This window comes from Pseudomonas sp. K8, from assembly GCF_014889455.1.
Classification (GTDB): domain Bacteria; phylum Pseudomonadota; class Gammaproteobacteria; order Pseudomonadales; family Pseudomonadaceae; genus Aquipseudomonas; species Aquipseudomonas veronii.
Window position 1 is genome coordinate 1 of record NZ_VJWO01000017.1, and the last position, 112,073, is coordinate 112,073.

General features: G+C 61.7%; 102 protein-coding genes, 1 tRNA gene and 1 pseudogene. 47 read left to right on the forward strand and 57 right to left on the reverse strand.

The window, feature by feature from the left end; all coding sequences use genetic code 11:
• Positions 1–32 precede the first annotated feature (32 nt).
• The gene (locus INT12_RS14210; RefSeq protein WP_146013203.1) at positions 33–341 is read right to left on the reverse strand and encodes a transposase; all 309 of its coding nucleotides are present in this window, start codon (positions 339–341) and stop codon (positions 33–35) included.
• Between the two features lie 84 nt (positions 342–425).
• Positions 426–884 (reverse strand): anti-sigma factor domain-containing protein, encoded by a 459-nt coding sequence (locus INT12_RS14215; protein ID WP_413468877.1) that lies wholly within the window; start codon positions 882–884, stop codon positions 426–428.
• A gap of 136 nt (positions 885–1,020) precedes the next feature.
• Between INT12_RS14215 and INT12_RS14220 the strand changes: the two genes are divergently transcribed.
• Entirely contained in the window at positions 1,021–1,593 is a 573-nt protein-coding gene (locus tag INT12_RS14220; protein ID WP_046381820.1) for a DUF2780 domain-containing protein, read from the forward strand.
• Between the two features lie 66 nt (positions 1,594–1,659).
• On the opposite strand, the gene INT12_RS14225 is transcribed toward INT12_RS14220, so the two are convergent.
• On the reverse strand, positions 1,660–2,136 hold the full coding sequence (locus INT12_RS14225; RefSeq protein WP_193039873.1) for a hypothetical protein: 477 nt from the start codon (positions 2,134–2,136) through the stop codon (positions 1,660–1,662).
• Between the two features lie 303 nt (positions 2,137–2,439).
• Here INT12_RS14225 and INT12_RS14230 point away from each other — a divergent pair, with 303 nt between their 5' ends.
• Positions 2,440–2,643: a hypothetical protein gene (locus INT12_RS14230; RefSeq protein ID WP_017847868.1), complete on the forward strand. Its 204-nt coding sequence runs from the start codon at positions 2,440–2,442 to the stop codon at positions 2,641–2,643.
• A gap of 3 nt (positions 2,644–2,646) precedes the next feature.
• Here INT12_RS14230 and INT12_RS14235 read toward each other — a convergent pair whose 3' ends face one another.
• Positions 2,647–3,552, reverse strand: coding sequence for an acyltransferase (locus INT12_RS14235; protein WP_193039874.1), 906 nt, complete (start codon positions 3,550–3,552; stop codon positions 2,647–2,649).
• Positions 3,553–3,724: 172 nt separating this feature from the next.
• Between INT12_RS14235 and INT12_RS14240 the strand changes: the two genes are divergently transcribed.
• Genes INT12_RS14240 through creD form a run of 4 tightly spaced genes read left to right on the forward strand, consistent with a single transcriptional unit; the run spans position 3,725 to position 7,767 of the window.
• Positions 3,725–4,225, forward strand: coding sequence for an ATP-dependent zinc protease (locus INT12_RS14240; protein WP_017847866.1), 501 nt, complete (start codon positions 3,725–3,727; stop codon positions 4,223–4,225).
• 9 nt (positions 4,226–4,234) lie between these two features.
• The gene (creB, locus tag INT12_RS14245; RefSeq protein ID WP_057003915.1) at positions 4,235–4,903 is read left to right on the forward strand and encodes a two-component system response regulator CreB; all 669 of its coding nucleotides are present in this window, start codon (positions 4,235–4,237) and stop codon (positions 4,901–4,903) included.
• Entirely contained in the window at positions 4,903–6,342 is a 1,440-nt protein-coding gene (gene creC / locus INT12_RS14250) for a two-component system sensor histidine kinase CreC (protein WP_046381824.1), read from the forward strand. Before creB ends, creC begins: the two co-directional genes overlap by 1 nt.
• Before the next feature lie 51 nt (positions 6,343–6,393).
• Positions 6,394–7,767, forward strand: a complete 1,374-nt coding sequence (gene creD / locus INT12_RS14255; RefSeq protein ID WP_193039875.1) for a cell envelope integrity protein CreD — start codon at positions 6,394–6,396, stop codon at positions 7,765–7,767.
• Between the two features lie 84 nt (positions 7,768–7,851).
• Here the strand turns inward: creD and INT12_RS14260 are convergent, their stop codons facing one another.
• From INT12_RS14260 to INT12_RS14295, 8 genes are all read right to left on the reverse strand, one after another.
• Positions 7,852–8,481 (reverse strand): glutathione S-transferase, encoded by a 630-nt coding sequence (locus INT12_RS14260; protein WP_017847862.1) that lies wholly within the window; start codon positions 8,479–8,481, stop codon positions 7,852–7,854.
• Positions 8,482–9,841: 1,360 nt separating this feature from the next.
• A complete protein-coding gene (locus INT12_RS14265; protein ID WP_046489074.1) occupies positions 9,842–10,024 on the reverse strand; it encodes a hypothetical protein in 183 nt (60 codons plus the stop codon).
• Entirely contained in the window at positions 10,021–11,124 is a 1,104-nt protein-coding gene (locus INT12_RS14270) for a PepSY-associated TM helix domain-containing protein (protein ID WP_193058887.1), read from the reverse strand. The genes INT12_RS14265 and INT12_RS14270 overlap by 4 nt, the downstream gene beginning before the upstream one ends.
• A gap of 62 nt (positions 11,125–11,186) precedes the next feature.
• The gene (locus tag INT12_RS14275) at positions 11,187–13,616 is read right to left on the reverse strand and encodes a TonB-dependent siderophore receptor (RefSeq protein ID WP_193040174.1); all 2,430 of its coding nucleotides are present in this window, start codon (positions 13,614–13,616) and stop codon (positions 11,187–11,189) included.
• 228 nt (positions 13,617–13,844) lie between these two features.
• Positions 13,845–14,813, reverse strand: coding sequence for a FecR domain-containing protein (locus INT12_RS14280; RefSeq protein ID WP_017847858.1), 969 nt, complete (start codon positions 14,811–14,813; stop codon positions 13,845–13,847).
• Positions 14,810–15,328, reverse strand: a complete 519-nt coding sequence (locus tag INT12_RS14285; protein ID WP_193040175.1) for an RNA polymerase sigma factor — start codon at positions 15,326–15,328, stop codon at positions 14,810–14,812. The genes INT12_RS14280 and INT12_RS14285 overlap by 4 nt, the downstream gene beginning before the upstream one ends.
• A gap of 97 nt (positions 15,329–15,425) precedes the next feature.
• Positions 15,426–16,133, reverse strand: a complete 708-nt coding sequence (locus tag INT12_RS14290) for a PolC-type DNA polymerase III (protein WP_017847856.1) — start codon at positions 16,131–16,133, stop codon at positions 15,426–15,428.
• Positions 16,130–18,052 (reverse strand): DUF294 nucleotidyltransferase-like domain-containing protein, encoded by a 1,923-nt coding sequence (locus INT12_RS14295; RefSeq protein ID WP_193058893.1) that lies wholly within the window; start codon positions 18,050–18,052, stop codon positions 16,130–16,132. The genes INT12_RS14290 and INT12_RS14295 overlap by 4 nt, the downstream gene beginning before the upstream one ends.
• Before the next feature lie 247 nt (positions 18,053–18,299).
• Here INT12_RS14295 and INT12_RS14300 point away from each other — a divergent pair, with 247 nt between their 5' ends.
• Positions 18,300–18,746, forward strand: a complete 447-nt coding sequence (locus INT12_RS14300) for a response regulator (protein WP_017847854.1) — start codon at positions 18,300–18,302, stop codon at positions 18,744–18,746.
• A 155-nt stretch (positions 18,747–18,901) separates the two neighbouring features.
• Here INT12_RS14300 and INT12_RS14305 read toward each other — a convergent pair whose 3' ends face one another.
• Entirely contained in the window at positions 18,902–21,079 is a 2,178-nt protein-coding gene (locus tag INT12_RS14305; protein ID WP_193040176.1) for a malate synthase G, read from the reverse strand.
• Between the two features lie 388 nt (positions 21,080–21,467).
• Between INT12_RS14305 and INT12_RS14310 the strand changes: the two genes are divergently transcribed.
• Entirely contained in the window at positions 21,468–21,986 is a 519-nt protein-coding gene (locus INT12_RS14310; protein ID WP_017847852.1) for a glycine cleavage system protein R, read from the forward strand.
• 222 nt (positions 21,987–22,208) lie between these two features.
• On the opposite strand, the gene rarD is transcribed toward INT12_RS14310, so the two are convergent.
• The 5 genes from rarD to INT12_RS14335 all read right to left on the reverse strand — a co-directional run bounded on the left by rarD (position 22,209) and on the right by INT12_RS14335 (position 28,516).
• Positions 22,209–23,093 carry an EamA family transporter RarD gene (gene rarD / locus INT12_RS14315; RefSeq protein ID WP_017847851.1) on the reverse strand — a complete coding sequence of 295 codons (885 nt, stop codon included), beginning with the start codon at positions 23,091–23,093 and terminating at the stop codon, positions 22,209–22,211.
• Positions 23,094–23,212: 119 nt separating this feature from the next.
• Positions 23,213–24,187: a serine/threonine protein kinase gene (locus tag INT12_RS14320; RefSeq protein ID WP_017847850.1), complete on the reverse strand. Its 975-nt coding sequence runs from the start codon at positions 24,185–24,187 to the stop codon at positions 23,213–23,215.
• Between the two features lie 779 nt (positions 24,188–24,966).
• The gene (locus INT12_RS14325; RefSeq protein WP_193040177.1) at positions 24,967–26,865 is read right to left on the reverse strand and encodes a PhoX family protein; all 1,899 of its coding nucleotides are present in this window, start codon (positions 26,863–26,865) and stop codon (positions 24,967–24,969) included.
• Between the two features lie 90 nt (positions 26,866–26,955).
• Complete coding sequence (locus INT12_RS14330; RefSeq protein WP_193040178.1) at positions 26,956–27,720, reverse strand: TOBE domain-containing protein; 765 nt, start codon at positions 27,718–27,720, stop codon at positions 26,956–26,958.
• Positions 27,721–27,778: 58 nt separating this feature from the next.
• On the reverse strand, positions 27,779–28,516 hold the full coding sequence (locus INT12_RS14335; protein WP_193040179.1) for a ComF family protein: 738 nt from the start codon (positions 28,514–28,516) through the stop codon (positions 27,779–27,781).
• Positions 28,517–28,608: 92 nt separating this feature from the next.
• Between INT12_RS14335 and bioB the strand changes: the two genes are divergently transcribed.
• The 10 genes from bioB (at position 28,609) to INT12_RS14385 (ending at position 40,901) form a co-directional block, all read left to right on the forward strand.
• On the forward strand, positions 28,609–29,664 hold the full coding sequence (gene bioB / locus INT12_RS14340; RefSeq protein ID WP_017847846.1) for a biotin synthase BioB: 1,056 nt from the start codon (positions 28,609–28,611) through the stop codon (positions 29,662–29,664).
• 154 nt (positions 29,665–29,818) lie between these two features.
• On the forward strand, positions 29,819–31,000 hold the full coding sequence (gene bioF / locus INT12_RS14345; protein WP_017847845.1) for an 8-amino-7-oxononanoate synthase: 1,182 nt from the start codon (positions 29,819–29,821) through the stop codon (positions 30,998–31,000).
• Positions 30,993–31,724: an alpha/beta fold hydrolase gene (locus tag INT12_RS14350; protein ID WP_017847844.1), complete on the forward strand. Its 732-nt coding sequence runs from the start codon at positions 30,993–30,995 to the stop codon at positions 31,722–31,724. Before bioF ends, INT12_RS14350 begins: the two co-directional genes overlap by 8 nt.
• The gene (bioC, locus tag INT12_RS14355) at positions 31,717–32,529 is read left to right on the forward strand and encodes a malonyl-ACP O-methyltransferase BioC (protein ID WP_193040180.1); all 813 of its coding nucleotides are present in this window, start codon (positions 31,717–31,719) and stop codon (positions 32,527–32,529) included. The genes INT12_RS14350 and bioC overlap by 8 nt, the downstream gene beginning before the upstream one ends.
• Positions 32,526–33,206, forward strand: a complete 681-nt coding sequence (gene bioD, locus INT12_RS14360; protein WP_046381837.1) for a dethiobiotin synthase — start codon at positions 32,526–32,528, stop codon at positions 33,204–33,206. The genes bioC and bioD overlap by 4 nt, the downstream gene beginning before the upstream one ends.
• 104 nt (positions 33,207–33,310) lie before the next feature.
• Positions 33,311–33,592, forward strand: a complete 282-nt coding sequence (locus INT12_RS14365) for a pyrroloquinoline quinone biosynthesis protein PqqE (protein WP_193040181.1) — start codon at positions 33,311–33,313, stop codon at positions 33,590–33,592.
• Positions 33,593–33,841: 249 nt separating this feature from the next.
• Positions 33,842–35,647 (forward strand): phenylacyl-CoA dehydrogenase, encoded by a 1,806-nt coding sequence (locus INT12_RS14370; RefSeq protein WP_046381839.1) that lies wholly within the window; start codon positions 33,842–33,844, stop codon positions 35,645–35,647.
• A 203-nt stretch (positions 35,648–35,850) separates the two neighbouring features.
• Positions 35,851–37,140: a sensor domain-containing diguanylate cyclase gene (locus tag INT12_RS14375; protein ID WP_193058888.1), complete on the forward strand. Its 1,290-nt coding sequence runs from the start codon at positions 35,851–35,853 to the stop codon at positions 37,138–37,140.
• Between the two features lie 90 nt (positions 37,141–37,230).
• Positions 37,231–39,000 (forward strand): acyl-CoA dehydrogenase C-terminal domain-containing protein, encoded by a 1,770-nt coding sequence (locus INT12_RS14380; protein ID WP_193058889.1) that lies wholly within the window; start codon positions 37,231–37,233, stop codon positions 38,998–39,000.
• A 122-nt stretch (positions 39,001–39,122) separates the two neighbouring features.
• Entirely contained in the window at positions 39,123–40,901 is a 1,779-nt protein-coding gene (locus INT12_RS14385) for an acyl-CoA dehydrogenase C-terminal domain-containing protein (protein ID WP_193040184.1), read from the forward strand.
• Between the two features lie 226 nt (positions 40,902–41,127).
• On the opposite strand, the gene INT12_RS14390 is transcribed toward INT12_RS14385, so the two are convergent.
• Positions 41,128–42,027, reverse strand: a complete 900-nt coding sequence (locus tag INT12_RS14390) for a LysR family transcriptional regulator (RefSeq protein ID WP_017847836.1) — start codon at positions 42,025–42,027, stop codon at positions 41,128–41,130.
• A 209-nt stretch (positions 42,028–42,236) separates the two neighbouring features.
• On the opposite strand from INT12_RS14390, the gene INT12_RS14395 reads away from it, so the two are divergent.
• On the forward strand, positions 42,237–43,505 hold the full coding sequence (locus INT12_RS14395) for an aspartate aminotransferase family protein (RefSeq protein ID WP_017847835.1): 1,269 nt from the start codon (positions 42,237–42,239) through the stop codon (positions 43,503–43,505).
• A gap of 183 nt (positions 43,506–43,688) precedes the next feature.
• Positions 43,689–43,847, forward strand: a complete 159-nt coding sequence (locus INT12_RS14400; RefSeq protein ID WP_010207008.1) for a YqaE/Pmp3 family membrane protein — start codon at positions 43,689–43,691, stop codon at positions 43,845–43,847.
• 5 nt (positions 43,848–43,852) lie between these two features.
• Here INT12_RS14400 and pqqE read toward each other — a convergent pair whose 3' ends face one another.
• The 10 genes from pqqE to INT12_RS14450 form a co-directional block, all read right to left on the reverse strand.
• Positions 43,853–44,983: a pyrroloquinoline quinone biosynthesis protein PqqE gene (gene pqqE / locus INT12_RS14405; RefSeq protein WP_017847834.1), complete on the reverse strand. Its 1,131-nt coding sequence runs from the start codon at positions 44,981–44,983 to the stop codon at positions 43,853–43,855.
• The gene (pqqD, locus tag INT12_RS14410) at positions 44,976–45,251 is read right to left on the reverse strand and encodes a pyrroloquinoline quinone biosynthesis peptide chaperone PqqD (RefSeq protein ID WP_046489112.1); all 276 of its coding nucleotides are present in this window, start codon (positions 45,249–45,251) and stop codon (positions 44,976–44,978) included. The genes pqqE and pqqD overlap by 8 nt, the downstream gene beginning before the upstream one ends.
• Entirely contained in the window at positions 45,248–46,000 is a 753-nt protein-coding gene (pqqC, locus tag INT12_RS14415) for a pyrroloquinoline-quinone synthase PqqC (RefSeq protein WP_017847832.1), read from the reverse strand. Before pqqC ends, pqqD begins: the two co-directional genes overlap by 4 nt.
• Positions 46,001–46,105: 105 nt before the next feature.
• Entirely contained in the window at positions 46,106–47,017 is a 912-nt protein-coding gene (gene pqqB / locus INT12_RS14420; protein ID WP_193040185.1) for a pyrroloquinoline quinone biosynthesis protein PqqB, read from the reverse strand.
• Positions 47,018–47,088: 71 nt separating this feature from the next.
• On the reverse strand, positions 47,089–47,163 hold the full coding sequence (gene pqqA, locus INT12_RS14425) for a pyrroloquinoline quinone precursor peptide PqqA (RefSeq protein ID WP_003194766.1): 75 nt from the start codon (positions 47,161–47,163) through the stop codon (positions 47,089–47,091).
• Between the two features lie 159 nt (positions 47,164–47,322).
• Positions 47,323–49,713 (reverse strand): pyrroloquinoline quinone biosynthesis protein PqqF, encoded by a 2,391-nt coding sequence (pqqF, locus tag INT12_RS14430; protein WP_193058890.1) that lies wholly within the window; start codon positions 49,711–49,713, stop codon positions 47,323–47,325.
• A 48-nt stretch (positions 49,714–49,761) separates the two neighbouring features.
• A complete protein-coding gene (locus tag INT12_RS14435; RefSeq protein WP_193040957.1) occupies positions 49,762–50,556 on the reverse strand; it encodes a carbon-nitrogen hydrolase family protein in 795 nt (264 codons plus the stop codon).
• Positions 50,557–50,567: 11 nt separating this feature from the next.
• The gene (locus tag INT12_RS14440; protein ID WP_193058894.1) at positions 50,568–52,250 is read right to left on the reverse strand and encodes a flavin monoamine oxidase family protein; all 1,683 of its coding nucleotides are present in this window, start codon (positions 52,248–52,250) and stop codon (positions 50,568–50,570) included.
• A 165-nt stretch (positions 52,251–52,415) separates the two neighbouring features.
• A complete protein-coding gene (locus tag INT12_RS14445) occupies positions 52,416–52,862 on the reverse strand; it encodes an Lrp/AsnC family transcriptional regulator (RefSeq protein WP_017847827.1) in 447 nt (148 codons plus the stop codon).
• Positions 52,863–52,897: 35 nt separating this feature from the next.
• Positions 52,898–53,767: a LysR family transcriptional regulator gene (locus INT12_RS14450; protein WP_046489117.1), complete on the reverse strand. Its 870-nt coding sequence runs from the start codon at positions 53,765–53,767 to the stop codon at positions 52,898–52,900.
• Between the two features lie 113 nt (positions 53,768–53,880).
• Here INT12_RS14450 and INT12_RS14455 point away from each other — a divergent pair, with 113 nt between their 5' ends.
• The 3 genes from INT12_RS14455 (at position 53,881) to INT12_RS14465 (ending at position 55,579) form a co-directional block, all read left to right on the forward strand.
• On the forward strand, positions 53,881–54,306 hold the full coding sequence (locus INT12_RS14455) for a VOC family protein (protein WP_102618128.1): 426 nt from the start codon (positions 53,881–53,883) through the stop codon (positions 54,304–54,306).
• Positions 54,307–54,842: 536 nt separating this feature from the next.
• Positions 54,843–55,025, forward strand: coding sequence for a type II toxin-antitoxin system HicA family toxin (locus INT12_RS14460; protein ID WP_082107707.1), 183 nt, complete (start codon positions 54,843–54,845; stop codon positions 55,023–55,025).
• A gap of 152 nt (positions 55,026–55,177) precedes the next feature.
• The gene (locus tag INT12_RS14465; RefSeq protein ID WP_082107708.1) at positions 55,178–55,579 is read left to right on the forward strand and encodes a type II toxin-antitoxin system HicB family antitoxin; all 402 of its coding nucleotides are present in this window, start codon (positions 55,178–55,180) and stop codon (positions 55,577–55,579) included.
• Here the strand turns inward: INT12_RS14465 and INT12_RS31990 are convergent.
• The 6 genes and pseudogenes from INT12_RS31990 to rpsU form a co-directional block, all read right to left on the reverse strand.
• A pseudogene (locus tag INT12_RS31990) lies at positions 55,576–55,994 on the reverse strand (hypothetical protein); the annotation flags it as partial. The gene INT12_RS14465 and the pseudogene INT12_RS31990 overlap by 4 nt on opposite strands.
• Positions 55,995–56,191: 197 nt before the next feature.
• A tRNA-Ile gene (locus tag INT12_RS14475) sits at positions 56,192–56,268 on the reverse strand.
• A 15-nt stretch (positions 56,269–56,283) separates the two neighbouring features.
• Positions 56,284–60,027, reverse strand: coding sequence for an EAL domain-containing protein (locus tag INT12_RS14480; protein ID WP_193040958.1), 3,744 nt, complete (start codon positions 60,025–60,027; stop codon positions 56,284–56,286).
• Between the two features lie 133 nt (positions 60,028–60,160).
• Positions 60,161–62,011, reverse strand: a complete 1,851-nt coding sequence (gene rpoD / locus INT12_RS14485) for an RNA polymerase sigma factor RpoD (protein ID WP_017847823.1) — start codon at positions 62,009–62,011, stop codon at positions 60,161–60,163.
• 67 nt (positions 62,012–62,078) lie between these two features.
• Entirely contained in the window at positions 62,079–64,049 is a 1,971-nt protein-coding gene (gene dnaG / locus INT12_RS14490; protein ID WP_017847822.1) for a DNA primase, read from the reverse strand.
• Between the two features lie 448 nt (positions 64,050–64,497).
• Complete coding sequence (gene rpsU, locus INT12_RS14495; RefSeq protein ID WP_002551877.1) at positions 64,498–64,713, reverse strand: 30S ribosomal protein S21; 216 nt, start codon at positions 64,711–64,713, stop codon at positions 64,498–64,500.
• Between the two features lie 203 nt (positions 64,714–64,916).
• Between rpsU and tsaD the strand changes: the two genes are divergently transcribed.
• Complete coding sequence (tsaD, locus tag INT12_RS14500) at positions 64,917–65,942, forward strand: tRNA (adenosine(37)-N6)-threonylcarbamoyltransferase complex transferase subunit TsaD (protein WP_017847821.1); 1,026 nt, start codon at positions 64,917–64,919, stop codon at positions 65,940–65,942.
• Positions 65,943–65,975: 33 nt separating this feature from the next.
• On the opposite strand, the gene plsY is transcribed toward tsaD, so the two are convergent.
• Complete coding sequence (gene plsY / locus INT12_RS14505; protein ID WP_193039849.1) at positions 65,976–66,545, reverse strand: glycerol-3-phosphate 1-O-acyltransferase PlsY; 570 nt, start codon at positions 66,543–66,545, stop codon at positions 65,976–65,978.
• A gap of 72 nt (positions 66,546–66,617) precedes the next feature.
• On the opposite strand from plsY, the gene folB reads away from it, so the two are divergent.
• Positions 66,618–66,971, forward strand: coding sequence for a dihydroneopterin aldolase (folB, locus tag INT12_RS14510; protein WP_026140135.1), 354 nt, complete (start codon positions 66,618–66,620; stop codon positions 66,969–66,971).
• Positions 66,962–67,480, forward strand: coding sequence for a 2-amino-4-hydroxy-6-hydroxymethyldihydropteridine diphosphokinase (gene folK / locus INT12_RS14515; RefSeq protein ID WP_193039848.1), 519 nt, complete (start codon positions 66,962–66,964; stop codon positions 67,478–67,480). The genes folB and folK overlap by 10 nt, the downstream gene beginning before the upstream one ends.
• On the opposite strand, the gene INT12_RS14520 is transcribed toward folK, so the two are convergent.
• The 11 genes from INT12_RS14520 to INT12_RS14570 form a co-directional block, all read right to left on the reverse strand.
• On the reverse strand, positions 67,475–68,704 hold the full coding sequence (locus INT12_RS14520; protein ID WP_193039847.1) for a multifunctional CCA addition/repair protein: 1,230 nt from the start codon (positions 68,702–68,704) through the stop codon (positions 67,475–67,477). The two genes, folK and INT12_RS14520, sit on opposite strands and share 6 nt — an antisense overlap.
• 63 nt (positions 68,705–68,767) lie before the next feature.
• The gene (locus tag INT12_RS14525; protein WP_017847816.1) at positions 68,768–70,330 is read right to left on the reverse strand and encodes a SpoVR family protein; all 1,563 of its coding nucleotides are present in this window, start codon (positions 70,328–70,330) and stop codon (positions 68,768–68,770) included.
• Complete coding sequence (locus tag INT12_RS14530; protein WP_017847815.1) at positions 70,327–71,598, reverse strand: YeaH/YhbH family protein; 1,272 nt, start codon at positions 71,596–71,598, stop codon at positions 70,327–70,329. Before INT12_RS14530 ends, INT12_RS14525 begins: the two co-directional genes overlap by 4 nt.
• 113 nt (positions 71,599–71,711) lie before the next feature.
• Positions 71,712–73,634, reverse strand: coding sequence for a PrkA family serine protein kinase (locus INT12_RS14535; RefSeq protein ID WP_017847814.1), 1,923 nt, complete (start codon positions 73,632–73,634; stop codon positions 71,712–71,714).
• A 285-nt stretch (positions 73,635–73,919) separates the two neighbouring features.
• Positions 73,920–74,249 carry a thiosulfate sulfurtransferase GlpE gene (gene glpE / locus INT12_RS14540; protein WP_046489149.1) on the reverse strand — a complete coding sequence of 110 codons (330 nt, stop codon included), beginning with the start codon at positions 74,247–74,249 and terminating at the stop codon, positions 73,920–73,922.
• Between the two features lie 33 nt (positions 74,250–74,282).
• Positions 74,283–75,134: a symmetrical bis(5'-nucleosyl)-tetraphosphatase gene (locus tag INT12_RS14545; protein WP_102618124.1), complete on the reverse strand. Its 852-nt coding sequence runs from the start codon at positions 75,132–75,134 to the stop codon at positions 74,283–74,285.
• Entirely contained in the window at positions 75,134–75,514 is a 381-nt protein-coding gene (gene apaG, locus INT12_RS14550; RefSeq protein WP_017847811.1) for a Co2+/Mg2+ efflux protein ApaG, read from the reverse strand. Before apaG ends, INT12_RS14545 begins: the two co-directional genes overlap by 1 nt.
• Positions 75,515–75,621: 107 nt before the next feature.
• Complete coding sequence (rsmA, locus tag INT12_RS14555) at positions 75,622–76,434, reverse strand: 16S rRNA (adenine(1518)-N(6)/adenine(1519)-N(6))-dimethyltransferase RsmA (RefSeq protein ID WP_017847810.1); 813 nt, start codon at positions 76,432–76,434, stop codon at positions 75,622–75,624.
• The gene (gene pdxA / locus INT12_RS14560; RefSeq protein ID WP_017847809.1) at positions 76,431–77,420 is read right to left on the reverse strand and encodes a 4-hydroxythreonine-4-phosphate dehydrogenase PdxA; all 990 of its coding nucleotides are present in this window, start codon (positions 77,418–77,420) and stop codon (positions 76,431–76,433) included. The genes rsmA and pdxA overlap by 4 nt, the downstream gene beginning before the upstream one ends.
• Complete coding sequence (locus INT12_RS14565) at positions 77,417–78,757, reverse strand: peptidylprolyl isomerase (protein ID WP_193039846.1); 1,341 nt, start codon at positions 78,755–78,757, stop codon at positions 77,417–77,419. The genes pdxA and INT12_RS14565 overlap by 4 nt, the downstream gene beginning before the upstream one ends.
• The gene (locus INT12_RS14570) at positions 78,732–81,509 is read right to left on the reverse strand and encodes an LPS-assembly protein LptD (protein WP_193039845.1); all 2,778 of its coding nucleotides are present in this window, start codon (positions 81,507–81,509) and stop codon (positions 78,732–78,734) included. The genes INT12_RS14565 and INT12_RS14570 overlap by 26 nt, the downstream gene beginning before the upstream one ends.
• A 130-nt stretch (positions 81,510–81,639) precedes the next feature.
• Between INT12_RS14570 and INT12_RS14575 the strand changes: the two genes are divergently transcribed.
• The 3 genes from INT12_RS14575 to INT12_RS14585 are packed head-to-tail and all read left to right on the forward strand — an operon-like array spanning position 81,640 to position 84,105.
• Positions 81,640–82,665 carry an aminoglycoside phosphotransferase family protein gene (locus tag INT12_RS14575; RefSeq protein WP_126587655.1) on the forward strand — a complete coding sequence of 342 codons (1,026 nt, stop codon included), beginning with the start codon at positions 81,640–81,642 and terminating at the stop codon, positions 82,663–82,665.
• A complete protein-coding gene (gene murU / locus INT12_RS14580; RefSeq protein WP_193039844.1) occupies positions 82,662–83,336 on the forward strand; it encodes an N-acetylmuramate alpha-1-phosphate uridylyltransferase MurU in 675 nt (224 codons plus the stop codon). Before INT12_RS14575 ends, murU begins: the two co-directional genes overlap by 4 nt.
• 1 nt (position 83,337) lies before the next feature.
• A complete protein-coding gene (locus tag INT12_RS14585) occupies positions 83,338–84,105 on the forward strand; it encodes a TerB family tellurite resistance protein (protein ID WP_017847804.1) in 768 nt (255 codons plus the stop codon).
• A 23-nt stretch (positions 84,106–84,128) separates the two neighbouring features.
• Here the strand turns inward: INT12_RS14585 and INT12_RS14590 are convergent, their stop codons facing one another.
• Positions 84,129–85,103 carry an alpha/beta hydrolase family protein gene (locus tag INT12_RS14590; protein ID WP_193058891.1) on the reverse strand — a complete coding sequence of 325 codons (975 nt, stop codon included), beginning with the start codon at positions 85,101–85,103 and terminating at the stop codon, positions 84,129–84,131.
• 77 nt (positions 85,104–85,180) lie between these two features.
• On the opposite strand from INT12_RS14590, the gene INT12_RS14595 reads away from it, so the two are divergent.
• From INT12_RS14595 to INT12_RS14660, 14 genes are all read left to right on the forward strand, one after another.
• Entirely contained in the window at positions 85,181–87,175 is a 1,995-nt protein-coding gene (locus INT12_RS14595) for a histidine kinase (RefSeq protein ID WP_126587657.1), read from the forward strand.
• Positions 87,176–87,193: 18 nt separating this feature from the next.
• A complete protein-coding gene (locus tag INT12_RS14600; RefSeq protein ID WP_017847801.1) occupies positions 87,194–87,823 on the forward strand; it encodes a response regulator transcription factor in 630 nt (209 codons plus the stop codon).
• Positions 87,824–88,048: 225 nt separating this feature from the next.
• Positions 88,049–89,161, forward strand: a complete 1,113-nt coding sequence (locus INT12_RS14605; RefSeq protein ID WP_193058892.1) for an ABC transporter ATP-binding protein — start codon at positions 88,049–88,051, stop codon at positions 89,159–89,161.
• Between the two features lie 44 nt (positions 89,162–89,205).
• Positions 89,206–90,246 carry an ABC transporter substrate-binding protein gene (locus INT12_RS14610; protein ID WP_017847799.1) on the forward strand — a complete coding sequence of 347 codons (1,041 nt, stop codon included), beginning with the start codon at positions 89,206–89,208 and terminating at the stop codon, positions 90,244–90,246.
• 87 nt (positions 90,247–90,333) lie between these two features.
• Positions 90,334–91,581 carry an ABC transporter permease gene (locus tag INT12_RS14615; protein WP_102618120.1) on the forward strand — a complete coding sequence of 416 codons (1,248 nt, stop codon included), beginning with the start codon at positions 90,334–90,336 and terminating at the stop codon, positions 91,579–91,581.
• 12 nt (positions 91,582–91,593) lie between these two features.
• Positions 91,594–92,418 carry an ABC transporter permease gene (locus INT12_RS14620; RefSeq protein WP_017847797.1) on the forward strand — a complete coding sequence of 275 codons (825 nt, stop codon included), beginning with the start codon at positions 91,594–91,596 and terminating at the stop codon, positions 92,416–92,418.
• Between the two features lie 123 nt (positions 92,419–92,541).
• Complete coding sequence (locus INT12_RS14625) at positions 92,542–93,690, forward strand: iron-containing alcohol dehydrogenase (protein ID WP_046489168.1); 1,149 nt, start codon at positions 92,542–92,544, stop codon at positions 93,688–93,690.
• 84 nt (positions 93,691–93,774) lie between these two features.
• The gene (rpe, locus tag INT12_RS14630) at positions 93,775–94,449 is read left to right on the forward strand and encodes a ribulose-phosphate 3-epimerase (protein WP_046381868.1); all 675 of its coding nucleotides are present in this window, start codon (positions 93,775–93,777) and stop codon (positions 94,447–94,449) included.
• Positions 94,446–95,264: a phosphoglycolate phosphatase gene (locus INT12_RS14635; protein WP_017847794.1), complete on the forward strand. Its 819-nt coding sequence runs from the start codon at positions 94,446–94,448 to the stop codon at positions 95,262–95,264. Before rpe ends, INT12_RS14635 begins: the two co-directional genes overlap by 4 nt.
• Before the next feature lie 69 nt (positions 95,265–95,333).
• Entirely contained in the window at positions 95,334–96,815 is a 1,482-nt protein-coding gene (trpE, locus tag INT12_RS14640; RefSeq protein WP_017847793.1) for an anthranilate synthase component I, read from the forward strand.
• A 20-nt stretch (positions 96,816–96,835) separates the two neighbouring features.
• Positions 96,836–97,429, forward strand: a complete 594-nt coding sequence (locus INT12_RS14645; protein WP_017847792.1) for an aminodeoxychorismate/anthranilate synthase component II — start codon at positions 96,836–96,838, stop codon at positions 97,427–97,429.
• 9 nt (positions 97,430–97,438) lie between these two features.
• Entirely contained in the window at positions 97,439–98,488 is a 1,050-nt protein-coding gene (trpD, locus tag INT12_RS14650) for an anthranilate phosphoribosyltransferase (protein ID WP_017847791.1), read from the forward strand.
• Positions 98,485–99,321 (forward strand): indole-3-glycerol phosphate synthase TrpC, encoded by an 837-nt coding sequence (trpC, locus tag INT12_RS14655; protein WP_104904360.1) that lies wholly within the window; start codon positions 98,485–98,487, stop codon positions 99,319–99,321. The genes trpD and trpC overlap by 4 nt, the downstream gene beginning before the upstream one ends.
• A gap of 161 nt (positions 99,322–99,482) precedes the next feature.
• A complete protein-coding gene (locus tag INT12_RS14660; protein ID WP_193039843.1) occupies positions 99,483–100,178 on the forward strand; it encodes a biotin/lipoate A/B protein ligase family protein in 696 nt (231 codons plus the stop codon).
• Here the strand turns inward: INT12_RS14660 and crp are convergent.
• On the reverse strand, positions 100,175–100,819 hold the full coding sequence (crp, locus tag INT12_RS14665) for a cAMP-activated global transcriptional regulator CRP (protein WP_017847788.1): 645 nt from the start codon (positions 100,817–100,819) through the stop codon (positions 100,175–100,177). The two genes, INT12_RS14660 and crp, sit on opposite strands and share 4 nt — an antisense overlap.
• Before the next feature lie 248 nt (positions 100,820–101,067).
• Here crp and INT12_RS14670 point away from each other — a divergent pair, with 248 nt between their 5' ends.
• Entirely contained in the window at positions 101,068–101,490 is a 423-nt protein-coding gene (locus INT12_RS14670; protein WP_005792019.1) for an OsmC family protein, read from the forward strand.
• A 57-nt stretch (positions 101,491–101,547) separates the two neighbouring features.
• Here the strand turns inward: INT12_RS14670 and coq7 are convergent, their stop codons facing one another.
• The 6 genes from coq7 to hemJ all read right to left on the reverse strand — a co-directional run bounded on the left by coq7 (position 101,548) and on the right by hemJ (position 105,985).
• On the reverse strand, positions 101,548–102,195 hold the full coding sequence (gene coq7 / locus INT12_RS14675) for a 2-polyprenyl-3-methyl-6-methoxy-1,4-benzoquinone monooxygenase (RefSeq protein ID WP_017847787.1): 648 nt from the start codon (positions 102,193–102,195) through the stop codon (positions 101,548–101,550).
• A gap of 118 nt (positions 102,196–102,313) precedes the next feature.
• Entirely contained in the window at positions 102,314–102,652 is a 339-nt protein-coding gene (locus INT12_RS14680; protein WP_017847786.1) for a histidine triad nucleotide-binding protein, read from the reverse strand.
• Positions 102,653–102,698: 46 nt separating this feature from the next.
• A complete protein-coding gene (locus INT12_RS14685; protein ID WP_017847785.1) occupies positions 102,699–103,487 on the reverse strand; it encodes an SDR family NAD(P)-dependent oxidoreductase in 789 nt (262 codons plus the stop codon).
• Positions 103,488–103,550: 63 nt separating this feature from the next.
• Entirely contained in the window at positions 103,551–104,501 is a 951-nt protein-coding gene (locus INT12_RS14690; protein WP_017847784.1) for a DUF805 domain-containing protein, read from the reverse strand.
• Between the two features lie 68 nt (positions 104,502–104,569).
• Positions 104,570–105,532 (reverse strand): NAD(P)H-dependent flavin oxidoreductase, encoded by a 963-nt coding sequence (locus INT12_RS14695; protein ID WP_017847783.1) that lies wholly within the window; start codon positions 105,530–105,532, stop codon positions 104,570–104,572.
• 24 nt (positions 105,533–105,556) lie between these two features.
• Positions 105,557–105,985 carry a protoporphyrinogen oxidase HemJ gene (hemJ, locus tag INT12_RS14700; protein ID WP_017847782.1) on the reverse strand — a complete coding sequence of 143 codons (429 nt, stop codon included), beginning with the start codon at positions 105,983–105,985 and terminating at the stop codon, positions 105,557–105,559.
• Positions 105,986–106,121: 136 nt separating this feature from the next.
• Between hemJ and argC the strand changes: the two genes are divergently transcribed.
• Both argC and erpA read left to right on the forward strand, forming a co-directional pair.
• On the forward strand, positions 106,122–107,156 hold the full coding sequence (argC, locus tag INT12_RS14705) for an N-acetyl-gamma-glutamyl-phosphate reductase (RefSeq protein WP_017847781.1): 1,035 nt from the start codon (positions 106,122–106,124) through the stop codon (positions 107,154–107,156).
• Between the two features lie 165 nt (positions 107,157–107,321).
• Positions 107,322–107,672, forward strand: a complete 351-nt coding sequence (gene erpA / locus INT12_RS14710) for an iron-sulfur cluster insertion protein ErpA (RefSeq protein WP_007906865.1) — start codon at positions 107,322–107,324, stop codon at positions 107,670–107,672.
• Positions 107,673–107,750: 78 nt separating this feature from the next.
• On the opposite strand, the gene INT12_RS14715 is transcribed toward erpA, so the two are convergent.
• Complete coding sequence (locus INT12_RS14715) at positions 107,751–108,842, reverse strand: anhydro-N-acetylmuramic acid kinase (protein ID WP_193039841.1); 1,092 nt, start codon at positions 108,840–108,842, stop codon at positions 107,751–107,753.
• Positions 108,843–108,845: 3 nt separating this feature from the next.
• Positions 108,846–110,264, reverse strand: coding sequence for a peptidoglycan DD-metalloendopeptidase family protein (locus INT12_RS14720; RefSeq protein WP_193039840.1), 1,419 nt, complete (start codon positions 110,262–110,264; stop codon positions 108,846–108,848).
• Between the two features lie 209 nt (positions 110,265–110,473).
• Between INT12_RS14720 and tyrS the strand changes: the two genes are divergently transcribed.
• Positions 110,474–111,673 carry a tyrosine--tRNA ligase gene (tyrS, locus tag INT12_RS14725; protein ID WP_017847777.1) on the forward strand — a complete coding sequence of 400 codons (1,200 nt, stop codon included), beginning with the start codon at positions 110,474–110,476 and terminating at the stop codon, positions 111,671–111,673.
• The last annotated feature ends 400 nt before the right edge of the window (positions 111,674–112,073 follow it).

Sequence of the window (112,073 nt, forward strand, 5' to 3'; positions counted from 1 at the left end):
GATATAAGTAGGATCTGTTTGTCTTTCTGGCGTTAATGGTTCTTCATTGCGGTTGTGGTGACTCCGGCTTTTATGAGGCCCCTGCGCTGGAAAGTTTGTGATTGATCACGTTCTCGCGCCTGAAGCCCGGTTAAAAAGAGGAGATAGTTGGCGAGCGCAGCAATCAACAGCAGCACCTCTATTCGCTTTGGGCTCATGCTTCGATGCAGATTAAAACCCAGCCCCAAGTGCTCACTTTTCACATCTCGGAAGCCTTCTTCGATCTGCATACGCCGCTTATAAATTGCCACGATTTTGCTGAATTCCACTCGCTTTGCTTCAGATTGCTTGTCGGCAACCACGGCTCTCGCTCACGACTGGCGGACTGCCGGTTGAGCTTGCTTTTGGCGATTGATCCAGTGACTCGTTGATGTTTACCCCGTGGCTTAGCGAATCGCCAGCGCGCCTTGATACACCGTCGGCCCGGTCGGCTGCTTGCTCACCGATCCACCCTTGGTTTCCGAGCTCACCATCAAGCCCACCGGTTTGCTGATGGATTCCTGCTGGCGTGGGTTCAAGCCGATGATGCCTTTGCCATCTTCCGGCAACAGGCCGAGGGATACCGGCGTGCCGTCCTCGGGGATGGCCCACAGTTCCAGGCTCTGATCAGGGGCAGGGGCCGTGGAGGCAATCGGCTGCACTTCCAGGTAGTCCTTGTGGGCCATGATCTGCGCTGCCGGCTGCTGGGTGGTGGTCACCAGGGTGGCGGAGGATTTGACGCTGTCCTGGGTGTAGAGCGCGCCGCCGATACCGGCGGCCACTACAGCGCAGGCGCCGATGAACAGGCGCGGGCGGCTCCAGAATGAAGGCTTGTGATCAATCACTTGGGGGTGGATCGTCGTCATAAGTCTCTTCCTGACAAATTTTGTAGTCAGTTCATGGACCGGCTTATCGCAGTTGGGTTCCGGAGCGGGTTTGGAACAAGTGACGAAAAGGCCAGTCAAACGCCTGCTTTCACCCCTACATCCAGAGGTTGTTTCGATGAAGATTTCACGCGGTTTCGCCCTTTCCTGCCTGATGACCCTGGCAGCCGGCCCGGTATTCGCCGCCGGGTTCAGCCTTGGCGATGCGGCCAATGCGATTTCCGGTATGCAGGGCGGCAACAACAAAGCCGCTGCCGTTGCGCCGTCGTCCGAAACGGCCGGTTTGCTGAGTGCCCTGACCTCACAATTGAATGTCACCCCCGAGCAAGCCGTCGGCGGCACCGGCGCCATGCTGGGCCTGGCCAGGAACCAACTGAGCAGCAGCGACTATTCGCAACTGGGGAAAAGCGTGCCGGGTCTCGATCAACTGTCGGGCAGCAATGCGTTGGGTAGCCTCGGTGCCTTGAGCGGGATGCTCGGCCAGAGCGGCGGCAGCAAGACCAGCGGCCTCGACGGCCTGCTGGGTAACGTAAAGAACACCAACGACCTGAACACCGCGTTCAGCGCGCTGGGCATGGACAGCGGCATGATCGGCCAATTCGCCCCGGTGATCCTGCAATACCTGGGCGGCCAGGGTGCCAACAGTTCGCTGCTGGGCAAACTGGGCCAGGCTTGGGGCACCGGCAGCTAAGGCCGTGGTCCTTCAAAGCGGGTTCGCCCCCGCTTTGAAGTGGCCGGCAGGTTGCGGGGAACAGCGTTACGGTTGGTACTCAAAAGTACATTGGGAGGCGTCGATCGGCACCGCGCCGCCTTGATTCCCGCAGCTGGTTCCTTTCCATGCTGTACCGGTCGCGGCCTTCGGGTTGTTAAACGGCAGGCCCAATTGAACATAGGGTTTGGAAACGTTGTTCACCGGCTCTGCGTTTTCTCTTTGCGTTGTACCGCCATAACTGCAGAGTATTTTCCCGTGGATCATTTCGGCACTGACTAACATCAGGTTGTATTTAGGTTCGAGGTAGGTCTCGCTTGTGGCCGTGGACTGGCCCTCCCACATCTGGCCACCGGGCCCGGGGGCTTCGTATTTGAAGCCTTGGTTGAAGTCCGGAGGAAGGTCCGGGTCGGTATACGGCGTAGCTTTTATTGAACTGACTGCGGGGCACGTGGCCATTTCTGCATGGGCAATGTTCGCTGCTGTCAGTAACGCTATGCCGGCGAAGAGGACTTTGATGGTCATGATCAGGGCACTCGACTGAGATGGAGTCCTTAGCCTAATCAGCCGCCTAAGGCGGGCGGAACTGTTAACTCTGACAGTTTTTTATGCGTTTTCAGACGATGCCCTATCGCGGGTTCGCTGCTGGGCAAGCGAGTCCAGGCGTGGGGCGCGGGTAGCCAAGGATTGAGTCAGCCCCTCGTTTGGCAATGCTGCGCAACAACTCTCGAGGAACTGTGTGGGATGTTTCACCACCTACGGGGACTGCTCCAGGAAAACCAACCCTCCTGGGGTGGATTCTTCAATCCGGTCAGGTAGGAGTCTTCCATGAACATCGTCAACACCTACAACGCTCTCGCTAGCGCTTCGTATCACGCCGCGACCCACAAGCCCGCTGCCGCAGAGCAAGGAAAAGCGCCCCACGACGCCAGCCAGGAGCAGGCTGATACCGTGAGCAGTCACGACACCATCGAGATAGCGCACGGGTGGCGTACCGGTGACGATTCGGCCACGTGGCCTAAGCGTCCGTAACGGTTACTTTGCCCATAAGGCCCCAGCGGTTTCGCCTCGCAGTTCCTGAATCCGCTGATCTTTCTCCATCCAGAGCCGGTTCACCCAGTTCTGTACGACCTGGCGAAACGCCGGGTCGTTTTCGTAGTCGCCCTGCCACAGCGCCGGGTCCAGCTCACGGGTGCGGATATCGATGATCACCTTCGGTACCGCCCCGCTGATCAGATCCCAGAACCCCGGCGTCTTCGCTTGCGGATAGACCACGGTCACGTCGAGCACGGCATCCAGTTGTTCGCCCAGTGCCGCCAACACAAACGCCACGCCGCCGGCCTTGGGCTTGAGCAGGCGGGCAAACGGTGAGCCTTGCTGGGCACGCTTGGCCTCGCTGAACCGGGTGCCTTCCAGGTAGTTGACCACCGTCACCGGCTGGCGCTTGAACAGCTCGCAGGCCTGGCGGGTGATCTTCAAGTCCAGGCCCGCCAGTTCCGGGTGCTTGGCCAGGAACGCCTTGGTGTAGCGCTTCATGAACGGATAATCCAGCGCCCACCAGGCCAGGCCCAGGAAGGGCACCCAGACCAGTTCTTTCTTCAGGAAGAACTTGAAGAACGGCGTGCGGCGGTTGAGGGCCTGGATCAGCGCGGGGATATCGACCCAGGATTGGTGGTTACTGATCACCAGGTACGAGGTGTCGCCGCGCAGGTCGTCTGCGCCGCGGATGTCCCATTGGGTCGGGATGCACCGCGCGAAGATCAGTTTGTCGATTTCGGCCCAGGTCTCGGCGATCCACATCACGGCCCATGACGCGTAATCGCGATAGCGACCGGGGGCCACCAGCTTGAGCAGGGCAAACACCGTCAGCGGCCCGATCAGGACCAGGGTGTTGAGCAGGAGCAGCAGCGAGACGAAACAGCCGGTGAGCAGGCGGCGCATAAGTAACTCTTGGAATCCTGTGGGCGGGACATAATAAGAGAGCGGCGTCTAGAGGCCAAATCGCAAATCGCCCGACGAATGTTTCACAATATGCCGGGTATGGTTGCTGAACTAACTAAGTGCTGCCTTTGCGGTCTAGAATTCGCCTACTTCTTTCCGAGGAAATCACTTCGTGAAACTGCTCCTTGCCTCGCTCGCCCTGGCGGTCTTGCCCGTCATGGCCGCCGAACCGACCGTTTACGGTCGCTACGAATACATCCAACTGCCGGAGATCGGCGAAACCTTCAAGGCCAAGATGGACACCGGCGCGCTGACCGCCTCGCTGTCGGCCCGTGACATCGAGACCTTCACCCGTGACGGCGACGATTGGGTGCGCTTCCGCGTTGGCGGCAAGGACGCCGGCAACAAAGTCTACGAACACAAGGTGGCGCGCATCAGCAAGATCAAGAGCCGCGCCGACGAAGACGAGGACAAGGAAGAAGCCACCGTGGCCACGCGCCCGGTGATCGACCTGGAAATGTGCCTGGGCAACGTCAAGCGCACCGTCGAGGTCAACCTCACCGACCGCAGCAGCTTCAACTACCCGCTGCTGATCGGCGCCAAGGCCCTGCGTGAGTTCGGCGCCGCGGTGAACCCGGCGCGTCGCTACACCGCCGACAAGCCGGACTGCTGACGGACCGCCATGCCGCACATCCTGATTGTCGAAGACGAAGCGGCGATAGCCGACACACTGGTTTTCGCCCTGCAAGGCGAGGGCTTTACCACCACCTGGCTGAGCCTCGGCCAGGAAGCGCTGGCCCACCAGCGCCAGACCCCGGCCGACCTGATCATCCTCGACATCGGCCTGCCCGACATCAGCGGCTTTGAAACCTGCAAGCAACTGCGGCGCTTCAGCGAAGTGCCGGTGATGTTTCTCAGTGCCCGCGATAGCGAGATCGACCGCGTGGTCGGGCTGGAGATCGGCGCCGACGATTATGTGGTCAAGCCGTTCAGCCCACGGGAAGTGGCGGCGCGGGTCAGGGCGATCCTCAAGCGCGTCGGCCCTGGCGTCGCTCCGGCGTTGTTCCAGGTCGACCTGGAGCGCATGCAGATCACCTACCGTGGCCTGGCACTGAGCCTGACCCGCCATGAGTTCCGCTTGCTGCAAAGCCTGCTGGAACAACCCGAGCGTGTGTTCAGCCGCGAACAACTGCTGGACGCGGTCGGCGTGCCGGCCGATGCCGGCTATGAGCGCAATATCGACAGCCATATCAAAAGCCTGCGCAGCAAATTACGCAGCGTGGCGGCGCAGGCCGAACCGATCCAGACCCATCGCGGCCTCGGCTACAGCTACAGCCCGAGCCACAGCTGATGCGCCTGGGGCTGCGGTTTTTCCTGGTCTACGCGCTGTTTATCGGCTTCACCGGTTACTTCGTGCTGAACACCGTGATGAAGGAAATCCGCCCCGGCGTGCGCCAGTCCACCGAAGAAACCCTGGTGGACACCGCCAACCTGCTGGCCGAAATCCTGCGCAACGACGTCAAGAACGGCACCCTCGCCCAAAGCCACTGGCCGGAGCTGCTCAAGGCCTACGGCACCCGTCAGCCGGGCGCGACCATCTGGGGCCTGCCGAAAAACCAGGTCAACCACCGCATCTACGTGACCGACGCCAACGGCATGGTGTTGCTCGACTCCAGCGGCGAAGCCGTGGGCCAGGACTACTCCAAATGGAACGACGTGTACCTGACCCTGCGCGGCGAGTACGGCGCGCGTTCCACCCGCAGCGCGCCGGATGATCCGGCCTCGTCGGTGATGCACGTGGGCGCGCCGATTCGCGACAACGGGCAGATCATCGGCGTGGTCACGGTGGCCAAGCCGAACAGTTCGCTGCAGCCTTATGTCGATCGCACCGAGCACCGGTTGCTGTGGTACGGCGCCGGCTTGGTGATCCTCGGCCTGCTGCTCGGCGCGCTGTTGTCGTGGTGGTTGAGCGTGGCACTGCGCCGGCTTACCGCGTATGCCGAGGCGGTCAGCGAGGGGCGGCGCGCCGAATTGCCGCATTACCGTGGCGGCGAGCTGAAGCAGTTGTCCACCGCTGTGGAGCACATGCGGACACAGCTGGAGGGCAAGGCTTATGTGGAGCATTACGTCCACACCCTGACCCACGAATTGAAGAGCCCGCTGGCGGCGATTCGCGGCGCGGCCGAGCTGTTGCAGGGCGATATGAGCCGCGAGCAGCAACAGCGCTTTGTCGGCAATATCGACAGCGAAAGTACCCGCCTGCAGCAGTTGATCGAGCGCTTGCTGAACCTGGCCCAGGTCGAGCAACGCCAGGGCCTGGAGGCGCAAGCCAGCCTGCCGCTGGCCGCGCTGGTGGACGATGTGCTCAAGGCCCAATGCGCGCGCATCGAAGGTGCCGGCTTGCGCATCGAACAAACGATCGGCGCTGAGGTGAAGGTCTTCGGCGAACCGTTCCTGCTGCGCCAGGCTCTGGGCAACCTGCTCGACAACGCCCTGGACTTCACGCCGGCGGGCGGGGTGTTGCGGTTCAGCGCACAGACCCGGCACAACGCTGTGCAGGTCAGCCTGTTCAACCAGGCCGCGCCGATTCCCGACTACGCCTTGCCGCGCCTGAGCGAGCGTTTCTACTCGCTGCCGCGTCCGGCCAGCGGGCGCAAAAGCACCGGCCTGGGCCTCAACTTTGTCGAGGAAGTGATGAAGCTGCATGGCGGCACGTTGCAGATCGGCAACGTACACGGTGGCGTGCAAGTGGTGCTGCATCTCCACACAGTCTCCACACTGCCCACATAAATTTCCCACATGCGCGGCTCACGCTTTCCCCATCAAAACAGGGAGAGCCCCATGAACCGCAGCCTGCTTTTCAAACTTGGCGCGATTGCGCTATTGATCCTGCTATTGCTGATTCCATTGCTGATGATCAACGGCCTCATCGCCGACCGCCAATACACTCGCGACAGTGTCCTGATGGATATCGCCCGTAGCTCCAGCTACAGCCAGCGCCTCACCGGCCCGGTGATGGTGGTGCCGTACCGCAAGACTGTCCGCGAGTGGAAGCTCAATGAAAAACTCAACAGGCGCTACGAGGAAACCCGTGAAGTGCGCGGTCGTCTGTATTTCCTGCCGGAGCGTTTTGAGCTCGACGGGCGGGTGCAGACCGAACTGCGCGCGCGTGGCATCTACCAGGCCCGGCTGTTCCACGCCGACAACCGCATCAGCGGACGCTTCGTCTTGCCGGAGCAATGGGGCATCAAGGAAAATTTCGCCGATTACCGCTTTGAGCCGGCGTTTCTGGCGGTGGGTATCAGCGATATTCGCGGTATCGAAAACGCACTGAAGCTGGAGCTGGGCAGCCAGCGCCTGGAGTTTGCGCCAGGCACCCACGTCGAGTGGCTGGGCGAGGGGGTGCATGTGGCGCTGCCGGAGCTGGACAGCAAAAACCCGGCCGCGCTGGACTTCGCCTTCGACCTGCGCCTGCAAGGCACCGAGCAACTGCAAGTGGTGCCGGTGGGCAAGACCAGCCAGGTCACACTGGCCTCCAACTGGCCGCACCCGAGCTTCATCGGCAACTTCCTGCCGGCGCAACGGGAAGTCACCGACAAGGGCTTCAGCGCCAACTGGCAGACCTCATTCTTCTCCACCAACCTCGAAGAAGCCCTGCGCGGCTGCCTGGACGAACGCGGCTGTGACGACTTCAACAACCGCAGCTTCGGGGTGAACTTCATCGACCCGGTGGACCAGTACCTCAAGAGCGACCGCGCGATCAAATATGCGCTGCTGTTCATCGCCCTGACCTTTGCCGGTTTCTTCCTGTTCGAAGTGCCCAAGGGCTTGGCGGTGCATCCGATCCAGTACGCCCTGGTGGGGTTCGCCCTGGCGTTTTTCTACCTGTTGTTGCTGTCGTTGTCCGAGCACCTGGGCTTTGCCTTGGCGTACCTGATCTCGGCCAGTGCCTGTGTGTTGTTGATTGGTTTCTACGTGTGCCATGTGCTGCGCAGCGTCGCCCACGGCCTGGGGTTTTCGGCCGGGCTGGCGGCGTTGTATGGCTTGTTGTACGGGCTATTGAGTGCCGAGGACTACGCGCTGCTGATGGGCTCGCTGTTGCTGTTCGGCCTGCTGGGGACGGTGATGGTGCTGACACGCAAACTCGATTGGTACGGCGTGGGCAAACGCAAGGTGGCCGAGCCCTTGGCATTCGATCTGGAGGCCGTGCAATGATCGGGTTGCGTGAGGACCAGCGGGAGCGAGCGCAGTTGGTGGCGAGGATTGTGGCGTTGTTTCCTGCGCCACCTATGCGCAGGGTCAAACCGGCGGCTGTGTCTCAAGCATCGAAGGGCGCTGGCTGACTTCGGCGTACCAGGCGGCAAGCTGGGGGTTGGCGTCGCGCCAGTGCAGGTCCGGGTGGCGGAAATCCAGGTAACCCAAGGCGCAGGCCACGCTGATCGCGGCGATATCGAAGTGGCTGGCCAGTTCGGCAATCGCATCCGCTTCCAGCTCCGCCAGGGTGCGCCGGATCTTGTTGCGCTGTTCGTCGAGCCACGGCGCCCAGTGTTTTTCCGGCGGGCGCAGGGCGCTCTCGTAACGCACCAGCACGGCGGCATCCATGATGGCGTCGGCCATCGAGGCCAGGGTCAGGCGGCGCCAGCGGGCCGAGCCGTCACGCGGGATCAGCGGGTTGCCGACGTGCTGGTGGTCGAGGTAATCGAGGATCACCCGGCTGTCGTGCAACACCGTGCCATCGGCCAGGCGCAGGGCCGGGATCTTGCCCACCGGGTTTTCGTTGACCAGTTGCACGTCCGGGTTGACCGGTGTCGGCATGCAGAGCTGCAGGGCCACACGGTTCTGCTGGCCGGTTTCGGCCAGTAGCACGCGGACTTTGCGCACGAACGGCGAAGCGGGGTTGTGGAACAAGGTCATGCTGGGAGCGGACATAGGCATTCCTCTGGATGGGATGGGCAGTCGCTAGCCTAGAGGGTTGCGCAGTGGCTGGCGAGGGGGGGCTGTGGTTCTTGAGGGCCTCATCGGGGGCAAGCCCCCTCCCACAGGGGAATGCATTCCAAATGTGTGAGGGGGCTTGCCCCCGATGGCGTCCTCAGCCACGCCGCCTGAACAACGCCCAAGTCCCAACGACCGCAGGAATACCCAACCCGACCCAACTCAGCGCATCCCACAGCCCATCCCCCTGGATGGGATGGGCAGTCGCTAGCCTAGTGGGTTGCGCGGTGGCTGGCGAGGGGGATTCCTGTGGTTCTTGAGGGCCTCATCGGGGTAAGCCCCCTCCCACAGGGGAATGCATTCCAAATGTGGGAGGGGGCTTGCCCCCGATAGCGTCCTCAGCCACGCCGCCTGAACAACCCCCAACTCCCAATGACCGCAGGAATACCCAACCCGACCCAACTCAGCGCATCCCACAGCCCATCCCTCTGGATGGGATGGGCAGTCGCTAGCCTAGTGGGTTGCGCGGTGGCTGGCGAGGGGGATTCCTGTGGTTCTTGAGGGCCTCATCGGGGGCAAGCCCCCTCCCACAGGGGAATGCATTCCAAATGTGGGAGGGGGCTTGCCCCCGATGGCGTCCTCAACCACGCCGCCTGAACAACCCCCAACTCCCAATGACCGCAGGAATACCCAACCCGACCCAACTCAGCGCATCCCACAGCCCATCCCTCTGGATGGGATGGGCAGTCGCTAGCCTAGTGGGTTGCGCCGTGGCTGGCGAGGGGGGGCTGTGGTTCTTGAGGGCCTCATCGGGGGCAAGCCCCCTCCCACAGGGGAATGCATTCCAATGTGGGAGGGGGCTTGCCCCCGATAGCGTCCTCAGCCACGCCGCCTGAACAAGGCCCAAGTCCCAATGACTGCAAGAACACCCAACCCGACCCAACTCAGCGCATCCCACAGCCCATTCCTCTGGATGGGATGGGCAGTCGCTAGCCTAGTGGGTTGCGCGGTGGCTGGCGAGGGGGGGCTGTGGTTCTTGAGGGCCTCATCGGGGGCAAGCCCCCTCCCACAGGGGAATGCATTCCAAATGTGCGAGGGGGCTTGCCCCCGATAGCGTCCTCAGCCACGCCGCCTGAACAACGCCCAAGTCCCAATGACCGCAGGAATACCCAACCCGACCCAACTCAGCGCATCCCACAGCCCATCCCTCTGGATGGGATGGGCAGTCGCTAGCCTAGTGGGTTGCGCGGTGGCTGGCGAGGGGGGGCTGTGGTTCTTGAGGGCCTCATCGGGCAAGCCCCCTCCCACAGGGGAATGCATTCCAAATGTGGGAGGGGGCTTGCCCCCGATGGCGTCCTCAGCCACGCCGCCTGAACAACGCCCAAGTCCCAATGACCGCAGGAATACCCAACCCGACCCAACTCAGCGCATCCCACAGCCCATCCCCCAGCAACGCGGCAAACAAGCCGACCGCGCTGAGCAGGCCGATCCCCAGCGGAATGCCGAACACCTTCCAGAAACTCGATTGACGCGGCCTCATGCCTTGCCCGCCTTGCGCCGCACCCACCACAGGTACACACCGCTGCCGAGCACGACGATGGTCAGCCCATCCAGCAGCGCCCAGAGGATTTTCATCGGCATGCCGCCGTAGTCGCCGAAGTGCAGCGGCTGCGACATGCCCATGGCGTCCATGTACCACGGCCGCTCGGCGATCGCGGTGACGGCCAGACTGCTGGCGTCGATCAGCACCGGCGTGAGCAGATGCGAGGTCAGGTGGGTGCTGCCCTTCATGAACACCGCGTAATGGTGCTCACTGGAAAAGCGCGTGCCGGGGAAGGCGATGAAGTCCGGCTGCATGCCGGGTGCGGCTGCGGCGGCGATCTTGAGCAGATCGTTGGCCGGTGCGCGCAGGGTCAGCGGCGGGGCGTGCTGGTACGGTTCGATCATTGCGCTGAGGCTGTCGTTGCGCCAGGCGGCGATGATCAGATCGGCACAGGCGCTGATCACGCCGGTCACGCCGACCACCAGCGCCCAGGTCAGGGTGACCACGCCGATCAGGTTGTGCAGGTCGAGCCAACGCAGGCGGGTGGATTTGTCCTGGCGCACGGGGGCGAACGTCAAGCGGCGCATGAACGGCAGGTAAAGCAGCGTGCCCGAGACAATCGCCAGCACAAACAGCAGGCCCATGAACGCCAGCAGCCACTTGCCCGGCAGGCCGGCGAACATATCCACATGCAGGCGCAGTAGGAACAGCGTCAAGCCGCCGTTGGCCGACGGCATCTCCACGGTTGCGCCGGTGCGCGCGTCGAGCATGAACGTGTGCGACGCATTGGGTTCGGTGCCAGCGGTGGCGGCCATGATCGCGATCACGCCGTGCGGGTCGTCTTCGTCCCACGCCAGGTATTGCATGACTTCGCCAGGGCGATGCGCCTGGGCTTTGGCCACCAGTTGCTCGAGGTTCAGCTGTGGTGTGTCGGCGGGCATCTGCTGCAACTCGGGTTCGTTGCCCAGCAGGTGATCGAGCTCGTGGTGGAAAATCAACGGCAGGCCGGTAAGGGCGAGCAACAGCAGGAACAAGGTGCAGATCAGGCTGGTCCAGGTGTGGATAAAGGACCAGCGGCGGATGGTTCGGCTTTTCATTTGTTGGCCTTCAGACACACCCAAGCCGCCCCTGGAGGCGGCCGGGAGGTCAACTCAGTCGTTTACCACTGGTAGGTGGCGCTGGCGACCACACTGCGCTGGTCGCCGAAGTAGCAGTAGGAACCGTCACAGGTGGAGAGGTAGTCCTTGTCGAACAGGTTGGTCGCGTTCAGTTTCAGCGAGGCGCCTTTGAGGCTGTTGTCCAGGCGGCCGAGGTCGTAATGCACGGCGGCGTCGAACACCGTGTAGGCGTTGGCCTTGCCCGTCCAGGTATTGCCCTGGTCGCCATAGGTATTGCCGGTGTAGCGGGCCCCGGCGCCAATGCCGAAACCGTCGAGCACGCCGCTGTGCCAGGTGTAGTCCGTCCACAGGGAGGCTTGCTGGTTCGGCATCAGCTGCAGGCGGTTGCCCTTGTATTGGCCTTTTTGCACTTCAGACTTGGCCAGGGTGTAGGCGGCTATCAGCTTGAGGTTTTCACTCACGTCAGACACGGCTTCGAGTTCCAGGCCCTTGACCTTCACTTCGCCGGTCTGGTCGGTCACCGATTCGCCCCCGGCGCCGAAGCTGGTGACCAGCACGTTTTTCTGGGTCAGGTCGTAAACCGCTGCGCTGAGCAATGTGTTGGAGCCGGGAGGCTGATACTTGACCCCCAGTTCCCATTGCTTGCCCTGCGTGGGCTTGTACGATTTGACTGGGTCGACGCTGGCATTGCTCGCCGGCTGGAAGGACTCGGCGTAGGACAGGTACGGCACGAAGCCCGAATCGAAGACATAGCTCAGCGCCGCGTTGCCACTGAAGTTCCGACTGCGGTCGGTGTTGGTCGCGTCGTCCTTGTTGAAGTACGTGGTGCCCTGATGCACCCAGTCTTCACGCCCGCCGAGGGTCAGGCGCCATTTGTCGAAGGCCATCTGGTCTTGCACGTAGAGGCCGGTCTGTATGGTTTTCTGGTTGTAGTCGTAGTACGCGTCGGAGCGCGGCGGGCGGACGATCGTCTGGCCGTAGGTCGGGTTGAAGATATTGGTCGTCCCGGCGCTGCCGAAAATCGACAGATACGAAGTGTCGGTGCGTTGATGATCGAGCCCCAGCAACAGCGTGTGCGTGATGTCAGCCGTGTTGAAGTCAGCCTGGAAATGGTTGTCGACCGCGAATTGGCCGATGTTTTCGTCAACGTTGGTCGACGAACGACCGATGTTGCCCGCAGCGTCGGCAGGGCCGTAGATCAGTGAGCCCACGGTCAGTTGCTGGAACGCCAGCTCCGACTTGGTGTAGCGCAGGTTCTGGCGGAACTGCCATGTATCGTTGAAGCGATGCTCGAACGCATAGCCCAGCGCGTAGTAGGTGCGGTCGTAAAATTCATAGTCCGGATCGCCCAGATTCTTGTGGTGGGAGACCTCGCCCAGCGGCGATTTGATCTTGGTGCCCTGGATCGGCAGGAACTGGCTGGTGGTGCCGGTATCGTCGCGGGTGAACTGCGAGAGCAGGGTCAGCTTGGTGTCGGTGTCGATGTTCCAGACCAGGCTGGGGGCGATGTTGTAGCGCTTGTTGTCGATATGGTCGACCTGGGTGCCAGCATCCCGGACCACGCCGCTGACGCCATAGAGGAACTGGCCTTCATCATCGATCTTGCCGGTGCTGGCGAAATTGATCTGGCGATAGTTGTCACTGCCGTATTGCACTTGAATGGCATGGCTCGACTCCGCGCTGGGGCGCCGGCTGACCATGTCCAGCAGGCCGCCCGGCGGGGTCTGGCCATAGACCGAGGAGGCCGGGCCACGCAGCAGGGCGAGGCGATCCAGGTTCCAGGTTTCGGCCTTGGGGTTGGCGTACACGCCGCGTGGCAACGGCAGGCCGTCGAGGAATTGGGTCGGTTCGAAGCCGCGAACGCGCATCCAGTCGTAGCGGGTGTCGCTGCCGTAGCTGGCGGACACAATGCCGGGCATGTATTTGACGGCGTCATCCAGGTTCTGCACGTTGCGGTCCTGCATCTGCTCGCGGGTGGCGACGGAGATCGAGCGCGGTGCTTCGACCAGCGCGGTATCGGTCTTGGTGCCGGCGGCGGTGCGCGTCGCCAGGTAGCCCTGCACCGGGCCCCAGGCGCTTTCAGTGTTGCCCTGGGCAACGATGCTGGTTTGCGGCAACGCCACGACCCCGTCCGCAATCGCCACCAGTGTGTAAGTCCCCGCGCTGCTCTGCTCCACCTGCAAGCCGCTGCCGCGCAGTGCCTCGCGCAGTGCGCCCGGGGCGTCGAACTGGCCCTGGACCGGCGCCGAAGTTTTGCCCGCGGCCAGTGCCGGGCTGAGGGTCAGTGCGAGGCCGGCCTGGCTGGCGATCTGGTTCAGGGTGGCGGCCAATGGCGCGGCGGGCAGGTTGTAGGCGCGCACGCTGGACGCTTGCTCGGCGGCGATCAGCACGCTGCTGGTCAGCGGGGTGCTGAGGGCAATGGCCACGGCTAACAGGCTGGGGCGCAACAAGGTGTCTAGCGTGCGGGACATAGGGTGGCTCCTGAATGGAAGTAATTCGCAATTACCCCTGTGCCGAGCGAGATTCGAAAAGTGATAGGGCTTGGGGAAAATAATTGTTGCCTGGGGCTATTCGGTGTTCTGGAGGGCCTCATCGCGGGCAAGCCCGCTCCCACATTCGACCGCGTTCAGCCTGATACAACGCGGTCGAAGGTGGGAGCGGGATTGCTCGCGCGAGCAATATCCCCGACACCGCCGGACCTAGGGCCTACCCTTCACCGTCACCCACCACGGCGTGCGCTGTTCGATCCGCACCGGCAGCGTCGGTAGCAGCGCGTTGAGCGCCAGGGTGGTGTCGTGCAGCGGGAAGCTGCCGGTGATGCGCAGGTCGGCCACGGTGTTATCCACACCCAGGTAGCCGCGGCGATAACGGCTCAGTTCTTCGACTACATCGCCCAGGCGGGCGTTGTCCACCACCAGCATGCCGCGGGTCCAGGCGTCGGTGGCGGGGGTGACGGCGAGCAGCGGGCCGAGGCTGTCGCTGCGCATCAGCACTTGCTGGCCGGCCTTGAAGATCTGTTCCTGATGCAGCGCCTCGGGTTGCGCGGCCACAGCCGATTGCAGCACGCTCAGGCGCGTGGCGGCGTCCTCGCGTTTGACGATAAACCGCGTGCCCAGCGCGCGCAGGCTGCCGTCGCGGGTCTGCACATAGAACGGGCGCGCATCGTTGTGGCCGGTTTCGACGAGGATTTCTCCTTCCTGCAACACGATCAGCCGGCGTTTTTCATCGAAGCGCACATCGATGGCGCTGTGGGTGTTGAGGTTGATCTGCGTGCCGTCCGCGAGTGTCAGCGTGCGTTGTTCGCCGGTGGCGGTGCGTTGATCGGCCAGCCAATAGTGGAGCGGTACATAACGTTCCCCGGCAAACAAGGCCAGGCCGCAGACCAGTGCGATACTCGCCAGGCCGCTGCCGAGTTTGCGCACGCGCTGGCGAATGCCCTCGCGTGACTGCAACAACGCCGCCCGCGCCGGGCCCGAGGCCACGCTGAAGCGCTGGTCGAGCAGGCCCAGTTGGCGCCAGGCGCGGGCATGTTCAGCATCGCTGGCCAGCCATTTGGCGAACTCCTCCTGTTCCACGGCGCTGCCGTCCCCTGAGTCGAGGGACAGCTGCCAGGCAATCGCCGCATCCAGCACCCGGGCCGACACCGGTTTGCAACTGATCGCACTCACAGCGGCTCGCCATACAATGCGATGTAGCACTGACGGATGCCCTGGGCCAGGTACTGGCGCACGCGCGGCACCGACACGCCGAGGCGCCGGGCGATTTCGGCGTGGCCCAGGCCGTCGATGCGGTTGTAGAGGAACGCGGCGCGGGCCTTGCTCGACAGCGTGCCGAGCAGGCGGTCGATGGCCTTGAGGTCTTCGAGGATCAGTTGCTGGTCTTCCGGCGACGGCTGTTCGCTTTGCGGGATCAGCATCAATTCGCTGAGGTAGGCCTGTTCCAGAGCGGCGCGGCGGAAGTAGTCGAACAGCAAGCCTTTGGCGATCGCCACCAGGAAGGCGCGGGGCTCGCGGGGTTCGCGCAACCCGTCGCGGCCGAGCAGGCGCATGAAGGTGTCCTGGCTCAGGTCTTCGGCGCGGCTCGGGCAGGCCACATTGCGCCGCAGCCAGGCCAGCAGCCAGCCGCGATGGTCGCGATACAACGCACCGACAAGCTCACTGTGTGGGGTCTGGACCGACGACAAGGCATCACCGAATAAACAAGTTTAAACTAACGAGAATTATTCGCGATTGTGTCAGAGGCGTGCAGCGGGCGCAATTGGCGTCTGTCCGGCGGTGCTATTAAAACGATGGCGCCTGCTTGCGCCGTTTCCATTGGCTCAAACGTGCTTGCAGGGCGCGCGGTGTGTCGATGTGCTGCTGGCGCGCGCGGCTGAGCAGGATCAGCATCAGCTCCGCAGTGGCCAGGGCGTCGGCGCTGGCGTGATGGCGTTCGCCCACCTGCAGGTGGAAGTGGTCGATCCAGTCGTCCAGCCCGGCTTCGCGCAGCAGCGCCTCGGGGTACAGCAGCGGGGCGATGTCGGCCACGTCGAGGAAGGTATGGGCCAGGCGATAACCCAGGCTGTCCTTGAGCGCCCGGGCCAGCATGTGTTGATCGAACCGCGCATGGAAGGCCAGCAACGGGCTGTCGCCGACGAACTCCATGAAATCCAGCAACGCGTCCACCGGGTCACTGCCGGCGGCGATCGCGCTGGGGCCGAGACCGTGGATCAGCACGCTGGGGCTGAGTTTTGTTTCGGCGCGTTGCAGGGTGCGCTCGAACATCTGGGAAAAATCCACCGCGCCGTCCTCGATCACCACTGCACCGATGGACAACACCTGATCGCGGTTGAGGTTCAGGCCGCTGGTTTCCAGGTCCAGCACCACCCAGCGCTGGCTGCGCAATGCCGCGTCGCCCAGCGCGACCGGCTGGGGTAACTGCGCCAGGCGCTGCTGTTGTGTTGCGTCGAGATGGGGTTTGGCCGTGCGCAACCAACCAAATAAGTTCACAGCTGATACCGCACGGTCAGGCTGCTTTGCAGGCGCTGGGCCTGGCGCAGGGATTCGCGCAGGATGCGCCGGTCCAGGTGGTTAAGGCTGTCGGGGTCGACGCGGTTGGAATACGGCTGGTTTTCCCGCATCTGCAATTGGTGCTGCTGCATGCGGGTTTGCTGGATAAAGTGATACGCCTCTTCATAGGCGGCGCCATCCAACGGCTCGATCACTTCCTTGACCACCAACTGGCGCAGGCGCTCCAGGGTGTTGATGGCGTGGACGTCGTTGGCCAGGGCCAGCAGGCGCGCGCCGTCGACAAAGGGCGTCAGGCCTTGCACCTTGAGGTCGAGGGTGGCTTTTTCGCCGCATTTGCGCGTCAGCACGAAATCGCGGAAGCGCCCCACCGGCGGGCGCTGGCGCAAGGCGTTCTCCGCCAGCATGCGCTGGAACAGGCGGTTGTCCGCGACCTGGTCGAGAATGCCCTGGCGCAGTTGTTCACAGCCCTGTTCATCGCCCCACACCACCCGCAGGTCGAAATAGATGGTCGACCCCAGCAGGTTCTCCGGCGTGGCTTCGCGGATGAACGCCGCAAACCGTCGCGCCCATTCGGCCCGCGACAGGCACAGCTCGGGGTTGCCGGCCATGATGTTGCCTTTGCACAAGGTGAAGCCGCACTGCGCCAGGCTCTGGTTGATCTGCTGCGCGAGGGGCAGCAGGCGCGCACGGATCTCAGCCGCTTCGGCGGCGTCCTTGGCGTCGAACAGGATGCCGTTGTCCTGGTCGGTGTAGAGCGTCTGCTCGCGCCGGCCTTCGCTGCCGAAACACAGCCAGGTGAACGGCACGCCGGGGTCGCCTTTGTCGGCGAGGGTCAGCTCGATGACCCGGCACACGGTGTGATCGTTGAGCAGGGTAATAATGTGGGTGATCTGGGTCGACGACGCGCCATGGGCCAGCATGCGCTCCACCAACTGGCCGATCTCGCCGCGTATCGCCACCAGGTTTTCCACCTTGGGTGCGTTGCGGATGGTACGGGCCAGGTGGACCAGGTCCACGCGTTGCAGGGAGAACAGGTCGCGCTCGGACACCACGCCGCACAGACGCTGGTCTTTGACCAGGCACACGTGGGCGATATGCCGCTCGGTCATTGCGATGGCGGCGTCGAAGGCGCTGTGGTCCGGGGTGAGGAAGAACGGCGCATGGGTCATGTGCGCGTCGATCGGCAGGGTGAAATCGCTGGTGCCGTCAGCCACTACCTGGCGCAGATCGCGCAGGGTGAAGATCCCCAGGGGCGCCTTGTGCTCATCCACGATCACAATGCTGCCGACCTGTTGCTCGTGCATCAGCGTCACCGCTTCGCGCAACGGTGTAGCCGGGCTGCACGTCACCGGGTGGCGCATGGCCAACTCACCGAGGCGGGTGTTCAAGGAATATTGGGTGCCGAGGGTTTCCACGGCTTTTTGCTGCACTTGCTGGTTGACCTGATCGAGCAGGCTGCTGACGCCGCGCAAGGCGAAATCGCGGAACTCGCTGGACAGCGCGAACAGCTTGATAAACGCCGGCTTGTTCAGTTGCAGGCAGAAGGTGTCTTCGGCGGCCTTGTGCTCGGTGCGCGTCGCACGTTCGCCCAGCAGTGCCGCAAGGGGGAAGCACTCGCCGGTGGCAATCTCAAAGGTGGGTTCGGCCGAATCCGGCCGTTCGCCGATGACCCGGCCCTGCTTGACGATGTAAAAGTGCTCCACCGGCCCGGCCGACGGCTTGAGGATGCTTTCGCCGGGGCCATAAAAGCGCAATTGGCACTGCTCTACCAGGAACGCGAGGTGCGCGTTTTCCATTTGGTTGAACGGCGGGAAGCGTTGCAGGAACTGCAAGGTGCCGTGGATGTTCTGCAACACCGCAGTTTTTCCCGCCTGGGCGAATGCATCAGCTTTACTCATAACAATGACCGCGATGTTTTTGTCGTTATCGTCCTGCATGGTCGACTCCTGCACGGCGGGTGCCCATTGGACGTAAGTCTAGGTCGATGAAAACGGCGCATAACTAGGGAAAAACCTTACATGACGATCGTCCAAACCCCGTAGAACGCCCACTAGGCAAACTTTCCGACGAAGTGCACATTGTTCGCCCTTCCGCAGATGTCTGACGAGTGTGCTGGGAGATTGATGAGAGCTAGCTGAGAACCGTATGTCCGACCACGATATTTTGAGTGATGCCGAGCGCGAAGCGCTGAGCGCTGTGATGCTGAAGCCTGATTTACCGCCACAACGCGTGTTGATCGTCGACGACGACAAGGATGCGCGCGAACTGCTGGCGGAAATCCTGGGCCTGGACGGGATTCGCTGCATGACCGCCGAGAGTAGTGAGGCAGCCTTGAAACTCTTGAAGTCGAGCCGCTCCATTGGGTTGCTGATCACCGACCTGCGCATGGCGCCGAGCAACGGCCTCCAGTTGATTCGCGAAGTGCGCGAATCCGAGCGCGCGGCGTTGCCGATCATCGTTGTGTCCGGGAACGCCGGAGCGCTGGATGTGATCGATGCGATGCATTTGAGCGTGGTGGACTTTCTGCTCAAGCCGATTGATAGCGTGAAGTTGGCGAAGATGGTCAAGCGCGAGTTGGGGATGAGGTCCTGATTTTTGCGGTGTATGTAATGGCCTCATCGGGGGCAAGCCCCTCCCACAGTTGACCGCGTACATCCTGTGGGAGGGGGCTTGCCCCCGATGAGGCCATTCCGGACACCACAAGCCTCAAAGAAAAAGCCCTGATCGTAAGATCAGGGCTTTTTCATTTACAGGCCGTTTTTAGCCTTGAACTCCCGACGCCTGCGATGCAACACCGGCTCGGTATAACCATTAGGCTGTTTGGTGCCTTCAATCACCAACTCCACCGCCGCCTGGAACGCGATATTGCTATCGAAGTCCGGCGCCAGCGGGCGGTACAACGCATCCCCGGCATTCTGACGGTCTACCACCGGCGCCATGCGCTTGAGGCTTTCCATCACCTGATCCTGAGTGACCACGCCGTGGCGCAGCCAGTTGGCGATGTGCTGGCTGGAAATGCGCAGGGTGGCGCGGTCTTCCATCAGGCCGATGTCGTTGATGTCCGGCACTTTCGAGCAGCCGACGCCCTGGTCGATCCAGCGCACCACATAACCGAGGATGCCCTGGGCGTTGTTGTCCAGCTCGTTGCGGATTTCTTCGTCCGACCAGTTAGGGTTGTTCGCCAGCGGGATGGTCAGGATATCGTCCAGCGACGCGCGCTCGCGCTTGGCCAGTTCGGCCTGGCGCGCGAACACATCGACCTTGTGGTAGTGCAATGCGTGCAACGCAGCCGCCGTCGGCGACGGCACCCAGGCGGTGTTGGCGCCGGCCAGCGGGTGGGCGATTTTCTGTTCGAGCATCGCCGCCATCAGGTCGGGCATGGCCCACATGCCTTTACCGATCTGCGCACGGCCTTGCAGGCCGGTAGCGAGGCCGATATCGACGTTCCAGTTTTCGTAGGCGCCGATCCATTTTTCCGTCTTCATCGCGGCCTTGCGCACCATCGCGCCGGCTTCCATGGAGGTGTGGATTTCATCGCCGGTGCGGTCGAGGAAGCCAGTGTTGATAAACACCACGCGCTCGCTGGCGGCCTTGATGCAGGCCTTGAGGTTGACCGTGGTACGGCGCTCCTCGTCCATGATCCCGACCTTGAGGGTGTTGCGCGGCAGGTTCAGCACGTCTTCGATGCGGCCGAACAGCTCGTTGGTGAACGCCGCTTCTTCCGGGCCGTGCATCTTTGGTTTCACGATGTACACGGAACCGGTGCGGCTGTTCTTGCGGCTGCTGTTGCCGTTGAGGCTGTGGATCGCCGCCAGGCTGGTGAGCAGGCCGTCGAGAATGCCTTCCGGTACTTCGTTGCCGTTTTTGTCGAGGATCGCGTCGATGGTCATCAAGTGGCCAACGTTGCGCACGAACAGCAGCGAGCGACCGTGCAGCGTCACGTCCTGGCCATTCACGCCGGTGTAGACGCGGTCGGCGTTCATGGTGCGGGTGAAGGTCTTGCCGCCTTTGGCCACTTCTTCGGCCAGGTCGCCTTTCATCAGGCCGAGCCAGTTGCGGTAGATCACCACTTTGTCGTCGGCATCGACGGCGGCGACGGAGTCTTCGCAGTCCATGATGGTGGTCAGCGCGGCTTCCATCAGCACGTCTTTGACGCCGGCCGCGTCGGTCTGGCCGACCGGGGTGCTGGTATCGATCTGGATTTCGAAATGCAGGCCGTTGTGTTTGAGCAGGATCGCAATCGGCTGGGCGCTGTCGCCCTGGAAACCGATCAACTGGGCATCGTCGCGCAGGCCGCTGTTGCTGCCGCCTTTGAGGCTGACCACGAGTTTGCCGTCAACGATCTTGTAGCCAGTGGAATCGACGTGGCTGCCGGCGCTGAGCGGTGCGGCTTCGTCGAGGAAGGCGCGGGCGAAGGCGATGACCTTGTCGCCGCGCACCTTGTTGTAGCCCTGGCCCTTTTCGGCGCCGTCGGCTTCGCTGATGGCGTCGGTGCCATACAGCGCGTCATACAGCGAGCCCCAGCGCGCATTGGAGGCGTTGAGGGCGAAACGGGCGTTCATCACCGGCACAACCAGCTGGGGGCCGGCCATGCGGGCGATTTCGTCATCGACGTTTTGGGTCGAGGCCTGGAAGTCTGCGGCTTCTGGCAGCAGGTATCCGATATCTTGCAGGAAGGCTTTGTAGGCCACCGGGTCATGCGCCTGGCCGGCGTGAGTCTGGTGCCAGGTGTCGATCCGCGCTTGGAAATCGTCGCGTTTGGCGAGTAGGGCTTTGTTCTTCGGTGCCAGGTCGTGGATGACCTTGTCGGCACCGGCCCAGAACTGGTCGGCAGTGATGCCGGTACCGGGAATGGCTTCGTTGTTCACGAAGTCGAACAGGACTTTGGCGACCTGCAGGCCACCGACTTGAACGTGTTCAGTCATTGCTTGCCTCACTCTGCGGAGCTTATGCGCTTTTCAGCTTTTCAATTTACCAATGAAGCCTCTGGCCATTTAAACCGCGGGCACGCTGCGCCGGTACATGCCTGTGAAGGCGGCTGGGCAGGCTGTGTCGCGGAGCATGGTTGCCGTGGCAGACATCGACCCAACGTTATGTAGTGCGCGATTGCGCATACTACATGATGACTTGCGCTTGTGAAAATTAGACTAAATACGTCGTTTAGCGACCCACTTTGGTCGTATGGTCACAGTGGGGTCTTGGATGTTCTCAAGAAACAGATGGATTGTTCCAGATAAATATAAAAATGGTACACGATTTGTTTTCGGGGGCATCTGCGTCCACCTTGTAGATTGAATTCCAGAGGGCTTCGCCATGGACCATCTTGTACTCACTATCATTGCCGCCGACAAACCCGGCCTGGTTGAACGCATTGCGCAGAACATCGCGGCCCACGGCGGCAACTGGTTGGAGAGCCGCATGGCGCACATGGCCGGGCAGTTTGCCGGGATTCTGAGGGTCAGCGTCCCCGCCGAGAACCGTCAGGCCCTGGTGAATGCGCTGGAGGACTTATCCACACACGGCATTCGCGTGCTGGTGGGCGAGAGCGGCGCCGGGCAGGCGGCGGCGTCCAAACCGATCACCATGACGCTGGTAGGTAACGACCGGCCGGGGATCGTGCGTGAGATCACCGCGCTGTTGAGCAAGCAGGGGGTGAACCTCGAACGCTTGAGTACCGACGTGCGCCCGGCGCCGATGAGCGGCGATCCGCTGTTCCACGCCGATGCATCACTGGCGGTGCCGTCTGGCTTGGCGCTGGACACCCTGCAAGCGGCCCTGGAAACCCTGGCCGACGACTTGATGGTGGAGTTGGAACTGCGCCGCGAGGAATAACCACCCACAAGGTTATGCATGGAAATCTTGCATGGGCCTGTGGATAACCTGTAGAGACCCGGCGCCAGGCCACGCCGGCCGTGCTTCTCCGTCAGCTGAGCAAAAAACGAGCAGTTTCAAGGGCTTGTACACAAATGGCGGGGATCAGGTTGTGGATAACCTTGGGGTGGATCTCTGCAAGCCATGCGGGCCGTGGCTTGCAGAAGTTTGTACGTTATTTGATCAGCGTTTGCGCACTGTCAGCCAGGCGTCCAGGCTGTAGACCACCAGGCCGGCCCAGATAAACGCGAAGGCGATCAGCGTGCTGGTTGCCAGTTGTTCGCCAAACAGCAGCACCGCTTCGAGCAGCACCAGGGTCGGCGCCACGTACTGCAAAAAGCCCAGGGCGGTGTAGGGCAAATGCCGTGCGGCGGCGTTGAAGCACACCAGTGGGATCAGCGTCACCGGGCCGGCGGCCACCAGCCACCAGGCTTCGGACGTACTCCAGAATGCCAACTGCGCGCTGTGCGCCGACGGGTTGAACAGCAACCAGGCGACGGCGATCGGCACCAACATCCAGGTTTCCACCACCAGCCCCGGCAGTGCCTTGACCGGCGCCTGCTTGCGGATCAGGCCATAGAAACCGAAGGTCAGCGCCAGCGCCAGCGACACCCACGGCAAACTGCCCACCTGCCACACCTGTTGCGCCACCCCCGCGGCGGCGAGACCGACGGCGAGCCATTGCAGGCGGCGCAGGCGTTCGCCGAGGAGCAGCATGCCGAGCAACACGTTCACCAGCGGGTTGATGTAGTAACCCAGGCTGGCTTCGAGCATGCGTCCGCTGTTCACCGACCACACATAGGTCAGCCAGTTAGCCGCAATCAACGCCCCGCTGAGCGCCAGGATCGCCAGGCGCCGCGGGTTATCGCGCAGTTCGCGGAACCAGCCGGGGTGTTTCCAGACCATCAGCAACAGCGTGCCGAACAGCGCCGACCAGAGCACACGGTGTACGATGATTTCGGCGGCGGGGACACTGGCGATGGCTTTGAAATAGAGCGGGAACAGACCCCAGATGACATAGGCGCTCAGGCCCAGGATGTAGCCCTTGCGGGGGTTGGCGGCGTGCATTGCAGAATCCTTGCTTAGGCAGCTAACAAAGCGCGATTGTAAGGATATTTGTCCGCTCGTGGGGCCTGCAGTGCTTTATGTGGGAGGGGGCTTGCTCCCTCCCACAGGAAGCAACGCCGTCAGAACAGTTTCAGCGGTTCTTCGTTGAGCGCCGACAACTGTTCGCGCAACGCCAACACCTGATCACCCCAATACCGTTCGCTGCCGAACCACGGAAAGCTGTGGGGGAACGCCGGGTCATCCCAGCGCCGCGCCAGCCAGGCGCTGTAGTGCATCAGGCGCAAGGCCCGCAGCGGTTCGATCAGTGCCAGTTCGCGTGGGTCGAAATCGTGGAACTCCTGGTAGCCGTCCATCAACTCCGACAGCTGGCCCAGACATTCCTGACGGTCGCCGGCGAGCATCATCCACAGGTCCTGTACGGCCGGGCCCATGCGGCAGTCATCGAGGTCGACGATGTGGAACATCTCGTCGCGGCACATCATGTTGCCGGGGTGGCAATCGCCGTGCATGCGGATGTTCTTGTGCGGCGTGGCCTTGTACACCTCTTCCACACGCTTGAGCAGGTCGCGGGCCACGGACTCGTAGGCCGGCAGCAGGCTTTTGGGAATGAAGTTGCCTTCGAGCAGGGTGGTGAGGGAGTCGTGGCCGAAGTTCTTCACGCCCAGGGCTTCGCGGTGTTCGAACGGGCGGGTCGCGCCGACCGCGTGCAAGCGCCCGAGCAACTGGCCAAGGCGATAGAGCTGGTCCAGATTGCCCGGCTCCGGCGCCCGGCCGCCACGGCGCGGGAACAGGGCGAAGCGGAACCCGGCGTGTTCGAACAGGCTTGAGCCGTTATGGATCATCGGCGCGACCACCGGCACATCGCACTCGGCCAGTTCGAAGGTGAAGCTGTGTTCTTCGAGGATCGCTTCGTTGCTCCAGCGCTGCGGCCGGTAGAACTTGGCGATCAGCGGCTCGGCGTCTTCGATGCCCACTTGATACACACGGTTTTCGTAGCTGTTGAGCGCCAATACGCGCGCATCGCTGAGGAAGCCGATACTTTCGACAGCATCGAGCACCAGGTCGGGGGTGAGTGTTTCAAACGGATGGGCCATGCGAACTCCTGCGCGCAGCAGGGCGCCGCGTCCGGCCGGGTATGGTAACGCACCGGGCTTGAGATAGGGGGCGGCTGTGCCATTGCTATCGGGGGCAAGCCCCCTCCCACAGTTGAAGGTATTCACAACTCAACATGTGGCAGGGGCAAGCCCCCTCTCACAGTTGAAGGTATTCACAAATCAACATGTGGCAGGGGTAAGCCCCCTCTCACAGTTGAAGGTATTCACAAATCAACATGTGGCAGGGGCAAGCCCCTCTCACAGTTGAAGGTATTCACAAATCAACATGTGGCAGGGGCAAGCCCCCTCTCACAGTTGAAGGTATTCACAACTCAACATGTGGCAGGGGCAAGCCCCCTCTCACAGTTGAAGGTATTCACAAATCAACATGTGGCAGGGGTAAGCCCCCTCTCACAGTTGAAGGTATTCACAACTCAACATGTGGCAGGGGCAAGCCCCCTCCCACAGTTGAAGGTATTCACAACTCAACATGTCGCAGGGGCAAGCCCCCTCCCACAGTTGAAGGTATTCACAAATCAACATGTGGCAGGGGCAAGCCCCCTCTCACAGTTGAAGGTATTCACAACTCAACATGTGGCAGGGGCAAGCCCCCTCTCACAGTTGAAGGTATTCACAACTCAACATGTGGCAGGGGCAAGCCCCCTCTCACAGTTGAAGGTATTCACAAATCAACATGTGGCAGGGGCAAGCCCCCTCCCACAGTTGAAGGTATTCACAAATCAACATGTGGGAGGGGGCTTGCCCCCGATAGCGGTCTGTCAGGCGCCCACGATCCCACCATCATCCCGCCGAATCGCCATCACCGACGAACGCGGCTTGCCATTGGGCAGATGCTCCGGCCAGGTCGAACCGCCGGTTTCGCCGGGATGCTGAATCCCCACGAACAAGGTCTTCTGATCCGGCGAGAAGCTGATCCCCGTCACCTCGCACGCCACCGGCCCGACCATGAAACGGCGGATTTCGCCGGTGTTGGGGTCGGCGCAGAGCATCTGGTTATTGCCCATGCCGGCGAAGTCGCCGCCGTTGCTGTAGTCACCGTCGGTCAGAATCCACAGGCGCCCGGCTTTGTCGAAACCCAGGCCATCGGGGCTGTTGAACATGTTCTGCGGGTTGATGTTCGACGAGCCGCCCTTCGGCGTACCGGCATGCACGCCGGGGTTGCCCGCGACCACAAACAGATCCCAGGTGAAATCGGCGGCGCCGTGGTTATCGGCGTTGGGCTTCCAGCGCAGGATCTGGCCGTAGACGTTTTTCTCGCGTGGGTTGGGCCCACCGACCGGCTGGCCGTCTTCGCCGCGCTTGGCGTTGTTGGTCAGGGTGCAATAGACCTGGCCGTCGGTGGGGCTGACCACGATCCATTCCGGGCGGTCCATGCGCGTGGCTTTCACCACACTGGCAGCCAGGCGTGCATGGATCAGCACTTCGGCCTGGCTGGCGAAACCGGTGCTGGCGTCGATGCCGTTCTTGCCATGGGTCAACTCGACCCACTGGCCGTTGCCCTTGGGGTGGTCGGCGTTGCCGTCGCCAGCGTCGAAGATCGCCACAAACAACGTGCCATGGTCGAGCAGGTCTTTGTTGGCCTTGGGGTTCTGGTGGTCGATCGGGTCGCGGCTGACGAACTTGTAGATGAATTCGCCGCGCTCGTCGTCGCCCATGTACACCACGGCGCGGCCGTCGCGGGTTTCCGCGAGGGCTGCGTTTTCATGCTTGAAGCGGCCGAGGGCGGTGCGTTTGACGGGAGTGGAGTGCGGGTTGAACGGGTCGATTTCCACCACCCAGCCATGGCGATTGAGTTCGTTGGGATTCTTGGCCATATCGAAACGCGGGTCGTGCAGGTGCCAGTTGATCTCTTTGCTCGCCGCCACCACGCCGTAGCGCTTTTGCCCGGCGTCGAAGGTTTGTTGTGGGTTGCTGCTGCCGAAGCAGTCGGTGAAGTTCTCTTCGCACGTCAGATAAGTGCCCCACGGCGTCTTGCCGTTGGCGCAGTTCTGGAAGGTGCCGAGGGCTTTTTTGCCGGATTTGTCGGCGCTGGTTTTCAGCCAGTCATGGCCGGCCGCCGGGCCGCTCAGGCGGATCGGCGAGTTGCCGTGGATGCGCCGGTTGTAGCGCGAGTCCTGGACGAACTGCCAGGTGTCGCCCTGGCGGCGCACTTCGATCACCGACACACCTTCGCTGGCCTGGGCCTTGCGCACGTCTTCGGCCGATTGCGGCGCGCCGCCGTGGGCGAAGAGGTAGCGGTAGTTGGTGTATTCGTTATTGATCGCCATCAGCGCGCGGTTGTCGTCGCCGGGGAAGGCGAACAGGCTCATGCCATCGTTGTTGTCACCGAACTGCTGCTCCTGGGCCTTGGCCGTGCCGTTGCCGGACGGGTCGAACGCCGGGGCATTCTTGTGCAGCGGCTGGCCCCAACTGATCAGCACCGAGGCGCTGTAGCCGGGCGGCAGGGTGATGCTGTCGCTGGTGGCGGCGGCGATGCTGGCGAACCCCAGCAGCGGGCTGGCGTTGGCGGCATTCACGGCCAGCGCGCTGCGGGTCAGCAGGTTGCCGCCGAGGAACATCGCGGCTCCGCACAGGGCACCGGCGCCGATGAAGCGGCGGCGGGTGAGGCCGACCATCTGTTCGAGGTCGGTGGCTTGGTTTTCTTCTAATAGGCTCATGTCAGGCTCCCTGCGGTTTTTGCAGACACCATAAGGAGCGGGCATGACGAAATTGTTGCAGTTTGACGGCGGGCGCAGCAGGCCCGGCGCTTAGACGGGCGTGCCGAGCAATACATTGCTCGGCGCGAATTGCACCTGGATCGGCTGGCCTTCGGCGGCATCCAGGGCCTTGAGCGCGTGGGGCTGGGCCAGGGCGCAAAGTACCTGGCCGTTGGGCAGGGCGATTCGCACTTCGCTGGGGCCGTCCTCGGCGTCGAGAATGGCGTCGACTCTGCCGATCAGGCAATTGTGTCCAGGTGTTTCTGGGTGCTGGCTGGCGCACACCTCCAGCCAGCCGGCCTTGATCAGGGCGACCACTTCGACACCGGCTTCCAGCTCCAGCCGTTGCGTGCTGTCGTGGGTGATCTGCGCGCTCAGGCTCAGGCCGCCGGCCAGTTGCAGGCGGATCAGATCATTGCGGCCGTGACGCTCGATAGCGACGACCTGGCCATGCAGTTGGTTGCGCGCACTGGTGCGCAGCATCAGGCGGCCCAGCAGGTTGAAGTCGCTGGCGGCTTCGTCCGAGCCGAGCACTTCGGCCTGTAACACTTGCAGGCGCTGATAGAGGCGCAGCACGCGCTCGCCTTCGGCCGTCAGCCTGGCGCCGCCGCCGCCCTTGCCGCCGACGCTGCGTTCCACCAACGGTTTTTGCGCGAGGTTGTTCAGTTCGTCGATGGCGTCCCAGGCCGCTTTGTAGCTCAAGCCGGCGCTTTTCGCCGCGCGGGTGATCGAGCCCTGCTCGGCGATATGCGCGAGCAAAGCGATGCGCTGCGGGCGACGGATGATGTGTTGGCTGAGGGAGGTCGGCAGAGACATGGGGTTACGCTTCGATGAGATGAGCGGAACGTTGCGGGCAAGGCCGGCCGGAGTCAAGTCAGGCACCCGGTTTGGGCGTGCGCGCCAGGCAGTACACGTCGACCTGCCGCGCTCCGGCCTCCATCAACAGACGTGCCAGGCTATGGGCGGTCGTACCGGTGGTGAGCACGTCGTCGACCAGCGCAAAGTGGCGGTCCTGTACCGGTATGTCGCGCGCCAGGGCGAAGGCGCCGCGCAGGTTGCGTTGGCGGCTCTTGGCGTCGAGCGCCTGTTGCGCGACGGTTTCATGGGGGCGTAACAACAGGTGTTCATTGTAGGCAATGTGCAGTTCGGCGCTGAGCCAGCGTGCCAGCATCAACGCCTGGTTATAACCGCGCTCGCGCAGGCGTTTGCGCGCCATGGGCACCGGCAGCAGGCAGTCGGGGCGCGGCAGTTCGGCGTTGTCGAAGCGGTGTTGCAGATGGCGTCCCAGCAAGCGCCCCAGCAGATGCCCGAGGGGCCAGCGCGCCTGATGCTTGAAGCGGCTGATCAGGCTATCGACGGGGAAGCTGTAGCGCCAGGCGGCAATGACCTGTTTAAAGGCCGGCGGGTGTTTCTGGCATTGGCCGCAGATCAGACCGTCCAGCGGCAGGGGCAGGGCGCAGACCTCGCACTGCTCCATCAGCCAGGGCAGCTCGGTTTCGCAGGCGTTGCACACACAATCGGCCGACTCAGTGGCTTCATCGCAGATTAAACAGTGCTGTACGTTTTTTGACCATATGTAAACTTGGTGTTTGTATCCAGGTTGACAGTGCATGAATCTTCCTTAAATATGCCGAGCATCCGTGTCGTGCCTGTGGGTATTGCCCTTCCCGCAGCGTTTGCCAAAGCATAATCAAGGAATCGCCCATGAGCGCCAGCACCACTGCCACCCTGCGTCACGATTGGTCCTTGGCCGAAGTCAAAGCACTGTTCGTGCAACCGTTCAATGACCTGTTGTTCCAGGCGCAGACCGTACACCGCGCGCATTTCGATGCCAACCGTGTGCAGGTGTCGACCCTGCTGTCGATCAAGACCGGCGCCTGCCCGGAAGATTGCAAATATTGTCCGCAGTCGGGCCACTACAACACCGGCCTGGAAAAAGAAAAGCTGATGGAAGTGCAGAAGGTCCTCGAAGAGGCGGCCCGCGCCAAGGCCATCGGTTCGACCCGCTTCTGCATGGGCGCGGCGTGGAAACATCCGTCGGCCAAAGACATGCCCTATGTGCTGCAGATGGTCAAAGGCGTGAAGGCCATGGGCCTGGAAACCTGCATGACCCTCGGCCGTCTCGACCAGGACCAGACCGAAGCCCTGGCCCAGGCCGGCCTCGACTACTACAACCACAACCTCGACACGTCGCCGGAGTTCTACGGCTCGATCATCACCACCCGCACCTACGCCGAGCGCCTGCAAACCCTGGCCTATGTGCGCGATTCGGGGATGAAGATCTGTTCCGGCGGCATTCTCGGCATGGGCGAGTCCCTCGACGACCGCGCCAACCTGCTGATCCAGCTGGCCAACCTGCCGGAGCATCCGGAATCGGTGCCGATCAATATGCTGGTGAAGGTGGCCGGCACGCCGCTGGAAAACGCCGAGGAGATCGACCCGTTCGACTTTATCCGCATGCTGGCGGTGGCGCGCATCCTGATGCCGCAGTCCCATGTGCGCCTGTCGGCCGGCCGTGAGGCGATGAACGAGCAGATGCAGGCCCTGGCGTTCTTTGCCGGCGCCAACTCGATCTTCTACGGCGACAAACTGCTGACCACCGCCAACCCGCAGGCCGACAAGGACATGCAACTGTTCTCGCGCCTGGGCATCTTGCCGGAAGCGCGGGAAGAGCACGCCGACGAAGTCCACCAGGCGGCGATCGAGCAAGCGTTGGTTGAGCAGAAAAGCAGCGAGCAGTTCTACAACGCCGCGGTTTAAAGCACCACGGCGATCCAAATGTGGGAGTTGGCTTGCCTGCGATAGCGGTCTTTCTGACACTTCGGTGGTGACAGTCCTGCCGCTATCGCAGGTAAGCCAGCTCCCACAGGGGATCGCGCCCTGTCTTACATTTCTCTGATCTGCCGAGGCCTGCATGTCTTTCGATCTCGCCGCGCGTCTCGCTGCCCGTCGTGCCGAACACCTTTACCGCCAACGCCCTCTGCTGGACAGCCCGCAAGGCCCGGAAGTGGTGGTGGACGGTCAACCGTTACTGGCGTTCTGCAGTAACGATTACCTGGGCCTGGCCAATCACCCGCAGGTGATCGAGGCCTGGCGTGCCGGTGCGTCCCGTTGGGGCGTGGGCGGTGGCGCTTCGCACCTGGTGGTCGGGCATGCCACGCCGCACCATGCGCTGGAAGAAGCCCTGGCCGACTTCACCGGCCGCCCGCGTGCGTTGTTGTTTACCACCGGTTACATGGCCAACCTCGGCGCGGTCACGGCGCTGGTGGGGCAGGGCGATACGGTGCTGGAAGACCGCCTCAACCATGCTTCATTGCTGGATGCCGGCCTGCTGTCCGGGGCGCGCTTCAATCGCTATCTGCACAACGATGCCGCCAGCCTGGCCAAGCGCCTGGAGAAAGCCACCGGCAATACCCTGGTGGTCACCGATGGCGTGTTCAGCATGGACGGCAACCTCGCCGACTTGCCGGCGCTGGCCCGTGAAGCGCGGGCCAAAGGCGCCTGGTTGATGGTGGACGACGCCCATGGTTTCGGCCCGTTGGGCGCGAACGGCGGCGGTATCGTCGAGCATTTCGGCCTGAGCCAGGCGGATGTGCCGGTGCTGGTCGGTACCCTGGGCAAAGCGTTCGGCACTGCGGGCGCCTTTGTCGCGGGCAGTGATGACTTGATCGAAAGCCTGATCCAGTTCGCCCGGCCCTACATCTACACCACCAGCCAACCCCCGGCCCTGGCCTGCGCCACCCTCAAAAGCCTGGAGCTGCTGCGCACCGAGCATTGGCGGCGCGAGCACCTCAACGGCCTGATCCGCCAGTTCCGTCACGGCGCCGAGCAGATCGGCCTGACGCTGATGGACAGCTTCACGCCGATTCAGCCGATCCTGATCGGCGACAGTGCCAAGGCCATGGCGTTGTCGCGGATGTTGCGCGAGCGCGGCCTGATGGTCACTGCGATCCGCCCACCCACCGTGCCCGCCGGCAGCGCCCGTTTGCGCGTGACGCTGACCGCGGCCCACAGCGCGGCGCAGGTGCAGCTATTGTTAAACGCATTGGAAGCGTGTTTCCGCTTGTCCGGTACGACGGAGCCCGACCATGCGTGATCGCTTGATCCTGCTGCCCGGCTGGGGCCTCGGCGTGTCGCCGCTGGAGCCGTTGGCCGCCGCCCTGCACGGCCTGAACGAACACCTGCGCGTACAGGTCGAGCCGTTGCCGGCGTTGGCCTCCAGCGACCTGGATGAATGGCTCGACGAACTCGACGCGAGCCTGCCGGACAACGCCTGGCTCGGTGGCTGGTCGTTGGGCGGCATGCTCGCTTCCGAGCTGGCCGCGCGGCGCGGCGAGCGTTGTTGTGGGTTGCTGACCCTGGCGAGCAACCCGTGTTTCGTCGCCCGTGATGGCTGGCCGAACGCGATGCCCGGCGCAACCTTCGAGGCGTTCCTCGCCGGTTGCCACGCCGACGCCCCGGTCACCCTCAAGCGCTTCGGCCTGTTGTGCGCCAAAGGCGCCGCGGACCCGCGCGGGTTGGCGCGTCTGTTGGCCAGCGCGGCACCACAGACGCCGTCGGACGTGTTGATGAACGGCCTCGAGCTGCTTGCCCAACTGGATACCCGCGACGCCTTGGTGGCCTTCCGCGGCCCGCAGTTGCACCTGTTCGCGGGCCTGGATGAATTGGTGCCCGCCGAAGCCGCCAGCGACCTGCTGAGCCTGCTGCCCGATGTCGAAATCGGCCTGATTGAACAGGCCGGCCACGCTTTTCTCCTGGAGGATCCCCACGGTGTAGCGGGGGCCATCCAGGCTTTTTTGCACGAGTGCGTTGATGACTGATTTAGCCCATGCCTGCCTGCCAGGCGCGTTGCCGGACAAGCGCCAGGTGGCGGCCTCCTTTTCCCGTGCCGCCGCCAGTTACGACAGCGTGGCCGAGTTGCAGCGCGCGGTGGGGCATGAATTGCTGACCCGCCTGCCGCCGGCCTGCAGCGCGCAGCGCTGGTTGGACATGGGCTGCGGCACCGGTTATTTCAGCCGCGTGCTGGGCGAACGGCTGCCGGCCGGCCAAGGCGTGGCGCTGGATATTGCCCAAGGCATGCTCGACCATGCGCGGCCGTTGGGCGGCGCGCAGCATTTCATCGCCGGTGACGCCGAGCGCCTGCCGTTGCAGGCGGCCAGCTGCGGGTTGATCTTCTCCAGCCTGGCAGTGCAATGGTGCGCGGATTTCGCGGCGGTGCTCAGCGAAGCCCATCGCGTGCTGCAGCCGGGCGGCGTGCTGGCGTTCGCCAGCTTGTGCGTGGGCACATTGGACGAGTTGCGCGAAAGCTGGCGGGCGGTGGACGGGCGGGTCCACGTCAACCGCTTCCGCAGCTTCGAAGCCTATCAACAGCTGTGCGCGGCCAGTGGCTTCAAGGTGCGGAGCCTGGAGCGGCGTGCTCATGTGTTGCATTACCCGGATGTGCGCAGCCTGACCCACGAATTGAAAGCGCTTGGCGCGCACAATCTCAACCCGGGGCGGCCGGGAGGGTTGACGGGCCGCGCGCGGATTGTTGCACTGATCGACGCCTACGAGCAGTTCCGCCAGACCCAGGGCCTGCCGGCCACCTACCAAGTGGTGTACGCCGTACTGGAGAAGCCTCTATGAACGCCGCTTATTTCATCACCGGCACCGATACCGATGTCGGCAAGACCACCATCGCCGCCGGCCTGCTGCATGCCGCGCGCCTGGCCGGCAAAAGCACCGCCGCCGGCAAGCCTGTGGCTTCCGGTTGCCAGGTCACCGCCAAAGGCTTGCGCAACGCCGATGCGCTGGCACTGCTGGCCGAGTGTTCGTTGCCGTTGAGCTACGCCGAGGTCAACCCGGTGGCGTTCGAGCCGGCCATCGCGCCGCACCTGGCCGCGCGCGAGGCGGGCGTTGCGCTGACGGTGCAATCGCTGCTCAAACCCATGCAACAGATTCTGGCGCGAAAAGCGGATTTCACCCTGATCGAAGGCGCGGGCGGCTGGCGCGTGCCGTTGGCCGACCAGGACAACCTGTCCGACCTGGCCATGGCGCTGCAATTGCCGGTGATCCTGGTGGTGGGCGTGCGCCTGGGGTGCATCAGCCATGCCCTGCTCACCGCCGAAGCGATCGCACGCGATGGCCTGCCGCTGGCCGGTTGGGTGGCGAATATCATCGAGCCGAAGACCTCTCGTCTGGAAGAAAACCTCGCCACCCTGGCCGAACGCTTGCCCGCGCCGTGCCTGGGCCGGGTGCCCAAACTCAAGCACGCCAGCAGCGCCGCGGTGGCCGAGTACCTGCACTTGGACTTGCTTGACTGATTTTGGCTATCGATAAGGCATTATGCCATTAGCGTTTTTGACGGGCCTTTTGCCCGGATGTCTGTTTCAATTCAACTTCACGATTCTCTCAGCAGGTCCACGCCATGGAAATCTCTGGCAGCAGTGCGTTTTATTCAGGCCTGAGTACCATTCAAACCGGGCAGAGCCGCGTCGACCAGGCCGCCGGCAGGATTGCCAGCGCCGCCACTACCCAGCCGTCGGACGCCCAGAGCGACCTGCTGCAGGCCAATGACCGCGCCCAGCCGACCAACTCGGCGAGCAATATGGTCGAAATGGCCCAAGGCAAGTTTCAGGTGGAGCTGGGCGCGAAAGTCGCCAAGGCTTCCGATGAAATGCTCGGCACGTTGATCGACACCTTCGCCTGACCCCCTGAAGCAACGCGGTGTGCCAGGCACACCGCTCGCGCCTGTACCTTCGCCTTTTTCCCGATAACCCTTGTGGCGCCTCGCCGCAGGCATCGTCGTGCGCGCTCTTGAGCGGTGTCATGACAAACGGCAGCGGGACGACGCTTGACATCCCCAGGTCGTAAACGTATGTTTCAAACCCCTGTTTGACCGCCATAACAAATCCCACGCGGTTGTTCATCCCAGACACATCAGCAGAGGTTTATCGCTATGCCTGACTACAAGGCCCCCTTGCGTGATATTCGCTTCGTTCGTGACGAACTGCTCGGCTATGAAGCGCATTATCAAAGCCTGCCGGCTTGCCAGGACGCTACTCCGGACATGGTTGACGCCATTCTCGAAGAAGGCGCCAAGTTTTGTGAGCAAGTACTGGCACCGTTGAACCGCGTGGGTGACATCGAAGGGTGTACCTGGAGCGAGTCAGGCGTTAAGACCCCTACTGGTTTCAAAGAAGCCTACAAACAGTTCGTTGAAGGCGGCTGGCCGAGCCTGGCCCATGACGTGGAGCACGGTGGCCAAGGCCTGCCGGAATCCCTGGGCCTGGCGGTCAGCGAAATGGTCGGCGAAGCCAACTGGTCGTGGGGCATGTACCCAGGCCTGTCCCATGGCGCGATGAACACCATCTCCGAGCACGGCACCCCCGAGCAACAAGACGCCTACCTGACCAAGCTGGTGTCGGGCGAATGGACCGGCACCATGTGCCTGACCGAGCCTCACTGTGGCACCGACCTGGGCATGCTGCGCACCAAGGCCGAACCTCAGGCCGACGGGACCTACAAAGTCTCCGGCACCAAGATCTTCATCTCGGCCGGCGAACACGACATGGCCGACAACATCGTCCATATCGTCCTGGCCCGCCTGCCGGACGCACCGGCCGGTACCAAAGGCATCTCGCTGTTCATCGTGCCCAAATTCCTGCCGAACGCCGATGGCTCGATCGGTGCGCGCAACGCGGTGACCTGCGGTTCCCTGGAACACAAGATGGGCATCCACGGTAACGCCACCTGCGTGATGAACTTCGACGCAGCCACCGGTTTCCTGATCGGCCCGGCGAACAAAGGCCTGAACTGCATGTTCACCTTTATGAACACCGCTCGCCTGGGCACCGCGCTGCAAGGCCTGGCCCACGCCGAGATCGGTTTCCAAGGCGGCCTGAAATACGCTCGCGATCGCCTGCAAATGCGTTCCCTGACCGGCCCGAAAGCGCCGGACAAAGCGGCCGACCCGATCATCGTCCACCCCGACGTGCGCCGCATGCTACTGACCATGAAAGCCTTCGCCGAAGGTAACCGTGCGATGGTGTACTTCACCGCCAAGCAAGTGGACATCGTCAAGTACGGCACCGACGACGAAGCCAAGAAACAGGCCGATGGCCTGCTGGCCTTCATGACCCCGATCGCCAAGGCGTTCATGACCGAAGTCGGCTTCGAGTCCGCCAACCACGGCGTGCAGATCTACGGCGGTCACGGCTTCATCGCCGAGTGGGGCATGGAGCAGAACGTGCGCGACAGCCGCATTTCGATGCTGTACGAAGGCACCACCGGCATCCAGGCGCTGGACCTGCTCGGCCGTAAAGTGCTGATGACCCAAGGCGAAGCGCTGAAGGGCTTCACCAAGATCGTCCACAAGTTCTGCCAGGCCAACGAAGGCAACGAAGCGGTCAAAGAGTTCGTGACACCGCTGGCCGCGCTGAACAAAGAGTGGGGCGAGTTGACCATGAAGGTCGGCATGGCGGCGATGAAAGACCGTGAAGAAGTCGGTGCCGCGTCGGTGGACTACCTGATGTACTCCGGTTACGCCTGCCTGGCTTACTTCTGGGCCGACATGGCACGCCTGGCGGCCGAAAAACTGGCCGCCGGCACCAGCGAAGCGGCGTTCTACACCGCCAAGCTGCAGACCGCGCGCTTCTACTTCCAGCGCATCCTGCCGCGTACCCGTACTCACGTGGCCACCATGCTGTCGGGCGCCAACAACCTGATGGACATGAAAGAAGAGGACTTCGGCCTGGCTTACTAAGCCTCACCGAGCCCACTTGAAAAACCGTCGCTCCTGTTGGGGCGACGGTTTTTTTTTGCCGATAAAAAACGCAGCGGGGCGCTCAGGGATTGCGATTGGCTGCCGTTACAGTGATGGCAATGTGATACAGGCCGGGCAGGGTATGTTTAACTGTCTGGAGTAAGGCACAGTGCCATCATTCCTGGCGGGTCGGAGTTTTACCCTTGTCACGCGCGTCCGCTTTACGTTTCAGTCATTTCCTCCCTTCATTGCTGCTGTTACTGGCCGGGCTCTCGGCTGCGTATGTCAAGGACCTCAACGTCTTCTTCACCTCGCTGTTCAACGTGTTGCCGACCCTGGTGCTGTTGCTCGGCGGTTCGTATTGCGCGGTCTATCGTCGCCAGCGTGAACTGTTCCTGATGATCACGGTGTACATCGCCTACTTCCTGCTCGACACCCAGACCGACTACTACCGCGACAACGGCCGCGTGCGCGAAGACGCTGCGGTGGTGTTCCACTTGTGCTGCCTGTTGCTGCCGCTGCTGTTCGGCCTCTATGGGTTGTGGCAGGAAAAAACCCACTTGTTCCGTGATTTTGTCGCGCGCTGTGCGGTGCTGCTGGCGGTCGGCAGTGTCGCGTTGGCGCTGGAGCAAAGTTATCCCCAGGCGCTGCTGAACTGGCTGGCGGAAATTCGCTGGCCGGCGCTGCATGGCGCCTGGATGAGCCTGATCCAGCTGTCGTACCCGATGTTCCTGATCGGTTTCCTGACCCTGGTGGCGCAATACTGGTACCAGCCGCGCCCGCTGCACGCGGCGCAGATGGTGGGGCTGGTGGGATTGTTCTGGATGTTGCCGCAGACGTTTATCCTGCCGTTCACCCTGAACATCATGTGCAGCCAGGTAATGCTGATGATTGCGGCCGCGGTGGCCCACGAGGCGTATCAGATGGCGTTTCGTGACGAGTTGACCGGCCTGCCGGGGCGTCGCGCACTCAATGAGCGCATGCAGCGACTGGGGCGCAACTATGTGCTGGCGATGAGCGACGTCGATCACTTCAAGCGCTTCAACGACACCCATGGCCACGATGTCGGCGACCAGGTGCTGCGCCTGGTCGCCAGCAAGCTGTCGAAGGTCAATGGCGGCGGACGCGCCTACCGTTATGGCGGTGAAGAGTTCGCCGTGGTGTTTGCCGGCAAGACCCTGGATGAATGCATGCCGCACCTGGAAGAAATCCGCGAGATCATCGCCAACTACGACATCAAGCTGCGCAACCCGGACCGTCCGCAGGATGACCTGCAAGGTCGCCAGCGGCGCGCGGGCAGCGGTGCGTCGAGTGTCTCGGTGACCATCAGCATCGGCGTGGCCGAGCGCCAGGCCGAGCACCGCACCTCCGAAGAGGTGCTCAAATCCGCCGACCAGGCGCTGTATGCCGCCAAGGGCGCGGGGCGTAACTGCGTGATTGCGGCCGGGCAAAACCGCCGTGGCGCGGTACGCACGCAGAGTGCTGCCGGTTGAGTGATGGTGCTGTATTCAGCGGCGCTACAGTGATTGTCCGGGGCGGTGGCCGGCAGTAGGTTGAAACCATCTGCTGCCGGAGACATTGCCATGCCTGAGTACAAAGCTCCCCTGCGCGACATGCGCTTTCTGATCGACAACGTGTTTGATTTCCACGCTCACTACGCCGCCCTCGGCGCGACGGACGCCAGCCCGGACATGGTCAGCGCGATCCTCGAAGAAGGTGCGAAATTCTGTGAGAACGTGCTCGCGCCGCTCAACCGCAGCGGCGATGAAGAAGGCTGCCATTTCGACAAAGGCGTGGTGACCACGCCCAAGGGCTTCAAGGAAGCCTTTGCTCAGTATGTGCAAGGCGGCTGGCACGGCGTGGCAGCCGACCCGGCCTACGGCGGTCAAGGCCTGCCGCAATCCCTGGGGCTGGTGCTCAGCGAAATGATCGGCTCCAGCAACACCTCCTGGGGCATGTACCCGGGGCTGACCCACGGCGCGATGTCGGCGATCCACGCCCACGGCAGCGCCGAACAGAAAGCCACCTACCTGAGCAAACTCACCGCTGGCGAATGGACCGGCACCATGTGCCTGACCGAAGCCCACTGCGGCACCGACCTGAGCCTGATCAAGACCCGCGCCGTGCCCCAGGCGGATGGCAGCTATGCGGTCAGCGGCAGCAAGATCTTCATCTCTGCCGGTGAGCACGACCTGAGCACCAACATCATCCACCTGGTGCTGGCCAAGCTGCCGGACGCCCCGGCCGGCACCAAAGGCATCTCACTGTTTATCGTGCCCAAGTTCCATGCCGATTCGGGCGAGCGCAACGCGGTGCATTGCGGCTCCATCGAGCACAAGATGGGGATCAAGGCCTCGGCCACCTGCGTGCTGAACTTCGATGGGGCCAAGGGCTTTTTGATCGGCGAGGCGAACAAAGGCCTCAACTGCATGTTCACCATGATGAACCACGCGCGCCTCGGCACCGGGATGCAAGGGCTGTGCAACGGCGAAGCGAGCTTCCAGGGCGCGATCAGGTACGCCAACGACCGCCTGCAAATGCGCGCGCTGACCGGCGCCAAGGCCCCGGAAAAAGCCGCCGACCCGATCATCGTCCATCCCGACGTGCGGCGCATGCTGCTGACCATGAAGGCGTTCAACGAAGGCAACCGGGCGCTCACCTATTTCACCGCGCAACTGCTCGACACCGCGCACTTGAGCGCCGACGCCGGCCAGCGCCAGGAGGCCGAAGACCTGTTGGCATTCCTCACGCCGATCTGCAAAGCCTTCATGACCGACACCGGGCTGGAAGTGACCAACCACGGCATGCAGGTGTTCGGCGGCCATGGTTTTATTCGCGAGTGGGGCATGGAGCAGTTGGTGCGCGATTGCCGCATTGCGTCGATCTACGAAGGCACCAACGGCATCCAGGCGCTCGACTTGCTGGGGCGCAAGGTGTTGGGCAGCCAGGGCAAGCTGCTGCGCGGTTTTACCCGGATTGTGCATAAGTTCTGTGAGGCGAATGCCGAGCATGCGCAGCTCAAGGCGTATGTGGCGCAGCTCGCTCAACTGAACCGGCAATGGGGCGAGCTGACGACCGAGGTCGGCATGGCCGCGATGAAAAACCCTGATGAAGTGGGCGCCGCCGCAGTGGACTACTTGATGTACAGCGGCTACATCGTCCTCGCCTATTTGTGGCTGCGCATGGCGATCGCGGCGCAGACCCACGATGATGCCGACTTCGCCAAGGCCAAGCTGGCCACCTGCGACTTTTACTTCAAGCGCCTGCTGCCGCGCACCGCCACCCATCGGGCTGCCGTGCAAGCGGGCAGCGAGTGCCTGATGAGTCTGCCTGCGGAGGCATTCGGCGGCTGATGACTTAAAAATACCAATCAGTCAAAAGTGGACCCTATGTGTCTGAAAAGTTGTTCGGGTACACTCGGCGCCTGTAAAACCGACCCTATCGAATTACTTTTCACGTTCTCACGAGGTTTGCCATGGCTGATTACAAAGCGCCGCTGCGTGATATGCGCTTCGTCCTCAACGAAGTTTTTGAGGTCGCCACACTTTGGGCCCAATTGCCGGCATTGGCAGACACTGTCGACGCCGAAACCGTTGAGGCAATCCTCGAAGAAGCCGGTAAAGTCACCGCCAAATCCATCGCCCCGCTCAGCCGCAGCGGCGATGAACAGGGCTGCCGCTGGGCCGACACGGTTGTCAGCACCCCGGACGGCTTTCCACAGGCCTACACCACCTACGCCGAAGGCGGCTGGGTGGGCGTAGGCGGCGATCCGGCGTTTGGCGGCATGGGCATGCCCAAGGCGGTGTCGGCGCAAGTCGAAGAGATGATCAACTCGTCGAGCCTGGCGTTTGGCCTGTACCCGATGCTGACTTCCGGCGCCTGCGTGTCGATCAACACCCATGCCAGTGAAGCACTCAAGGCCACCTACCTGCCGAATATGTACTCCGGCAAGTGGGCCGGTTCCATGTGCCTGACCGAGGCGCATGCCGGCACCGATCTGGGCATTATCCGCACCAAGGCCGAGCCTCAGGCGGACGGTTCCTACACCATCAGCGGCACCAAGATCTTCATCACCGGCGGCGAACACGACCTCACCGAGAACATCATCCACCTGGTCCTGGCCAAACTGCCGGATGCGCCTGCGGGGCCGAAGGGCATTTCGCTGTTCCTGGTGCCGAAATTCATGGTCAATGCCGACGGCAGCCTGGGCGCGCGTAACCCGGTGAGCTGCGGTTCCATCGAACACAAGATGGGGATTCAAGCATCGGCGACCTGTGTGATGAACTTCGACCAAGCCGTGGGTTACCTGGTGGGCGAGCCTAACCGGGGCCTGGCGGCGATGTTTACCATGATGAACTACGAGCGTCTGGGCGTAGGCATCCAGGGCCTGGCGTCCGGTGAGCGGTCTTACCAGAACGCGATTGAATATGCGCGCGACCGCCTGCAGAGCCGTGCGCCGACCGGCGCCCAGGCCAAGGACAAAGTCGCCGACCCGATCATCGTCCACCCCGACGTGCGTCGCATGCTGTTGACCATGAAGGCGTCGAACGAAGGCGGTCGTGCATTCTCCACATATGTGGCGATGCAACTGGATATCGCCAAGTTCAGCGAAGACGCCGCCGCCCGCGAGCGCGCGGATAACCTGGTGGCCTTGCTGACCCCGGTGGCCAAGGCATTCCTCAGCGATCTGGGCCTGGAAACCACGGTACTCGGCCAACAAATCTTTGGCGGCCACGGTTACATCCGCGAGTGGGGCCAGGAGCAATTGGTGCGTGATGTACGCATTACCCAGATCTACGAAGGCACCAACGGCATTCAGGCCCTGGACCTGATGGGACGCAAGATTGTCGGCAGCGGCGGCGCGTTCTATACCCTGTTCGCCGACGAGATCCGCCAGTTCACCGCCACCGCGGGCGCGGAGCTGGCTGAGTTCACCGCGCCGCTCAATGCCGCGGTGGATAGCCTGGATGAGTTGACGGCCTGGGTGCTGGACCGTGCCAAGAGCAACCCGAATGAAATCGGTGCGGCCTCGGTGGAGTATTTGCATGCATTCGGTTACATGGCCTACGCCTACATGTGGGCAAGGATGGCCAAGGCGGCGCTGGGCAAAGAAGCCGAGGAAGGTTTCTACGCCAGCAAGCTGGGCACCGCACGTTTCTACTTTGCCCGTCTGCTGCCGCGTATTCAGTCGTTGAGCACGTCGGTAAAAGCCGGTAGCGAATCGCTGTTCTTGCTGGATGAGGCCCTGTTCTAAGGGTGTAGAGGCTTTGTAAGCATTCTCTTACATGACGTGCTGCTAATCGTCCTCTATCGCCAAATTGGATCCACGGATAATCTACTTCACATGGACGTCGCGCAGGAAGCGCAAAGCAACAACACGGACACGTAGGATTCTGCCAGGATGGCGGAGTGAAATGGATGTCAGGGAAACAGTCTGCAAAGCCCCGCTTCGGCGGGGTTTTCTTTTGCCCGCGAAAAACTCAGCCCGGCACCTGCGGGGCGTTCATCACGTCCTCCAGCAAGGTGCGCAGCAGCGCCAACGTCGCTTGCTGGCGCTGCACATCGCGGCACACCAACCCGACTTTCAGCGGCACCCTCGGTTCACTCAAGGGTTTCCACAGCAGCGACTGGCTGTTGTGTTGGTCCTGGGAACGTCCCGGCAGCACCGTGGCCAGTTTGGTATGCGGCAGGCTGTCGAGAATCCCCACCATGGTATTCAACTCCGCCTGCACCTGCGGGCGCCGCCCGAGGTTGGATAGCTGGCCCTGCCAGATCTGCCGGATCTGAAACTCCTCCCCGAGCAGCAACATCGGCAACTCGGCCGCTTGTGTCAGGGAAACTTTCTTGAATTCACGCAGGGGGTGATCCTCCGGGATGACCACCTTCAGCTCATCTTCATACAGCAGCACGCCGTGCAGCCCCGGCTGGCGGGGTGGCAGGTAACTGATGCCGATGTCCAGCGAGCCATTGAGCAGGCGCCGTTCAATCTCCAGCCCGGTCAGTTCGTAGATTTGCACCACCAGGTGCGGCTGGGCCTTGCGCACACGCTCCAGCATCTGCGGCACCAGGCTGGTGTGTACGGTTTGCAACACACCGATGGCCAAGGTGCGCAATGCCTGGCCCTTGAAGTTGCGCAACGCCTCCACGGCTTGTTGCATGCCATCGATCAACGGCAAGGCGTGGTTGTATAACGTATGGGCCGCGAGGGTCGGCAGCAGGCGCTTGCTGCTGCGTTCGAACAGGCTCACATCGAGGTTTTGTTCGAGCTGGCGGATCTGCTGTGACAGGGCCGGTTGGGAGATCGACAGGCGCTCAGCGGCACGGCCTACGTGGCCTTCCTCATACACCGCGACGAAATAACGCAGTTGCTTAAAATCCATAAGTAATTCTTATCGGAAAAGCTGGAAAATCGAAATGGCCGTTGGCCCCCAAGACGCCTAGTCTAGCGCCTATCCACAAGGCTTACAGGGCCAGATCGGGCGATGATTAGCGTTTATGTTGATGGTGTTTGCATAGGCAAGTCAAAAAACCTCCAGGCAGGTTTTGCGGGGTACACCGACCACGGCATGGTTGCCATGGGAGGAAAAGTGTGAACCTGTTCAATTTGCGCCGCTCGGCGGCCAGTCTGGATGACCTGATCCTGGATGCGTGTGGCGAAGATTTTCCCAGTGGATGCCTGATGCCTACCGTAGCGCGCCCCCCGCAGGTCTTTGTGCGCGGCCAGGGTTCCTGGTTGTGGGACAGCGATGATCGCGCCTATCTGGACTTCAGCCAGGGCTGCGCGGCCAACAGCCTCGGCCACAGCCCGCAGGTATTGATCCGGGCCCTGGCCGATCAGGCCCAGGCGCTGATCAATCCCGGTAACGGCTTGCATAACCGTCCCCAACTCAACCTCGTCGACCGCCTGTGCCACCGCACCGGCAGCGACCAGGCGTATTTGCTCAACAGCGGCGCGGAAGCCTGCGAAGCGGCGATCAAACTGGCGCGCAAGTGGGGCCAGCTGTATCGCGGCGGTGCTTATCGCATCATCAGCGCCAGCAATGGTTGCCATGGGCGCAGCTTCGCGGCGATGTCGGCCTCGGCGAGCAGCCGTGAAAACCGCTTTGAACCGCAATTGCCGGGCTTCAGTCACGTCCCGCTCAACGACCTGGCGGCGCTGCACGCGGCCGTTGACGCGCAAACCGTTGCCATCATGCTCGAGCCGATCCAGAGCGAAGCCGGCGTCATCCCGGCGACCGAGCATTACCTCAAGGGTGTCGAGCGGCTGTGCCGCGAGCTGGGCATTCTGCTGATCCTCGACGAAGTGCAAACCGGTATTGGCCGTTGCGGCACCTTGCTCGCCGAAGAGCAGTACGGTGTACGCGCCGACATCATTGCACTCGGCAAAGGCCTGGGCGGTGGTGTACCGCTGGCGGCACTGCTGGCGCGTGGCAAGGCTTGTTGCTTTGAAGTCGGTGAGCTGGAAGGCACCCATCATGGCAATGCGCTGATGGCCTGCGCCGGGGGGGCGGTGCTCGATGCTGTGCTGGGGCATGGCTTCTTCGAGCATGTGCGTGAGTCTGGTTGTTACCTCGGCGAAGGTCTGGCTCGCCTGGCTTATCGCTATGGCCATGGTCAACTGCGCGGCCACGGCCTGATGTGGGGACTGACGTTATCGGATGATTCTGCGGATGCCGTAGTAAAAGCGGCTCTGGACGAAGGACTGATCCTCAACGCCCCGCAACCCAACTGCCTGCGCTTCACCCCGGCCCTGACGGTGAGCAAAAGCAACATCGACGAAATGCTCCTGCGCCTGGGGCACGCCTTTTCCCGGGTACGCACCGCACAAATGCAATGCCGCAAGGGCATCGCCGTCTGACCCCTTATTCCTGAACCGTCTCGCGGTATACGCGGCGCCCCCAGCTTGTTTTTTTTTGGCTGGGGGCGTTTTTTTTTGTGCAGCGAACGACGGTCGCGGTGCCAGATCCTACTGAACCCTCACGAACGTCCAAGGTCGATTAGCTACACGGCTCACACGAGCCGATTTTCAGGAGCTGAACCCATGGACATCATTCGTATCATCATCGCCATTCTGTTGCCGCCACTGGGTGTATTCCTGCAAGTGGGTTTCGCCGGCGCGTTCTGGCTGAATATTCTGCTGACCTTGTGCGGTTACTTCCCAGGCATCATTCACGCGGTGTACATCATCGCCAAACGCTGAGGCTCTCAGCTTTTTGCGATGAGTCGTGAGTTGCGCTCGTTGCGAAAGGCCAGTTGCTCGATGGTCTGGGTGGCGTGTTCGGCCTCTTCCCGTGCTTGAAGGATGATGCCGTGGTGCTCGGACTTGCTGCACACCGGGTCGGCATTGCTCGCATCCCCGGTCAGCATGAACGCCTGGCAGCGGCAGCCGCCGAAGTCCTTTTCCTTTTCATCGCATGAACGGCACGGCTCGGGCATCCAGTCGTAGCCGCGAAAGCGGTTGAAGCCGAAAGAGTCGTACCAGATGTGCTGCATGCTGTGGTCGCGCACGTTGGGAAACTGCACCGGCATCTGTCGGGCGCCGTGGCAGGGCAGGGCGGTACCATCCGGGGTTACAGTCAGAAAGATGCTGCCCCAGCCGTTCATGCAGGCTTTCGGGCGTTCTTCGTAGTAATCCGGGGTGACGAAAATCAGCTTGCACGGGTGCCCTTCGGCTTCGAGCTTGGCGCGGTATTCGTTGGTGATGCGTTCGGCGCGCACCAACTGTTCCTGGGTCGGCAACAACCCCACGCGATTGAGCTGCGCCCAGCCATAGAACTGGCAGGTGGCGAGTTCGACAAAATCCGCTTCCAGCGCAATGCACAGCTCGATGATGCGGTCGATCTTGTCGATATTGTGCCGATGGGTGACGAAGTTCAGCACCATCGGGTAGCCATGAGCCTTCACTGCGCGGGCCATTTCCAGCTTTTGCGCGAAGGCCTTTTTCGAGCCGGCCAGCAGGTTGTTCACCTGTTCGTCGCTGGCCTGGAAGCTGATCTGGATGTGGTCCAGGCCAGCCTTCTTGAAGTCGCTGATCTTCTGCTCGGTCAGGCCGATGCCGGAGGTGATCAGGTTGGTGTAGAAGCCCAGCTTGCGCGCTTCGGCGATCAGTTCGGCGAGATCCTGGCGCACCAGCGGTTCGCCGCCGGAAAAGCCCAACTGCGCGGCGCCCATCTCACGGGCTTCGCGAAACACCTTGAACCACTGCTCGGTGCTCAGTTCCTTGCCCTGCTCGGCGAAATCCAGCGGGTTGGAGCAATACGGGCACTGCAGCGGGCAGCGATAGGTCAGCTCAGCGAGCAGCCACAAGGGCAGGCCGATGGCTGGTTTTTCAGGCAAGGGTGATCCAGTGCTCGGCACGGGCGACCTCCATGAATTGCTCTACATCATTGCCCAGCTCAGGCACACCGGGAAATTGTTTATCCAGCTCATCGATGATCGTGGCGACGTCGCGCTCGCCGTCGATCAGTCCACCGATCAAGGCGGCACTTTCATTGAGCTTGATCATGCCCTCGGGGTAGAGCAGTACATGGCCTTTTTGCGCGGGCTCGTACTGGTAGCGATAACCCTGGCGCCAGGTCGGTTTCTTGCTGCGATCAAAGCTCATAGGGCGATCCCTTTATGCCAGACCCGCTGCGTGGTCACGCTGTGATAGGGCGGGCGTTTCAATTCGTAGGCCATGCTCATGGCATCGAGCATGCTCCACAGGATGTCCAGTTTGAACTGCAGAATTTCCAGCATACGCTCCTGGCCTTCGCGGGTGGTGTAGTGCTGCAGGGTGATCGCCAGGCCGTGTTCCACGTCGCGGCGGGCCTGGCCCAGGCGGGTGCGGAAATACTCATAGCCGGTGGGGTCGATCCATGGGTAATGCTGCGGCCAGCTGTCGAGGCGCGATTGGTGGATCTGCGGCGCGAACAGTTCGGTCAGCGAGCTGCTGGCGGCTTCCTGCCAGCAGGCGCGGCGGGCGAAGTTGACGTAGGCGTCCACCGCAAAGCGCACGCCGGGCAACACCAGCTCCTGGGAGCGCAGTTGGTCCGGGTCGAGGCCGACGGCCTGGCCCAGGCGCAGCCAGGCTTCGATGCCGCCGTCTTCGCCGGGGGCGCCGTCGTGGTCGAGCAGGCGCTGAATCCACTCGCGGCGGATTTCACGGTCCGGGCAGTTGGCCAGGATCGCGGCGTCCTTCAGCGGGATGTTCACTTGATAGTAGAAGCGGTTGGCGACCCAGCCCTGGATCTGCTCGCGGGTGGCGCGGCCTTCATACATCGCCACGTGGTACGGGTGATGGATATGGTAGAAGGCGCCCTTGGCCCGCAGGGCTTTTTCAAATGCATCGGTGCTCATCGGTATATCAGTCATATGGGTCTCCTGTGGGAGCGAGCTTGCTCGCGAAGGTCGTTAACGGTGACGCGTGCACCCTGAGTATCTGCGGTGTTCTTGCGTTTTTCGCGAGCAAGCTCGCTCCTACAGTTCAATGCTCATGCCGTCGTGAGCCACTTCGACATTGCGCCGCACCAGCTCGGCCCGCTCGGGAGAATCTTCATCGAGGATCGGGTTGGTGTTGTTGATGTGGATAAGTACCTTGCGCTGCTTCGGCAGGTGTTCCAGCACTTCGAGCATGCCGCCGGGGCCGTTCTGCGCCAGGTGGCCCATCTCGCGGCCGGTGCGGGTGCCGACGCCACGGCGCTGCATTTCATCATCGTCCCACATCGTGCCGTCCACCAGCAGGCAGTCGCTGCCGGCCATGATTTCCAGCAATGGCGCGTCCACCTTGCCCAGCCCTGGGGCGTAGAACAGTTTGCCGCCGGTGCGCAGGTCTTCGACGATCAGGCCGATATTGTCGCCGGGGTGCGGGTCGAAGCGGTGCGGCGAATACGGTGGCGCGGCACTGCGCAGCGGCAGCGGGGTGAAACGCAGGTTGGGGCAGGCCGGGATGGTGAAGCTGGCGTCCAGCTCGATACGGTTCCAGGCCAGGCCGCCATTCCAGTGGGTGAGCATGGTGAACAGCGGGAAACCGCTGCTGAGGTCTTCATGGACCATGTCGGTACACCACACCTGGTGCGGGCAGCCTTCGCGCAGGCTCAGCAGGCCAGTGGTGTGGTCGATCTGGCTGTCCATCAGGATGATCGCGCTGATGCCGGTGTCGCGCAGGGCACGGCCGGGTTGCATCGGCGCGAAGCCCTGCAGTTGTGCGCGGATATCCGGCGAGGCATTGCACAGTACCCAGTTCACGCCATCGTCGGAAATCGCGATGGATGACTGGGTACGCGCCTGCGCTCGCAGGCTGCCATCACGAAAGCCTGCGCAGTTCGCGCAGTTGCAGTTCCACTGCGGGAAGCCGCCGCCGGCGGCGGAACCTAGAATCTGGACAAACATGGCCGCTCCATCAAACAAAGCTGAAAACAAAAACGCCCCGGACGAGCCGAGGCGTTGTCTTACCCAGCCAATCAGCGGCTGGCGAAGTACATAGTCACTTCGAAACCGATGCGCAGATCAGTGTAAGCAGGTTTGGACCAAGTCATATTCTTACTCCTACGAAGGGATGGGACGTTTACTACCAAGTAATACATATAGTCCACCTCCAGTCGGAGATGTTCAGATGTGTGCCTATGAATATTACGCATTTTTTTCCAAGTTAGCGCTGTCTTGGTGGAAAAAGCCTATTGCGGCAGCGGCAACGATCAGTCTGCCGATTGCCAGTCACCGCCGCTGCGCGGGCCGTTGGCGATGCAGCGCCAGCCGCCCGCGGCGTCCTGCACCTGTTGGGCGGCGCGCTGCAGATCCGCGTGCGTCAGGGCTTGGATCTGGTGTTGAAGCAGCGCCAGATACTCTGCTGGATGGCCGGCCAGGCGCGCCTGCCACAACAGTTCGGCGGCCTGGGCGAGGGGCAGCGCCTGCGCCGTGAATTGTTGCGCCAGCGCTGGGTGGCCGAGGTCGTCGCTGGCGTCGATCAATGCCGGTAATTGCGCGAGGAAGGTGTGCAGGTGCTGCATGATGCCCTCAAGGGAAACGCTGGGCGACTGCACGCCAAACAGCAGGCCGGTTTGCCCATTGATCTGTCGGATACCGCTGAACACCGCGTAGCCGATTTGCAGCTCTACCCGCAGGCGTTGGTAGAACGGCCCTTGGAGCAGGTGCGCCAGCAGGCGCCATGCGGCTTCATCTGCCAGGGCGCGCGTCGGCGTCGGGCAGAACAGCAGCAAGGCCGCATCAAGGGCATCGGTGTGGACCTCATGCCATAGACGCTGGCCGTTGAGGCTGGGGCATTCGGGTTCAAGAAGGGCCGGTTGCCCGGGCAAGCGGGTGGCGGCGGATCTGAGCGCCGCTTCGCAGTGGGCGGGCAGCCCAATGCCCAGGCCTTCCCAGCGTGCGTGGGCCCACGACAGCGAGGGCGCAGGCGGGTTTGGTCGAACGCCGGCACAGCACGCCGGCAGCGCCTTGAGCAATTGCCGGATGGCAATCGGCGGTGTGCCGGCAGTGGCGTGTTGCCGATCCTCCTCAAGCAGGTTCAGGCTGCGCGCGAGTTCATCGAGTATCGCCGGCATGGGTTGGTGAAGACCGACCATCTTCACCAGCCAGTCATTGCCGATCGCGTCGAAGGATAAGTCGACGCCGGCCTGGCGGGCATTTTCGCGCAACGGTGCCAGGGTGTTTTCCAGCGTCGATGGGAGCGCGCAATCCAGCCGCCAGCGCAGGTAGAGCGCGCCTTCCTCATGGGCATCGGCCAACGCCGGGCTGAACGACAACGCCGACAGCTCTCGCCGCCCTCGGTAACGGTCCTGGGCAAAGGTGCGCAAGCCCCGGTGGGCGCTGGTCTGGCCGCGAATCAGGCCGGCGCGTTCGTCCTTCACGGGTGGGCGCAGGAACGGGTTGTTGGGCGGCAGTTGCCACGCATGTCGGCAGGCTTGCAGCGGCAGGGCGTCGAGCAGGGTCTTGAGGGCGGCAACGTGCTGCTCCGACACCGGTGCTTCGAGTTCTTCACTGTCATGCCGCGCCAACGCGAGGGCGCCTTGGACCTGCTGTTGGCGTGCGTTGAGCAGGGCGAATTCCTCGCGCAGAGATGTCCAGTCGCTGTGTGCGAAAAAGCTCAGCCAGTCGTACAACAACGCTTCGATCTGTGTCGCCGCGTCGCTTTGAGTTCCGAGGGTAAAATCGAGATCCAGCAGCGCTTGCCCGGCGAAATGGTAGAGCACGGAGGCCTGCACAGTGCTCGCCAATTGCCGCGCTTGCAGTTCCGCGCGCAACCCGCCGGGCGCCGAGGCGTTGAGCCAGAAACAGAGGAAGTCCAGGGCTTCCTTGGGGGCGTCGACGCTGATGACGTGATGCAGATGGCCGTCGGCGCTGTGTTGGAAATGCTGCGTATGAGCGGGCATCAGTGCTGGCGGGGCCGCCTGCGGGTGTCGCGGGCCGGCGCGCAGTTGCTCACTGAAGCGCCGCGCCAGGCGTTCCAGTTCTGCCAGCGGTTGTGGGCCGGCCAGACTCAAGGTCATTTGCCCCGACTGATAGAAGTGCTGGTGGAAATCCCGCAATGCTTGCTGAAACGCCTGACGTTCCACCGGCAGGCTGTCGCGATTACCCGCATGGAAGCCGCGCAGCGGATGATTGGCCGCCAGGCCCTCCAGCAGCGCGACCTGTTGTTGCGCGTTGGCGTCCTGGGACCAGGCGATGAATTCCGCGTGCAGCACTTCGCGCTCGCGCAGTTGATCGTCCAGCGCCAGGCGCGGATGGGTCAGCAGATCGGCCAGGCGTTCGAGCCCATCGGCAAAGGTCGACAACGGCAGTTCAACGAAGAAATCCGTGGTGCGTTCGCGGGTGCTGGCATTGACCTGGCCACCGTGGCGCTGCACGTAGGTCATCAGCCCTTCATCGCTCGGAAAACGCTCAGTGCCAAGAAACAACAGATGTTCCAGAAAGTGCGCCAGGCCGGGCCACGCCAACGGCACGTCATGGCTGCCGGCCGCCACCCGCAAAACAGCGGCGCAACGCTTTAAACGCGGGGCATGGCGCAGGGAAACCCGCAGGCCGTTGGCCAGGGTCAGGTGAAGGTGATGGGGCTGGGCCGGCGCAGGCATGGGCACTTCCGATACGAGGGAAGTGCCTATGCTAGCAAACCCTCCAGATCAGGGCTTGTGCAGCGTGCCGTACAGTTCGGGGCGGCGGTCTTGCAGGTAGTCATTGGCGGCGCGGGCATCGAGAATCGATTGGTGTTCCAGCGTGCCGACGATCAAGGCTTCATCCAGGCCGGCCTGGGCGATTCGCTGCCCATCCGGCGCGGCGATGCTGCTTTGCCCGCAATACTGAATCTCGCCTTCGTGCCCGCAGTAATTGGCGTAGGCCACGTAGCACCGGTTCTCGAAAGCCCGCGCCCGCACGGTGACGTCGGCGACAAAGTCGAACGGCACCATATTCGCGGTGGGCACCACGATCAGATCGGCGCCGGCCAGGGCCAGGCGCCGCGTGTTTTCCGGGAACTCCAGGTCGTAACAGATCAGCACGCCCAGTTTCCAGCCGTTGAGTTCCACCAGCGGAAAATCATCGCCGCCGGCACTGAACATCGAATGATCAAGGTCGCCGAACAGGTGCGTCTTGCGGTAGTTGCACAGGCGCTGGCCGTGAGCATCGATCAACTGCACGGCGTTATAGATCTGCCCGTTCGCGGCGCGCTCCGGGTAGCCGTACAGGATTGCCAGCCCGGCACTTCGCGCCAGTTCGGCAATCGTTCGCGCCGACTCGCCATCCTGCGCCTCGGCCAATGCGCCGACAGCTTCGGCACCGATGTTGTAGCCGGTGAGGAACATCTCCGGCAGCACCAGCAGGTCGGCGCCGGACGCCTCATGCGCGAGTCGATGCAGGCGCTTGAGGTTGCCGGCCACGTCCAGCGGCAGCGGCGGGCATTGGTACAGGGCGACACGCATGGCTTGGCTCCTTAATCGGCCAGGGCAATTGGCCCGATTTCATCGAACACATCACCCGGCCCCGGGTTCTCTGGGTGAGTGTGGCCGCCGAAGTGGGTCATGATGCCCCACACCGCGTTCAATGAGGTTTGCACCGCGCCTTCGACCCAGGCCGGTGTCCAGGATACGTCATCGCCGGCGATAAAAATCCCACGTTGCTCGGCGGGCATGTCCTTCTGCATGAAGTGCGCGTACATCCGCTGGTTGTAGCGATAGTGACCGGGCAACGCACCTTTGAAGGCCCCGAGGAAATGCGGGTCGGCTTCCCAGGACACGGTGATCGGGTCGCCGATGATGCGCGCCTTGATGTCGACTTTCGGGTAGATCTTGTTCAGTGCGTCGAGGGCCAGCTTCACGCGTTTATCGATGGGCTGCGGGAGCATTTTCAGCGCATCGCTCATCCACGAGTACGACAGGCAGATCACGCCCGGCTTGTCGTCGCCGTTGTCGAACAGGTAAGTGCCACGGGTCAGGCGATCGGTGAGGGTCATGCTCATCAGGTCGCGGCCGGTTTGCGGGTCTTTGTCTTTCCAGAACGGGCGGTCGACCATCACGAAGGTCTTCGACGATTGCATGTAGCGGGTGCGGTCCAGGGCCATCCACATCTTTTGCGAGAACAGGGTTTCGTCGCATTCGATCTGGGTGGTCAGCAGCCAGCTTTGGCAGGTGGTCAGCACGGCGGCGTATTCGCGGGTATCGCCGTAGTTGTCGGTCACGGCGAAACGGCCGCCGGGCGCGTGGGCAATGCGCTTGACCCCGGCCCGTGGCGCGCCGCTGTGCAGCGAACTCAGGCTGGTGCCCGCCGGCCAGTGGGCGCAGCGCTCCGGCACATGGCGCCAGATACCCATGGGCACCTGCGCCACGCCGCCGACCACCAAGTGTTGATGGTCGTCGCAGTTGGTCATCACCACGCGGAAGATTTCCAGCATGGAGTTGGGGAAATCCGAATCCCAGCCACCGGTGCCGAAGCCGACCTGGCCGAACACTTCGCGGTGATGGAAGGACAGCTTGGCAAAGGCCTTGGAGGTGGCGACGAAGTCGTAGAAGGTGCGGTCGTCCCACAGCGGCACGAGTTTGTTCCACAGCGCCTTGAGGCGCGGCACATCGCGGTCGCGAATGGCTTGCTGGATATCGCCGAACTGCGAGCCGGCTTCCAGGGCGTCGGCCCACGCGTCAGCCACTTCCTGGAACAGCGCAGGCAAGTCGGACAGTTTTTGTGCGTAGTGGGTCTGGCCTTCCAGGTCGATGACCGTGCTGCCGGAAGCCGGCGTCAGCGGGTTGGGGAAGGGTTTGGTGTCCAGGCCGAGCTTGTCGACATAGTGGTAGAACGCGGTGGACGACACCGGGAAACGCATGCCGCCCAACTCGGCGATGATCCCTTCGGCGCCTTCAAACGCCTGGGAGCGCAAACGGCCGCCCATCTTCGAGGCCTCGTACACCACGGGCTTGAGGCCCAGCTTCATCCGTTCGTAGGCGGCCACCAGGCCGGCGATCCCGGCGCCGACGATCGCCACTTCGGCGCCGTGGTTGGCGGCCGGAATACTGCCCAGGCCGGCGGGGTGTTCGATCCAGTCATCAAACGCAAAGGGGAAATCCGGGCCGAAGATGGTGATCGGTTTTTTACCGTCGGCGGGGTGGCGATTGGTCTTGCTGATGCTGCTGGACGGAATGCTCATGGCTGACCTTACTAGCGGCTCGCGGGACGTGCCCGCTGAGTATAGGAAAAGATGGCAGCCAGTTTAGGGAGCGTAGCGTTCGTTAATAAGACGCAAAGTGTCGTCGAATTGAATTGTTTTCAGTCAAAGTGACGAGGTTGGCGGTCAGATTGGTTGTCTTCGATCGAGTTTGTTGCTGAGGATGATCGACGTGGTGGTTTTTTCCACGCCGTCGACGCTGCCGATCTGGTCCAGCAATTGATCGAGCTGTTCCGGCGAATCGGTGCGCAGCCATGCCACGTAATCGAACTCGCCGCTCACCGCGCACAGTTGCTGAACCTGGGCCATGGCGCTGAGCTTGCGCAGCACGTCCTTGCCCGAGCGCGCCTGCACGGTGATGCCGACATACGCCTGCAGCCCGCCATCCACCACACGCTGGCCGAGGCGCACGCCATAACCGGTAATCACCTGGGTTTTCTCCAGACGAGCCAGGCGCGACGTCACCGTAGTTCGCGCAATACCGAGTTGCCGTGCCAGCATGGCGACGCTTTCACGGGCATTGATCTGCAATGCGGCGATCAGTTGGCGGTCGATTTCATCGAGGACAGGCAAGGGCAGCTCCGGTGCGGACGGATAGGGGGCATATGTTACAGGCTTGCGTCAGCCAACAGACAGCGGGCAAACAGTTGCGGCACGGGCAGGTTGCGGTGGTTGTAGCGACTGAGCAGGATGATCTCCCGGTAAAAGGTCAGATGGCCTAGCGGGATAATTCGTACCTGGGGCGAGCGTTCGAGCCACAGCCCCGCCTGAGGAATCAGCGACACCCCCAGGCCACACTCGACCATCTTGACGATGGCTTCCAGCTCATCCAACTCTAGCGCCACCTGCACCTCGAGCTTCTGCTCGCGCAGAAACCGGCTGACCAATCGACCGCCAAACGACGCCCGGTCGTAGCGCACATGGGGCTGGCTGCCGAGCAACTGCAAGGGGTCATCGCCTGCCAGTGCATGCGGCACGATCAGCGCAAAAGGCTCCTTGCGCAGCACCTGTACGTGCAGCTCCTTAGGCAAGTCAAAAGGCGGTCGAATGATAATCGCCGAGTCCAGCTCGCCGGCGTCCACCTGGCTCAGCAATTCCAGGGACACGCCGGGCACCAACTTGCATTCCACGGTCGGCGCGGCCTGACGTAACCGGACCAGGGCCTGGGGCAGCAACCCGGTCTGCGCAGTGCCGATCGCCCCGACTTTCAGCTCGCCCCGGTATTCATTGGCATCCACCGGCACTGCCATGCGGTTGAACGTCTCCAGAATCTCCTTGGCCAGCGGCAAGGCGCGAACGCCTGCGGCATTCAGCGTAGCCTGGCGCCCGGTGCGGTCGAACAACGGCACCCCGAGCGCCTGCTCCAGTTGACGAATCTGCGCACTGACCGCCGATTGCGTCAGCCCGATATGCATGCCCGTCGCGGCGAACGTACCGTGGCGCGTTACCGCGATAAAGGTCTTCAATTCACGCAGCATGGGCGCCTCAACTCATCGAAATTATTTGAGCTCGGCGCAAAAACTATCGTCTTTTCATCGCCAGCAGCAAGGCTAAACTCGAGCCTCTCCACGACCCGCAGAGGTTTGACCTGATGACACTGGCACCTTTTCACTTGGCCATTCCGGTATTCGACCTGGCCGCTGCCCGGCATTTCTACGCTGACGTGTTCGGCCTGCAAGAGGGGCGCTCCAGCGAGCACTGGGTCGACTTCAACTTCTTCGGCCATCAACTGGTGATTCATGAACACCCCAAAACAGCCTCCCAGGCTGCGGCGCACACCAACGCAGTCGACGGCCACGACGTCCCCGTGCCGCATTTCGGCGTGGTATTGAGCTGGGACGACTGGCATGCCCTGGCGGCGCGCTTGCAGGCACGGCAGACCGCGTTCGTGCTGGAACCGCACATTCGCTTCAAAGGCCAAGTGGGGGAGCAGGCGACACTGTTTTTGTTTGACCCCTGCGGTAACGCGTTGGAGTTCAAAGCGTTCCGGGATATTGGGCAGTTGTTTGCGACGTGAGCCTGAGGGCGAGGGCGCTGGCTAAAACGGCAGCGACAGACACACAAAAGCCGCGCAATGCGCGGCTTTGGAGTTGGTGGGCCCACACGGACTTGAACCGTGGATCAAAGGATTATGAGCCCGAGTAAAAGTCCTGTCTCCATTGGGAAGCCCCATAAAACATAGAGTTTTTTGGCATTTTTTTCATATGTGCCGAATAGATTTACAGTTGGTGTGGACGCTTTGTGGACGGCCCTCGGTGCCATCCATTGCACTCCCTTGCAAAACCTCTCACATCGTGCAATTGCCATTACCCCGGGAAGAACCACGGCCGGCCTCGCCTGGAGCCCCGATTGCATCACCTTGATGGCTTGCACAAAAAACCTAGGCAAAGCCCGTCGGCGGGAGGGGGATAAGTGCTTTTCCGTCGCATTTTTTCTTGTGCAGCAATCTTATACCTCTCGCAAAGGTCTTTAGTGTGTATGGTGTGTATTCTTTCTTGATCGCCACGCCAGTCGTGTGTACCATACACAACATGAGGGTGTGGGTATGGGCTGATGCGAAGTCGAGATGTGATTGAATTGATAGAGGCGGATGGGTGGTTTGAAGTGGCGGTAAAGGGAAGTCACCACCAGTTCAAACACCCAACAAAAAAAGGCCGGGTGACGGTTCCCCACCCCAAGTCTGAGATAGCTAAAGGAACGCTACACAACATACTGAAAACCGCCGGCCTAAAGTGAGGCCGGTTTGACCATCGAAGGCGCCTGCATGGGTCTCGGTGAGGCGGTACTGGACGAGTGATGGTCTTCACGGAGACCGTCAAACCTGCAGATACTGAATCTCAAGTGTTCGGCGAGACGAGCGCTTTAATTCTCAAGGGAGAATTACATAAATGAAATTTCCAGTCGTAATACATAAAGACGCTGATTCTGATTTTAGTGTGACCGTACCCGACGTGGCTGGATGCTTCTCCGCTGGTAGCACCTTCTCGGAAGCGCTTGAAAATGTACACGAGGCACTGGCGCTGCACCTGGAAGGGCTCGTCGCAGATGACGAAGCCTTGCCTCAAGCGCAAGAAGTAGACGCTCACTTGGATAATCCTGATTACGCTGGTGGCGTGTGGGCAGTGGTCGACTTCGATTTGACCCCGTATCTGGGCAAATCGGTGAGATTTAATGCCTCGCTGCCTGAGCATCTGTTGAATCGGATTGATGAAAAAGTACAGAAGGATCATCGCTACGCATCACGATCAGGCTTTCTGGCCACTGCCGCGTTGCGGGAGCTGTGCGCTTAATTAATTGAAACGACTGAAAGGGCGCCAATCGGCGCCCTTTGTCTTTCTATGGCTGATGAGAACGCAAGGGCTGGTTGGCCTTCGCTGATAACAGTTAGATTTGTTGGACGATTCGAAGCAAACGAACGACCCAGTAAGCCGTTTGCATGGGTATGGCTCGAAAGTTGTGCGTTCATCTGTTGCTCCAAGTCGAGCAGATCACACACCACCTGAAAGATGTTCACGCTCTCAGATCCGACATGATTTTTTGGTGCATGCATCTGCAGACTGACCCCCGCTACGCTCTTACGCAGCCCCTCAATCCTGTCCTCCATATCCCCACCCACCGTGGCGTTGCGTTTTTGCCCCACCACCAAGTTCAAGTCCGGCCAGTCGCTTGGTGCAGATCATCCACCGCCGCTAGGCTTGCAGCTCCAGGTATTGGAATGGAAAGGTTGAGCACTATATGGAGATACACGCTTTCCTATTGAGGGCGTTGAACCCCACCTATCAGGATCTCCAGATAGGGTGATGTGGACGTTTTGTGGACGGTAGTGCCTTTATGAAATTTCCTGGCTGAAGATTTTGCATCTTAAAAAACGACAAAAGCCGCGCAATGCGCGGCTTTCGAATTGGTGGGCCCACACGGACTTGAACCGTGGACCAAAGGATTATGAGTCCTCTGCTCTGACCAACTGAGCTATAGGCCCTTAACAGGTCGCGGATTATAGCGATGGTTTCTCCGCTGTGCTATCCGAAAAATCCTGAACCCTCATACGAAGAAACGTCGCGGCAAAAAGCTCCGGGGGCAGGGGCAGGCTGACGATGTAGCCTTGCATCTGTTCGCAGCCCTCGGCGGCGAGGAAGGTTTGTTGTGCGGGGGTCTCTACGCCTTCGGCGATGATGGTGAATTGCATGCTGTGGCCCAGGGCAATGATGGCGCGCACGATCGCCACGTCGTGGGGGTCGTCGGGCAGGCCGCGGATGAAGGATTGGTCGATTTTCAGGAAGTCCAGGGGCAGGCGCTTGAGGTAGCTGAGGGATGAATAGCCGGTGCCGAAATCATCGATCGCCAGTTGTACGCCCAGGCGTTTGAGTTGGTGCAGCACGTCCAGCGCTTCTTCGGCCTGGCTCATGATGAAGTTTTCGGTGATCTCCAGTTGCAGGCAGCCGGGTTCGAGGCGGTAATCGCGCAGTAGCTGTTCGATGCGTGACAGCAGGTTGGGCTGGCGCAGTTGTGCGCCGGCGAGGTTGACGGACAGCGGGCCGAAGTGATCGAACACGGTTTGCCAGGCGTGCATTTGTTGGCAGGCCTGCTCCAGGACCCAATCGCCGATCTGCAGGATCATGCCGTTCTCTTCGGCCAGGGCGATGAAGTGTTCGGGCGGCACGTCGCCGAAGGTCGGGTGGTGCCAGCGGATCAGCGCTTCGGCGCCGATCAGTTCCTGGGTCTCCAGGCTCCGTTTGGGTTGGTAATACAGGCTCAGCTCATTGCGTTCGATGGCCCGGCGCAGTTCATGTTCCAGCGCCACGCGTTCTTTGGCCTGGGCGGTCAGGTCGCGGGTGTAGCCTTCGACGCGGTTGCGGCCCTTGGCCTTGGAGCGGTACATCGCGGCGTCGGCGTTTTTGACCAGGGTGGCGACGTCCATGCCGTCCTGGGGGTACAGGCTGGTGCCGATGCTGGCGCTGATAAAAAACTCGTGCTCACCCGCCTGGAACGGCGGGGTGAAGCAGGCCAGCAGTTTATTGGCCAGGTGCTGGGCGTCGCTGGCTTGCTGCAGGCCGGGCAGGAGGATGATGAATTCGTCGCCGCCCAGACGGGCGACGGTGTCGATGTCGCGCAGTTGCTCCTTGAGGCGCACGGCGATGTTCTGGAGCAGCAGGTCGCCGATCGGGTGGCCGAGGCTGTCGTTGATGTGTTTGAAGCGATCCAGGTCGAGGAACAGCACGGCGCCCTGGTGGCCGCTTTCCTGTTGATTGTTGAGCGCGGCCTGTAGCCGGTTTTCAAACAGGGTGCGGTTGGGCAGGCCGGTCAGCGGGTCGTGATGGGCTTGGTAGTCGAGGCGGGCCTGGGCGTGTTTGAGGCTGGAGATGTCGGCAAACACCGCGACGAAGTGCGTGATCGCCTGGTCGCGGTTGCGCACGGCGCTGATGGTCAGCCAACTGGGGTAGACCTCGCCGCTCTTGCGACGGTTGGAGATCTCGCCCTGCCAATGCCCGTGAGTGGTCAACTGGTGCCACATCGCGGCATAGAATGCGCTGTCATGCAGGCCGGAGGCGAGCAGGCGCGGGGTGTGGCCGAGGGCTTCGGCTTCGCTGTAGCCGGTGATCTCGCTGAAGGCGCGGTTCACGGCGCTGATGTTTTGCCGGGTGTCGGTGATCAACACGCCTTCGGCGGTGCTTTCGAAGACGGTGGCGGCCTGTTGCAGTTTTTCCTGCATCTGTTGGCGCTCGGTAATGTCCCGGGCGATGGTCAGCATGCAGTCGTCATCGCCGATGGGCAGCGGACGGCTGGACAACTCGCACAGCCGGATCTGCCCGTCGCTGCGGCGGATATGGCAGATGAAATCGCGGACAAACCCGTCGCGTTGCAGCAGCTCCAGCATGTGTTTGCGTTCGTTGAGGTCGACCCAGATGCCCAGGTCCAGGGTTGACTGGTCGAGGGTACTCACGCTGGCGATGCCGGTAATGCGGCTGAACCCTTCGTTGACCTCGATCAGTTGGCCATCGCTCTGACGGCTCAAAAGCAAACCGTCGGGCGAGGCATGGAAGGCCTTGGCGAATTTCTCTTCGGAGGTTTGCAACTGTTGCTGGGTTTCCTTGAGCTGGGTGATGTCTCGCACCACAATTACCAGGGCTTCGGTCGTGTCGAGTTGGAACGGTTCGGCGGAAATCAGCCCGGTAAAGGCTTGGCCGTTGCTGCGCAGAAAGCGCATTTCCAGGTTGCGGATGCTGGTGGTCTGCAGCCGTTGCAGCAGGTCCGGGCCGATGCCCGGGATACCCCAGATATTCAGCGAAGTAGCGGTTTTACCGATCACGTCTTCGGCCTTCAGGCCCACCTGGTCCTCAAACGCTTTGTTGACCTCCAGCAGGCAGCCGTCGGACATTCGTGCGATCACCAGAATGTCTGGGCACTGTTGGAACACCGAGGCAAATTTTTGCTCGGACAATTGCAGCGCCTCTTCCGTGCGCTTGGCGTCACTGATGTCGATCATCAAGCCACGGAGCACCGGTTCATGGCCGTGTTCGATCAGGCTGACAATATCGCGTACCCACAGGCAACGGCCGTCGGCGGTGATCACCCGGTAATCGACGCTGTGATCACGGTTGGCGCGGGTTTCGCGGTAGCAATAGGCTTCGGTGCGCGTCAGGTCGGCGGGGTGAATGATGCTGCGCCAGAAGCCTGGAATCAGCCAATGGGCGCGGGGGTAACCGAGCAGTTCTTCGGCATGCGGCGACACGTAACTGTAGGTGAAATCGCTAATGCTGGCTTCCCAGGCAATGGCGGACAAGCTCTCCACCAGGCCTCGATAGTGATATTCGCTGCTGCGCAGTTCCTGCTCAAGGGCGACGCGGCGGGAAATTTCCGAACTGAGCCGACGATTGATCCGAATCACGACGACCAATACGCTGCTCAGCAGCAGTATCGTGGGCAGGCCATACGTCAGCAGATCCGTCCAGAACGTGCGGTGATCGGTGAGGCTGCCGACCCAGTGTCGCTGGATCGCTTGCGTTTCGTCCGGGCTGAGGTCAGCGAGGACCTTGTCCAGAATCCCTACCAGCATTTTGTTTTCACGAGGCACGCCCATCGCCAGTTGGTAGCGGTAGGGCGTTTCACCGCTGACGTACAAGCCGTCGAGCTTGAGTTGGCGCAGGCTCCATACGCTCGAAGCCAGGTCGCCGACTACTGCGTCCACTTCATCGGTGGCCAGCGCCTGCAGGGTCGAGCTGACATTCGGCAAGGCCACCAGGTTGAGGTCGGGGTGGTGGGTGCGCAGCAATTCATGGGGCGCGTAGTTTTCCACCACGGCAATCTTCAACCCATAGAGGTCCTTCAGGTTGTGCGGTTGCGCACCGCCTTCATGGGCGAGGATGACGATGGGGAAGTCCAAGTAAGGCCGCGTGAACGCCATGTAGGCCTGGCGCTCGGGGGTGGACATGATGCCCGGCAGCAGGTCGAGCTGGTTGTTGCGGGCCTGTTCGAGGACGGCGCTCCAGTTCACCGGCTCGATCAGCTTGATCCTGACGCCCAGGCGGTCTTGGATCAGGCGCACGTAATCCGCCGCCAAGCCTTGGTAGCGTCCGTTCTCGTCGCGGTATTCGAAGGGCGGCCAGGAGGCATCCACCCCCAGGCGCAGCTCCTGATGGTCCGCCAACCAGCCACGCTCATCCTCCGTGAGAGTCAAGGCGCCAGCCGTTGCGGTCCAGGTCAGCAGCGACAGCAAAAGCACGGTCGGCAATCTGGGCATAACGGTCTCGTTATGGCACGGGGAATGTTTCGAGTGTAGACGGGCATTGCGGGGGAGGGAGGGCGCAGCGGTGAATCTATAAAAAGTAATCGGTAGAAAGCAAAACCCCCGGCCTGGGCCGGGGGTTCTGGGATCACTCGTCGAGGAAGGAGCGCAGATGCTCGCTTCGCGTCGGGTGACGCAACTTGCGCAGCGCCTTGGCTTCGATCTGACGGATCCGCTCGCGGGTCACGTCAAACTGTTTACCGACTTCCTCAAGGGTGTGGTCGGTATTCATGTCGATGCCGAAACGCATGCGCAGTACCTTGGCTTCACGGGCAGTGAGGCCGGACAGTACGTCGCGGGTCGCTTCTTTAAGGCTCTCAACGGTGGCTACATCGATTGGCGACTGCATGGTCGAGTCTTCGATGAAGTCGCCCAGATGGGAGTCTTCGTCATCACCGATCGGGGTTTCCATGGAGATCGGCTCTTTAGCGATCTTCAATACCTTGCGGATTTTATCCTCAGGCATTTCCATGCGTTCGCCCAGCTCTTCCGGGGTCGGTTCGCGACCCATTTCCTGCAACATCTGCCGAGAAATACGGTTGAGCTTGTTGATCGTCTCGATCATGTGCACCGGAATACGGATGGTGCGGGCCTGGTCGGCGATCGAGCGAGTGATCGCCTGACGGATCCACCAGGTGGCATAAGTCGAGAACTTGTAGCCGCGACGGTATTCGAACTTGTCCACCGCCTTCATCAAGCCGATGTTGCCTTCCTGGATCAGATCGAGGAATTGCAGGCCACGGTTGGTGTACTTCTTGGCAATGGAGATCACCAGACGCAAGTTCGCTTCAACCATCTCTTTCTTCGCGCGGCGGGCCTTGGCCTCACCGATCGACATGCGACGGTTGATGTCCTTGATCTCGGCAATCGTCAGACCGGTTTCGGTCTGAAGTGCGGTCAGCTTCTGCTGGCAACGAATGATATCGGGCTGCAGGCGACCAATGGCTTCGGCGTATTTCGCCTTGCCCTTGGCCAGAGCGTCGGTCCAGCTTTCGTCAACTTCGTTGCCCGGGAACTGGCGCAGGAAGTCGGTACGCGGCATGCGCGCATCACGCACACAGAGCTGCATGATCGCCCGCTCTTGTGCGCGCAGACGCTCAAGGGCGCTGCGAACACGCTCGACCAGGCCTTCGAATTGCTTCGGCACCAGCTTGATCGGCATGAACAGCTCAGCCAGCGCCACCAGCTCGGCAATTGCCAGCTTGTTGGAGCGACCGTGCTTTTTCAGGGCCTTGCGGGTGATTTCCATTTGATCGGAAACCGCACCGAAACGCTGGGCAGCGATGATCGGGTCTGGACCGCTTTCGACTTCATCTTCGTCGTCGGTGCTGGCTTCGGCATCGTCGTCTTCGGCATCGTCGTCCGCTTTCACGGCTTTCGGGTCGACAGGCGGCGGCACTTCGGCAGCAGGTGGCGCAATGCCGTCGTCCGGGTCGATATAACCGCTCAGGACGTCGGACAGGCGGCCACCTTCGGTGGTGACGCGAGTGTACTCGGAGAGAATGTGGTCAACCGTGCCAGGGAAGTGCGCAATTGCGCCCATCACTTCACGGATACCCTCTTCAATACGCTTGGCGATTTCGATTTCGCCTTCGCGTGTCAGCAACTCGACGGTACCCATTTCACGCATATACATGCGTACAGGGTCAGTCGTGCGACCGATGTCGGTCTCCACCGCGGCCAACGCGGCAGCGGCTTCTTCAGCGGCTGCCTCGTCGGTATCGGCGTCGGCCAACATAAGGGCGTCCGCATCCGGAGCACTCTCGTGTACGGGGATCCCCATGTCGTTGATCATGCGGATGATGTCTTCCACCTGCTCTGGATCTGAAATATCCTCAGGCAGGTGATCGTTGACCTCTGCGTAAGTCAGATACTTCTGCTCACGACCCAGGGTGATCAACTCTTTGATACGAGACTGCTGTTGCGCTTTTCCGGACATAACACCCTATCCACTGAAGGTCTTGGCGGGCAAAAAACAAGCCGAGGATTATACCCGAGCTATGACCTCACGCGCCAGCTGAGGTCGGGTTTGATGCGGAAACATTCTGTTTTAAGAGGTCACGCATCTGTTTTGCTATCTGAATTTGCTCTTCAGCCGATAATCCCGGCTGCCTCGCTCTCTTGATGAGTTCATCGAGGGTCTGCGTGTGCTGACCCGCGGATAACCTAGTAATGGTGTCTAAAAACTGTTGTTCAAGGTTATCGCCGTCAATTAGCCACTCCTTTTCCGCGAGTGCTTTCAACAACCGCCCTTGTTCGGTGCCATGCCAGCGAGCCATCAGCTGAATGGAGTTTAGCTTAGGATTTTTCTGTACCGCCTCGATCAGCGCGATCAGTACCTGGGCATAGGTATTGCTCTCGTTGGCAAAGTGCTCGGCACTCTCGACCTTGCCCGCCAATTGCGGATGGTGGATGAGTGTGCGCAGGGCAATCAGCGTCGGCGCCTCTACGGCCACCGGGGTGCGCGGGGCGTAGGCCTCGTCGCGGTCACCGCGCTTGCCGTTTTTGTTCCAGGGCTTCTTGTCCCATTTCTTGCCGCCGGCGCCGGGCTTTTTCGGTGTCCACTCCTGCTGGGGCGTGTAGGCCTCCTGCGGTTGGTGGAAGTCGGAATAGTCCGGCATGGCGTCGTAATCCATGCCTGGGTCGTAGGCCGGCGGCGCATCTTGCGGTGCGCTGTGGACCAGCTGGCTGACCGCTTCGCCGCTCAGTCCGGTGATTTCCAGCAGGCGTTGACGCATCAGGGTGCGCAGGTTCGCGCCCGGCACTTTGTCGATTAGCGGCGCCGCGAGGGTGGCCATGTGCGCCTTGCCTTCGAGGGAGCGCGGGTCGGCTTCTTCGGTCAGTTGCTGGAAGAAATAGTCCGCCAGCGGCTGCGCATGCTGGTTGATGCGCGCGCGGAAGGCGTCGGTGCCTTCGGAGCGGACCAGGGTGTCCGGGTCTTCGCCTTCGGGCAGGAACAAGAAGCGTGCGCGGCGCCCGTCCTGCAGGCACGGCAGCGTGGCTTCGAGGGCGCGCCAGGCAGCGTTGCGGCCGGCCTGGTCGCCGTCGAAGCAGAACAGCACGCTGGGCACTACGCGGAACAGGCGCTTCAAGTGTTCTTCGCTGGTGGCGGTGCCCAGGGTCGCCACGGCATTGCGCAGGCCTTGCTGGGCGAGGGCGATCACGTCCATATAGCCTTCAACCACGATGATTTCGTCGAGGTTGCGGTTGTTCTTGCGCGCTTCGAACAGGCCGTAGAGTTCCTGGCCCTTGTGAAACACTGCGGTTTCCGGCGAGTTGAGGTACTTGGGCTTGTCGTCCCCGAGCACCCGGCCGCCGAAGGCGATGATCCGGCCACGGCTGTCGCGGATCGGGAACATCACGCGGTCGCGGAAGCGGTCGTAGCGCTTGCCGGTCTCGGCGTTTTCCACCAGCAGGCCGGCGTCGATCATGGCTTTTTGCTGGAGGGTGTCGCTGCTCAGGTGTTTGTACAGGTTGTCCCAGCCCGGCGGGGCGAAGCCCAGGCCGAAGTCGCGGGCGATTTCGCCGGTGAGGCCGCGCCCCTTGAGGTAGTCGACGGCGGCTTTGCGCTGCGGATGGCTCTTGAGCGCCTGGCGATAAAAGTCGGCGGCGGCGGTCAGCAGCGGGTACAGCGGCGAATCGGTGGGTTGCCGCGGTTTGTGCGGGCGGCCGCTTTCTTCGCGGGGGATCTCCATGCCGGCGGCTTTGGCCAGTTCCTCGACGGCCTGGGGGAAGTCCAGGTTGTCGTGGTCCATGATAAAGCCGAGGGCGTTGCCGCCCGCGCCGCAGCCGAAGCAGTAGTAGAACTGCTTGTCGGGGCTGACGCTGAACGACGGGGTCTTTTCCTTGTGGAACGGGCAGCAGGCGGTGTAGTTCTTGCCCGCCTTCTTCATTTGCAGGCGCGAGCTGACCACATCGACGATGTCGGTGCGGTTCAGAAGGTCGTCAATAAAGCTCTGGGGAATCAGCCCGGCCATGGCGTTCTCGTCATCACTGCGTGGAAATGAGGGCCCGTGAAGTGCTCAAGCGCACGTATCGTATGGCTCGACCATCAATCGTCTGCTTGGGCTGTCAGGAAGTGTATCTGCCGAACATCCACTGACGTTAATTTCTACTCAGTCTGTTCGGCGAAGAAATGTTGCCCCGGCGTCCGGTCTTGGCCAATGGCGGGCCTCGGAAGCGCATCGATGGGCACAGCCGACACAGTCGATCGTCTGCTTGAAGAAATAAGTGTGCTCGTCAGTAGCCTTGTTAGACTCGTCAGAAGAGACGCGCACCGCTGGCAGAAGAGCCAGTCCTGACGTGTGAAGCAGTGTCTCGGTCGCATGCGCGGCGTCGACGGTGAAGCATCAAGCGATATCCGCAAATGCCAACAGCCCGGCTTAGGGCCGGGCTTGGCAGAAGCTTGCTACGAACGTCTGTGTATTAGTACAGACGAACGGCGCGGCGCTGCTCGCGCTGAACTTTCTTGGCGTGACGCTTAACAGCGGCTGCTGCTTTACGCTTACGCTCAGAAGTTGGCTTCTCGTAAAATTCGCGGCTACGAACTTCAGCCAGAACACCGGCTTTTTCGCAGGAGCGCTTGAAACGACGCAGAGCTACGTCGAAGGGTTCGTTCTCTTTTACTTTGACGGCTGGCATCCAGAGCTACCTTCTTTCATTACCGGGAATCAACGTTCTCGTCGCAAAAAATTCGCGGCTGAGGTCGTCGGTTTTTAAGGGTTGCGGATGTTAACCCCTCATTGCCAGGAATGCAAAGCCTCTGATCGAAAACCGCTAGTCGGGAGGGGGAGTGGCGACTATTATGCGCGCCTTCGAATTCAGCCTCTACAAGGCGCAAACCCATGCTAGTACTGGGACTTGAAACCTCCTGCGACGAAACCGGTGTCGCACTTTACGACAGTGAACGCGGGCTTTTGGCCGATGCGCTGTTCAGTCAGATCGACTTGCATCGCGCCTATGGCGGCGTGGTGCCGGAGCTTGCCAGCCGTGATCACGTCAAACGCATGCTGCCGTTGATTCGGCAGGTGCTGGACGAGGCCGGCTGCGTGCCGACCGAGATCGATGCGATCGCCTACACCGCCGGCCCCGGATTGGTCGGAGCCCTGCTGGTTGGGGCTTCTTGCGCCCAGGCGCTGGCATTTGCCTGGGACATTCCGGCCCTCGGCGTACACCATATGGAAGGCCATTTGCTGGCGCCGATGCTGGAAAAAACACCGCCGCAGTTCCCGTTCGTCGCTTTGTTGGTTTCGGGTGGCCATACGCAGCTGGTTCAGGTCGATGGGATCGGTCAATACACGCTATTGGGCGAGTCGCTGGACGATGCCGCCGGTGAGGCGTTCGACAAGACCGCGAAGATGATGGGCCTCAATTATCCCGGCGGTCCGGAAATCGCGCGCCTGGCCGAAAAAGGCGTCGCCGGTCGCTATACCTTCCCGCGTCCGATGTGTGATCGCCCGGGGCTGATGTTCAGCTTCAGCGGTTTGAAGACCTCTGCCTTGAATACCTGGCAGCACAGCGTCAGCGCCGGGGACGACAGTGAGCAAGCCCGTTGCGACATCGCGCTGGCGTTCCAGCAGGCTGTGGTGGAGACTTTGACCATCAAGTGCAAGCGCGCCCTGAAACAGGCGGGCATGCAGCGCCTGGTGATCGCAGGCGGCGTCAGTGCCAACAAGGCCTTGCGCGCATCCCTGGAAAAAATGCTCGGCGACATGAAGGGCGATGTGTTCTATGCGCGCCCTGAATTCTGCACCGACAACGGCGCGATGATCGCTTATGCCGGTTGCCAGCGCCTGCAGGCCGGGCAGCACGAAAGCCTGGCGATCAGCGTGCAGGCACGCTGGCCGATGGAGCAGTTGTCACCGTTGTAGGCGCTCAAGGTGAGCGGAATTCATCGGCCGGGTTTAAAAATGCCGTTCGCGCCCGGCAAACAGGTCGCGTAAATTGCCGCGATGGCGCCAGACGATCAGCAGGGTCAGCACACTCATCGGCAACAGCGCCGCCGGTTCCTGCCAGGCCAGCAACGGCAGGGTGAGCGGCGTGGCGATCAGCGCGGCCAGCGAGCTGGTGCGGGTCAGGTAGAAGGTCAGCAGCCAGGCGAGCATGGCCAGCAGCGCCGCCGGAGGGTAGATCCCCAGCAGCATGCCGGCCGCCGTGGCGACACCCTTGCCGCCGCGAAAACGGAAGTACAACGGAAACAGATGGCCGAGGACGGCGCACACGCCAACCCAGGCTTGCTGTTGCAGGTTAAGGCCGGCGAGGCTGGCGATCAGCACGGGCAACAGGCCCTTGCACACGTCGCCCAGCAGCGTCAGCACGGCGAGCTTCTTGCCGGCCAGGCGCAGCATGTTGGTGGCGCCGGCATTGCCTGAGCCACTCATTCGCGGGTCGGGATTTCCCGTCAGGCGGCTGAGCAAGATGGCGAAGGACAGCGAGCCGAGCAGGTAGGCGAAAATCGCCAGTGACCAAAACATGCTAACTATTCCGGGCGAGGACGCCCTGATTCTAACGGGGCATCGCGCCCTTGTCGTGCTGCGGAGAAGAGCTTGGACAGAGTGTTTATCGAAGGCCTGGAAGTCGACACCGTGATCGGGGCCTACGACTGGGAGCGCGGCATCAAGCAATGCTTGCGCCTGGACCTGAGTTTCGCCTGGGACAACCGCCCGGCCGCTGCGGGTGACGACCTCACCCTGGCACTGGATTACGCCAGTGTGTCCGCGCGTATCCAGGCCTTTGCCGAGCAGTCGCAGTACCAGTTGGTGGAAACCTTTGCCGAGCGTCTGGCCGAAGTGCTGATGAGCGAGTTCCAGATTCCCTGGCTGCACCTCAAGTTGACCAAGCCGGGGGCCGTGCCGGCCGCCAAGGGCGTGGGCGTGGAGATCGAGCGCGGATGTCGCTAACTCAGGTTTACCTTGGTCTTGGCAGCAATATCGAGCGCGAGCCCCATCTGTGCGCGGGCCTGGATGCACTCGCGGGCTTCTTGATCGACATGCGCTGCTCGGCGGTGTTCGAGAGCCAGCCGGTGGGCATCAAGAGCGGGCTGTTCTTCAATCTGGTGGTGTCGGCCTATACCGACCTGTCGTTGATGGAGCTGGATCGCCGGCTGAAGTCCATCGAGGCCGACAATGGCCGTTACGCGCCGGATCGCAAGGGCCTGCCGCTGGATATCGACGTGCTGCTGTACGGCGATTTGGTGGGCAACTTCGATGGCCTGATCCTGCCGCGTGCAGAAATCCTGAAAAACGCCTTCGTGCTGTGGCCGTTGTCGATGATGGCGCCGAATCGTGTACACCCTGAAGTGGGCAAGACGCTGGCTGAGCTGTGGCGGGATGCACACATCGATCAGGTGCTGGCGCCCGTCGGATTCGAATGGCGGGGCCAGCAACTGACGCCGAGCGCGCTGCTATAGGGCGTGCTGTTCCTTGTAGGCTTTCAAGGTCTTGAGCCGTTCGCGCTTCAGGGCCTCGCCCAGTTCGGGGCCCTTGAAACCCTTCTCCAGCAACGGCGCCACCGCGACCTCGCGCGCGGCCTTTGCGGCGCCGCGTAAATAATCCGCCTGTGGATAACTGCGTTGTTCCAAGCCCTTGCGGCCGCGGGCGTCCATTTCACAGGCGACCACAAACTCTTCAAAGCGCTGCGGCCGCCGGTAAACGTCAAAACTCTGCAGCAACTCCAGCAATGTCGAGGCTTTCAACTCCAGCGCGCGATGCCCATGGGTGTGGTATTGGCCCACCAGCAGCGCCAGCTCCTGGCAGTCCCTCGGCGCCTTGAAGCGTTCATTGACCGCCTTGATCAGCTTCAGGCCGCGCTGCTCATGGGCAATATGCTGTGGCAACTTATCCACAGGCGTCAGGCCTTTGCCGACGTCATGCAGCAGGCAGGCCCAGCGCACTGTCAGCGGTTGGTGATGCAAGGCGGCCTGTTCGAGCACGCTCAAGGTATGAACGCCGCTGTCGATCTCGGGGTGATGGGCTGCGGGCTGCGGCACGCCGAACAGGGCGTCGACTTCCGGCATCAAGGTGTTCAATGCGGCGCAATCGCGCAGCACCTGGATGAATACCTGGGGCTGGTCTTCCATCAGGGCACGGGAAATTTCCTTCCAACTGCGCTCCGGTGTCAGGGCTTCGAGTTCACCGGATTCGCTGAGTTGACGCATCAGGTCCAGGGTTTGCGGCGCCACTGTAAAACCCAGGTGGGCGTAGCGCGCAGCAAAGCGCGCAACCCGCAATACGCGCAGGGGATCTTCGGCGAACGCCGGGGAAACGTGGCGTAAAACGCGGGCTTCAAGGTCGCGCTGGCCGTGATAGGGGTCGGTCAGCCTGCCATCGTCGTCCTCTGCCATGGCGTTGATGGTCAGGTCGCGGCGGATCAGGTCTTCTTCCAGCGTGACGTCGGGGCTGGCGTGAAATACAAAGCCGCCATAGCCCCGGCCACTCTTGCGCTCGGTACGGGCGAGGGCGTACTCGTCGCCGTTTTTCGGGTCGAGGAATACCGGGAAGTCCGCGCCCACCGGTTTATAGCCCTTGGCGAGCATTTCCTCGGCCGTTGCGCCGACGACGACACGGTCGATATCGGTGACCTTGATGCCCAGAAGGCGGTCACGCACCGCGCCGCCGACTTTGTAGATTTTCATGAAAAAGCCTCCATTAGCCGCACAGGATAACGCCTGTGCCCGGCCAATGGCGGCTTTGCCGTTTCAGAGATGAACGACGGCCAGGTCCAGGCGGCCGTAGTCGTTATCGTTGTGATCGCTGCGTGGGGGGACGTGGTGGGTTTTCATCACCTGATCGCCCTGCAGGGTTTCCAGGTGGATGTCGAACCCCCACAGCCGATGCAGGTGCTTGAGTACTTCCTCGGTGGAGTCGCCCAGGGGTTTGCGGTCGTGCTGCTGGTGACGCAGGGTCAGCGAGCGGTCGCCGCGCACGTCGATGCTGTAGATCTGCACGTTGGGCTCGCGGTTGCCCAGGTTGTACTGCGCCGCCAGGGTTTCGCGAATGGTGCGGTAGCCGGGCTCATCGTGGATGGCCGGTACCACCAGGTCGTCCTTGAGGTCGTCATCGAGGATGCTGAACAGCTTGAGGTCGCGAATCACCTTGGGCGACAGGTACTGCAGGATGAAGCTCTCGTCCTTAAAGCTGCTCATGGCGAACTTGATGGTGGAAAGCCAGTCGGTGCCGGCAATTTCCGGGAACCAGTGGCGGTCTTCCTCAGTGGGGTTTTCGCACATGCGCCGGATGTCGCGGTACATCGCAAAGCCCAGCGCATATGGGTTGATGCCGCTGTAGTACGGGCTGTCGAAGCCGGGTTGGAACACCACGCTGGTGTGGGAAGTGAGGAACTCCATCATGAAGCCGTCAGTGACCAGGCCTTCGTCGTACAGGTCGTTTATCAGGGTGTAGTGCCAGAACGTCGCCCAGCCTTCGTTCATCACCTGGGTCTGGCGCTGTGGGTAAAAGTACTGGGCGATCTTGCGCACGATACGCACGATTTCCCGTTGCCACGGCTCCAGCAGGGGCGCGTGCTTTTCCAGGAAATACAGGATGTTTTCCTGAGGTTCGGCGGGGAAGCGCGCATTGTCCTTGTCGCTGTTTTTGTCGGCGCGTTTGGGAATGGTGCGCCACAGGTCGTTGATCTGCTTCTGCAGGTGTTCCTCGCGCTCCTTCTGGCGCAGGCGTTCTTCTTCGGCGGAAATCGGATACGGGCGTTTGTAGCGATCGACGCCGTAGTTCATCAGGGCATGGCAGGAGTCGAGCAAGTCTTCCACCGCATCGATGCCGTGGCGCTCCTCGCACTGCATGATGTACTGCTTGGCGAACACCAGATAATCGATGATCGAGCTGGCGTCGGTCCAGGTGCGAAACAGGTAGTTGCCCTTGAAGAAACTGTTATGCCCGTAGCAGGCATGAGCCACCACCAGCGCCTGCATGCAGATGGTGTTTTCTTCCATCAGGTAGGCGATGCACGGGTCGGAGTTGATCACGATTTCGTAGGCCAGACCCATCTGGCCGCGGCTGTAGGACTTTTCGGTGCTGAGGAAGTGTTTGCCGTAGGACCAATGGTGGTAACCCAGGGGCATGCCTACCGAGGCGTAGGCATCCATCATCTGTTCGGCGGTGATCACTTCGATCTGGTTGGGGTAGGTGTCCAGGGCATAACCGGCCGCGATGCGGCTGATTTCCCGGTCGTAGGCCTGGATCAGTTCAAAGGTCCACTCAGACCCCGTGGAAATGGGTTGGCGTTTATGCTCTTTGGCGGTCATGTCACTAACCTGCGCTGGAAGAGTTCACGGAAGACCGGATAGATATCGCCGGCCGAGACCAATTGCTGCTGGGCGAACGTGTCGGCGAAGGCTTCGCCGATGCGCTCGTATTCGAACCACAGCGCCTGGTGCTCACGGGGGGTGATTTCGACATAAGTGTAGTACTGCACGAATGGCATGATCTGGTTGATCAAGATGTCGCGGCAGATCGGCGAGTCGTCATTCCAGTTGTCGCCGTCGGAGGCCTGCGCCGCGTAGATGTTCCAGTCGTTGGCCGGGTAGCGCTCGGCCATGATTTCCTGCATCAGTTTCAACGCGCTGGAGACGATGGTGCCGCCGGTTTCCCGTGAATAGAAGAATTCCTCCTCATCGACTTCCCGGGCGCTGGTGTGGTGGCGGATGAATACCACATCGATCTTGTCGTAATTGCGCTTGAGGAACAGGTACAGCAGGATGAAAAAGCGCTTGGCGATGTCTTTGGTGGCCTGGGTCATGGAGCCGGACACGTCCATCAGGCAGAACATCACCGCCTTGGAGCTTGGGTTGGGTTGTTTGACCAACAGGTTGTATTTCAAGTCGAAGGTGTCGAGGAACGGCACGCGGTGAATGCGCGCGCTGAGTTTCTCGATTTCTGTCTCGATTTCCTGGATATCGCCGAAGTTGTCCGGTTCTTCGCGTTTCAAGCGCGCCAACTCTTCCTTGGCCTCCTTCAATTTGGCGCGGCTGCTGCCGGACAGGGCGATGCGCCGGGCGTGTGCCGAACGCAGGGTGCGGATGATGTTGATCCGTGAAGGGTTGCCTTCGTTGCTGATCCCGGCGCGCACGGTCTTGAACGTGTCGGTGCCGGTCAGGTTGCGCTTGACCAGGTTGGGCAGTTCGAGGTCTTCGAACATGAATTCGAGGAATTCTTCCTGGGTGATCTGGAACACGAACTCATCCATGCCTTCGCCGGAGTTACCCGCCTTGCCGGGGCCTTTGCCGCCGCCACCGCCTTGGGGGCGCTGGATGTGTTCGCCGGTGGTGAACTCCTTGTTGCCCGGATGCACGACAGTCTGCTTGCCACCCCGGCCGTGGTGCAGCACCGGTTCGTCGATGTCCCGTCCGGGAATGCTGATCTGTTCGCCATGCTCCATGTCGGTGATGGAACGGCGGCTGACGGCCTCTTCAACGGCCTTTTTGATGTGGTCACGGTAACGCCGCAGGAAACGTTGACGGTTTACCGTGCTCTTGTTCTTGCCATTGAGGCGTCGGTCGATCACATAGCTCATGGGGAGCCCTCCGGGCAGCTTCACGTTACAAGCTTCAAGCCGCGAGCTGGAAGCTTAGAGACAAGCGGTCGACTGCCAGGCCGTGGGCCCGGCAGTACACGCCCGTCGCTGCCTTACTGCGATTTGCGCACCCGCAGATACCACTCGGAGAGCAGCCGTACCTGTTTGTCGGTGTAGCCACGCTCGACCATCCGTGTAACGAAGTCGTTGTGTTTTTGCTGATCCTCCTTGCTGGCCTTGGCGTTGAAGCTGATGACCGGCAGCAGATCCTCGGTGTTGGAGAACATTTTCTTCTCGATGACCACCCGCAGCTTCTCGTAGCTGAGCCAAGTGGGGTTCTTGCCGTTGTTGTTGGCGCGGGCACGCAGCACGAAGTTGACGATTTCGTTGCGGAAATCCTTCGGATTGCTGATGCCGGCGGGTTTTTCGATCTTTTCCAGTTCCTCGTTGAGGGCTACGCGGTTGAGGATTTCGCCGGTTTCCGGGTCGCGGTATTCCTGGTCCTGAATCCAGAAGTCGGCATACAGCACGTAGCGGTCGAAGATGTTCTGGCCGTATTCGCTGTAGGATTCCAGGTAGGCAGTCTGGATTTCCTTGCCGATGAACTCGATATAGCGCGGCGCCAGGTATTCCTTGAGGAAGCGCAGGTAGCGTTCGCGGGTTTCGGCCTGGAATTGTTCCTGTTCGATCTGCTGCTCCAGCACATAGAGCAAGTGGACCGGGTTGGCGGCGATCTCGTGAGGGTCGAAGTTAAACACCTTGGACAGGATCTTGAACGCGAAGCGCGTCGACAGGCCATTCATGCCCTCATCCACGCCGGCGGTGTCGCGGTATTCCTGGATCGACTTGGCCTTCGGATCGGTGTCCTTGAGGTTTTCGCCGTCGTACACGCGCATTTTCGAATAGATATTCGAGTTCTCCGGCTCCTTGAGGCGCGACAGCACGGTGAATTGCGCGAGCATCTTCAAGGTGTCGGGCGCGCAATGGGCCTTGGCCAGGGAGCTGTTGAACAGCAGCTTGTCGTAGATCTTGATTTCATCGCTGACCCGCAGGCAGTACGGCACCTTGACGATGTAGATCCGGTCGATGAAGGCTTCGTTGTTCTTGTTGTTGCGGAAGGTGTGCCATTCCGATTCGTTGGAGTGGGCCAGCAGAATCCCGGTGAACGGAATCGCGCCGAGGCCTTCGGTACTGTTGTAGTTGCCTTCCTGGGTGGCGGTGAGCAGTGGGTGCAGGACCTTGATCGGAGCCTTGAACATCTCCACGAATTCCATCAGGCCCTGGTTGGCCCGGCACAGTGCGCCCGAGTAGCTGTAGGCGTCGGCGTCGTTTTGTGGGAATTCTTCCAGTTTGCGGATATCGACTTTGCCCACCAGCGCCGAGATGTCCTGGTTGTTCTCATCGCCCGGCTCGGTCTTGGCCACGCCGATCTGGTTGAGGATCGACGGGTAGAGTTTCACCACGCGGAACTGGCTGATGTCACCGCCGAACTCGGCCAGGCGCTTGGTCGCCCAAGGCGACATGATGGTGTTGAGGTAGCGCCGTGGGATGCCGAAGTCTTCTTCGAGGATCGCGCCATCTTCCGTGGCGTTGAACAGGCCCAGGGGCGACTCGAAGACCGGCGAACCCTTGATGGCGTAGAAGGGCACTTTCTCGATCAGTTGTTTGAGCTTTTCGGCCAGGGACGATTTACCGCCGCCAACCGGGCCGAGCAGGTAGAGGATTTGTTTCTTCTCTTCCAGGCCTTGGGCGGCGTGCCGGAAGTAGGAGACGATCTGGTCGATGCATTCTTCCATGCCGTGGAAGTCTTCAAAGGCCGGATAGCGGCGAATCACCTTGTTCGAGAAGATTCGCGACAGACGCGAGTTGTTGGAGGTGTCCACCAACTGCGGCTCGCCAATCGCCAGTAACAAACGCTCGGCGGCAGACGCGTAGGTGCTGCGGTCACGCTTGCACAGGTCGAGATACTCTTGCAGTGTGAGTTCTTCCTGCTGCGTGGACTCGAAACGTTGTTGGAAGTGGCTAAAAATACTCATGACGTCGTCACCTCGCTCGATACGTGGAGCCGACGCCGGATCAATCAGTCGATGCTGGCAGTCATTGACGAACGCCAATGGCCGTTTTCCCCCCAGAACACCCTGAAACGCTACCGATGACCCGCACGCCGGTGTACCGGCTCTCCCCTGATTCGGATGGCCTGCGCTTAAGGATAGTTCGGAATCCGCGAGGTAAAGGAGGGATACGCAATTAGTTTGGGTGCGCCGTTCGTCAGAAACGGCGCAAGCCCAAGCGTCACGCGGGGTGGCGGGGTGTGAAAAAAATTATTGCGAATCGCCGGAGGCAATTTCTGCAGGATAGGTCGTATGCCACAGCTCAAAGCCGCCGTCCAGACTGTAGACGTCGGAGAAGCCCTGGCTGATCAGATAGGCGGCCGCGCTCTGGCTGGAATTGCCGTGATAGCAGGCCACGATCACCGGCGCGTCGAGGTCGGCGGCGCGGATGAAATCGGCGATGTTGTGGTTGTCCAGGTGCCGGGCGCCTTTGATGTGCTTCAGGGCGTAGGCCTGCGGATCACGAATATCCACCACCACCGCGCCTTGTTCGCGCAGGGCCTGGGCTTGTTCGGGTGGGATACGTTTGAATTCGCTCATGGCGGGCTCCTTGGGTTTGGCTGCAAGCGGCGTCTAGCGCTTCGCGGCAACCGACGGGGTCACGGGAAGAGGGGAAGGGCACTGGCAGCTCAGGCGCTCGCCGGTGTCGATGTTCATCAGGGTCATGGCGCCGCCCCACACGCAGCCGGTGTCGAGGGCGAACACGCCGGGTTCATCGCATTTGCCTTCGAGGGCCGCCCAGTGACCGAAGATGATCTTCGTGTCGCGGGTCTTGCGTTCCTTGTGGGCGAACCACGGTTTGTAGCCGGGCAGTGCGGTGTCGGCGCCTTCCTTGCTCTTGAGGTCCAGTTTGCCGTCGGCGGTGCAGAAGCGCATGCGTGTGAAATAGTTGGTGATCACGCGCAGGCGGGCGACGCCCGTCAGGTCGTTGTCCCATTTCACCGGTTCATTGCCGTACATGCCGTCGAGATAGGCGATGTACAGGTTGTCATCGGCCAGGGCGCTTTCGACTTCGGCGGCGCACTTGAGGGCTTTTTTCAGCGTCCACTGCGGTGGAATGCCGGCATGGACCAGCACCATGTCGCGCTGCTCGTCGTAGTGCAGGATCTTTTGCCGGCGCAGCCAGTCCAGCAAGTCGGCGCGATCCGGGGCCTCGAGGATTTCCCGCAGGGTATCGGCTTTTTTCAGGCGCTCGATGTTACTGCCGGCCGCGAGCAGGTGCAGGTCGTGGTTGCCCAGTACGCACACCAGGGAATCGCGCAGGCCATATAAGTAGCGCAGGGTCTCCAGGGACTCGGGGCCACGATTGACCAGGTCGCCTACCAGCCACAGGCGATCGTTCGCCGGGTCGAAGGCCACGCGCTCGAGCAGGCACTTGAGGGGCTGCAGGCAGCCTTGCAGGTCGCCGACCGCATAGGTTGCCATCAGTGCAAGGCTCCGGGCACGGCCAGGCGAAATGGCTTGATGATCGCGTCGAACAGTTTGCCGTCAGTGGCTTTCATCTGATACGAGCCTTGCATGGTGCCGACCTTGGACGTCATCACCGTGCCGCTGCTGTAGGTATGGCTGGCGCCGATATCGATCAGCGGTTGCTGGCCGACCACGCCGGCACCCCGCACCTCTTCCACTTGACCGTCACCGTCGGTGATCACCCAGTGGCGTGACAGCAGCTTGGCCGGCACCAGCCCGTTGTTTTTCACCGTGATGGTGTAGGCAAAGGCGAAACGGTTGTGTTCAGGTTGCGATTGGTCCGCCAGGAAGCGGGTAACGACGCTGACGTCGATCTGGTAGCGAGGATCGGACATGCAAGAGGCCTTAAAAGCAAAAGCGGAGGACAGCAGATGCGGATCAGTCTAGGCCAAGAGGCGGGCACTAGGCCAGACATGCTGTCGGGCCTGGTGCAGGGCGGGCTTCAGTCCGCGACGGGCGGCGGCTGGATCGCAAGCTGGTCGGCCAGGCGCACGAATGCGGCCAGGTCCAGTTGTTCCGGGCGCAGGCTGCCGTCGACGCCAGCGGCTTCGATCTCGGCGTTGCTCAACAGCGCTTTGAGCGTATTGCGCAAGGTCTTGCGGCGCTGGTTGAAGGCTTCGCGCACGACGCGCTCCAACAGTTTGTGATCCTTGGCCGGGTGCGGCAGCACGGCGTGAGGCACCAGGCGCACAATGGCCGAATCGACCTTCGGCGGCGGGTTGAACGCGCCCGGGCCAACATTGAACAGGTGTTCGACGCGGCAGTGGTACTGAACCATGATCGACAGGCGGCCCCAATCGCCGCCGCCAGGGCCGGCGGCCAAGCGCTCAACCACTTCTTTCTGCAGCATGAAGTGCATGTCGCGGATGATCCCTGCGTTGTTCAGCAGGTGGAAGATCAGCGGCGTGGAGATGTTGTACGGCAGGTTACCCACCACCCGCAGGCTGTTGGGCGCGGCATTGAGGCTGGTGAAGTCGAACTTCAGCGCATCGCCCTGGTGCAGGATGAAGTTGGACTTGCCGCCAAACTGCTGATTGAGGATCGGGATCAGGTCTTTATCGAGCTCAACCACATCCAGTTGCGCGCCGCTGGCCAGCAGGCCTTGGGTCAGTGCGCCCTGGCCCGGGCCGATTTCCAGCAGACGGTCTTCGGGCTTGGCATGGATGGAGCGCAGGATGCGGTCGATCACGCCAGCGTCGTGCAGGAAGTTTTGCCCGAAGCGCTTGCGCGCCCGGTGTTGGTAATGCTCGGTCATATACGGGTCTCGGCCATCTGATAGGCGGTTTCCAGGGCCACGCGCAGGCTGCCGGTATCGATCTTGCCGCTGCCCGCCAGGTCCAGGGCGGTGCCATGGTCGACGGAAGTGCGGATGATCGGCAGGCCCAGCGTCACGTTGACTGCGGCGCCGAAGCCTTTGTATTTCAGCACGGGCAGCCCCTGGTCATGGTACATCGCCAGCACTGCGTCGCAGTGCTCCAGATATTTGGGGGTAAACAGAGTGTCCGCGGGCAATGGGCCGCGCAGGTCCATGCCGTCTTGGCGCAGACGCTCCAGGGTGGGTTCGATGATGTCGATTTCTTCATGGCCCAGGTGGCCGCCCTCACCGGCGTGGGGGTTGAGCCCGCAGACCAGGATGCGCGGTTGGGCGATGCCGAATTTCTGTTGCAGGTCGGCATGCAGGATGCGCGTGACGCGCTCCAGGCGTTCGACGGTGATGGCATCGGCCACATCGCGCAACGGCAAATGCGTGGTCACCAGGGCGACGCGCAGGCCATGTGTGGCCAGCATCATCACGACTTGGGGGGTGTGGGTCAGTTCGGCGAGGAATTCGGTATGGCCGGAAAAGGCGATGCCGGATTCGTTGATCACACCCTTGTGTACGGGGGCGGTGATCATGCCGGCGAAGTCGCCGTCGATACACCCTTGCCCGGCACGGGTCAGGGTTTGCAGCACAAAGGCCGCATTGGCCTTGTCCAGTTGCCCGGCGACCACCTTGGCCTGCAGCGGGGTATCCCACACATACAGGCTGCCCGCGGGAGCCGGCAGGTCGGGCCAGTTACCCGGCGCAACGTCCAGCAGCTTGACGGCCACGCCCAGTTGCGCGGCCCGCTCAAGGAGCAGGTCGCGGCTGGTAATGGCGATCAGGGGGTGTGGCTGGGGCTGCGAGGCGAGCAGCAGGCACAGGTCTGGACCAATGCCGGCCGGCTCGCCGGGTGTCACCGCGAAACGCTGGGGTTTCACTGGTTTGCCTGGTTGGTGCCTGTTTGCTCGGCGCCTGGCAGTTTGTTTTCTACGTAGGCTTCGTCACGGATCTGACGCAGCCAGGTTTGCAGCTCTTCATCGTACTTGCGGTTGCGCAGGACGGTCAGGGCTTGCTGTTCGCGGGCCTGGCTGGTGTTGTCGGTGGCGCGGCGGCCAAGGACTTCCAGTACATGCCAGCCATATTGCGTCTTGAACGGTTTGGACAGTACGCCTTGCGGGGTCTTGGCCATCACTTCCTGGAACTCCGGCACCAATGCTTTCGGGTCGATCCAGTTGAGGTCGCCACCGTTGAGGGCGGAACCTGGGTCTTCCGAGAAGCTTTTGGCCAGGGTGGCAAAGTCTTCGCCGCTTTCGATGCGGTCATAGATCTTCTGGGCCAGTTCCTTGGTTTGCGCTTCGGTGCGGATTTCGCTTGGTTTAACCAGGATGTGACGAACGTGGACTTCGTCTTTCAGCGAGGTCTCGCCGCCACGACGTTCCAGCAACTTGAGGATGATGAAGCCGCCTGGGGTGCGGGCTGGCTGGGTAATGCCTCCCAGTTCCATGGCACTCAGCTCACGGTCGAACGGCGGTGGCAATTGAGCGGCTTTACGCCAGCCCATATCGCCGCCTTCCAGGGCGTTGTCGCTGCCGGATTGGGCGATTGCCATCTGGGCGAAGTCGGCACCGGCCTTCAGGCGATCATAGATAGCCTGGGTCTTGGCGGCGGCTGCATTGAGCTGCTCAGAGTTGGCGCTGTCCGGGGTCGGGATCAGGATGTTGGCCAGGTGCAGTTCTTCGGAGAGCTGCATCTTGCCCAGGTCCGATGCGAGGAAGTTCTTCACTTCCTGCTCGGACACCTGAACCCGCTCGGCCACACGACGCTGACGCACACGGCTGATGATCATTTCGCGGCGGATCTGGTCACGCGCGTCCTCATAGGACAGGCCGTCGTGGGCCAGGGCGGCGCGGAACTGATCGATGCTCATGTTGTTGCGTTGCGCGATCGTGCCGACAGCCTGGTTCAGTTCTTCGTCCGAAATACGGATGCCGGAACGATCGCCGATCTGCAATTGCAGGTTTTCGACGATCAGGCGCTCCAGCACCTGTTGGTCCAGGACGCTGGTAGGCGGCACACCACCGCCACGCTTGGCGATGGTTTGCTGAACTTCCTTGACCCGTTGGTCCAGTTGGCTCTGCATGATCACGTCGTTATCGACGATGGCCACGACCTTATCCAGCTGTTGAACCGCGGCATGCGCCGATGCGGTACCCAGGAACAGCGCGCCCAGCACGAGCGGGCGCAGACAATCAGAAAGCTTGATCTTCACGTTCACGATAACCTTGAATGCCTTTGTCGAGGAAGCTCTCTACCTTGGCGCCGGTCAGGCCGCCGAGTCCTTTGAGGACGATCTGGAAGAAGAGCCCGTGGTCACCCTTTTCGTTAAGCGGGGCGATCTGGCTGTATTCGTCGTTGGAAACCCAGTAACGGTTGATGACGCGCAGTTTCCAGCAGCAGTTGTCGTACTCGAAACCACCGAAGGCTTCCAAGGTACGGTTGCGGGCGTAGTCGTACTGCCAGCGGGTAATCATGTTCCACTGGGGAATGATCGGCCACATCATCGAGAAGTCGTGTTGTTGGATTTTGTAGTAATCCTTCACGTAGTTATCTTGACCGACAGTGCCGTAGTCGCCGCCAAACTGCCATTTACCGGTCAGCTGGTTGTAGACCACTTGGTCGTTGCGATAGCGATAACCGAGGTTGACGACCTTGTTCGGGTTGTCTTCCGGCTGGTAGTGGAACATCGCGCTGCCGGAACGTGGGGCGTGGCTTTCCGTGTCCCAGTTGTAATCGGCAGTGGCGCGCCAGTCGCGGTTGAAGCGGAACTCGTAGTCCAGCGCGATCGGCGAAACGTCGCTCTGGGCGTCGGCGCGGTCGGCTGCCAGGATGCCGGGCAGTTGAACCTCGCGGTCCTTGAAGTACAGGGCCTGGCCGACGCTGACGCGTTGGCGTTCGAAGCCGTTTTCTTCGATCCAACGGCTGGTGACACCCAGGGACAGCTTGTTCTCATCGCCGATCCGGTCGGTGCCGCTGAAGCGGTTGTCACGGAACAGCGAGGCGTAGCTGAACGAGTATTCGCTGGTGTCGAAAACCGGGATGTCGCTCTGGTCTTTATTTGGTACATAAAGGTAGAACGCACGCGGTTCGAGGGTCTGGCGATAGTCTTTGCCGAACCAGTTGGTGTTGCGGTCGAAGTACAGGCCGCTGTCGACGCTGGCGATTGGCACGGCGCGATCTTGCGAGCTCTTGAACGTCTGGCCGGCTGCAGCCATTTGCGTCTTGCCCGTACCGTCAAGGTCGAGATCGTACTTGGTATAGACGTACTTCAACTTCGGCGTAATAAAGCCGTAGGTCCAGTTCATCGGGTAGTCGACGGCGGGGGCCGCGTTCAAGCGAGTACCGTTTGCACGGGTCAGGCCTCTGACGTGGGTGTCCAGACGAGGCGATACAAGGCCATTCTCATCAGTAAACGTGCCGTTTTCCAGGCTACGCTCAAAACGAACAGCTTCAGTCTCGTATGTGAAGTTCAACCCACCCGGATGGTACGGCAGCGCACCATTGAAAGTGATCTGCGGCAAGCGATCATACGGCGTGATCTGAGAGATCGTTGCCAGCTGATAAGCCTGGACGTTCACGCGCGCTTGGTAAGAATCGCCTCGATAAGTCACAGAACCTTGCTGGTTCAGGTAATCCCGACTCTCAACCCCTTCTTCATACGACTTCAAATCCTGGAAGTAGTAAGGATCGCTGATCTTGGTGTAATCCACCTGAGTCGTCAGGCGCGAATCCAACCCGCCCTTATGCTGCCAATTGAGCATATAACGGGTTTTTTCGTAATCGGTCTGCTTGCTGCGTTCGTCGTTGTCGTCGTTCAGGTACGCGCCGCCGAACTGGCCTTCGCTGGATTTGGTGAGGTAGCGGAATTCGCCTTCCATCAACAAGCCGCGCTTGGTCATGTATTGCGGGTACAACGTGGCGTCGTAGTTCGGTGCCAGGTTGAAGTAGTACGGCGTCACCAGCGTAAAGCCAGTCTCGCTGCCGGTGCTGAAGCTCGGCGGCAGGAAGCCGGATTGACGACGGTTGTCGATCGGGAAATAGATGTAAGGGGTATACAGGATCGGGATGTTCTTGATCCGCAACGTCGCGTTGGTGGCCGTACCGAAACCGGTGGCCGGGTTCAACGTGATGTTGTTGCCCTTGAGCTGCCAGGCGTTGCTGTCTGGCTCGCAGGTGGTGTACGTACCGTCCTTGAGACGGATGATCGCGTTTTCGGCGCGCTTGGCGTACAGCGCGTTACCGCGGATGCGTGACTTGTGCATCACGTATTCGGCGTTGTCGATCTGTGCCGCGCCGGTATCGAGCTGGACCTGGGCGTGGTCGCCGACGATCAGCGCGCCGTTGTCGCGCAGGCGGACGTTGCCGTTCAGCTCGCCACGGTTCTCGGCCTGGTACAGGCTGGCTTCTTCAGACTCCAGCTGCATGCTGCCCTGGCGCATGACGACGTCACCGGCCAGGGTCGCGACCTGCTGTTCCTGCTCGTAACGCGAGGCCTTGGCGCCGATGAAGGTCGGCGCATCGCTCTTGTTCGTCTTGTCGTTCATGCCAGGACGAATCGGCTCGATGTACGCACCGGAGCAATAAGGACCGGTTTCCGCCAGTTGGGCGGCGGTCAGCTTCTCGCGAGGCACCCAGTCCAAGTGGCTGTAGTCGGCGCTGCGCGAACGCAGGCCACGGCCCTTGGATTCGGTGACCAGCATGGTCTTCGGCTCGGCCTCGGTGCCGCCTTCAGCGTTGGCTTGCGCCGTGCCGTTGGCCGAGCTGACGGCTGCACCGTCATGCACCGGGCGCGGTGGCAATGGGGCGGCGGCGGTTTTCGGCGCGCAATCCCAGGCACCCGAAGCAGAGACTGAGCAGTCATACTGTTCCGCGGCGACCACGAATGAGGTGGCGAAAGGTTGCATGGCCAGCAGACTGCCGGTTACCAGCAACGGAAATTTTCTACGAAACGCGGGGGATTTCAATGCCATCTTATTAGTCCGGGCTTCCTGCGTGCCATCTGCCCGCGGTGTGGGCCGCACGCCTCTCGATGGTCTGAAAAAGATGCGTGATAATAAAGCATGACCCGCTTGACGGCTAGCGCCGTCGGAGACCCTTGTAATGCCCGAGCAAGATCTACGTTTACAACAGCTGAAAGTCTGGCTGGATGAGCAGTTGCCGATCCTCTTCAACGCTCAGGATTGGGGCGCCGTACCCCCGGCCACATTGACCGCGGCCAGTAGCGACGCGAGTTTCAGGCGCTACTTCCGCTGGGAAGGCGGGGCGCATACTTTCGTGGTGATGGACGCTCCACCCCCCCAGGAAAACTGCAAACCTTTCGTCGATATCGCCGATTTACTGGCGAAATCGGCAATCAATGTGCCAAAAATTTATGCAGAAGATTTGCCGCGCGGCTTTCTTTTGCTCAACGACCTGGGCAGAAAAACCTACCTGGACGTGATTGACGAGCAAAATGCCGATCAATTGTTCGCCGATGCCATCGACGCCTTGCTGGCTTTCCAGCAGTTGCCGATGGACGCGCCGCTGCCCAGCTATGACGTCGCTTTACTGCGCCGCGAGCTGGAACTCTTCCCCGAATGGTACGTGCGCCGCCACCTGGGGGTCGAATTCGACGCGCACCAGCAGGCGCTCTGGCAGCGTGTCAGCGAGCGCCTGATCGACAGCGCCCTGGCCCAGCCGAAAGTGCTGGTACACCGCGACTATATGCCGCGCAACCTGATGATCAGCGCGCCGAACCCCGGTGTGCTGGATTTCCAGGACGCGGTCTACGGCCCGGTGACCTACGACATCACCTGCCTGTTCAAGGACGCGTTCCTCAGTTGGCCCCAGGCCCGCGTGCGCGAATGGCAGCGCGGTTATTGGCAGCGCGCCGTAACCCTGGGCATCCCGGTGCAGGCGGATTTCGACGACTTCCTGCGCGCCAGCGACCTGATGGGCGTGCAGCGTCACCTCAAGGTGATCGGTATCTTCGCGCGTATCTGCCACCGCGACGGCAAACCACGCTACCTGGCCGACGTGCCGCGCTTCTTTGCCTATATAGAAGCGGTACTGGCGGACCGTCCGGAGTTGGGCGAACTGGCGGAGCTGCTGGCCAGCCTGCGCCAACCCGCCGAGGCGAGCGTATGAAGGCGATGATCCTGGCGGCCGGCAAAGGCGAGCGGATGCGCCCGCTCACCTTGCACACGCCCAAGCCGCTGGTGCAGGCGGGCGGCAAGCGCCTGATCGAGTATCACCTGGAGGCGCTGGCCAGGGCCGGGTTCACCGATGTCGTGATCAACCATGCCTGGCTCGGCCAGCAGATTGAAAACTACCTGGGCGACGGTGCGCAGTTTGGCCTGAGCATCCGCTACTCCCCCGAGGGCGAACCGTTGGAAACCGGCGGCGGGATTTTCCAGGCGCTGCCGTTGCTGGGGGATGAGCCCTTTCTGGTGGTCAATGGCGATATCTGGACCGATTACGACTTCGCCCAACTCCAGCGCCCGCTTCAGGGCCTGGCCCACTTGGTGATGGTCGATAACCCGGCGCATCACCCCACGGGCGGGGATTTCCACCTGGATCATGGTGTGCTTCATGATGCGGCGCCCGGTGCCGATAACCTGACCTTCAGTGGCATATCTGTGCTCGACCCCAAGTTGTTCGCGGGTTGCAGCACCGGTGCCTTCAAGCTGGCGCCGCTGTTGCGCGCGGCCATGGCGCAAGGTCAAGTAACGGGAGAACACATGACGGGACGCTGGATCGATGTCGGCACGCTGGAGCGCCTGGCGCAAGTCGAAACCCTGCTGACAGCGGGGCGCTAAGATGTTGTGGCCTGGGACGCTGATCGGCGCCGGGGCTGGCTTTGCCATTGCCAGTATTCCGGGGGCCTTGTTGGGAGCCTTGCTCGGGCAGGCGCTGGATCGCCGCCTGCAACTGCACAGCTGGGCACAGTTGCGTGAGCGCCTGGGCGGGCGCCCGGCGTTGCGCAATGACGAACTGTTGTTTGTGCTGCTGGGCCGCCTGGCCAAAAGCAATGGCCGCGTGGCGGACGGGCATATCCAGCAGGCACGCCAGGAAATGCGCGCGCTGGACATGACCGAACCGGCCCAGCGTCGGGCGATTGCGGCGTTCAACCGCGGTAAATCCGGCTCTGACCGGGTGCGCGCCTACCTGCGCGTCCTCAAGTCCCAGCCCCATGCGTCAGAAGGCGTGTTGCGCGCCTGTTGGCGCATGGCCTGGGCGGATGGCCGCGCGGATGATGCCGAGCGTGACCTGATCAACTTGTGGGGCAAGTGGTTGGGCTGGACGCCGCAACAGCTTCAGGCGCTGGCCGCCGATTACGCGCCGGAGCGCAAGCCGGTGGCCAGCCGTGGCGCCGCGTATCAGGAGGCGTTGCGGATTCTGGGGGTGACCAGCACCACCGAGCCCTCGGCGATCAAGCGCGCCTACCGCCGCCTGCTCAGCCGCCACCATCCAGACAAGATCGCCGGTAGCGGCGCCAGCCCCGCGCAAGTGCGTGAGGCCACCGAGCGAACCCGCGAACTGCATAACGCCTATACGTTGATTCGCGAGCGGCGGGATTTCCGCTAGTCATCCCATTTGGGTGCTGGCGGTCAGCTGTCTTTTTGCTCGGGGCTCAACCACCCGCGCACCCGCCGATACAACTGCTCCTGCTCGGCCGAACTGTTGCCGGGCACGGCCTTGAGCGACACCTGCTTGTAGCCGCCATTCTTCAAACGTTTGGCGGCTTGGGCGCGTTCCCGTGCGGTGTTCCGGTCCTGGGCGAGGTCCTGGTAGAAGACATCCGCCGTGGGGACTTTCAAGCCCGGGGCGAGTTGTTGCAGGTCCGGTTGGCGACCCACGGGGGCCTTGCCCGCCACCATCACCAGCTTCTGCACCTGGCTCGGTTGTTTCTCGCTCAAGTACCGCGCGGCCCACCAGGCGCCGCTGCCATGGCCAAGCAGCACCACGCTGCGGGCGCCTTGGGTCTGGGCGAAAGCGACGGCGGCATCGATGCGCTCGAAGATGCGCTTGGCATCGGTCTTGTCCTGTTCGTCCGCACCCGGCACCACGGCCGGGTCGGTGCCTTCGGCTTCCGCGCTGGCGGCTTGCTCGATCGGTTTGGCGGCGGTGCTGCCGTCTTTGCTGCTGGTGTCGACGGCCGCGTTGGGCGCTTCGATCACCCGTGGTGGCAAGGTGTCCAGGTTCACGTCGGGCAGTGACAGGCTGAGGGTGCCCCAGCCGGCATCCGGCAATTTACGCCGCAATGGTGCAATTGCTTGCGGCCAGTCAGCATTTTCACCCGCGCCAGGTACGATAATCACCACGCCTTCGGCTTCGGCGCTGTTGGCCGGTTTCCACAGGGCCAGGAATGAATCGCTGCCGGCCTGCAGCTGTTGCTGTTCTTCGCGTGGGATCTGGCGTTCGAGGGCGCTGGCTTCTTCCCGGCTCCGCTCCGGCAGGGGCTGGCGTTCGAGCGGTTTTTCCGCAACCGGCGCAGGCGCGTCGGCGGCCTGGGCAGAAAAGACGGCGGTAAAGAGGAGTGACAGGCACAATGCTGGCAGTGCCGAACGGTTTCGATAGGGCATCGTTAATTCCCGGCCAGAAGTGATTCCAGCAGCCTAATGGGTTGGTCAGTATTTGTCAGTGATGTGAGACGTGGATCATGGGTTTTCGCTGTCTGCTGGTTATCGGCTGTATGTGCTTTGCCTTGATGGCGGGGGCTGCGCCCCTGCCTGTCGCTGCGCAAGCGCAGCTCTCTGTGCCGCAACGCGAATGGCTGGCGCAACACCCGGAGTTGCGGGTGGGGCTGGTCTTGCAGGCGCCGTATGCGCAATACGACCGGCGCCTGCAGCGTTTGTCGGGGGCCAATGTCGAGTTGATGCAATGGCTGGCCAAGGCCCTGAACATCGAGCTGACGTGGCGCAATTTCCCCACTCAGGAGCAACTGGAAGCCGCCCTGCGCGACGGCGAGGTGGACATCGCCCCCGGCCTGCAGCAAACCCCGGCCGGTTTGCGCCTGTGGTTGTTCACCGACCCGTACATGCGCGTGCCCCAGCGTATCGTCGGTGTGCGTGAGGGCGGCGGTGCGGTGGATTTGGAAAAACTCGACGAACATTCCCGCGTCGCCGTGCGTATGCCCAGCGCCGTGGCCGATTACCTGCGCAGCACTTATCCCGGTCTCAACCTGCAAGGCGTGCCCATGGAGCGCCAGGCCTTGCAGTTGCTGGTCAGTCAGCAGGCGCGTTACGCCGTGGTGGATGAGGCGCAACTGAGCCGTTTGTCGGGCGAGCCTGAGTTCTCCGGGCTGGCGGTGGTCGGCGATATCGGCCTGCCGCAATTGCTGCGGGTGGCGACCCGCCGCGACTGGCCGGAACTGTCCGGCATCATGGAAAGCGCGTTGCGCGCCATCCCCGCCCGCGATCTGGACCAGTTGCACAACCGCTGGCTGCAACCCAAATACCCGCGTCTGTCCGAGTCTCCCGGCCTGTGGCAAAACCTCAGCCTGCTGTTGGGGTTGCTGCTGCTCGCCAGCCTGGCGGTGGTGTTCTGGCAGCGTCGCCAGCAACGAGTGCTGGAACACAAACTGCTCGCCGCTCGCGAAGAAAGCGCCGCACGCGCCGCCGGTGCCGAAGCGCTGCGCCTGACGCAGTTTTCCATCGATCAAAGTACCGTCGGCATCCTCTGGGTCAATTGGGACAGCCATGTGCGCTACGCCAACCTTGCGGCGGAAACCATGCTCGGTTATGGCCCCGGCGCGCTGATCGAGCGTCCGCTGGCTGATTTCGACCCGAGCCTGAGCATGGACCGTTGGCTGAACCTGTGGAAACGCGCGCGTGCCAGCGAAGAGGGCCCACAGCATTTCGCCGCCGACTGCCTGCGCGCAGACGGCAGCATCCTGCCGGCCGAGGTGTCGTTGAGCTTTTTGCGGTTTGCCGACGGCGAATACCTGGTGGTCTACCTCAATGACGTCACCGAGCGTCGCCGTTATGTGGCTGCGTTGCTGCAAAGCGAAGCGCAGTTGCGCGAGCTATCGGCGCACCTGGAAACCGTGCGTGAAGAAGAAAAGGCGCGCATCGCCCGCGAAGTACACGACGAACTCGGGCAAATGCTCACCGTACTCAAGCTGGAAACCTCCATGTGCGAGCTGGCCTATGCGCAACTGGACCCTGGCCTGAACGAGCGCTTGAACAGCATGAAACGCCTGATCGCCCAACTGTTTCAATTGGTGCGCGACGTGGCTACGGCGTTGCGCCCGCCAATTCTCGACGCCGGGATCGCCTCGGCCATCGAGTGGCAGGCGCGGCGCTTCGAAGCGCGCACGCAGATTCCCTGCCTGGTGCAAGTCCCGGATAACCTGCCGGCCCTGAGCGATGCCAAGGCCATCGGCCTGTTCCGTATCCTGCAGGAGGCGCTGACCAATGTGATGCGCCATGCCCAGGCGCATACTGTCGAGCTGACCCTGGCGGTGGAGGGCAAGCAACTGCGGCTGACCATCAGCGACGACGGCGTCGGTTTCATCGAGGCCAAGGGCCGTCCGGTGTCGTTCGGCCTGGTCGGCATGCGTGAGCGCGTGCTGATCATGGGCGGGCAGTTGAACCTGGACAGCCAGCCGGGGGAGGGCACCACCCTGAGTGTGACGGTGCCATTGGATGCATAACAATAAGAGGAAACCCCTGTGATCCGTGTACTGGTAGCCGAAGACCACACCATCGTGCGTGAAGGCATCAAGCAATTGATCGGCCTGGCCAAAGACTTGCTGGTGGTGGGCGAGGCGGGCAATGGCGAGCAGTTGCTGGAGACCTTGCGCCATGTGCCTTGCGAGGTGGTGTTGCTGGATATCTCGATGCCTGGCGTCAACGGCCTGGAAGCCATCGCGCGGATTCGTGCGCTGAGCAATCCGCCGGCGATCCTGGTGCTGTCGATGCACGATGAAGCGCAGATGGCCGCGCGGGCCTTGAAGGTTGGCGCGGCCGGTTATGCCACCAAGGACAGCGACCCGGCCCTGCTCTTGATGGCGATTCGCAAGGTCGCGGCCGGCGGGCGCTATATCGACCCGGACCTGGCCGATCGCATGGTCTTCGAGGTCGGCCTGACCGATTCGCGACCTTTGCATTCGCTGCTGTCGGAACGCGAGTTCTCGGTGTTCGAACGCCTGGCCCAGGGCGCCAACGTCAACGACATCGCTCAGCAACTGGCGTTGAGCAGCAAGACCATCAGCACCCATAAGGCACGCCTGATGCAAAAGCTCAATATCACCTCCCTGGCCGAACTGGTGAAGTACGCCATGGAGCACAAGCTGCTCTGACGACATGCCTGTTTGCGACCTCCTTCAGAGCGCCATTTGCCCGTTCTCGGCGCTTGCAGGCTGGCGCTCATAGCGGCGCTGTTCTATCCCCGCCATCGCTGTAGGGCGTTCCCTACCCCCAACCTTCCATCCGGCTGATGTGATTCTCTCCTGGCCCCCGATTTCCGGGGCCCCGCCCCTGGACTACGCTTGTGCCACAGCAGTCCAAAATACAAAGGTGCGGGTATGAGCGAGGCGGATTCAAATGATGTGCTGGTCAGCTTTCGTGGCGTGCAGAAGAGCTACGACGGCGAGAACCTGATCGTCAAAGACCTCAACCTGGAGATTCGCAAGGGCGAGTTCCTCACCCTGCTAGGGCCGTCGGGTTCGGGTAAGACCACCAGCCTGATGATGCTGGCCGGCTTCGAAACGCCGACTGCCGGCGAAATCCAGCTGGCCGGACGCGCCATCAACCACGTGCCGCCGCACAAGCGCGATATCGGCATGGTGTTCCAGAACTACGCGTTGTTCCCGCACATGACCGTGGCCGAGAACCTGGCGTTTCCCCTGTCGGTGCGAGGGTTGAGCAAGACCGATATCAGCGAGCGGGTCAAGCGCGTGCTGAGCATGGTCCAGCTCGACGCCTTCGCCCAACGCTACCCGGCGCAACTCTCCGGCGGCCAGCAACAGCGTGTGGCGTTGGCCCGGGCGCTGGTGTTCGAACCGCAGCTGGTGCTGATGGACGAACCCCTCGGCGCCCTCGACAAGCAATTGCGCGAACACATGCAGATGGAGATCAAGCACCTGCACCAACGCCTCGGCGTGACCGTGGTGTATGTGACCCACGACCAGGGCGAAGCCTTGACCATGTCCGACCGGGTGGCCGTGTTCCACCAGGGCGAGATCCAGCAGATCGCGGCGCCGCGTACCCTGTACGAAGAACCGAAAAATCCCTTCGTCGCCACCTCCATCGGCGAAAACACCCGCCTCAACGGTCGCCTGCACAGCCACACCGGCGACCGCTGCGTGGTGGAACTGGCGCGGGGCGAGAAAGTCGAGGCGCTGGCGGTGAACGTCGGCCAGGTCGGCGGCCCGGTGACCTTGTCGGTGCGGCCTGAGCGCGTCAGCCTCAATGGCTCCAGCGAACGTTGCGTGAACCGCTTCTCTGGGCGAGTAGCGGAATTTGTCTACCTGGGCGTCCACGTGCGCGTGCGCCTGGAAGTCTGCGGCATGACCGATTTTTTTGTGAAACAACCGATCGCCGAGCTGGACCCGGCACTGGCGGTCGGCGACGTGGTACCGATTGGCTGGCAAGTCGAGCACGTTCGCGCACTCGACCCACTTCTAGAGGCGAAATAATCGCCCCCATGGCTTCACCAACCCTGCACGTGGAGAGAACAACAATGTTGAGATCCCTTAAGTATTCCGCACTGGCGATCGGCTTGATCGGCGCGACCCAGGCCATGGCTGGCCCGGATCTGACGGTCGTGTCCTTTGGTGGCGCGAACAAGGCCGCACAGGTCAAGGCTTTCTATGCACCGTGGGAAAGTGCAGGCAACGGCAAAATCATCGCCGGCGAGTACAACGGTGAGATGGCCAAGATCAAGGCCATGGTCGACACCAAGAGCGTGTCCTGGGACCTGGTAGAAGTGGAATCGCCGGAACTGTCCCGTGGTTGCGACGAAGACATGTTCGAGCCGCTGGACCCGAAACTGTTCGGCAACACCGCTGACTACGTCAAAGGTGCGATCCAGCCGTGCGGCGTGGGCTTCTTCGTGTGGTCGACCGTACTCGCCTACAACGCTGACAAGCTGAGCAGCGCGCCGACCAGTTGGGCGGATTTCTGGGACACCAAGAAATTCCCTGGCAAGCGCGGCCTGCGCAAGGGTGCCAAATACACCCTCGAATTCGCGTTGATGGCTGACGGCGTGGCGCCGAAGGATGTGTACAAAGTGCTGGCTGGCAAAGACGGCCAGGACCGTGCGTTCAAAAAGCTCGACGAACTCAAGCCGTCGATCCAGTGGTGGGAAGCCGGCGCGCAACCGCCGCAGTACCTCGCCTCGGGTGACGTGGTGATGAGCTCGGCCTACAACGGTCGCATCGCTGCCGTACAGAAAGAGAGCAACCTGAAAGTGGTCTGGAACGGTGGCATCTACGACTTCGACGCGTGGGCTATTCCAAAAGGCCTGGCCAAGGATCGCGCAGAAGCGGCGAAGAAGTTCATCGCCTTCTCGGTGCAGCCGCAGCAGCAGAAGATCTACTCGGAAAACATCGCCTACGGCCCGGCCAACACCCAAGCCGTACCGTTGCTGGCCAAGGACGTGCTCAAAGACATGCCGACCACGCCTGAGAACATCGCCAACCAGGTGCAGATCGATGTGAGCTTCTGGGCGGATAACGGTGAGCAACTCGAGCAGCGCTTCAATTCCTGGGCTGCCAAGTAACTCCATGTGGGAGGGGGCTTGCCCCCTCTCACAGGGGATCTGCTGCGTTTGGCAGAGTGCATTCATTTTCAAGTTTCGGAGTTAGCCATGGCCATCGCCGTTCCCTCGACCGAGGTCAACAGCCCCACTCTCAAGCAGCGCCTGGCGCGTGCTGAGCGGCTTAATCGCTGGAAGGCCCAGGCCTTGATTGCGCCGCTGGTGCTGTTTTTGCTGCTGGTGTTCCTGGTGCCGATCGTTGCGCTGTTGTACAAAAGTGTCGGCAACCCGGAAGTCGTGGGCGGCCTGCCACGCACGGTGGTGGCGGTGAAGACCTGGGACGGTCGCGGCTTGCCTGGCGAGCCGGTGTACCAGGCGCTCAGCGAAGACCTTGGCGAAGCGCGCAAGAACCAGACCCTCGGCGATCTGTCGAAACGCTTGAACATGGAACTGGCCGGCTATCGCAGCCTGCTGACCAAAACCGCGCGGGCGCTGCCGTTTACCGAAGCGCCAGCCTCTTATAAAGAAGCGTTGGAAACCCTCGACGAACGCTGGGGCGACCCGGCGTACTGGCAGGCGATCCGGCGCAATACCAGCAGCCTGACGCCGTACTACCTGCTGGCGGCCGTCGATCACCGCATCGACGACCTCGGCGAAGTGGCCCCGGCCACGCCGGACCAGGCGATCTACCTGGACATCTTCGCCCGCACCTTCTGGATGGGCCTGGTGATCACCTTTCTCTGCCTGCTGCTGGCCTATCCGCTGGCCTACCTGCTGGCCAACCTGCCGGCACGGCAAAGCAACCTGCTGATGATTCTGGTGCTGCTGCCGTTCTGGACCTCGATCCTGGTGCGCGTGGCGGCGTGGATCGTGCTGCTGCAGTCCGGTGGCCTGATCAACGGCGCGCTGATGGGCATGGGCCTGATCGATAAGCCGCTGGAGCTGGTGTTCAACCGCACCGGGGTCTACATCTCCATGGTGCATATCCTGCTGCCGTTCATGATTCTGCCGATCTACAGCGTGATGAAAGGCATCTCGCCGACCTACATGCGCGCCGCGATTTCCCTGGGCTGTCACCCATTCGCCAGCTTCTGGCGCGTGTACTTCCCGCAAACCTACGCCGGTGTGGGCGCAGGCTGCCTGCTGGTGTTCATCCTGGCGATTGGTTACTACATCACCCCGGCCTTGCTGGGCAGCCCGAACGACCAGATGGTCAGCTACTTCGTGGCCTTCTACACCAACACCAGCATCAACTGGGGCATGGCGACCGCGTTGGGCGGCTTGCTGCTGCTGGCCACCGTGCTGCTGTACCTGATCTACAACCGGCTGGTGGGCGCCAGCCGCCTGCGCCTGAGCTAAGGAGACCTTGCGATGCTGAGCCCTTATATGTCGCCCGTGGAGCGGGTGTGGTTCTACAGCTTGCGGATCCTCTGCGGCTTGATCCTGCTGTTCCTGATTCTGCCTGTGCTGGTGATCATCCCGCTGTCGTTCAACAGCGGCAGCTTCCTGGTGTACCCGCTGCAAGGCTTCTCGCTGCACTGGTATCAGGACTTTTTCGCCTCGGCCGAATGGATGCGGGCGCTGAAGAACAGCGTCATCGTCGCCCCGGCGGCCACCGTGCTGGCCATGGTGTTCGGCACGTTGGCGGCGATCGGCCTGACCCGTGGGCATTTCCCCGGCAAGGCGCTGGTGATGGCCCTGGTGATTTCGCCGATGGTGGTGCCGGTGGTGATCATCGGCGTGGCCAGTTACCTGTTCTTCGCGCCGCTGGGGCTGGGTAACAGTTTCTTTTCGCTGATCGTGGTCCACGCCGTGTTGGGCGTGCCGTTTGTGATCATCACGGTGTCCGCGACCTTGCAGGGTTTCAACCATAACCTGGTGCGGGCAGCGGCCAGCCTGGGGGCATCGCCGTTGACCGCGTTTCGCCGGGTGACCTTGCCGCTGATCGCGCCGGGGGTGATTTCCGGGGCGCTGTTCGCGTTTGCCACCTCGTTCGACGAAGTGGTGGTGACGCTGTTCCTCGCCGGCCCCGAGCAAGCGACCCTGCCGCGCCAGATGTTCAGCGGTATCCGCGAAAACCTCAGCCCGACGATTGCCGCCGCGGCGACCTTGCTGATTGCCTTCTCGGTGTTGCTGCTGCTGACCCTGGAATGGCTGCGCGGCCGTAGCGAGAAGTTGCGCACCGCCCAGGTCTAAATGTGGGAGGGGGCAAGCCCCCTCCCACAATCGGTTCTGTGACCATTCAGCTGTTGAATGGAAGACAACCGATCTCCGTCAGCTACTCTTGTGCCAGCCCACAATCGACAAGAGGCCGCGCACATGAGTACTTCCTCATTCAAGATCGCCCACAAACTGTTGACTGGCGCCGGCGCCATCGAGCAATTGGCCGCAGAGTTGACGCGGCTGGATGTCGACAACCCGCTGATCGTCACCGATGCCGCGCTGGTCAGGTCCGGCACCGTGGCGCTGGCGCTGGCGCATTTGGGCGAGCGTACCTACGAGATCTTCGACCGGGTGCTGCCCGACCCGGAAATCGCCATTGTCGAAGACTGCATGCGCGCCTACCGCGAAGGCGGGCATGACGGCCTGATCGGCCTGGGCGGCGGCAGTGCGATCGATATCGCCAAGAGTGTGGCGGCCTATGCCGGATACCACGGCGCGCTGGCGGACCTGTTCGGTGTCGATCAGGTGCCGCGCAAGGGCCCGCCGCTGATCGCCATTCCCACGACGGCCGGCACCGGCTCGGAAGTGACCAACGTTGCGATCCTCTCCGACAAGGCCGCGCAACTGAAAAAGGGCATCGTCAGTGACTTCCTGCTGCCGGACGTCGCACTCATCAGCCCGCAGATGACCCTGACCTGCCCGCGCAGCGTCACCGCCGCCAGTGGCGTGGATGCGCTGGTGCATGCCATTGAGTCCTACCTGTCGCTGAACGCCTCGCCGATTACCGATGCCTTGGCCATCGGCGCGATCAAGCTGATTGCCAAGGCGTTGCCCAAGGCTTACGCCAACCCGGCCAACCTGCAGGCCCGCGACGACATGGCCACCGCCAGCCTGATGGCCGGGATGGCGTTCGGTAACGCCGGGGTCGGCGCGGTGCATGCGTTGGCGTATCCGCTGGGCGGGCGCTTCAATATCGCCCATGGCGTGAGCAATGCGCTGTTGCTGCCGTATGTCATGCACTGGAACAAGCTGGCGTGTGTCGAACGCATGCAGGACATTGCCCAGGCCATGGGCGTGAATGTCACCGGCCTGAGCGTCAATGAAGCCGCCGACCAGGCGGTCGAGGCGATGACGCGACTGTGCGCCGCGGTGGAGATCCCGTCGGGCCTGCGCAGCTTCGGTATCCCCGAAGACGCACTCGCGGCCATGGCCGTGGAAGCGGCGGGTATCGAGCGCCTGATGTGCAACAATCCGCGCCAACTCAGCGCCGCCGATATCGAGAAAATCTATCGGGCGGCGTACTAGCCGTTGAGTTAGGTCACGGTGCGCTGGGCAAAGCATGAGGTATACAATGCGCGCCATTGTGATTTAGCTCAAAAAAGGTGCGTCATGCAGCCCTTCGTTATCGCTCCATCGATTCTCTCCGCCGACTTCGCCCGTCTGGGTGAGGAAGTGGACAACGTGTTGGCCGCCGGTGCCGACTTCGTCCACTTCGATGTCATGGACAACCACTACGTCCCCAACCTGACCATCGGCCCGATGGTTTGCGCGGCGTTGCGCAAGTACGGTGTCACCGCGCCGATCGACGCGCACCTGATGGTCAGCCCGGTAGACCGCATCGTCGGGGACTTCATTGAAGCGGGCGCGACTTACATCACTTTTCACCCGGAAGCCTCGCTGCACGTCGACCGCACCCTGCAACTGATCCGCGAAGGCGGCTGCAAGGCGGGCCTGGTGTTCAACCCGGCCACCCCGCTGGACGTGCTCAAGTACGTGATGGACAAAGTCGACATGGTGCTGCTGATGAGCGTCAACCCAGGTTTCGGCGGGCAGAAGTTCATCCCCGGCACCCTCGACAAGCTGCGCGAAGCCCGTGCGCTGATCGATGCCTCGGGGCGTGAGATCCGCCTGGAAATCGACGGTGGGGTCAACGTCAACAACATCCGCGAAATCGCTGCTGCCGGCGCCGACACCTTTGTCGCTGGCTCGGCGATCTTCAATGCGCCGAACTACCAAGACGTCATCGCCAAGATGCGTGCGGAACTGGCGCTGGCGCGTCCATGAGCGGCTTCGAGCGGCTGTTCCCCGGCAAACTGCCACGGCTGGTGATGTTCGATCTGGACGGTACGTTGATCGACTCGGTGCCGGACCTGGCGGCGGCGGTGGACGAGATGCTGCTCAAGCTGGGGCGCAAGCCGGTCGGTATCGAGTCGGTGCGCAAATGGGTCGGCAACGGCGCGCAGGTGCTGGTGCGCCGGGCGCTGGCCAACCGCATCGAGGCCGAGGGGGTCGATGATGTCGAGGCCGAACACGCCCTGGAATTGTTCAACCTCGCCTATGAAGACCACCACGAACTGACCGTGGTGTACCCCGGCGTGCGCGACACCCTCAAATGGCTGAGCAAGCAGGGCGTGGAAATGGCCCTGATCACCAACAAGCCGGAGCGCTTCGTCGCTCCGTTGCTGGACCAGATGAAAATCGGCCGTTATTTCCGCTGGATCATCGGTGGCGATACCTTGCCGCAGAAGAAACCCGACCCGGCGGCGCTGTTTTTCGTGATGAAAATGGCCAATATCCCGGCGTCCCAGTCGTTGTTTGTCGGTGATTCGCGCAGCGATGTGCTGGCGGCCAAGGCGGCGGGCGTGCAGTGCGTGGCCTTGAGTTACGGCTATAACCACGGTCGGCCGATCGCCGAAGAGTCGCCCGCGCTGGTAATTGATGACCTGCGCCGACTAATCCCCGGTTGCTTGGGAGCGGGCGCTGAGATAACGTTGGCCGACACCGATCCGTCCCCTTCTGGAAATACCATCGTGGTAGTCACTCGCAAACTCTGGATGAAAGTCATCAAGGCCCTGGCCCGCTGGCGTTGGCGCGCCTGACTGAATCCTGGCCGCGCTGCGGCACGTTTGCACACCTGACCGTTAGACCCTCATGCCACGAGGCACCTCATGATCCGCGAAGAATTCCTGCGCTTGGCCGCTGCCGGCTACAACCGTATCCCCCTGGCCTGCGAAACCCTGGCCGACTTCGACACGCCGCTGTCGATCTACCTGAAGCTGGCCGACGCGCCCAACTCCTACTTGCTCGAATCGGTACAGGGCGGCGAGAAGTGGGGCCGTTACTCGATCATCGGCCTGCCGTGCCGCACCGTCATGCGCGTGTACGACCATCACGTCAGCATCACCCATGACGGCGTCGAGATCGAAAGCCATGACGTCGAAGACCCGCTGGCCTTCGTCGAAACCTTCAAGGCGCGCTACAACGTGCCGACCATCCCTGGGCTGCCGCGTTTCAACGGCGGCCTGGTCGGGTATTTCGGCTACGACTGCGTGCGTTATGTGGAAAAACGCCTGGGTAAATGCCCGAACCCCGATCCATTGGGCGTTCCGGACATTCTGCTGATGGTCTCCGACGCCGTGGTGGTGTTCGACAACCTCGCCGGCAAGATGCATGCAATCGTGCTGGCCGACCCCTCCCAGAGCGATGCGTTCGAGCAAGGCCTGGCCAGCCTCGAAGCCCTGCTGGAAAAACTGCGCCAGCCGATCACCCCGCGTCGCGGCCTGGATTTGCGCCGTCCGCCGGCGGCCGACCCGGTGTTCCGCTCCAGCTTTACCCAGGATGACTATGAGCGGGCGGTCGATACCATCAAGGAATACATCCTCGCCGGCGACTGCATGCAGGTGGTGCCGTCGCAACGCATGTCCATCGACTTCAAGGCCGCGCCGATCGACCTGTACCGTGCGCTGCGTTGCTTCAACCCGACGCCGTACATGTACTTCTTCAACTTCGGCGACTTCCACGTCGTCGGCAGTTCGCCGGAAGTGCTGGTGCGCGTCGAAGACAACCTGATCACCGTGCGCCCGATCGCCGGTACCCGCCCGCGTGGCGCGACCGAGGAAGCGGACCTGGCGCTCGAAGAAGAGCTGCTCAGCGACGACAAGGAAATCGCCGAGCACCTCATGCTGATCGACCTGGGCCGCAATGACACCGGGCGCGTCTCGGAAATCGGCTCGGTGAAGTTGACGGAGAAGATGGTCATCGAGCGCTACTCCAACGTGATGCACATCGTCTCCAACGTCACCGGCGAATTGAAGGCCGGCCTGACCGCGATGGACGCGCTGCGGGCGATTCTGCCGGCGGGCACCTTGTCGGGCGCGCCGAAGATTCGCGCGATGGAGATCATCGACGAGCTCGAACCGGTCAAGCGCGGTGTCTACGGCGGCGCCGTGGGGTATTTCGCCTGGAACGGCAACATGGACACCGCCATTGCGATTCGCACGGCGGTGATCAAGGACGGGGAACTGCATGTGCAGGCCGGTGGCGGGATCGTCGCCGACTCGGTGCCGGCCCTCGAATGGGAAGAAACCCTGAACAAGCGCCGTGCCATGTTCCGTGCAGTGGCGTTGGCTGAACAGACCCCCCAGGGCTAAGAATTCTTGAGGTTTCCCCCATGTTGCTGATGATTGATAACTACGACTCCTTTACCTACAACGTTGTGCAGTACCTGGGCGAACTCGGTGCCGAGGTCAAGGTGGTGCGCAACGACGAACTGACTGTCGCCGAAATCGCCGCCCTGAACCCGGAGCGCATTGTGGTTTCGCCGGGGCCCTGCACGCCGACCGAGGCGGGCATCTCCCTGGAGGCGATCAAATACTTCGCCGGCAAGCTGCCGATCCTCGGCGTGTGCCTGGGTCACCAGTCCATCGGCCAGGCGTTTGGCGGTGAGGTGGTGCGGGCGCGCCAAGTGATGCACGGCAAGACCAGCCCGGTGTTCCATAACAACCTTGGTGTGTTCGAAGGCCTCAACCTGCCGGTCACCGTGACGCGCTACCATTCGCTGGTGGTCAAGCGCGAAACCCTGCCCGACTGCCTGGAGTTGACCGCCTGGACCCAGCTGGAAGACGGCTCGGTCGACGAGATCATGGGCTTGCGCCACAAGACACTGAACATCGAAGGGGTGCAGTTTCACCCCGAGTCGATCCTGACCGAGCAGGGCTACGAGCTGTTCGCCAACTTTCTCAAGCAGAGCGGCGGCACGCGCTAAGGACTTTTCATGGATATCAAGACTGCCCTGAGCCGTATCGTCGGCCATCTGGACCTGAGCACCGCGGAAATGAGCGATGTGATGCGTGAGATCATGACCGGTCAATGCACCGACGCGCAGATCGGCGCGTTCATGATGGCGATGCGTATGAAGAGCGAGAGCATCGACGAAATCGTCGGCGCCGTGTCGGTGATGCGCGAGCTGGCAGACAAGGTCGAGCTCAAGACCCTCGACGGCGTGGTCGACGTGGTCGGCACCGGCGGCGACGGTGCGAATATTTTCAACGTGTCCACGGCGGCCTCCTTCGTGGTCGCGGCAGCGGGTTGCACCGTGGCCAAGCACGGCAACCGAGCGGTGTCCGGCAAAAGCGGCAGCGCGGATCTGCTCGAAGCGGCCGGGATCTACCTGAACCTGACCCCCGTACAAGTGGCGCGCTGCATCGACAACGTGGGCATCGGCTTCATGTTTGCGCAGTCCCACCACGGCGCGATGAAACACGCCGCCGGCCCGCGCAAGGATCTCGGCCTGCGCACCCTGTTCAACATGCTCGGCCCGCTTACGAATCCGGCCGGTGTGAAGCATCAGGTAGTCGGCGTGTTCAGCCAGGCATTGTGCCGGCCGTTGGCCGAAGTATTGCAGCGCCTGGGCAGCAAGCATGTGCTGGTGGTGCATTCCAAAGACGGCCTGGACGAATTCAGCCTGGCGGCGCCGACCTTTGTGGCGGAGCTGAAGAATGATCAGATCACCGAATATTGGGTCGAACCTGAAGACCTCGGCATGAAGAGCCAGAGCCTGCACGGCCTGGCAGTGGAAAGCCCGGCGGACTCCCTGGCGCTGATTCAGGACGCCTTGGGGCGTCGCAAGACCGAAAACGGCCAGAAAGCCGCCGAAATGATTGTGCTCAATGCCGGTGCCGCGCTTTATGCCGCCGATCACGCCTATAGTCTTAACGAAGGCGTGGCCCTCGCGCATGATGCATTGCACACCGGCCTTGCCCGCGAGAAGCTCGAAGAACTGGGGGCCTTTACTGCGGTGTTCAAGATGGAGAATGAAGGATGAGTGTGCCGACCGTTCTGGAAAAGATCCTGGCCCGCAAAGCCGAAGAAGTCGCGGAACGCCGTGCCCGCGTGAGCCTGGCCGAGCTGGAAAGCCAGGCGAAAATCGCCGATGCGCCGCGTGGCTTCGCCAAGGCCTTGATCGCCCAGGCCAAACTCAAGCAGCCGGCTGTCATCGCTGAAATCAAGAAGGCCTCGCCAAGCAAAGGCGTGATCCGCGAAAACTTCGTACCGGCCGACATCGCCGCCAGCTATGAGAGAGGCGGGGCGACGTGCCTCTCCGTGCTGACTGATGTCGATTTCTTCCAGGGTTCCGACCTGTTCCTGCAACAGGCCCGCGCCGCGTGCAAGTTGCCGGTGATCCGCAAGGACTTCATGATCGATCCATACCAGATCGTTGAAGCCCGTGCCCTGGGCGCCGACTGTGTGCTGCTGATCGTCTCCGCGCTGGATGACGTGAAGATGGCCGAGCTGGCGGCCGTGGCCAAAAGCGTCGGCCTCGACGTGCTGGTGGAAGTCCACGACGGCGATGAGCTGGACCGTGCGCTGAAAACCCTCGACACACCGCTGGTGGGGGTCAACAACCGCAACCTGCACACCTTCGAAGTCAGCCTGGAAAACACCCTCGACCTGCTGCCGCGTATCCCGCGCGACCGCCTGGTGATTACCGAAAGCGGCATTGTTAACCGCGCCGACGTGGAACTGATGGAAATCAGCGACGTGTATTCGTTCCTGGTGGGCGAGACCTTCATGCGCGCCGAGAACCCGGGCGCCGAACTGCAACGCCTGTTCTTCCCGGAGCGTGGTGTGGCAGTCAGCGGTTCGACCCTGGATTGATCAAACCGCGGTCAGTATTTGAAGTGCGGTCAACATGTGGGAGGGGGCTTGCCCCCGATGGCGGTGTATCAGTTGATAGATGTACTGACTGACACTCCGCTATCGGGGGCAAGCCCCCTCCCACATTGGGTTTTGTATTTATTCAGCGAGGTAGGTGTTCGATGATCCAGCCAGTGTCGATGAGTGTCGAAGCCGGGCTTGCTGCCGAGCAAAACCTGCTGGCGGCTGTTTGTGCAGGGGAGCAGGCGTTTGGCCTGCTGTTCTGGCAGCCCAGTGATCAGGCATTGGTGATGCCGCGGCGCTTGAGCCGACTGCCGGGGTTTGACGTGGCCAGCCAAGTGTCAGCCGCGGCGGGTTGGCCGGTGCTGTTGCGCGAAACCGGCGGCGAGCCGGTGCCGCAATCAAACGCCACGGTCAATATCGCCCTGGTCTACGCACCGCCGCGCAGCGAAGGCGACCAGGGGCGCATCGAAACCGGCTACCTGCGTTTGTGCCAGCCGATCTGTGACTTGCTGATCGAACTGGGCGGCGATGCTTCCGTCGGCGAAATCGACGGCGCGTTCTGCGACGGCCGCTACAACGTCAACCTCAATGGCCGCAAAATGGTCGGCACCGCCCAGCGCTGGCGCCAAAGTGGTGGCCGTCCGGTGGGGCTGGTACACGGAGCCTTGTTGCTGGACAACGATCGCGAAGAACTGATCGCGGCGGTCAATCGCTTCAATCAAGCCTGCGGCCTGGAACAGCGCGTTCGCGCCGACAGCCATATCGCCCTGCACGAAGCCTTCCCCGCACCGGACGCGCTCAGCCGGCTGGATGGGCTGTACCGGCAGATGCTGGCCAGCTTCCTGCCGGTTTAACGGGTGCCGAACACCACCATCGTCTTGCCTTTGACGTCTACCAGGTTGCGTTCTTCCAGATCCTTGAGCACGCGACCGACCATCTCCCGCGAACAACCGACAATGCGCCCGATCTCCTGACGCGTGACTTTGATCTGCATGCCATCGGGGTGAGTCATCGCGTCGGGCTGCTTGCACAGCTCCAACAGGCAGCGGGCCACACGGCCGGTGACATCAAAGAATGCCAGGTCGCCGACTTTGCGCGTGGTGTCCCGCAGGCGCTGGGCAATCTGGCCGCTCAGTGCATAGAGGATGTCGGGATCGTGCTGGGTCAGTTCACGAAACTTCGTGTAACTGATCTCGGCCACTTCGCTCTCGATTTTGGTCCGCACCCAGGCGCTGCGCTCCTGTTCTTTGCCCGCTTGTTCAAATAACCCCAGCTCGCCGAAGAAATCGCCGGTATTGAGGTAGGCAATGATCATCTCGCGGCCGTCTTCATCCTCGATCAGGATGGTGACCGAGCCCTTGATAATGAAGAACAGTGTTTCGGAGCGTTCGCCTGCGCAGATGATGTTGTGCTTGGCCGGGTAGCGACGACTCTGGCAATGCGTCAGCAGTCTGTCGAGATTCTTGATCTTGGGTATGGGAGTAAAAGCAACCATGGTTGTATCCCGAAAAAGACTGCACAGGGTGGTTGGATTTGTTTTTATCCAGCTGTATCTGCATTGATACACGTTGTACAAAGGATGGCAATGCGCCATTCATTTGGCGCCAGCTTACCAGACACATTGTGACTCGATTAGCCAATTTACCGGGTAACTGTGGCGATTGATGGCTTTACGCGCAAAAGCTGCCGGCCGCGGGCCGTGTGCTAAGCTGGCGACCCTTTTTTAGCAGTGGAGTCTGGGCGATGAAGGCACGCATCCAATGGGCGGGCGAAGCCATGTTCCTCGGTGAGTCGGGCAGTGGCCATGTCGTGGTCATGGACGGTCCGCCGGAAGCCGGTGGCCGCAACCTGGGCGTACGCCCGATGGAAATGCTCCTGCTTGGTGTAGGCGGTTGCAGCAATTTCGACGTGGTCAGCATTTTGAAAAAGTCCCGCCAGGCCGTGGAAAGCTGCGAAGCCTTCCTCGAAGCCGAGCGTGCGACTGAAGATCCCAAGGTGTTCACCAAGATCCACATGCATTTCGTGGTCAAGGGCCGGGCGCTGAAAGAAGCCCAGGTCAAGCGTGCCATCGAGCTGTCGGCTGAGAAGTATTGCTCGGCGTCGATCATGCTGGGCGCGGCCGGTGTCGCCATTACCCATGATTACGAAATCATTGAGTTGGGCTGATCCAGGGATTCGCCGGCAATAAAGACAGGGCGCTTTGATAGCGCCCTTTTTTGCAGGTTAGATGCGGTAGGTGCTTTTGGTCATGACCTTGGCCATCAGGCTCATGCCAAACCTCACCGGCGCCGGGAAGCGGAAACCACCGGCGTCCAGTGCGCTTTCTGCGTGGTGTTCTTCATCGATACGCATCTGTTCAAGAATCGCCCGGGACTTTTCGTCTTCGGTCGGTAACTGTTCCAGGTGCTCATCCAGGTGCTTGCATACTTGCTGTTCCGTGGCCGCGACAAACCCCAGGCTGACTTTGTCGCTGATCAAGCCGGCTGCGGCGCCAATCCCAAACGACAGGCCATAGAACAGCGGGTTCAGCACGCTGGGATGGCTGCCCAATTGGCGAATGCGTTGCTCGCACCAGGCCAGGTGGTCGATTTCTTCCTCGGCGGCATGCTCCATGGCTGCGCGCACTTGCGGCAGCTTGGCGGTCAGCGCCTGGCCCTGGTACAGCGCCTGGGCACAGACTTCGCCGGTATGGTTGATACGCATCAGGCCGGCGACGTGGCGGGTGTCGGTCTCGTTCATCTGTGCATCGGGCTGCACGATGGCGGGCGACGGGCGATACGGCTGGCCGCTGAATGGCAGCAGCGTGCGTATGGCTGTGTCAGCTTGCAACAACAGACGGTCAATCGGCGAGTAGTGACGTTGGGTAGTCATGCTGACCTCCGGGAAGAATCTCGGCGGCCAGTTTACCGCAAGAGAGGGCGAAGCGTTTGCGTTGAGTCAAGGGCATGGGGTCGCATGCGGGAGGCCGGCGACCCGTGTGTCAGGCGTATCAGCCCGGCGGCCAGTTCATCTGGCGCTGGCCCAGCACATGCATGTGGATATGGTAAACGGTCTGTCCACCGTCTTCATTGCAGTTCATCACCACACGAAAGCCCTTCTCGCAGCCCTGTTCCAGGGCCAGGCGCTGAGCGGTGAACAGGATGTGCCCAGCCAGGGTTTTGTCGCTTTCGGTCAGATCGTTCAGGGTGCGGATCGGTTTTTTCGGGATAACCAGAAAATGTACCGGCGCTTGTGGGGCGATATCGTGGAAGGCGAGGACCTGATCATCTTCATAGATGATCTTCGCGGGTATTTCTCTGTTGATGATCTTGGTGAACAGAGTATCCAAAGCTGTTTCTCCATGGTGAATGTGCAGGGTGAGTGTACTCAGGCCTTCAGCGCGGGCAATAGGCCTTGTTGATCGCGCCGGCGAGCTTGCGGGTCAGCCAGCGTGGGCTCAAGCGCGGACTGAAGGCGAGCCAGCGATTGCGGCGGCCGGGGATGATGATGGCTTGGTTTTTTTCCAGGGCGCGCACGGTGTAGAGCGCCACTTCTTCCGGGCTCATCAAGTGCGCGCTGCGCTCGAGCTTGGCGGTGTCCATTTGCGCCGTGCCGAAGAAGGCCGTGCGCGTCGGGCCGGGGCACAGCACCGAGACCTTGATACCGCAGGTTTTCAATTCTTCGCGCAGGCCTTCGGAGAAGTGCAATACATAGGCTTTGCTGGCGTAGTAACTGCTCATCCACGGGCCGGGCTGGAATGCGGCGATCGAGGCGACGTTGAGGATCTGCCCGCCGCCATGCAGGGCCATGGCATTGCCGAGGGCGTGACACATACGGGTCAGGGCGAGGATGTTGACTTCGATCAGGTCCTGCTCGGTCATCCAGTCCTGGGCCAGGAACGGCCCGCTGGTGCCCATGCCAGCGCAGTTGACCAGCAAGTCGATCTGCCGTTCGCCTTCCTCAAGCTCCAACAGGAACCCGGACAAACGCAGCGGCTCACCCAGGTCGCAGGCGCGGAACAGCACCTCGACGCCGAAGCGTTGCGTCAATTCGATTGCAATGCTTTCCAACTGATCACGCTGGCGGGCCACCAGAATCAAGCTGCGGCCGCGCCGGGCCAGTGCTTCGGCCAAGGCCAGGCCGATGCCGCTGGAGGCACCGGTGATCAGAGCGTAACGGGTCATGCCTTTCTCCATCGCAACGCCGCCGGACCTGTGACAGAGGCATCACAGGCGGCGGGCGTTTTTTCACTGTTCTGGAGAGTCTACAGGTTCGGCCGCGTCGTCAGCACTTTGCACGTCTTCTTCATTGACGATCACGCTTTGATCGGCGTCTTCATCGGAGGTGATGGAGCTGCTTTCGTAGCTGCTGTCCACGTTGCTTTCGAGTTGGTCCAGGTAGCCGTTCATCCCCAAGGCCATCAAGATGATGAGCATCAACGGAATAAACGCCAGCCACAGGGAGGCCAGGACTTTCACTGCCGTGGAGTTGCGCGGTGGCGGCGCACCGTACTGGTTGGCGCCGGTGTTACCTGGCAACACCAGCAGCAGCAGCGGGAAAATGCTGTTCACCAGCGGCACCAGGTTCAGCAGGTACAGCCAGCCGGACCAGCCCAGGTCGTGCAGACGCTGCACGCCGATTTGCACGCTGACCCAGACAATCGCCACGAACAGCGCGAAACCCAGCAGCGAGCCCAGGATGATGCCCGCCGTCGGCGAAGCGGTCGCCACGGCGAAGCCGGCAGTGGCGAGGATTCCCGAGGCGACGAGCATCGCGACGGTGAGTACCAGCGTCCAGGCCAGGTAGCGCAGGCGACCGATGCGGCCATGGATCGTGAAGATCTTGAGCTCGGCGTACTCCGGCAAATCGTCACCCACTGCGGCACGCGGTGGTGCATACGGGGAGGCGGCAGGGCGGGCAGAGGGCTCGGTCTCGTGGGTTTCGTCAAGGCTGAAGGCCACGGGCTGTTCGGCTTCGATACGCGCGTCGATCCCGGCGTTCTTCAGCGCGGTGAGGTAGGTTTCGGCATCGGGGCGCGCGAGGTCGCGCTTGAGGGCGACGGGGCGACCGGTAAAGAGCTTCTCGATGGCCTCAACGTTGCTTTTGAACAATTCGGCGAGATTCAGTTTAGCGGTGGTGCTTTCGACACCCGGGAGCAGGGCTCCATCAAACACAATCTTGAAACGGTTGTCGCTCATGCGGGCATCCTTGTCATGTTACAGGGGAGGGGGCAGGCCCGCTTCAATGGGCGGGCCCGGCAAGTGTATCAGCGCGGCCAGCGCAACTGTGCCGCCTTCTCGCGGGCTTCGCGGTATTCGGCATCCAGGCGCGCAACGAGTTCATCGACGCCGGGCAAATCATCGATCTCACCGACGCCCTGGCCGGCGGACCATACGGTCTTCCAGGCCTTGGCCTCGTCGTTCAACGGCTTGAGCTTGGCGCCGAAATTGACTTCGCCTTTGCCTTGCAGGGCGGCCAGGTCGAAACCGGCGTTTGCCAGGCTCTGGCGCATGAAGCTGGCGGGCACGCCGGAGACTGCGGCAGTGTGTACGATGTCGACGGCGCCTGATGTGAGCAGCATCTCTTTATATGCATCCGGCGCGTGGCTTTCGGCGGTGGCGATAAACCGCGTGCCCAGATACGCCAGGTCCGCGCCCAGCAACTGGGCGGCCAGGATTTCGTGCCCGTGGTTGAGGCAGCCGGCCAGCAGCAGGGTTTTATCGAAGAACTGGCGAATCTCGGCGATCAACGCGAACGGGCTCCAGGTGCCGGCATGACCACCGGCGCCGGCGGCCACGGCGATCAGGCCGTCCACCCCGGCTTCGGCGGCTTTCTCGGCGTGACGTCGAGTGGTGACGTCATGGAAGACCAGGCCGCCGTAGCTGTGTACCGCATCGACCAACGCCTTCACCGCGCCGAGGCTGGTGATGACGATCGGCACCTTGTGCTCGACGCAGATCGCCAGGTCTGCCTCCAACCGTGGGTTGCTGTGGTGGACGATGAGGTTGACGGCGTAGGGCGCAGGGTTGCTCAACTGCGCCAGGCCCGCTTCGATTTCCTCCAGCCAGGCCTTGAAGCCACTGCTTTCGCGCTGGTTCAGTGCCGGGAAACTTCCGACCACGCCATTGCGGCAGCACGCCAGGACCAGTTGCGGATTGGAAATCAGGAACATCGGCGCGGCCACGACGGGCAGGCGCAAACGTTGTTCAAGCAAAGCGGGCAGCGACATTGGAGGTACCCCGAGGCATTGACGTTAGAACGGTTTGACCACGACCAGAATTACGATAGCCAGCAATATCAGAACCGGGAACTCATTGAACCAGCGATAAAAGACATGGCTGCGGGTGTTTTCGCCACGGGCGAAGCGTTTTACCTGCGCGCCGCACATGTGGTGGTAACCGATCAGCAGAACGACCAGGGTCAGCTTGACGTGGAGCCAGGCGCCCATATGGAAGAGGCCGGGGTTGAGGGCGATCATCCAGATGCCGAAGACCAGCGTGGCAAGCATCGACGGGCCCATGATGCCGCGATACAGCTTGCGCTCCATGACGCTGAAGCGTTCCTTGCTGACGGTGTCTTCGCTTTGGGCGTGGTAGACGAACAGGCGCGGCAGGTAGAACAGCCCGGCAAACCAGCACACGATGCTGACGATATGGAAGGCTTTGACCCATAGATAAAGCATTTTTAGTTATTCCCAGGTTCACGGTAACTGAAGATAGTAGTGGCTCATGCGTCCTTACGTCACCTTGGCGGTTGTCGCAGGACAATGCGGCCCCTATTATCGACGGCTTTCCAGTGGGTTCTTTGAGGGCAGGTTTATGGTCAAGGTCGGTATCGTCGGCGGCACGGGTTACACCGGTGTCGAATTGCTGCGTCTGTTGGCGCAGCATCCGCAAGCTGAGGTGGTGGTCATCACTTCCCGATCCGAGGCCGGCCTGGCTGTGGCCGATATGTACCCGAACCTGCGAGGCCATTACGACGGCCTGGCGTTCAGCGTGCCGGACATCAAGACCCTCGGTGCCTGTGACGTGGTGTTCTTTGCCACCCCCCACGGCGTGGCCCATGCGCTGGCCGGCGAGTTGCTGGCCGCGGGCACCAAGGTCATCGATCTGTCGGCTGATTTCCGCCTGCAGGACGCCGACGAGTGGGCCAAATGGTACGGCCAGCCACACGGCGCGCCGCAGCTGTTGGAAGAGGCGGTGTACGGCCTGCCGGAAGTCAATCGTGAGCAGATCAAGCAAGCGCGCCTGATCGCCGTGCCGGGTTGCTATCCGACCGCGACGCAGTTGGGCTTCCTGCCATTGCTCGAAGCCGGGCTGGCCGACGTTTCGCGCTTGATTGCCGACTGCAAGTCGGGCGTCAGCGGCGCCGGGCGTGGGGCGGCGGTGGGGTCGCTGTACTCCGAGACGTCGGAAAGCATGAAGGCCTACGCGGTAAAAGGGCATCGTCATCTGCCGGAAATCCGCCAGGGGCTGCGTCGCGCCGCCGGTAAGGATGTGGGGCTGACCTTCGTGCCGCACCTGACTCCGATGATCCGTGGTATTCACTCGACACTGTATGCGACGGTGGTGGATCGCTCGGTGGATTTGCAGGCGCTGTTTGAAAAACGTTACGCCAACGAGCCGTTCGTCGATGTGATGCCGGCCGGCAGCCATCCGGAAACCCGCAGCGTGCGCGGCGCCAACGTGTGCCGGATTGCCGTGCATCGGCCGCAGGACGGTGATCTGGTGGTGGTGCTGTCGGTGATCGACAATCTGGTCAAGGGCGCTTCGGGCCAGGCGGTGCAGAACATGAACATCCTGTTCGGCCTGGATGAGAAGCTGGGCTTGTCCCACGCAGGCATGCTGCCGTAAGGCTGTCAGGTCGCCAAGCAGAAGGCCCGTCGATCGGGCCTTTTGTGTTTTTAATGGCGGCTGCGCAGATTGATATACCGTAACAATAGTTGACCGCTTTTCTAGGAGAAGCGGATAATACCGACCATTACGCATATGGCGGCGGTACGCCGGGAGATTATCAGCATGAGCGTTGAGTCCTTCACCCCCACGGCTTTGCAATTCACCCACGGTGCTGCGCACAAGGTGAAGAGCCTGGTCGATGAAGAGGGTAATGATCGCTTGAAGCTGCGCGTATTTGTTACGGGCGGCGGTTGTTCAGGGTTTCAGTACGGTTTTACCTTCGATGAAGAAGTGGCCGATGACGACACCATCGTCGAGCGCGAGGGCGTGAGCCTGGTTGTGGACCCCATGAGTTTCCAATACCTGGCAGGCGCCGAGGTGGATTACCAGGAAGGTCTGGAGGGTTCGCGTTTCGTGATCAAGAACCCTAATGCCACGACTACGTGTGGTTGCGGGTCTTCGTTCTCGATCTGATCGGTAGCGGATACAAAAACGCCGCTTGGCTTTGATCGGCCAAGCGGCGTTTTGCTGTCTGCGGATTCTGGCGGGCAGTCAGGCGGGGTAGATCGCGCCCAGCACCCGTAGCCCGCGTGCGCCAGTGACGCTGGGGCGGTTGGCGGCGATGCCTTCGAGGCAGCAATGGGCCAGCCAGGCGAAGGCCATGGCTTCGACCCAGTCGGGGTCTACGCCGCAGGTGGCGGTGCTGCTGACCTGGGTCGATGGCAATAGCGTGGCCAGGCGTTTCATCAGCGTGCGGTTATGCGCGCCGCCGCCGCAGACAAGCAGGGTGTTTGTCTGGGGTTGGGCGGTTTGCAGGGCCTCGACGATGGTCAGGGCCGTCAGTTCCAGCAGCGTGGCCTGGATGTCCTGGGGGGCGAAGGCGGGTAGGCGCGCCAGGTGTTGTTGCAGCCATCCCAGGTTGAACACTTCGCGCCCGGTGCTTTTCGGGCCTTTGGTCAAGAAAAAAGGGTCACTGAGCAGCGCGTTGAGCAACTGAGGTTCGACTTTGCCGCTGGCGGCCCACTGGCCCTCGCGATCAAAGTGTTCGCCGCGCTGTTGATGAATCCAGGCATCCAGCAAGACATTGCCCGGGCCGCAGTCGAAGCCGGTTACGGGTTTGCCGGTCTCGATCAGGCTGAGGTTGCTGAAACCTCCGACATTCAAAACCGCACGATTCCCGCTGCGTTCGTCAAACAGTGCTTCATGAAAGGCCGGTACCAATGGCGCACCCTGGCCACCTGCGGCAACGTCGCGGCTGCGGAAGTCGCTGACCACGGTGATGCCGGTCAATTCGGTGAGCAAGGCAGGGTTGCCGATCTGTACGGTGAAACCGCGTGCCGGTTCATGGCGGATAGTCTGCCCATGGCTGCCGATCGCGCGAATGTCCTGGGGCTTGAGGTTGTGCTGGTCGAGCAGGGCATGGATGCCCTGGGCGGCGAGTGTCACCCAGTGCTGCTGGGCCATTGCCGAGCGGGCGATCTCATCCGGGCCGCTGGCGCACAGGCCAAGCAGCTCCGCGCGCAGGCTGTCTGGCATGGGGATGTAGTGAGTGGCGATCAGCTTGATCGCCGCCTCTTGTTCGATCAGGGCGATATCCAGGCCATCGAGGCTGGTCCCTGACATCACGCCTATATAGAGCGGCATACCTTAGCGCTTCGCCGAAGCCAGCAGGGTGGAGCGCTCCTGATCCATGCGTGCCATCAGCGGTTGGCTTTGTTGCATGAAACGCGCGCGTTCGGCCTTGGCGATCGGGTCGGCCATCGGCAGTTTCTGGCCCAGCGGGTCGACGTGTACGCCATTGACCTGGAATTCATAGTGCAAGTGTGGGCCGGTGGACAGGCCGGTCGTGCCGATATAGCCGATCACCTGGCCCTGCTTCACGTTGCCGCCGGTCTGTACGCCCTTGGCGAAGCCTTGCATGTGGCCATACAGCGTGCGGTAGGTGTTGCCGTGCTGGATGATCACGGTGTTGCCGTAACCGCCGCGACGTCCGGCCAACAGTACCTTGCCGTCACCTGCGGCCTTGATGGGCGTGCCGCGCGGCGCTGCATAGTCGACGCCTTTGTGGGCGCGGATTTTGTTCAGGATGGGGTGCTTGCGTCCCATGGAGAAGCGCGAGCTGATGCGGGCGAAATCCACAGGTGTGCGGATAAAGGCCTTGCGCATGCTGTTGCCATCAGCGGTGTAGTAACTGCTGTTGCCTTGTTTGTTGGTGTAGCGCACGGCGGTGTAGGTCTTGCCGCGGTTGGTAAAGCGCGCGGAGAGGATATTGCCGGTGCCGACCACTTTGCCGTTGGCGACCTTCTGCTCGTAGATCACGTCGAATTCGTCACCCTGGCGGATGTCCTGGGCGAAGTCGATGTCGTAGCCAAACACGCTGGCCATGTCCATGGTCATGCTGTGGGACAAGCCGGCACGGGCGGCCGATTGCGACAGCGAGCTGTTGATGACGCCATGTACGTAGGCGGAGCGCATCACTGGCTTGGTGGTGATGCGATTGAACGCGAAACCCTTGGCACCCTTGGTCAGGGTGATGCTTTCCAGGTCGCTGAGGTTGCTGTGCAGGGTGTTCAGCTGGCCATCTGGGGTCAGTTCGAATTCGAGTTTTTGACCGCGTTTGAGCTGGGTGAATTGCTTGGCTTGTTTATCGCTGGCCAAGACCTCATTAACCGTAGCGGCAGGTAGGCCGACCTTCTCGAACAGGGTGGAAAGCGTGTCGCCCTTGCCGACGAGCACCTCGCGATGCTGAGGGCTCTTGGCCTGCGCTACGGCAGGTGCAGCCTGCTGCTGGGCGGTTTTGTCGGTTTCGTCCGGGGCGCTTTCGATCTGGGCAAACGGCGAATCGACGGGTGCATTTGTGGCTTGTTGCGCGTCGGAAGCGTCTTGATCTTGTGTCAGTTGTTCTGCGGGACTTTCCAGGTCAAGGCTCAGGGATGTTCGTTTGGCTTCTACGTCACTGGAAGGGAATACCAGGAGTGCCAGGCTCAGAAGGGCGGCGATACCACTTGCAGCGAGCAGGTGGGTCTTTGGGTAAAGCGGCGGCGCTTTAGACGGTTCTGTGGTCATAGGTAATTTTGACTTTGAAGATGAAATGGAAAAGATGACTGACATGATGAAGATGAAATAACTGTATAAAATATAACCAAATCATCTGTGACGCAAGCTCGCGAACGCCGGGCTTGTCGAACGGTGTCCGTGCGCAGGGCAAAACTTGTAATTAGTCCCTGATCTTGTATGGTTGGTTCCCTTTTGAATCTGAGCCTTGCGGGTCTGTTATGAAGTCGGTTGAAGAGCAGCTAGCGCTGATAAAACGTGGTGCGGAAGAACTGTTGGTCGAGGCGGAGCTGATCGAAAAGCTCAAGCGTGGCCAGCCCCTGCGTATCAAGGCCGGCTTTGATCCGACTGCGCCGGATCTGCACCTGGGCCATACCGTGCTTATCAATAAGCTGCGCCAGTTCCAGGATCTGGGGCATCAGGTGATCTTCCTTATAGGGGATTTCACCGGGATGATCGGTGATCCAAGCGGCAAGAGCGCCACGCGTCCGCCGCTGACCCGTGAACAGGTTCTCGAGAATGCCGAGACCTACAAGACCCAGGTGTTCAAGATTCTCGATCCGGCCAAGACCGAGGTGGCGTTCAACTCCACCTGGATGGACAAGATGGGGCCGGCGGACTTCATTCGTCTGACATCCCAGTACACCGTGGCGCGCATGCTTGAGCGCGATGACTTCGACAAGCGCTACTCGACCAACCAGCCGATCGCGATTCATGAGTTCCTGTACCCGCTGGTCCAGGGCTATGACTCGGTGGCGTTGCGCGCTGACGTTGAGTTGGGTGGCACCGATCAGAAGTTCAACCTTCTGATGGGGCGTGAGCTGCAGCGTGCGTATGGGCAAGAGGCTCAGTGCATTCTGACCATGCCGTTGCTGGAGGGGTTGGACGGCGTCAAGAAGATGTCCAAGTCCCTGGGCAACTATGTCGGTATCCAGGAAGCGCCGGGCGTGATGTACGGCAAGCTGGTTTCGATTCCGGATGCGCTGATGTGGCGTTACTTCGAGCTGTTGAGCTTCCGCTCGATGGATGAGATCAATGCGCTGCGTGCGGATGTCGAGGCGGGTGCCAATCCTCGCGACGTGAAGATCAAGCTGGCTGAAGAGATTGTTGCGCGTTTCCATGGCGAGGAGGCTGCGGCCAGTGCTCACCGTGCGGCGGGCAACCGGATGAAGGATGGTGAGCTGCCGGATGATCTGCCGGAGATCGAGCTGACTGCTGCCGAGGCAATGCCGATCGCGGCCGTCCTTAATAAGGCAGGCCTGGTGAAGAACTCGGCGGTCGCGCGTGACCTCTTGGGTTCCGGTGGTGTGCGTATCGATGGTGAAGTGGTTGATCGCACCTTTATATACGCGCTGGGTGCGACCCATGTTTGCCAGGCTGGGAAGAAGGCATTTGCGCGTATTACGCTTAAATCCGAATAAGTCTGAAATTAACTGTTGACGGCGATTTATATCTGTCTATAATTCGCCCCACTTCCGGCGCAGTCGAAGCGGAAAACTCCTTGGTAAACAAAGAGTTACGCAAGATTCGACAGCGACCTGCTTCAGTTCATCGAAGCCTGGAAGGAGTTGGTAGGGCGGTGTTGTTTGGCTCTATTAACGTTTCGATCTTCTCGGTCGAAAGCGGAGAAAAAGAGGTGTTGACAGCAGCGTGTAACGCTGTAGAATTCGCCTCCCGCTAACGAGAGATCGGAGGCGCAAGTGGTTGAAGTTACAAAGGAAACTTTGAAAACTTCTGAAAATAATCACTTGACAGCAAATGAGGCTGCTGTAGAATGCGCGCCTCGGTTGAGACGAAAGATCTTAACCAACCGCTCTTTAA

Coding starts and splice junctions, on each gene's coding strand:
- dnaG (WP_017847822.1), bottom strand. CDS start 64,049: ATGGCCGGGCTGATTCCCCAGAGCTTTATTGACGACCTTCTGAACCGC.
- INT12_RS14450 (WP_046489117.1), bottom strand. CDS start 53,767: ATGCTGCGTGAATTGAAGACCTTTATCGCGGTAACGCGCCACGGTACG.
- INT12_RS14365 (WP_193040181.1), top strand. CDS start 33,311: ATGGAAATCTCTGGCAGCAGTGCGTTTTATTCAGGCCTGAGTACCATT.
- INT12_RS14400 (WP_010207008.1), top strand. CDS start 43,689: ATGGACATCATTCGTATCATCATCGCCATTCTGTTGCCGCCACTGGGT.
- INT12_RS14300 (WP_017847854.1), top strand. CDS start 18,300: ATGTCCGACCACGATATTTTGAGTGATGCCGAGCGCGAAGCGCTGAGC.
- INT12_RS14625 (WP_046489168.1), top strand. CDS start 92,542: ATGAGTACTTCCTCATTCAAGATCGCCCACAAACTGTTGACTGGCGCC.
- INT12_RS14275 (WP_193040174.1), bottom strand. CDS start 13,616: ATGTCCCGCACGCTAGACACCTTGTTGCGCCCCAGCCTGTTAGCCGTG.
- INT12_RS14685 (WP_017847785.1), bottom strand. CDS start 103,487: ATGACCCGTTACGCTCTGATCACCGGTGCCTCCAGCGGCATCGGCCTG.
- plsY (WP_193039849.1), bottom strand. CDS start 66,545: ATGTTTTGGTCACTGGCGATTTTCGCCTACCTGCTCGGCTCGCTGTCC.
- INT12_RS14695 (WP_017847783.1), bottom strand. CDS start 105,532: ATGTCGCTGCCCGCTTTGCTTGAACAACGTTTGCGCCTGCCCGTCGTG.
- INT12_RS14670 (WP_005792019.1), top strand. CDS start 101,068: ATGAAGGCACGCATCCAATGGGCGGGCGAAGCCATGTTCCTCGGTGAG.
- INT12_RS14570 (WP_193039845.1), bottom strand. CDS start 81,509: ATGGCATTGAAATCCCCCGCGTTTCGTAGAAAATTTCCGTTGCTGGTA.
- INT12_RS14320 (WP_017847850.1), bottom strand. CDS start 24,187: ATGGCCCATCCGTTTGAAACACTCACCCCCGACCTGGTGCTCGATGCT.
- INT12_RS14545 (WP_102618124.1), bottom strand. CDS start 75,134: ATGGCAACCTATGCGGTCGGCGACCTGCAAGGCTGCCTGCAGCCCCTC.
- INT12_RS14615 (WP_102618120.1), top strand. CDS start 90,334: ATGGCCATCGCCGTTCCCTCGACCGAGGTCAACAGCCCCACTCTCAAG.
- INT12_RS14390 (WP_017847836.1), bottom strand. CDS start 42,027: ATGGATTTTAAGCAACTGCGTTATTTCGTCGCGGTGTATGAGGAAGGC.
- tsaD (WP_017847821.1), top strand. CDS start 64,917: ATGCTAGTACTGGGACTTGAAACCTCCTGCGACGAAACCGGTGTCGCA.
- INT12_RS14585 (WP_017847804.1), top strand. CDS start 83,338: ATGTTGTGGCCTGGGACGCTGATCGGCGCCGGGGCTGGCTTTGCCATT.
- INT12_RS14480 (WP_193040958.1), bottom strand. CDS start 60,027: ATGCCCAGATTGCCGACCGTGCTTTTGCTGTCGCTGCTGACCTGGACC.
- INT12_RS14715 (WP_193039841.1), bottom strand. CDS start 108,842: ATGCCGCTCTATATAGGCGTGATGTCAGGGACCAGCCTCGATGGCCTG.
- pqqB (WP_193040185.1), bottom strand. CDS start 47,017: ATGTTTGTCCAGATTCTAGGTTCCGCCGCCGGCGGCGGCTTCCCGCAG.
- INT12_RS14330 (WP_193040178.1), bottom strand. CDS start 27,720: ATGTCTCTGCCGACCTCCCTCAGCCAACACATCATCCGTCGCCCGCAG.
- INT12_RS14720 (WP_193039840.1), bottom strand. CDS start 110,264: ATGACCACAGAACCGTCTAAAGCGCCGCCGCTTTACCCAAAGACCCAC.
- rpsU (WP_002551877.1), bottom strand. CDS start 64,713: ATGCCAGCCGTCAAAGTAAAAGAGAACGAACCCTTCGACGTAGCTCTG.
- INT12_RS14465 (WP_082107708.1), top strand. CDS start 55,178: ATGAAATTTCCAGTCGTAATACATAAAGACGCTGATTCTGATTTTAGT.
- INT12_RS14295 (WP_193058893.1), bottom strand. CDS start 18,052: ATGAGTAAAGCTGATGCATTCGCCCAGGCGGGAAAAACTGCGGTGTTG.
- INT12_RS14530 (WP_017847815.1), bottom strand. CDS start 71,598: ATGAGCTATGTGATCGACCGACGCCTCAATGGCAAGAACAAGAGCACG.
- trpD (WP_017847791.1), top strand. CDS start 97,439: ATGGATATCAAGACTGCCCTGAGCCGTATCGTCGGCCATCTGGACCTG.
- trpC (WP_104904360.1), top strand. CDS start 98,485: ATGAGTGTGCCGACCGTTCTGGAAAAGATCCTGGCCCGCAAAGCCGAA.
- INT12_RS14265 (WP_046489074.1), bottom strand. CDS start 10,024: ATGAGGCCGCGTCAATCGAGTTTCTGGAAGGTGTTCGGCATTCCGCTG.
- INT12_RS14620 (WP_017847797.1), top strand. CDS start 91,594: ATGCTGAGCCCTTATATGTCGCCCGTGGAGCGGGTGTGGTTCTACAGC.
- INT12_RS14305 (WP_193040176.1), bottom strand. CDS start 21,079: ATGACTGAACACGTTCAAGTCGGTGGCCTGCAGGTCGCCAAAGTCCTG.
- hemJ (WP_017847782.1), bottom strand. CDS start 105,985: ATGCTTTATCTATGGGTCAAAGCCTTCCATATCGTCAGCATCGTGTGC.
- rpoD (WP_017847823.1), bottom strand. CDS start 62,011: ATGTCCGGAAAAGCGCAACAGCAGTCTCGTATCAAAGAGTTGATCACC.
- INT12_RS14455 (WP_102618128.1), top strand. CDS start 53,881: ATGACACTGGCACCTTTTCACTTGGCCATTCCGGTATTCGACCTGGCC.
- rarD (WP_017847851.1), bottom strand. CDS start 23,093: ATGCACGCCGCCAACCCCCGCAAGGGCTACATCCTGGGCCTGAGCGCC.
- creC (WP_046381824.1), top strand. CDS start 4,903: ATGCGCCTGGGGCTGCGGTTTTTCCTGGTCTACGCGCTGTTTATCGGC.
- INT12_RS14235 (WP_193039874.1), bottom strand. CDS start 3,552: ATGCGCCGCCTGCTCACCGGCTGTTTCGTCTCGCTGCTGCTCCTGCTC.
- trpE (WP_017847793.1), top strand. CDS start 95,334: ATGATCCGCGAAGAATTCCTGCGCTTGGCCGCTGCCGGCTACAACCGT.
- INT12_RS14230 (WP_017847868.1), top strand. CDS start 2,440: ATGAACATCGTCAACACCTACAACGCTCTCGCTAGCGCTTCGTATCAC.
- INT12_RS14660 (WP_193039843.1), top strand. CDS start 99,483: ATGATCCAGCCAGTGTCGATGAGTGTCGAAGCCGGGCTTGCTGCCGAG.
- murU (WP_193039844.1), top strand. CDS start 82,662: ATGAAGGCGATGATCCTGGCGGCCGGCAAAGGCGAGCGGATGCGCCCG.
- tyrS (WP_017847777.1), top strand. CDS start 110,474: ATGAAGTCGGTTGAAGAGCAGCTAGCGCTGATAAAACGTGGTGCGGAA.
- INT12_RS14385 (WP_193040184.1), top strand. CDS start 39,123: ATGGCTGATTACAAAGCGCCGCTGCGTGATATGCGCTTCGTCCTCAAC.
- INT12_RS14605 (WP_193058892.1), top strand. CDS start 88,049: ATGAGCGAGGCGGATTCAAATGATGTGCTGGTCAGCTTTCGTGGCGTG.
- erpA (WP_007906865.1), top strand. CDS start 107,322: ATGAGCGTTGAGTCCTTCACCCCCACGGCTTTGCAATTCACCCACGGT.
- folK (WP_193039848.1), top strand. CDS start 66,962: ATGTCGCTAACTCAGGTTTACCTTGGTCTTGGCAGCAATATCGAGCGC.
- INT12_RS14310 (WP_017847852.1), top strand. CDS start 21,468: ATGGACCATCTTGTACTCACTATCATTGCCGCCGACAAACCCGGCCTG.
- INT12_RS14645 (WP_017847792.1), top strand. CDS start 96,836: ATGTTGCTGATGATTGATAACTACGACTCCTTTACCTACAACGTTGTG.
- INT12_RS14260 (WP_017847862.1), bottom strand. CDS start 8,481: ATGTCCGCTCCCAGCATGACCTTGTTCCACAACCCCGCTTCGCCGTTC.
- coq7 (WP_017847787.1), bottom strand. CDS start 102,195: ATGACTACCCAACGTCACTACTCGCCGATTGACCGTCTGTTGTTGCAA.
- bioC (WP_193040180.1), top strand. CDS start 31,717: ATGACTGATTTAGCCCATGCCTGCCTGCCAGGCGCGTTGCCGGACAAG.
- pqqC (WP_017847832.1), bottom strand. CDS start 46,000: ATGACTGATATACCGATGAGCACCGATGCATTTGAAAAAGCCCTGCGG.
- INT12_RS14225 (WP_193039873.1), bottom strand. CDS start 2,136: ATGACCATCAAAGTCCTCTTCGCCGGCATAGCGTTACTGACAGCAGCG.
- argC (WP_017847781.1), top strand. CDS start 106,122: ATGGTCAAGGTCGGTATCGTCGGCGGCACGGGTTACACCGGTGTCGAA.
- INT12_RS14350 (WP_017847844.1), top strand. CDS start 30,993: ATGCGTGATCGCTTGATCCTGCTGCCCGGCTGGGGCCTCGGCGTGTCG.
- INT12_RS14525 (WP_017847816.1), bottom strand. CDS start 70,330: ATGACCGCCAAAGAGCATAAACGCCAACCCATTTCCACGGGGTCTGAG.
- INT12_RS14610 (WP_017847799.1), top strand. CDS start 89,206: ATGTTGAGATCCCTTAAGTATTCCGCACTGGCGATCGGCTTGATCGGC.
- INT12_RS14595 (WP_126587657.1), top strand. CDS start 85,181: ATGGGTTTTCGCTGTCTGCTGGTTATCGGCTGTATGTGCTTTGCCTTG.
- INT12_RS14435 (WP_193040957.1), bottom strand. CDS start 50,556: ATGCGTGTCGCCCTGTACCAATGCCCGCCGCTGCCGCTGGACGTGGCC.
- INT12_RS14325 (WP_193040177.1), bottom strand. CDS start 26,865: ATGAGCCTATTAGAAGAAAACCAAGCCACCGACCTCGAACAGATGGTC.
- bioB (WP_017847846.1), top strand. CDS start 28,609: ATGAGCGCCAGCACCACTGCCACCCTGCGTCACGATTGGTCCTTGGCC.
- bioD (WP_046381837.1), top strand. CDS start 32,526: ATGAACGCCGCTTATTTCATCACCGGCACCGATACCGATGTCGGCAAG.
- crp (WP_017847788.1), bottom strand. CDS start 100,819: ATGGTTGCTTTTACTCCCATACCCAAGATCAAGAATCTCGACAGACTG.
- rpe (WP_046381868.1), top strand. CDS start 93,775: ATGCAGCCCTTCGTTATCGCTCCATCGATTCTCTCCGCCGACTTCGCC.
- INT12_RS14460 (WP_082107707.1), top strand. CDS start 54,843: ATGCGAAGTCGAGATGTGATTGAATTGATAGAGGCGGATGGGTGGTTT.
- pqqD (WP_046489112.1), bottom strand. CDS start 45,251: ATGAGCTTTGATCGCAGCAAGAAACCGACCTGGCGCCAGGGTTATCGC.
- apaG (WP_017847811.1), bottom strand. CDS start 75,514: ATGTCCGATCCTCGCTACCAGATCGACGTCAGCGTCGTTACCCGCTTC.
- INT12_RS14690 (WP_017847784.1), bottom strand. CDS start 104,501: ATGAGCGACAACCGTTTCAAGATTGTGTTTGATGGAGCCCTGCTCCCG.
- INT12_RS14335 (WP_193040179.1), bottom strand. CDS start 28,516: ATGCACTGTCAACCTGGATACAAACACCAAGTTTACATATGGTCAAAA.
- INT12_RS14635 (WP_017847794.1), top strand. CDS start 94,446: ATGAGCGGCTTCGAGCGGCTGTTCCCCGGCAAACTGCCACGGCTGGTG.
- INT12_RS14370 (WP_046381839.1), top strand. CDS start 33,842: ATGCCTGACTACAAGGCCCCCTTGCGTGATATTCGCTTCGTTCGTGAC.
- INT12_RS14520 (WP_193039847.1), bottom strand. CDS start 68,704: ATGAAAATCTACAAAGTCGGCGGCGCGGTGCGTGACCGCCTTCTGGGC.
- INT12_RS14380 (WP_193058889.1), top strand. CDS start 37,231: ATGCCTGAGTACAAAGCTCCCCTGCGCGACATGCGCTTTCTGATCGAC.
- INT12_RS14590 (WP_193058891.1), bottom strand. CDS start 85,103: ATGCCCTATCGAAACCGTTCGGCACTGCCAGCATTGTGCCTGTCACTC.
- pqqF (WP_193058890.1), bottom strand. CDS start 49,713: ATGCCTGCGCCGGCCCAGCCCCATCACCTTCACCTGACCCTGGCCAAC.
- rsmA (WP_017847810.1), bottom strand. CDS start 76,434: ATGACCGAGCATTACCAACACCGGGCGCGCAAGCGCTTCGGGCAAAAC.
- INT12_RS14575 (WP_126587655.1), top strand. CDS start 81,640: ATGCCCGAGCAAGATCTACGTTTACAACAGCTGAAAGTCTGGCTGGAT.
- creB (WP_057003915.1), top strand. CDS start 4,235: ATGCCGCACATCCTGATTGTCGAAGACGAAGCGGCGATAGCCGACACA.
- INT12_RS14215 (WP_413468877.1), bottom strand. CDS start 884: ATGACGACGATCCACCCCCAAGTGATTGATCACAAGCCTTCATTCTGG.
- glpE (WP_046489149.1), bottom strand. CDS start 74,249: ATGAGCGAATTCAAACGTATCCCACCCGAACAAGCCCAGGCCCTGCGC.
- INT12_RS14535 (WP_017847814.1), bottom strand. CDS start 73,634: ATGAGTATTTTTAGCCACTTCCAACAACGTTTCGAGTCCACGCAGCAG.
- bioF (WP_017847845.1), top strand. CDS start 29,819: ATGTCTTTCGATCTCGCCGCGCGTCTCGCTGCCCGTCGTGCCGAACAC.
- creD (WP_193039875.1), top strand. CDS start 6,394: ATGAACCGCAGCCTGCTTTTCAAACTTGGCGCGATTGCGCTATTGATC.
- INT12_RS14220 (WP_046381820.1), top strand. CDS start 1,021: ATGAAGATTTCACGCGGTTTCGCCCTTTCCTGCCTGATGACCCTGGCA.
- INT12_RS14270 (WP_193058887.1), bottom strand. CDS start 11,124: ATGAAAAGCCGAACCATCCGCCGCTGGTCCTTTATCCACACCTGGACC.